Source organism: Streptomyces sp. NPDC050287 (assembly GCF_044459385.1).
Taxonomy (GTDB): Bacteria; Actinomycetota; Actinomycetes; order Streptomycetales; family Streptomycetaceae; genus Streptomyces.
In genome coordinates, this window is sequence record NZ_JBITIY010000020.1 from 1 (window position 1) to 114,916 (window position 114,916).

97 protein-coding genes and 13 pseudogenes (1 of these 110 cut by a window edge) are annotated in these 114,916 nt (G+C 69.2%); 57 read left to right on the top strand and 53 right to left on the bottom strand.

The genetic code is table 11. The features are described 5' to 3' along the window. Nucleotides 1-573: 573 nt before the first annotated feature. Genes ACIBK3_RS42000 through tpg (ACIBK3_RS42010) form a run of 3 tightly spaced genes read left to right on the top strand, consistent with a single transcriptional unit; the run spans nt 574 to nt 5,696 of the window. Entirely contained in the window at nt 574-2,964 is a 2,391-nt protein-coding gene (locus ACIBK3_RS42000; protein WP_399373521.1) for a Helicase associated domain protein, read from the top strand. 58 nt (nt 2,965-3,022) lie between these two features. Further along, the gene (tap, locus tag ACIBK3_RS42005) at nt 3,023-5,134 is read left to right on the top strand and encodes a telomere-associated protein Tap (protein ID WP_399373522.1); all 2,112 of its coding nucleotides are present in this window, start codon (nt 3,023-3,025) and stop codon (nt 5,132-5,134) included. A gap of 4 nt (nt 5,135-5,138) precedes the next feature. Continuing rightward, on the top strand, nt 5,139-5,696 hold the full coding sequence (gene tpg / locus ACIBK3_RS42010) for a telomere-protecting terminal protein Tpg (RefSeq protein ID WP_399373524.1): 558 nt from the start codon (nt 5,139-5,141) through the stop codon (nt 5,694-5,696). A gap of 140 nt (nt 5,697-5,836) precedes the next feature. Here the strand turns inward: tpg (ACIBK3_RS42010) and ACIBK3_RS42015 are convergent, their stop codons facing one another. Then, nucleotides 5,837-6,823 (bottom strand): helix-turn-helix domain-containing protein, encoded by a 987-nt coding sequence (locus ACIBK3_RS42015; RefSeq protein ID WP_399373526.1) that lies wholly within the window; start codon nt 6,821-6,823, stop codon nt 5,837-5,839. Nucleotides 6,824-7,067: 244 nt separating this feature from the next. On the opposite strand from ACIBK3_RS42015, the gene ACIBK3_RS42020 reads away from it, so the two are divergent. The 5 genes from ACIBK3_RS42020 (at nt 7,068) to ACIBK3_RS42040 (ending at nt 13,317) form a co-directional block, all read left to right on the top strand. Further along, entirely contained in the window at nt 7,068-7,241 is a 174-nt protein-coding gene (locus ACIBK3_RS42020) for a hypothetical protein (protein WP_399373527.1), read from the top strand. A gap of 604 nt (nt 7,242-7,845) precedes the next feature. Beyond that, nucleotides 7,846-9,240, top strand: a complete 1,395-nt coding sequence (locus ACIBK3_RS42025; RefSeq protein WP_399373528.1) for a DNA-binding protein — start codon at nt 7,846-7,848, stop codon at nt 9,238-9,240. A 161-nt stretch (nt 9,241-9,401) separates the two neighbouring features. Beyond that, nucleotides 9,402-10,166 carry a TnsA-like heteromeric transposase endonuclease subunit gene (locus ACIBK3_RS42030; RefSeq protein ID WP_399373529.1) on the top strand — a complete coding sequence of 255 codons (765 nt, stop codon included), beginning with the start codon at nt 9,402-9,404 and terminating at the stop codon, nt 10,164-10,166. Then, entirely contained in the window at nt 10,163-12,268 is a 2,106-nt protein-coding gene (locus ACIBK3_RS42035; protein WP_399373531.1) for a Mu transposase C-terminal domain-containing protein, read from the top strand. The genes ACIBK3_RS42030 and ACIBK3_RS42035 overlap by 4 nt, the downstream gene beginning before the upstream one ends. Nucleotides 12,269-12,348: 80 nt before the next feature. Next, nucleotides 12,349-13,317 (top strand): TniB family NTP-binding protein, encoded by a 969-nt coding sequence (locus tag ACIBK3_RS42040; RefSeq protein ID WP_399373659.1) that lies wholly within the window; start codon nt 12,349-12,351, stop codon nt 13,315-13,317. A 368-nt stretch (nt 13,318-13,685) separates the two neighbouring features. Here the strand turns inward: ACIBK3_RS42040 and ACIBK3_RS42045 are convergent, their stop codons facing one another. Both ACIBK3_RS42045 and ACIBK3_RS42050 read right to left on the bottom strand, forming a co-directional pair. Then, nucleotides 13,686-14,843: a caspase domain-containing protein gene (locus tag ACIBK3_RS42045; RefSeq protein WP_399373532.1), complete on the bottom strand. Its 1,158-nt coding sequence runs from the start codon at nt 14,841-14,843 to the stop codon at nt 13,686-13,688. Next, nucleotides 14,840-15,199, bottom strand: coding sequence for a hypothetical protein (locus ACIBK3_RS42050; protein WP_399373534.1), 360 nt, complete (start codon nt 15,197-15,199; stop codon nt 14,840-14,842). Before ACIBK3_RS42050 ends, ACIBK3_RS42045 begins: the two co-directional genes overlap by 4 nt. A 323-nt stretch (nt 15,200-15,522) precedes the next feature. Between ACIBK3_RS42050 and ACIBK3_RS42055 the strand changes: the two are divergent. Continuing rightward, nucleotides 15,523-16,005 (top strand): annotated as a pseudogene (locus ACIBK3_RS42055) (winged helix-turn-helix domain-containing protein); the annotation flags it as partial. Further along, nucleotides 16,002-16,655 carry a transposase gene (locus ACIBK3_RS42060; protein WP_399373535.1) on the top strand — a complete coding sequence of 218 codons (654 nt, stop codon included), beginning with the start codon at nt 16,002-16,004 and terminating at the stop codon, nt 16,653-16,655. The pseudogene ACIBK3_RS42055 and the gene ACIBK3_RS42060, both read left to right, overlap by 4 nt. Here the strand turns inward: ACIBK3_RS42060 and ACIBK3_RS42065 are convergent. Next, on the bottom strand, nt 16,581-17,030 hold the full coding sequence (locus ACIBK3_RS42065; RefSeq protein ID WP_399373537.1) for an ABC transporter permease subunit: 450 nt from the start codon (nt 17,028-17,030) through the stop codon (nt 16,581-16,583). The genes ACIBK3_RS42060 and ACIBK3_RS42065 overlap by 75 nt on opposite strands. A 1,131-nt stretch (nt 17,031-18,161) precedes the next feature. Here ACIBK3_RS42065 and ACIBK3_RS42070 point away from each other — a divergent pair. After that, entirely contained in the window at nt 18,162-19,907 is a 1,746-nt protein-coding gene (locus tag ACIBK3_RS42070; protein WP_399373538.1) for an MFS transporter, read from the top strand. Between the two features lie 437 nt (nt 19,908-20,344). Here the strand turns inward: ACIBK3_RS42070 and ACIBK3_RS42075 are convergent, their stop codons facing one another. From ACIBK3_RS42075 to ACIBK3_RS42095, 5 genes and pseudogenes are all read right to left on the bottom strand, one after another. Continuing rightward, nucleotides 20,345-22,855, bottom strand: coding sequence for a SpoIIE family protein phosphatase (locus tag ACIBK3_RS42075; protein ID WP_399373539.1), 2,511 nt, complete (start codon nt 22,853-22,855; stop codon nt 20,345-20,347). Between the two features lie 314 nt (nt 22,856-23,169). Then, nucleotides 23,170-23,514 (bottom strand): annotated as a pseudogene (locus tag ACIBK3_RS42080) (hypothetical protein); the annotation flags it as partial. A gap of 1 nt (nt 23,515) precedes the next feature. Beyond that, nucleotides 23,516-24,724 (bottom strand): multidrug effflux MFS transporter, encoded by a 1,209-nt coding sequence (locus tag ACIBK3_RS42085; RefSeq protein ID WP_399373541.1) that lies wholly within the window; start codon nt 24,722-24,724, stop codon nt 23,516-23,518. 56 nt (nt 24,725-24,780) lie between these two features. Beyond that, entirely contained in the window at nt 24,781-26,358 is a 1,578-nt protein-coding gene (gene paaZ, locus ACIBK3_RS42090) for a phenylacetic acid degradation bifunctional protein PaaZ (protein WP_399373543.1), read from the bottom strand. A gap of 93 nt (nt 26,359-26,451) precedes the next feature. Further along, entirely contained in the window at nt 26,452-27,336 is an 885-nt protein-coding gene (locus ACIBK3_RS42095; RefSeq protein WP_399373544.1) for a VOC family protein, read from the bottom strand. A gap of 81 nt (nt 27,337-27,417) precedes the next feature. On the opposite strand from ACIBK3_RS42095, the gene ACIBK3_RS42100 reads away from it, so the two are divergent. The 13 genes from ACIBK3_RS42100 (at nt 27,418) to ACIBK3_RS42160 (ending at nt 39,732) form a co-directional block, all read left to right on the top strand. Then, a complete protein-coding gene (locus ACIBK3_RS42100) occupies nt 27,418-28,011 on the top strand; it encodes a carboxymuconolactone decarboxylase family protein (protein ID WP_399373546.1) in 594 nt (197 codons plus the stop codon). Then, nucleotides 28,008-28,856, top strand: coding sequence for a fumarylacetoacetate hydrolase family protein (locus ACIBK3_RS42105; RefSeq protein WP_334450595.1), 849 nt, complete (start codon nt 28,008-28,010; stop codon nt 28,854-28,856). Before ACIBK3_RS42100 ends, ACIBK3_RS42105 begins: the two co-directional genes overlap by 4 nt. 35 nt (nt 28,857-28,891) lie before the next feature. Then, a complete protein-coding gene (locus tag ACIBK3_RS42110; RefSeq protein WP_399373548.1) occupies nt 28,892-29,434 on the top strand; it encodes a MarR family winged helix-turn-helix transcriptional regulator in 543 nt (180 codons plus the stop codon). A gap of 174 nt (nt 29,435-29,608) precedes the next feature. Continuing rightward, on the top strand, nt 29,609-30,139 hold the full coding sequence (locus tag ACIBK3_RS42115) for a cupin domain-containing protein (RefSeq protein WP_399373550.1): 531 nt from the start codon (nt 29,609-29,611) through the stop codon (nt 30,137-30,139). Between the two features lie 8 nt (nt 30,140-30,147). Continuing rightward, entirely contained in the window at nt 30,148-31,332 is a 1,185-nt protein-coding gene (locus tag ACIBK3_RS42120) for a cytochrome P450 (protein WP_399373552.1), read from the top strand. Nucleotides 31,333-31,402: 70 nt separating this feature from the next. Further along, nucleotides 31,403-31,726 (top strand): 2Fe-2S iron-sulfur cluster-binding protein, encoded by a 324-nt coding sequence (locus ACIBK3_RS42125; RefSeq protein WP_398221154.1) that lies wholly within the window; start codon nt 31,403-31,405, stop codon nt 31,724-31,726. Continuing rightward, the gene (locus ACIBK3_RS42130; RefSeq protein WP_399373553.1) at nt 31,723-32,979 is read left to right on the top strand and encodes an NAD(P)/FAD-dependent oxidoreductase; all 1,257 of its coding nucleotides are present in this window, start codon (nt 31,723-31,725) and stop codon (nt 32,977-32,979) included. Before ACIBK3_RS42125 ends, ACIBK3_RS42130 begins: the two co-directional genes overlap by 4 nt. Then, nucleotides 32,976-34,466, top strand: coding sequence for a class I adenylate-forming enzyme family protein (locus ACIBK3_RS42135; RefSeq protein ID WP_399373555.1), 1,491 nt, complete (start codon nt 32,976-32,978; stop codon nt 34,464-34,466). Before ACIBK3_RS42130 ends, ACIBK3_RS42135 begins: the two co-directional genes overlap by 4 nt. A gap of 198 nt (nt 34,467-34,664) precedes the next feature. Beyond that, nucleotides 34,665-35,783, top strand: coding sequence for an alcohol dehydrogenase catalytic domain-containing protein (locus tag ACIBK3_RS42140; RefSeq protein ID WP_399373557.1), 1,119 nt, complete (start codon nt 34,665-34,667; stop codon nt 35,781-35,783). Between the two features lie 144 nt (nt 35,784-35,927). Beyond that, nucleotides 35,928-37,118 (top strand): acyl-CoA dehydrogenase family protein, encoded by a 1,191-nt coding sequence (locus ACIBK3_RS42145; RefSeq protein ID WP_399373558.1) that lies wholly within the window; start codon nt 35,928-35,930, stop codon nt 37,116-37,118. Further along, nucleotides 37,115-38,008: a 3-hydroxybutyryl-CoA dehydrogenase gene (locus ACIBK3_RS42150; protein WP_399373560.1), complete on the top strand. Its 894-nt coding sequence runs from the start codon at nt 37,115-37,117 to the stop codon at nt 38,006-38,008. Before ACIBK3_RS42145 ends, ACIBK3_RS42150 begins: the two co-directional genes overlap by 4 nt. A gap of 3 nt (nt 38,009-38,011) precedes the next feature. Then, a complete protein-coding gene (locus ACIBK3_RS42155) occupies nt 38,012-39,100 on the top strand; it encodes an S-(hydroxymethyl)mycothiol dehydrogenase (protein WP_399373562.1) in 1,089 nt (362 codons plus the stop codon). After that, nucleotides 39,097-39,732, top strand: coding sequence for an MBL fold metallo-hydrolase (locus tag ACIBK3_RS42160; RefSeq protein ID WP_399373563.1), 636 nt, complete (start codon nt 39,097-39,099; stop codon nt 39,730-39,732). The genes ACIBK3_RS42155 and ACIBK3_RS42160 overlap by 4 nt, the downstream gene beginning before the upstream one ends. Before the next feature lie 182 nt (nt 39,733-39,914). On the opposite strand, the pseudogene ACIBK3_RS42165 reads toward ACIBK3_RS42160, so the two are convergent. Then, a pseudogene (locus ACIBK3_RS42165) lies at nt 39,915-40,124 on the bottom strand (IS982 family transposase); the annotation flags it as partial. 6 nt (nt 40,125-40,130) lie between these two features. On the opposite strand from ACIBK3_RS42165, the gene ACIBK3_RS42170 reads away from it, so the two are divergent. The 5 genes from ACIBK3_RS42170 to ACIBK3_RS42190 all read left to right on the top strand — a co-directional run bounded on the left by ACIBK3_RS42170 (nt 40,131) and on the right by ACIBK3_RS42190 (nt 44,397). Beyond that, entirely contained in the window at nt 40,131-40,346 is a 216-nt protein-coding gene (locus tag ACIBK3_RS42170; protein ID WP_399373667.1) for a hypothetical protein, read from the top strand. 90 nt (nt 40,347-40,436) lie between these two features. Then, nucleotides 40,437-40,913, top strand: a complete 477-nt coding sequence (locus ACIBK3_RS42175; RefSeq protein ID WP_399373565.1) for a transposase — start codon at nt 40,437-40,439, stop codon at nt 40,911-40,913. A gap of 1,283 nt (nt 40,914-42,196) precedes the next feature. After that, nucleotides 42,197-42,445 carry a hypothetical protein gene (locus tag ACIBK3_RS42180; RefSeq protein ID WP_399373567.1) on the top strand — a complete coding sequence of 83 codons (249 nt, stop codon included), beginning with the start codon at nt 42,197-42,199 and terminating at the stop codon, nt 42,443-42,445. Between the two features lie 322 nt (nt 42,446-42,767). After that, nucleotides 42,768-44,198: a family 43 glycosylhydrolase gene (locus tag ACIBK3_RS42185; protein ID WP_399373660.1), complete on the top strand. Its 1,431-nt coding sequence runs from the start codon at nt 42,768-42,770 to the stop codon at nt 44,196-44,198. 142 nt (nt 44,199-44,340) lie between these two features. Next, complete coding sequence (locus tag ACIBK3_RS42190) at nt 44,341-44,397, top strand: hypothetical protein (RefSeq protein WP_234360887.1); 57 nt, start codon at nt 44,341-44,343, stop codon at nt 44,395-44,397. A 16-nt stretch (nt 44,398-44,413) separates the two neighbouring features. Here the strand turns inward: ACIBK3_RS42190 and ACIBK3_RS42195 are convergent, their stop codons facing one another. The 12 genes and pseudogenes from ACIBK3_RS42195 to ACIBK3_RS42250 all read right to left on the bottom strand — a co-directional run bounded on the left by ACIBK3_RS42195 (nt 44,414) and on the right by ACIBK3_RS42250 (nt 54,925). After that, a complete protein-coding gene (locus ACIBK3_RS42195) occupies nt 44,414-44,986 on the bottom strand; it encodes an HAD hydrolase-like protein (RefSeq protein ID WP_399373569.1) in 573 nt (190 codons plus the stop codon). Between the two features lie 96 nt (nt 44,987-45,082). Continuing rightward, nucleotides 45,083-45,286, bottom strand: a complete 204-nt coding sequence (locus ACIBK3_RS42200) for a hypothetical protein (protein WP_399373571.1) — start codon at nt 45,284-45,286, stop codon at nt 45,083-45,085. Nucleotides 45,287-45,303: 17 nt separating this feature from the next. Beyond that, nucleotides 45,304-45,492 (bottom strand): hypothetical protein, encoded by a 189-nt coding sequence (locus ACIBK3_RS42205; protein WP_399373572.1) that lies wholly within the window; start codon nt 45,490-45,492, stop codon nt 45,304-45,306. A 424-nt stretch (nt 45,493-45,916) separates the two neighbouring features. Beyond that, nucleotides 45,917-46,762, bottom strand: a pseudogene (locus ACIBK3_RS42210) (S-(hydroxymethyl)mycothiol dehydrogenase); the annotation flags it as partial. 346 nt (nt 46,763-47,108) lie between these two features. After that, nucleotides 47,109-48,332 carry a cytochrome P450 gene (locus ACIBK3_RS42215; RefSeq protein ID WP_399373573.1) on the bottom strand — a complete coding sequence of 408 codons (1,224 nt, stop codon included), beginning with the start codon at nt 48,330-48,332 and terminating at the stop codon, nt 47,109-47,111. A gap of 30 nt (nt 48,333-48,362) precedes the next feature. Further along, nucleotides 48,363-49,364, bottom strand: a complete 1,002-nt coding sequence (locus ACIBK3_RS42220; protein WP_399373574.1) for a PDR/VanB family oxidoreductase — start codon at nt 49,362-49,364, stop codon at nt 48,363-48,365. Between the two features lie 56 nt (nt 49,365-49,420). Continuing rightward, nucleotides 49,421-50,242 carry an IclR family transcriptional regulator gene (locus ACIBK3_RS42225; protein WP_399373575.1) on the bottom strand — a complete coding sequence of 274 codons (822 nt, stop codon included), beginning with the start codon at nt 50,240-50,242 and terminating at the stop codon, nt 49,421-49,423. Then, nucleotides 50,239-50,949, bottom strand: coding sequence for a PucR family transcriptional regulator (locus tag ACIBK3_RS42230; protein WP_399373662.1), 711 nt, complete (start codon nt 50,947-50,949; stop codon nt 50,239-50,241). Before ACIBK3_RS42230 ends, ACIBK3_RS42225 begins: the two co-directional genes overlap by 4 nt. Before the next feature lie 398 nt (nt 50,950-51,347). Then, nucleotides 51,348-51,626 (bottom strand): annotated as a pseudogene (locus ACIBK3_RS42235) (zinc-binding dehydrogenase); the annotation flags it as partial. A gap of 273 nt (nt 51,627-51,899) precedes the next feature. Continuing rightward, nucleotides 51,900-52,523: a PadR family transcriptional regulator gene (locus ACIBK3_RS42240; protein ID WP_399373576.1), complete on the bottom strand. Its 624-nt coding sequence runs from the start codon at nt 52,521-52,523 to the stop codon at nt 51,900-51,902. A 198-nt stretch (nt 52,524-52,721) separates the two neighbouring features. Then, nucleotides 52,722-53,282, bottom strand: coding sequence for a VOC family protein (locus ACIBK3_RS42245; protein WP_399373578.1), 561 nt, complete (start codon nt 53,280-53,282; stop codon nt 52,722-52,724). Nucleotides 53,283-53,308: 26 nt separating this feature from the next. Continuing rightward, nucleotides 53,309-54,925 (bottom strand): bifunctional 3-(3-hydroxy-phenyl)propionate/3-hydroxycinnamic acid hydroxylase, encoded by a 1,617-nt coding sequence (locus ACIBK3_RS42250; protein WP_399373664.1) that lies wholly within the window; start codon nt 54,923-54,925, stop codon nt 53,309-53,311. 166 nt (nt 54,926-55,091) lie between these two features. Between ACIBK3_RS42250 and ACIBK3_RS42255 the strand changes: the two genes are divergently transcribed. The 9 genes and pseudogenes from ACIBK3_RS42255 (at nt 55,092) to ACIBK3_RS42295 (ending at nt 64,218) form a co-directional block, all read left to right on the top strand. Further along, nucleotides 55,092-55,961: a fumarylacetoacetate hydrolase family protein gene (locus ACIBK3_RS42255; RefSeq protein WP_399373579.1), complete on the top strand. Its 870-nt coding sequence runs from the start codon at nt 55,092-55,094 to the stop codon at nt 55,959-55,961. Then, on the top strand, nt 55,958-56,761 hold the full coding sequence (locus tag ACIBK3_RS42260) for a 3-keto-5-aminohexanoate cleavage protein (RefSeq protein WP_399373580.1): 804 nt from the start codon (nt 55,958-55,960) through the stop codon (nt 56,759-56,761). Before ACIBK3_RS42255 ends, ACIBK3_RS42260 begins: the two co-directional genes overlap by 4 nt. Nucleotides 56,762-56,794: 33 nt before the next feature. Continuing rightward, nucleotides 56,795-57,250, top strand: coding sequence for a cupin domain-containing protein (locus ACIBK3_RS42265; protein ID WP_399373581.1), 456 nt, complete (start codon nt 56,795-56,797; stop codon nt 57,248-57,250). 98 nt (nt 57,251-57,348) lie between these two features. Continuing rightward, a complete protein-coding gene (locus ACIBK3_RS42270) occupies nt 57,349-58,773 on the top strand; it encodes an amidohydrolase family protein (protein ID WP_399373582.1) in 1,425 nt (474 codons plus the stop codon). Between the two features lie 187 nt (nt 58,774-58,960). After that, nucleotides 58,961-59,158, top strand: coding sequence for a ferredoxin (locus ACIBK3_RS42275; RefSeq protein WP_399373584.1), 198 nt, complete (start codon nt 58,961-58,963; stop codon nt 59,156-59,158). Next, nucleotides 59,155-60,300 (top strand): NAD(P)/FAD-dependent oxidoreductase, encoded by a 1,146-nt coding sequence (locus ACIBK3_RS42280; RefSeq protein ID WP_399373586.1) that lies wholly within the window; start codon nt 59,155-59,157, stop codon nt 60,298-60,300. Before ACIBK3_RS42275 ends, ACIBK3_RS42280 begins: the two co-directional genes overlap by 4 nt. 17 nt (nt 60,301-60,317) lie before the next feature. After that, nucleotides 60,318-61,496: a cytochrome P450 gene (locus tag ACIBK3_RS42285; RefSeq protein WP_399373587.1), complete on the top strand. Its 1,179-nt coding sequence runs from the start codon at nt 60,318-60,320 to the stop codon at nt 61,494-61,496. A 286-nt stretch (nt 61,497-61,782) separates the two neighbouring features. Continuing rightward, nucleotides 61,783-62,220, top strand: a pseudogene (locus ACIBK3_RS42290) (transposase family protein); the annotation flags it as partial. A gap of 411 nt (nt 62,221-62,631) precedes the next feature. Then, on the top strand, nt 62,632-64,218 hold the full coding sequence (locus tag ACIBK3_RS42295; protein WP_399373589.1) for a S1 family peptidase: 1,587 nt from the start codon (nt 62,632-62,634) through the stop codon (nt 64,216-64,218). 131 nt (nt 64,219-64,349) lie between these two features. Here the strand turns inward: ACIBK3_RS42295 and ACIBK3_RS42300 are convergent, their stop codons facing one another. After that, complete coding sequence (locus tag ACIBK3_RS42300) at nt 64,350-64,619, bottom strand: transposase (RefSeq protein WP_399373665.1); 270 nt, start codon at nt 64,617-64,619, stop codon at nt 64,350-64,352. After that, a pseudogene (locus tag ACIBK3_RS42305) lies at nt 64,568-64,885 on the bottom strand (IS110 family transposase); the annotation flags it as partial. The gene ACIBK3_RS42300 and the pseudogene ACIBK3_RS42305, both read right to left, overlap by 52 nt. A gap of 416 nt (nt 64,886-65,301) precedes the next feature. Here ACIBK3_RS42305 and ACIBK3_RS42310 point away from each other — a divergent pair. Beyond that, nucleotides 65,302-65,931, top strand: a complete 630-nt coding sequence (locus tag ACIBK3_RS42310) for a hypothetical protein (RefSeq protein ID WP_399373590.1) — start codon at nt 65,302-65,304, stop codon at nt 65,929-65,931. A 228-nt stretch (nt 65,932-66,159) separates the two neighbouring features. Here ACIBK3_RS42310 and ACIBK3_RS42315 read toward each other — a convergent pair whose 3' ends face one another. The 5 genes from ACIBK3_RS42315 to ACIBK3_RS42335 all read right to left on the bottom strand — a co-directional run bounded on the left by ACIBK3_RS42315 (nt 66,160) and on the right by ACIBK3_RS42335 (nt 68,987). Then, nucleotides 66,160-66,495, bottom strand: a complete 336-nt coding sequence (locus ACIBK3_RS42315; RefSeq protein ID WP_399373591.1) for a hypothetical protein — start codon at nt 66,493-66,495, stop codon at nt 66,160-66,162. A 311-nt stretch (nt 66,496-66,806) separates the two neighbouring features. Continuing rightward, complete coding sequence (locus ACIBK3_RS42320; protein WP_399373593.1) at nt 66,807-67,304, bottom strand: GNAT family N-acetyltransferase; 498 nt, start codon at nt 67,302-67,304, stop codon at nt 66,807-66,809. 459 nt (nt 67,305-67,763) lie between these two features. Continuing rightward, nucleotides 67,764-67,994, bottom strand: a complete 231-nt coding sequence (locus tag ACIBK3_RS42325; RefSeq protein WP_399373595.1) for a hypothetical protein — start codon at nt 67,992-67,994, stop codon at nt 67,764-67,766. Nucleotides 67,995-68,140: 146 nt separating this feature from the next. After that, nucleotides 68,141-68,590, bottom strand: coding sequence for a hypothetical protein (locus ACIBK3_RS42330; protein ID WP_399373596.1), 450 nt, complete (start codon nt 68,588-68,590; stop codon nt 68,141-68,143). A gap of 259 nt (nt 68,591-68,849) precedes the next feature. Then, on the bottom strand, nt 68,850-68,987 hold the full coding sequence (locus ACIBK3_RS42335; protein WP_399373597.1) for a hypothetical protein: 138 nt from the start codon (nt 68,985-68,987) through the stop codon (nt 68,850-68,852). A 586-nt stretch (nt 68,988-69,573) separates the two neighbouring features. Here ACIBK3_RS42335 and ACIBK3_RS42340 point away from each other — a divergent pair. Further along, complete coding sequence (locus ACIBK3_RS42340) at nt 69,574-69,894, top strand: hypothetical protein (protein ID WP_399373599.1); 321 nt, start codon at nt 69,574-69,576, stop codon at nt 69,892-69,894. 374 nt (nt 69,895-70,268) lie between these two features. Here ACIBK3_RS42340 and tpg (ACIBK3_RS42345) read toward each other — a convergent pair whose 3' ends face one another. Both tpg (ACIBK3_RS42345) and tap (ACIBK3_RS42350) read right to left on the bottom strand, forming a co-directional pair. After that, nucleotides 70,269-70,826: a telomere-protecting terminal protein Tpg gene (gene tpg, locus ACIBK3_RS42345; RefSeq protein WP_399373601.1), complete on the bottom strand. Its 558-nt coding sequence runs from the start codon at nt 70,824-70,826 to the stop codon at nt 70,269-70,271. Between the two features lie 4 nt (nt 70,827-70,830). Continuing rightward, nucleotides 70,831-72,045 (bottom strand): annotated as a pseudogene (tap, locus tag ACIBK3_RS42350) (telomere-associated protein Tap); the annotation flags it as partial. Nucleotides 72,046-72,288: 243 nt separating this feature from the next. Between tap (ACIBK3_RS42350) and ACIBK3_RS42355 the strand changes: the two are divergent. Further along, nucleotides 72,289-72,681: an NUDIX hydrolase gene (locus tag ACIBK3_RS42355; RefSeq protein WP_399373603.1), complete on the top strand. Its 393-nt coding sequence runs from the start codon at nt 72,289-72,291 to the stop codon at nt 72,679-72,681. Nucleotides 72,682-72,719: 38 nt separating this feature from the next. Here the strand turns inward: ACIBK3_RS42355 and ACIBK3_RS42360 are convergent, their stop codons facing one another. Then, nucleotides 72,720-72,962 (bottom strand): hypothetical protein, encoded by a 243-nt coding sequence (locus tag ACIBK3_RS42360; RefSeq protein ID WP_399373605.1) that lies wholly within the window; start codon nt 72,960-72,962, stop codon nt 72,720-72,722. An 18-nt stretch (nt 72,963-72,980) separates the two neighbouring features. Next, nucleotides 72,981-73,265: a hypothetical protein gene (locus tag ACIBK3_RS42365; protein WP_399373607.1), complete on the bottom strand. Its 285-nt coding sequence runs from the start codon at nt 73,263-73,265 to the stop codon at nt 72,981-72,983. A gap of 395 nt (nt 73,266-73,660) precedes the next feature. Between ACIBK3_RS42365 and ACIBK3_RS42370 the strand changes: the two are divergent. After that, nucleotides 73,661-73,942 (top strand): annotated as a pseudogene (locus tag ACIBK3_RS42370) (DCL family protein); the annotation flags it as partial. 268 nt (nt 73,943-74,210) lie between these two features. On the opposite strand, the pseudogene ACIBK3_RS42375 reads toward ACIBK3_RS42370, so the two are convergent. Further along, nucleotides 74,211-75,486: pseudogene (locus ACIBK3_RS42375) on the bottom strand (IS701 family transposase). A gap of 238 nt (nt 75,487-75,724) precedes the next feature. Between ACIBK3_RS42375 and ACIBK3_RS42380 the strand changes: the two are divergent. After that, the gene (locus ACIBK3_RS42380) at nt 75,725-75,982 is read left to right on the top strand and encodes a hypothetical protein (RefSeq protein ID WP_399373608.1); all 258 of its coding nucleotides are present in this window, start codon (nt 75,725-75,727) and stop codon (nt 75,980-75,982) included. Nucleotides 75,983-76,072: 90 nt separating this feature from the next. Here ACIBK3_RS42380 and ACIBK3_RS42385 read toward each other — a convergent pair whose 3' ends face one another. Continuing rightward, nucleotides 76,073-76,816 carry a phosphotransferase gene (locus ACIBK3_RS42385; protein ID WP_399373610.1) on the bottom strand — a complete coding sequence of 248 codons (744 nt, stop codon included), beginning with the start codon at nt 76,814-76,816 and terminating at the stop codon, nt 76,073-76,075. Between the two features lie 32 nt (nt 76,817-76,848). Between ACIBK3_RS42385 and ACIBK3_RS42390 the strand changes: the two are divergent. Beyond that, nucleotides 76,849-77,055 (top strand): annotated as a pseudogene (locus ACIBK3_RS42390) (IS110 family transposase); the annotation flags it as partial. Here the strand turns inward: ACIBK3_RS42390 and ACIBK3_RS42395 are convergent. Together ACIBK3_RS42395 and ACIBK3_RS42400 are read right to left on the bottom strand one after the other, a co-directional pair. Further along, complete coding sequence (locus ACIBK3_RS42395) at nt 77,048-77,539, bottom strand: hypothetical protein (RefSeq protein WP_399373612.1); 492 nt, start codon at nt 77,537-77,539, stop codon at nt 77,048-77,050. The pseudogene ACIBK3_RS42390 and the gene ACIBK3_RS42395 sit on opposite strands and share 8 nt — an antisense overlap. A 509-nt stretch (nt 77,540-78,048) precedes the next feature. After that, nucleotides 78,049-80,739, bottom strand: a complete 2,691-nt coding sequence (locus ACIBK3_RS42400; RefSeq protein WP_399373614.1) for a tetratricopeptide repeat protein — start codon at nt 80,737-80,739, stop codon at nt 78,049-78,051. Nucleotides 80,740-81,379: 640 nt separating this feature from the next. On the opposite strand from ACIBK3_RS42400, the gene ACIBK3_RS42405 reads away from it, so the two are divergent. Beyond that, complete coding sequence (locus ACIBK3_RS42405; RefSeq protein WP_399373615.1) at nt 81,380-81,532, top strand: hypothetical protein; 153 nt, start codon at nt 81,380-81,382, stop codon at nt 81,530-81,532. On the opposite strand, the gene ACIBK3_RS42410 is transcribed toward ACIBK3_RS42405, so the two are convergent. The 3 genes from ACIBK3_RS42410 to ACIBK3_RS42420 are packed head-to-tail and all read right to left on the bottom strand — an operon-like array spanning nt 81,502 to nt 82,501. Further along, entirely contained in the window at nt 81,502-82,170 is a 669-nt protein-coding gene (locus ACIBK3_RS42410) for a DnaB-like helicase N-terminal domain-containing protein (RefSeq protein WP_399373616.1), read from the bottom strand. The genes ACIBK3_RS42405 and ACIBK3_RS42410 overlap by 31 nt on opposite strands. Continuing rightward, the gene (locus ACIBK3_RS42415; protein ID WP_399373617.1) at nt 82,167-82,349 is read right to left on the bottom strand and encodes a hypothetical protein; all 183 of its coding nucleotides are present in this window, start codon (nt 82,347-82,349) and stop codon (nt 82,167-82,169) included. The genes ACIBK3_RS42410 and ACIBK3_RS42415 overlap by 4 nt, the downstream gene beginning before the upstream one ends. Further along, nucleotides 82,346-82,501 (bottom strand): hypothetical protein, encoded by a 156-nt coding sequence (locus ACIBK3_RS42420; protein WP_399373619.1) that lies wholly within the window; start codon nt 82,499-82,501, stop codon nt 82,346-82,348. Before ACIBK3_RS42420 ends, ACIBK3_RS42415 begins: the two co-directional genes overlap by 4 nt. A 737-nt stretch (nt 82,502-83,238) precedes the next feature. Between ACIBK3_RS42420 and ACIBK3_RS42425 the strand changes: the two genes are divergently transcribed. Further along, entirely contained in the window at nt 83,239-83,640 is a 402-nt protein-coding gene (locus ACIBK3_RS42425; RefSeq protein ID WP_399373621.1) for a hypothetical protein, read from the top strand. Nucleotides 83,641-83,807: 167 nt separating this feature from the next. On the opposite strand, the gene ACIBK3_RS42430 is transcribed toward ACIBK3_RS42425, so the two are convergent. Continuing rightward, nucleotides 83,808-84,449, bottom strand: a complete 642-nt coding sequence (locus ACIBK3_RS42430) for a TetR/AcrR family transcriptional regulator (RefSeq protein WP_399373622.1) — start codon at nt 84,447-84,449, stop codon at nt 83,808-83,810. Between the two features lie 99 nt (nt 84,450-84,548). On the opposite strand from ACIBK3_RS42430, the gene ACIBK3_RS42435 reads away from it, so the two are divergent. Next, on the top strand, nt 84,549-85,541 hold the full coding sequence (locus ACIBK3_RS42435) for a 4,5-dihydroxyphthalate decarboxylase (RefSeq protein WP_399373623.1): 993 nt from the start codon (nt 84,549-84,551) through the stop codon (nt 85,539-85,541). A 405-nt stretch (nt 85,542-85,946) separates the two neighbouring features. On the opposite strand, the gene ACIBK3_RS42440 is transcribed toward ACIBK3_RS42435, so the two are convergent. The 4 genes from ACIBK3_RS42440 to ACIBK3_RS42455 all read right to left on the bottom strand — a co-directional run bounded on the left by ACIBK3_RS42440 (nt 85,947) and on the right by ACIBK3_RS42455 (nt 89,834). After that, the gene (locus ACIBK3_RS42440) at nt 85,947-86,108 is read right to left on the bottom strand and encodes a transposase (RefSeq protein ID WP_399373625.1); all 162 of its coding nucleotides are present in this window, start codon (nt 86,106-86,108) and stop codon (nt 85,947-85,949) included. Nucleotides 86,109-86,278: 170 nt separating this feature from the next. Continuing rightward, nucleotides 86,279-88,624, bottom strand: coding sequence for an ABC transporter permease (locus tag ACIBK3_RS42445; RefSeq protein WP_399373627.1), 2,346 nt, complete (start codon nt 88,622-88,624; stop codon nt 86,279-86,281). Next, nucleotides 88,621-89,313: an ABC transporter ATP-binding protein gene (locus ACIBK3_RS42450; RefSeq protein WP_399373629.1), complete on the bottom strand. Its 693-nt coding sequence runs from the start codon at nt 89,311-89,313 to the stop codon at nt 88,621-88,623. Before ACIBK3_RS42450 ends, ACIBK3_RS42445 begins: the two co-directional genes overlap by 4 nt. Then, nucleotides 89,310-89,834: a PadR family transcriptional regulator gene (locus tag ACIBK3_RS42455; protein WP_399373631.1), complete on the bottom strand. Its 525-nt coding sequence runs from the start codon at nt 89,832-89,834 to the stop codon at nt 89,310-89,312. The genes ACIBK3_RS42450 and ACIBK3_RS42455 overlap by 4 nt, the downstream gene beginning before the upstream one ends. A gap of 1,224 nt (nt 89,835-91,058) precedes the next feature. Between ACIBK3_RS42455 and ACIBK3_RS42460 the strand changes: the two genes are divergently transcribed. Together ACIBK3_RS42460 and ACIBK3_RS42465 are read left to right on the top strand one after the other, a co-directional pair. Next, a complete protein-coding gene (locus ACIBK3_RS42460; RefSeq protein WP_399373633.1) occupies nt 91,059-92,006 on the top strand; it encodes an alpha/beta hydrolase fold domain-containing protein in 948 nt (315 codons plus the stop codon). 13 nt (nt 92,007-92,019) lie between these two features. Further along, the gene (locus ACIBK3_RS42465; RefSeq protein ID WP_399373634.1) at nt 92,020-92,868 is read left to right on the top strand and encodes an SDR family oxidoreductase; all 849 of its coding nucleotides are present in this window, start codon (nt 92,020-92,022) and stop codon (nt 92,866-92,868) included. 38 nt (nt 92,869-92,906) lie between these two features. Here ACIBK3_RS42465 and ACIBK3_RS42470 read toward each other — a convergent pair whose 3' ends face one another. After that, nucleotides 92,907-93,455: a methyltransferase gene (locus ACIBK3_RS42470; protein ID WP_399373636.1), complete on the bottom strand. Its 549-nt coding sequence runs from the start codon at nt 93,453-93,455 to the stop codon at nt 92,907-92,909. Between the two features lie 699 nt (nt 93,456-94,154). Between ACIBK3_RS42470 and ACIBK3_RS42475 the strand changes: the two genes are divergently transcribed. Continuing rightward, nucleotides 94,155-95,663 carry a GMC family oxidoreductase gene (locus ACIBK3_RS42475; RefSeq protein WP_399373638.1) on the top strand — a complete coding sequence of 503 codons (1,509 nt, stop codon included), beginning with the start codon at nt 94,155-94,157 and terminating at the stop codon, nt 95,661-95,663. A 459-nt stretch (nt 95,664-96,122) separates the two neighbouring features. Here ACIBK3_RS42475 and ACIBK3_RS42480 read toward each other — a convergent pair whose 3' ends face one another. Together ACIBK3_RS42480 and ACIBK3_RS42485 are read right to left on the bottom strand one after the other, a co-directional pair. Then, on the bottom strand, nt 96,123-97,109 hold the full coding sequence (locus tag ACIBK3_RS42480; protein ID WP_399373640.1) for a helix-turn-helix domain-containing protein: 987 nt from the start codon (nt 97,107-97,109) through the stop codon (nt 96,123-96,125). 269 nt (nt 97,110-97,378) lie between these two features. After that, nucleotides 97,379-97,725: pseudogene (locus ACIBK3_RS42485) on the bottom strand (hypothetical protein); the annotation flags it as partial. A gap of 50 nt (nt 97,726-97,775) precedes the next feature. On the opposite strand from ACIBK3_RS42485, the gene ACIBK3_RS42490 reads away from it, so the two are divergent. Beyond that, the gene (locus tag ACIBK3_RS42490) at nt 97,776-98,369 is read left to right on the top strand and encodes a helix-turn-helix domain-containing protein (RefSeq protein ID WP_399373642.1); all 594 of its coding nucleotides are present in this window, start codon (nt 97,776-97,778) and stop codon (nt 98,367-98,369) included. A gap of 113 nt (nt 98,370-98,482) precedes the next feature. Here the strand turns inward: ACIBK3_RS42490 and ACIBK3_RS42495 are convergent, their stop codons facing one another. The 4 genes from ACIBK3_RS42495 to ACIBK3_RS42510 all read right to left on the bottom strand — a co-directional run bounded on the left by ACIBK3_RS42495 (nt 98,483) and on the right by ACIBK3_RS42510 (nt 106,171). Beyond that, complete coding sequence (locus tag ACIBK3_RS42495) at nt 98,483-99,904, bottom strand: NAD(P)/FAD-dependent oxidoreductase (protein ID WP_399373643.1); 1,422 nt, start codon at nt 99,902-99,904, stop codon at nt 98,483-98,485. Nucleotides 99,905-100,005: 101 nt separating this feature from the next. Continuing rightward, nucleotides 100,006-100,884, bottom strand: a complete 879-nt coding sequence (locus ACIBK3_RS42500) for a hypothetical protein (RefSeq protein WP_399373644.1) — start codon at nt 100,882-100,884, stop codon at nt 100,006-100,008. Nucleotides 100,885-101,432: 548 nt separating this feature from the next. Next, the gene (locus ACIBK3_RS42505; RefSeq protein ID WP_399373646.1) at nt 101,433-104,297 is read right to left on the bottom strand and encodes an AAA family ATPase; all 2,865 of its coding nucleotides are present in this window, start codon (nt 104,295-104,297) and stop codon (nt 101,433-101,435) included. Then, nucleotides 104,297-106,171, bottom strand: coding sequence for an FAD-dependent monooxygenase (locus tag ACIBK3_RS42510; RefSeq protein WP_399373647.1), 1,875 nt, complete (start codon nt 106,169-106,171; stop codon nt 104,297-104,299). Before ACIBK3_RS42510 ends, ACIBK3_RS42505 begins: the two co-directional genes overlap by 1 nt. A 915-nt stretch (nt 106,172-107,086) precedes the next feature. Between ACIBK3_RS42510 and ACIBK3_RS42515 the strand changes: the two genes are divergently transcribed. Beyond that, nucleotides 107,087-107,227, top strand: a complete 141-nt coding sequence (locus ACIBK3_RS42515) for a hypothetical protein (protein ID WP_399373648.1) — start codon at nt 107,087-107,089, stop codon at nt 107,225-107,227. Nucleotides 107,228-107,571: 344 nt separating this feature from the next. On the opposite strand, the pseudogene ACIBK3_RS42520 reads toward ACIBK3_RS42515, so the two are convergent. Next, a pseudogene (locus ACIBK3_RS42520) lies at nt 107,572-108,022 on the bottom strand (helix-turn-helix domain-containing protein); the annotation flags it as partial. A gap of 469 nt (nt 108,023-108,491) precedes the next feature. Between ACIBK3_RS42520 and ACIBK3_RS42525 the strand changes: the two are divergent. From ACIBK3_RS42525 to ACIBK3_RS42545, 5 genes are all read left to right on the top strand, one after another. Further along, nucleotides 108,492-109,442 (top strand): CPBP family intramembrane glutamic endopeptidase, encoded by a 951-nt coding sequence (locus ACIBK3_RS42525; RefSeq protein ID WP_399373650.1) that lies wholly within the window; start codon nt 108,492-108,494, stop codon nt 109,440-109,442. Nucleotides 109,443-110,095: 653 nt separating this feature from the next. Further along, nucleotides 110,096-111,118 (top strand): Mu transposase domain-containing protein, encoded by a 1,023-nt coding sequence (locus ACIBK3_RS42530; protein ID WP_399373652.1) that lies wholly within the window; start codon nt 110,096-110,098, stop codon nt 111,116-111,118. Continuing rightward, complete coding sequence (istB, locus tag ACIBK3_RS42535) at nt 111,115-111,924, top strand: IS21-like element helper ATPase IstB (protein WP_399373653.1); 810 nt, start codon at nt 111,115-111,117, stop codon at nt 111,922-111,924. The genes ACIBK3_RS42530 and istB overlap by 4 nt, the downstream gene beginning before the upstream one ends. Nucleotides 111,925-112,456: 532 nt before the next feature. Continuing rightward, nucleotides 112,457-112,897, top strand: coding sequence for a hypothetical protein (locus tag ACIBK3_RS42540; RefSeq protein ID WP_399373655.1), 441 nt, complete (start codon nt 112,457-112,459; stop codon nt 112,895-112,897). 188 nt (nt 112,898-113,085) lie between these two features. Continuing rightward, nucleotides 113,086-114,916, top strand: partial view of a glycosyl hydrolase family 95 catalytic domain-containing protein gene (locus ACIBK3_RS42545; protein WP_399373656.1) — the 5' portion only. Its footprint extends 1,001 nt past the window's final position; 1,831 of the gene's 2,832 nt are visible here — the first part of the coding sequence; it begins with the start codon at nt 113,086-113,088; the stop codon falls past the right edge of the window.

A 114,916-nucleotide genomic window follows, 5' to 3' on the forward strand; every position in this document is an offset into this window, starting at 1 on the left:
CCCGCGGAGCGGGTTACGCAGCGCTGGCGCGCTGCGTAAGGAGCGGCTCCGCTGACGCTCCGCCAGATTCCCGCGCAAGCGCGGGAATCGAATTCCGCAAGCGGAATTCTGAGTGCGTATCAATTCACGCAAGCGCGAATTGATGGAATCCCGCAAGCGGGATTCCTGGGGCTGGCAGCAAGGGGTAGGGTGCATCACGCGCGGGTCTGTGTAGGGCTTGGGATTCCCAGCTATCACCCCTGCCACGGATGTGACAGATCGTCGGCCTGACGGGGTGCCGGCCTCACGGTAGCGACGGGTTCCGCTGCGCTCCACCCTGAACCCCTCCCCCATCGTCTGACTGTCCCGACATGTTCTCCAACGCCCTGTCAGCATATAGGAACAACCGGCCCTTCGTGGATGTGATTGAGTCAGCTCCACCCTCGGGCGCAGAAGTTGGTGTGCGGATGATGCATCACGAGTCATCACTGTGTAGAGTCTGGTATCAGATGCTACCCCCTACCGCCGCGCACCTTGCGCCTGGATTCCATTTACTGTTACGCGCCGCATTCCGCGAAAAGGAGAACACGGGGCATGGCCGTGAAGCTGCGTGATCACCAGATCGAGGCCGTTGCCGCCATTGTGCGCGGTCTTGATGTTCCGCAGGGTGGTATTCCCTGGAATGGTCTTCGTGGGCAGGTGCACGCCGCGTGTGGCACGGGGAAGACCATCATGGCGGCGGTGGCGGCGAGGCGGCTTGTGCCCAGGGGACGTGTGCTCGTGTTGGTGCCGACGCTGGATCTGCTGGCGCAGACGGTGAGGGCGTGGCACGAGGCCGGGCACAAGGGGCCGGCGGTGGCGGTGTGTTCGCTCCAGGACGATCCGGAGCTGTGGTCGTTGAAGGTGCGCTCTACGACGAACCCGATCCAGTTGGCGCTGTGGCACGGGCAGGGGCCGGTGACCATCTACGCCACCTACGCGTCTTTGGGTGTTCTGGCGGAGGCGTTCGAGGGCGCCTACGGTCAGAAGCTTGATCGAGTAGACCTCGCGGTGGTTGATGAGGCCCACAGGACAAGTGGTTCGATGGGTAAGGCCTGGGCGGCCATCCACGATCAGAGCGTCATCCCGTCGCACCGTCGGCTGTACCTGACGGCGACGCCGCGGATCTGGGAAGAGCGGCTCAACCGGGAGATCGCCGAAGGAGTCCGTGACCCGCTGCCGCGGGAGATGGCAGCGTCCATGGACGACGAGACCGTCTTCGGGCCCGTCCTGTACAAGCTCTCGCTCGCATCAGCCGTCTCCCGGGGCTTGCTGGCGCGGTATCAGATCATCGTCCTGGAGCTGAAGGACCCGGTCGTCACTCCGGAACGGCTGATGGGCGAGGAGCGGCGCAGCGAGGAGGTGCGCGGTCAGCGGCTCGGAGCCTTGCAGGCCGCGCTCCTGCACACGATGGCGGAGCACAACCTGTCGACGTGCATCACCTTCCACCACCGGACCATCGAGGCGCAGGCGTACGCGGAGGGTCTGGAGCGGGTGGCTGCGAAGCTGCACGCGGATCAGCCCGAGACGTACCCGAAGCGCATCTGGGCCGACTGGCTGTGCGGCGAGCACGTCCCTGAGCACCGGCAGGAGGTTCTCGGCTCGTTCGGGTCCACGGCGCAGCGTGCCGTGCTCTCCAACTGCCGGGTCCTGGGCGAGGGTGTCGATATTCGAAGTGTGGATTCAGTTGCTCTACTGGACCCCAAGGGCGCGCCGCACGACATCGTCCAGGCCATCGGCCGGGCACTCCGCCAAAAGCCCGGACAAGGCAAACTCGCCTCCTTGATCGTGCCCGTCTTCCTCCAGCCCGGAGAAATGCCTGAGGATATGTTTACCTCGGGGTCGTATCGCCCGTTGGTGAAAGTCTTGGAAGGTCTGCGCGCTCACGATGAAGAAGCCGTCGAGCTGCTCGCCATTCCCCAGGAGCCTCAGAAGGATGTCGCCCAACCGTCCGTGAACATCGGCACGCCGCCCGAGGAAGGCGAAGCCGAATCACGGTTGCTGCTCCGTTTCGCCGCCCCCAGGGATCCCGTGATGGTCGCCGACTGGGTCTCCTTCAACGTGATCGACACCGAACGCCAGGACTGGGCCCGCGGCTGGGCGAAGCTGAAGACGTACGTCGAACGGGTCGGGAACGCCCGCGTGCCCTACGGACACCGCGAGGGCGCCACACCACTTGGACAATGGGTCGCAGAACAACGACGCGTCTACGCAGCCGGCCAGATGACCGGCCAGCGCGCCCAGCGACTCGAGCAACTCGGCATGGTCTGGTCCCTGGCAGATGAACGCTTCCAGGAGAACCTGGAAGCCGCCAAGGCCTACTACGACCAGCACTGGACACTCTGCGCACCGAGGTCCGCAGCGATGCTGGACAGGCCGTTGGGGATGTGGCTCGCGAATTTGCGGCGGCCCGGTGCACTGGATGACCACCCCGAGTGGAAGACCGCGCTGGAAGCCGTGGACAAGGACTGGAACCCGTCCTGGTCGGCGGACTGGCAGCGGCACTACGCCGCGCTGCGCGAGCTGGTGGCCGACGAAGAGGGCCAGGCGAACGTCCTTCCCGGCGTCACGGTCCACGGCATGGACATCGGGAAGTGGCTGGCCCGGCAGCGCAAGCCGGAGGTCTGGCGGGCCCTGACAGAGGGGCAGCGCGAGCGCCTGGAGCGGCTCGGCATCACGCCGCTCGCCCCGGAGCCGGAGACGCGCGCGAAGCCGCCCACGACGCCCATGAGCGCTTTCGAGAAGGGCGTCGCAGCACTTGAGCAGTACAAGACCCGCGAGGGGCACGTGACCGTCCCACGGGGACACGTAGAGACGCTGCCGGACGGAACCGAAGTCAAGCTCGGAGTCTGGACCATGAACCAGAAAACCCGCCGCGCCAAGCTCACCACCGACAAACTCCAGGCGCTCGCCGCGCTGGGACTGGAATGGGCGTCGGAAGGTTAAGGAGGGGGGTAAGTTGGTGGATAAGTTTTGGTTGGGTCTCGAGTAAAGGGTGCGGGGCATGCCGTCTGAAGAAGAGCTGTTCGCGTCTGTCGATGCTCTGCTGAATGAGGAGCCGCACCTGCCGCCTCCGGCGGAGCGGGCCCGGCTGCGTGAGGCTGCCGGCATCACCCAGGCCCGCCTCGCCACCGCGCTGAAGACGACGACCCAGTCCGTGAAGAACTGGGAGAACGGCCGAAGCGAGCCGAAGTCGCCACGCCTGGACGCCTACCAGCGGCTGCTCAACGGGTGGGCGGCGAAGTACCCCGCCACCGGCGCAGCCCCGGCGGTCTCGGTAGCCGCGACGGCGCCGGCGGCGTCTGCTGAACCAGCCGCGTCCGGAGTGGAGACGGCAGACACCCCGCAGGCTCCCGCCGTTCCAGCTGCGGCGCCGGCGCGCCCCGCCACCCCCCGGCCCGCCGCGGCATCGCGGCGACCGGCCCCGAAGAAGGCGGCGCAGCCCGCAGCCGACCCGCGCTTCCCGCACGGCCCCCTCGCGGTCCTGGACGGTGACGGCTGCGCGTACGGCGTCGACGGCATCGTGCTCGACTGCCCCGCGACCACCGTGGTGGAGCTGGTGGAGTGGACGCTGCACGAGTCCGGCCTCGGCGCGCCCAAGCTGAACCGCCACGGCAAGGACTCCGACCCGCTGATCGTCCTCACCGCCGCGGCCGCCATCAAGCTCGGCCTCCCCGAGCGCCTGGAAGGCCACGAGCAACGCCGCTCCCTGCGCCTGCCGGAAGACCACCCGGTGGTCAAGCAGGTGGTGAAAGCGAAATGGCGCCTCACCCAGCGCGGGTTCGGCCCCTGGGCAAGGATCTACCGCAAGGCCACTGGCACCCAGCGGCAGTGCGTGCAGCTGGCGATCCTGTCCTGGGACGCCCTCGATGAGCGGTCCTGGCCCGGGGTGGCGGATATGGAGCCGGCCGACATCGCCCGCGTCCTCGGCATCTACGCCACCCGCGTCATCACCCCGCGCGGCTCCACAGCCGTATCGGGCCTTGAGCTCATGACGGCGCTGCGCCCGCCCACACGCGCCACGCAGGACCCCGCCACCGGCAACTGGGTGCCCGGCCACAACCCCGGCTCGCTGGGCACGGAGCCGATGGACCCCGCGCCACCGGAAGCCACCCCCGAGCACCCCGCCGTCGTAGACAGCGGCTGGAGCGGCGGCTTCCTGAACGAGGAGGCCTACCAGTGGGTGCGCGACGTCGACCTGCTGAGCGATGAGGAGTGCACGCTGCCCTACGCGGTCGGCCTGGACCTCAACACCGCCTTCCTCGCCGCCGCGGCCCGCCTGGTCGTCGGCCTGTCCGCCCCCGACCACTTCCACGCCCCAAAGTTCAACCCGAAGATCCCCGGGAGCTGGCTGGTCGACCTCTCTTACGTCGAGCTGGACCCGCGCCTGCCCAGCCCCTTCACGCCGGACGGCACCCGGCCGACGGGACCTGCCTGGTACCAGACGCACACCGTCGCCTACGCCCAGGAACTCGGCTACAACGTCGCTCCGATCGAGGCGTACCTGCGCCGCGAGACCGGCGCCTACCTGGACCCGTGGCACGACCGGCTTCGGACGGCGTACGTCGACACCCTCGCCGACCTCGGCGTCACCAAGGACCTCGACGACCGCGCCTTCCTCGCCGCGATGGAGCGCCACAAGGACGCCGACCCCGCCATGGCGGCCGTCCTCGCCGCCATCAAGGCCACCGTCAAGGGCGGCATCGGCAAACTCCGCGAACGCCCCCAGGGCAAGAAGTACAAGGAGGGCGAGCGGTGGCCGGCCCTTCAGCGGCCGACCTGGCGCCCCGACATCCGCGCCGCCGTCATCTCCAAAGCGCGGGTCAACATGCACCGCAAACTGCGCAACATGGCCACCATGACGGGCCTGTACCCGCTCGCCGTACTCTCCGACTGCGTCGTCTACCCCTCACCAGGCGACTCGCCGCTGGACTTCCTCCCGTACGCCGCCTCCGGCAAGCCCCAGCCCGGCGGGTTCCGCCTCGGACCCACCCCGGGCCTGGCCAAACTCGAAGGCGTCCAGTCGATGCTGTGGGCGGTCGACCTGATGGAGCAGGGCGACAACCCCGCCCGCCACATCAAGGGCGGCGACGCCGTCCTCGACGAAGGAGAGTAAGGCCATGGGGGAGATCGAGGACGCCATCGAGCGGGCCGACCGGGAAGCGTTCACCCGCCAGCCGCCCAAGACGCTGAAGGGCCAGATCGGCTACCTGATCAAGCAGTTGGGCAGCGCGAAGGCCGTCGCACGCGAGATCGGGGTCACCGCCGACTCCGTCAACCGCTACCGGCGCGGCGCCCGCAAGCACGCCCGCCCCGACGTCGCCGCGAAGATCAACGACGCGGTACGTCAGCGATGGCAGCCCCAGGTCCGCAAACGCCGGCAGAAGTTGGCCGCCACCGCGACCGGGATCACCGTGGAGACGAGGGCCCGGTTCGGCTACACCGCGCCGATCGGCACCACCGACGACGGACGCTTCCGGCGGCTCACCGTGCACCTTCCCCCTGCGTACGCGCAACGCCTGTTCGACGCCCGTGACACAGGCGCCGGCGACCAAGAGATGCGGGGGATCATCGCCGAAGGACTCAAAGAGATCTACTTCCAGGACGGCGGAACCCGCGCCATGGGACTCTCCGACGTCACCCTCAACGACATCGACTACCTCGACCTCGACTACTGACCTCACACCGGCATCCGGGCCCGCACCTGCTCGTTGAGCCCAAGCACGATAGTTGTCACAGAGGCATGCCTGCTGTCACTTCGCGTCCGTGGCTGCCTCGGTGTAACTCCCGCGGTGGATGGCATCAGGCCGAAGGCTGGTCAAGCGGTGAGTTCGGGCCGTGAGGCAGGCACCGCGGTACGGCGGTGACGTCCTGATGGGCCGTCATTGGGGTTGACGTCACCAATGGCGAAGTCCATCAGCAGCTGTTCCAGCGTCGAGGCCTTGTCGGCTTCCCCAACACGACGAAGGGTTTCTTGAACATCGCGGACCATCCGCTGGATCTCGATACGTGCTCGTGTTTTGAGGCTTTCGGTCTCCCGCCGGGCGTCGGCTGCAACCAGGTCCGCTTCCCGTAGCAGGGCATCGACCTGCAGACCGGACCTAGCATGCAGGCTTGATATCTCGGTCTGAGCTTCACTGCGGATACGGTCTGCCTGCACGACAGCTATGTCGAGGAGCTCAGCAGCCGTGTCTTCAGCGCCACGGATCAACTCGACGGCGGTCAGACGAGCTTTCTCCTCGGTGAGCGCGGCCTGGGTCATGGCGTTCGTGATCATCACGTCGCATCTTTCCTGGACATCAGCACGCATTGCCGTGAGGTGTTGGAGTTCAGCCAGTGCCTGACTGAGCAGTTCTCGTGCGTGCCGTTCAGTGTCCGCCGCGGTACGTGCACGCTCGGCAGCGGCCATCAGCTTGCGATCTGCCCAGTAACCGGCGTCGTCCGGATTGGCGATCATGAGCCTGAGCGCGGCGTTCTCCTGACGGGCTCGCTTCAGATCGTCCGCGGTATCGGAGGGATCGGTGGGGTGCTGCAGAGCCTCTTCCTCGCGTTGCGCCTGCCCATGCACTTCCAGCCACTCCTGCGGCTTCCCACCGAGCCATTCGACCACGTCGTACAAGAACTCACGGCTGGGCACCTGGCCGTTGAACAGACCTGACAGAGCAGCACGCGAGTAGCCGGTGCGTTTGCTGATCTCCGCATAGGTCGGATCGCCCGCCTGCCGCTTCAGCGCGCGTAGCCGTTGCGCAAGTTGCGTACGGGCTGATCCGTCTGCGGGTAAGTCCTTCAGCTTCCGGCCTGCCACAGGCCCTCCCCCATTGTTTACAGGCCTGCGATTGTTCCGGAACTAGTGCCGCGCCATGCCCCATTCGATGAAGTCGATGTTGCTGATGCAGGTCAGCGAGTTGTTCGGCATTCTTCAGATGACCTGTTCACGCGTTGGAGTGATCAAAGCGCAGCCCGTGTACTGGTTTTCCCACCCGTGCCCGATGCCGGATACGTCTCGGGGCAATGGCTCAGGCCTACCGGCACATGGAGGAAGGAGAACGGTGCACGACACGAACGACCCCCTCAAACGGGAGCCGAGGCAGTCTCGTCGGCGGCGTCTGGCCGACGGCCTCAAAGCCGTCCGCCGCATCGAGCCCATCATCGCCCTGGCGGTGCAGATCGGCTCGCTCATCGTCACTGTGACCAGTAACTGGCCCGGCCACCCTCACGGGTGACCGGGCCAGGCGGAAGGAGCTGATGACAGGCCACCCCGGGGTGGAGCCGGGCAGCAACGCACCCGGGGCCGGCCGCACGCCTTCGTACCGCCACTGTGCCACGTCCCAGGGCAGGCCACGACGGCTACGACCACGTTTGGAACCTCACGTAATTCCCCACCCGCAGCCTCACCTTCCCGCCCAACCGCTCGGATGAGCGCACTGCGTATCCGCACGACGGGGTCTAGCCGGCGCGATGGGATACGCCGCCGGCGACGACGTCGACACCCCGCACGGGCCGGCCGCAGCACAGCCGACAGCGCCGGCCGGGGCCGTCGGCGGCCGCGGGAGCGAACGACACCGCCGTCGGGCCGGCCCGGCCGCGCACGAGCGGCGAGCAGCAGGACGTCCTGCGTGCGAACGCCCGGCCGGGCGAGGGCCTTGCCGGACAGGCGCGTCGGGCCCGGCAACGAGAGCGGTGCCAGCCCGACGTGTCGGCGGACGCGGGTCCAACGCAGGAAAGCGACACTCACGGCCTGGGGGAAGCAAGCAGACGCCGGGCCCAGGACCGGACGGCTACTGCGAAAACACCCGCCCGGATCGGCGAACGCGAGACCGTGGCGGAGTGACCCATCATCCCGGCCTCCTGCGGACCGCTCCCCTGCAGGGGGAAACAACCTCGTCGCTGATCTGCCGCATCGCAGGCCGCTACGGGATGGAAGCGAAGGCGTTGCGGTCGTACTGGCAGTGGCGCAACTACCCGCCGGGGCACGACGGCGGGGGCGCGCGGGCCGACGCCGAGGTCCTGCTGAACACGGCCGGACAGGAGGTCCTGGCAGAGCTGTGCGGCGTCGAGGAGGACGTCCTGGCGCGGGCGTTGCCGTCCTGGGGACAGGAGGACGCCAAGCTGTCGGCTGGGAAGAACGGGGTGCCGGCGGCGGCGTGGCGGACCGGCGGCGCGGTCGCCGGTCCGGTCGCCTTCGGCTGCCGCCTGTGCGCGGCCCGGCGTACGGGGACGGCCGTGCGGGTCGTGCGGTACACACCGCGGTGGGAGCGGGTGTGTGTCCGGCACGGGCAATGGCTCCTGGACGCGGACGCCGACCAGCCTCTTGAGCATCTGGACGTACGGCAGCTGCCGGAAGTGGCCGCGACGCAGCGGCGGTGGACGGGCGTGGCGCGGCGGGCGTTGCGGGCCGGGACCGAACCGGAGCGGGTGTTCGCGCTGGCGCATGCGGTCGTGGCCCGGTGGTGGGAACAGGCCCTTACCTGGGAGAGCGAGGCGATCTGGCCGCGGCGCCTGCACCAGGTCGCGGGCGGTGATGCCGCGACGGACTTGGAGCGGTGGCGGATCGTGGGACGGGACGCGGTCGTCTTTCCCGAGGTGGTGGCCGTCGCCGACGCGTTGCTGGATCCGGCCATGGCCGAGCTGGTGTGGCGGGACAGCGGGGCCGGGCGGCCGCGGCCGCTGTCCGCCGACGGGGCGTTTTTCCGCAGGCTCGGCGACCGGGTCGGGCGAGGATGGCTGGGGCCGCTGGCGGCGACCGACTACGGCGGCCCGCTGACCTCCTGGATGGGCAGCGTCATCCGCATCCGCCGCGGTGCCGGCGGGCCCCCCGGGTACGACAACGACCCCTGGTGGCTGCGCCAGGAACACCAGCCCGCGACCATGGCCGGACAGCTGCGCGTGCTGGGCAAGGAGAAGAAGGCGCCCGGCTCGGGGAGGATGTGGCGGGCAGCGGTGCCCGCAGAACAACGCACCCTGATCACCCGGGCGATCGAGAGCGCCGAGGAACACCTGCTCCAGCTGCGCGGGGTGCAGACCGGGCCGACCGCCGACGTCGCTCAGCAGCTCCTGCGCAACCTCCGCCACAGCGCCGCCCTGATCGACAACGCCTGGAAGCGGACCGCCCTGGCCGCGTTGAACGCCGGGATGCCCCTGGAAGAGGTCGCCCAGTGGGCAGGAATGCCCGCCGACGCCTTGATGAACATGCTGACGGCCGGACAGGAAGACGGCGGCTGAAGGACCGGCGACAGCGTCGAGGAAGCTCGTCAACCATTAGCGCACGCAGTACCCGTCCGGGGCAGGTATCTGGGAAACCGCCGTGCCTGCACGCGGATACGGCTTGGCTGCAGCAGGTGATCAACGCAGGTACAGCCAGGCCAGGGAGCCGGGCAGGGCGGATGACGGCCGGTCGCGGTACCGAGTTCGAGGCGGTCTTTCTCGACCCCGTCGGGCAGGTGGTCCAGCAGCGGTGGGCGGACGCCGCCCTCACGGTGGCATTCGAGGACCTGCCGCCGGTGTCCGCGTTCCCGGTGATCCCGGGGCGGCGGTGGGGGCCGGGCCTGTGGTGGTCGGCCACGACCGGGAAGCATGTCTCCGCGGGATCGAACGCGATGCGCATCCAGCTGATGGCCCTGGACCGCGACCCGGACGTGACCGCCCTGGCGGGTCGGCCGGTGCGGCTGCTGTGGCGCAACCCCCGCGGACAGGTGCGTTCCTGGGTGCCGCAGCTCTTCGCCCGCTATACCGACGGCACCGCTCTGCTCGCCGACTGCCCCAGCCATCCAGACGCCGGCGGCGAACGCGCCCTGCGCGCCGCCCAGGCGGTAGCCGAGGCGTGCGCGGACATCGGCTGGGCCTACCGGCGCCTGCCCCCGCTCGACGACGTGGCGGCCGCCAATTTGAAATGGCTGGCCGGCTACCGCCACCCCCGCAACGCGGGCCGGCCCGGTCTGACCGCGGCAGTCCTTGAGGCGTTCACGCGGCCGCGGCCGCTGATCGAAGGCGCCGAAGCAGTCGGAGACCCGATCGAAGTCCTCCCCGCCGTCTTCAACGCCCTGTGGCACAGACAGCTGACGACAGACCTTGAGACACCGCTGCACGAACGCGTCCTCGTCGGCCCGCAGCACTGGAGCGGCTCCGGCAAGACGGGAGGTGCCGGGTGAGTGCGCGGCGCAATGCCCGGCCTGCGGTCAGGGTCGGGGCACATGTCCGCTTCCGCGGCGTGAAGTGGCAGGTGGTCGCCCTGTCCGGGCAGGACATCCACCTCCTCGGCCCGGACGGCGGCGGCCAGGCGGTGCTCGCCGGGCACCTGTTCGCCGACCCCGGCTTCACCATCATCGGAGCCGACATGCCCCAGGCGGCCCCGCAGTGGGGGCTGTTCGAGAGCGCCCCCACCGCGGCGCGCGAGAAGGCACTGGCCTGGCAGCGGCACGTCAGGGAAGTCGACTGCGGCCTTGCCGGCGGGCCCGGCAGCGAAGGGGCGGTACGGCCGCAGTACGACCCCGAGCAGCACACCCTGGCCGAGCGAGAGCAGGCCAAAGCCGCGGAGCTGACCGCGCTCGGCTTCGGCCGCGTCTCACGCACCACGGTGCAGCGCATGCGCCTTGCCTACCGCAAACAAGGCCTGTGGGGGCTCCTCGACCACCGCAGCACCCGTGCCCCCAGTCCCACCGGGCGGGCCGACGAACGGGTCGTCGCCGCCGTCCGCGAGGCGCTGCGCCGCCGGCACGGCCGCTCCAGGGGCACCATCAACGGCCTGTTCCCGCTGATCAACCAGATCCTTGAAGACCGGCACGGCGCGGGCACCGTGCCCGCACCGTCCCAGGCCACGCTGTACCGGCTCGTCACCACCCTCGCCCGCCCCGGCGAACTGCCCACCGGACGCGTCCGGCAGACCCCCGCCAGCTTCGACGGGCGCGCCTTCACCCCCACCACGGCACTGCGGCCCGGCGAGCAGGTCCAGATCGACACCACCCGCCTGGACGTCCTCGCTCTCTTCGACGACGGCCACCTGGCCCGCCCCGAGCTTTCGATCGCCATCGACGTCGCCTCGCGGGCGATCCTGGCCGCCGTCCTGTGCCCGAGCGCGACCAAGGCCGTGGATGCGGCCCTGCTGCTGGCGGAGATGGCCGTCCCGCACCCCGCCCGCCCCACCTGGCCCCACATCCTGCGCATGGACCACGCCCCCGCACTCCCCCACCAGCGGCTGACCACACTGGACGAGCGCCTGGCCGGCGCGGCCGCCCGGCCCGTCGTCCTGCCCGAGACGATCGTCGTCGACCGCGGCAAAGTCTTCGTCTCCCGCGCCTTCACCGCCGCCTGCGAAACCCTCGGCATCAGCGTCCAGCCCACCCCGCCCTTCGCCCCCACCGCCAAAGGCATCGTCGAGCGCGCCTTCGGCACCATCAACCACCTGCTCTGCCAGCACCTGCCCGGCTACACCGGATCCGACGTCACCCGCCGCGGCCCCGACGCCGAACACGACGCCTGCTACAGCGTCCCCCAGCTGCAGGACCTCCTGGACGAATGGCTGGTGCACTACCACCACCGCCCCCACGAAGGCCTGCGCCACCCGATGATGCCCCGCAAGGCGCTCACCCCGAACCAGATGTGGGCCGCACTCGTCGCCGTCGCCGGATACGTGCCCGTCCCTTTGACCGGCCACGACTATCTCGAGCTGCTGCCCGTGCGCTGGCAGGCCATCACCGCCTCCGGCATCCGCATCCATCACCGCACCTACGACGCGGACCTGCTTGCCCCCTACCGCGGCCAGCCCTCCCCCATCGCCGGCCGAGGCGGGAAATGGGAGATCCACTACAACCCCCACGACGTCCGCCAGATCTGGGTCCGCCTGCCCGACGGCCACCTCACCGAGATCGGCTGGATCCACCGCGACCACGTTCACCAGCCGTTCAACGACCGCACCTGGCAGCACGTCAGAACACTCGCCCTGCACGGCAACCACCACGACGCCGAGCAGCACGAAGCCGACCTCGCCGACGCCCTCGACCAGCTCATGCGCCGCGTCCACAGCGGCCACGCCACCAAGACAGAACAGGCACTCGTGGCCCGCACCGCCGCCCTCCCCCTCCCCACAGCCCGCCGCTCAGAAGAGGACACCGGCCAAGGCGCCGACGACCCAGCGCAGTGGGACGAGGACGACAGCATCGACGACCTCGACGACCTCCCCGATGACGAAACCCACCCCGCCGCGGCCACCGGATTCGGGCTCTACGACGCACATGAGGAAGCCGACAAGTGGTAAACCCACAGCCGCAGAGCACGAACAGCACACCAGCCACCGCCGCCGGCGCGGACGGCGGTGCGGCCGAACCGTCCTGGCCCCTGACCACCTGGCAGGGCTGGCACCGCTTCGCCACCACCGACGCCGTCACCCCGCCCCAGCCCGACGAGGCGCCCCGCAGCACCGAAGAACGCCTCGCCTACCACTCCGCGTTCGTCACCATCCGCACCCCCGCCATCAGCCAACTCGCCACCCAGACCCGCACCCTGATGATCCTCGGCCGCCACCAACAGGCCACCGCACGCCCCTCCTTGATCGTCACCGGGCCCGCCGCCGCCGGCAAAACCACCGCCCTCCTCCACGTCGGCCGCGCCTGCCACCTCGCCCACACCCGCAAAAACCCCACGCCGCCCGGATCAGCCCACACCGCGGTACCCGTCGCGTACGTCCTCGTCCCGCCCGGCGCCACCGCGAAAACCCTCATCACCGAATTCGCCCGCTACCTCGGCATCCCCACCACCACCCGCATGACCCAGACCCAGATCACCGACGCCGTCTGCCACACCTACACCCAGGCTGGTGTCCAACTCGTCCTCATCGACGAAATCCACCGCCTCAACCCCCGCACCACCACCGGCGCTCAGGCCGCCGACCTACTCAAAGACCTCACCGAACGCCTGGCCGCCACCTTCGTCTACGCCGGCATCAACGTCACCGACACACCCCTGTTCACCGGGACACGCGGCGCCCAACTCGCCGGACGCGCCACCCTCATCAACTGCGGCCCCCTCCCCGCCCGCCACGGATCACGTGAACCCTTCCGCGACGTCATCACCGACATCGAAACCAACCTCGACCTCCAGCAGCACAAACCCGGCACCCTCCCCCGCCACGCCCCCTACCTCCACCAGCGCACCGCCGGCCGCATCGGAAGCCTCACCCGACTCATCCGCCAAGCCGCCATCACCGCCATCTGCGACGGCACCGAACGCATCACCAAGCAATCACTCGAAGCCATCCGTCTCGACCACCTCGCCGAGCAACACAGCCGCCCTACACCAAAGCGCTGACCGCCCAACTCAGACCTCGCCCCATTCCCGCAACAGCGCGAAACCGGCCGTACTGAGCTGTTCGGGAAGCGACACGGCCCCATCGCTGCGAAACTCTGCCTGGCAGGCAGTCGCACTGGACGGGGGCGTGTAGCTGTGGCGAGAGCAAAGACGAAGGCGCAGTCCCGCAAGGGCTATTACCGGGCAGCGCACTACGTGAGGCCATCCTCGACGTCCAGCCGATGGAAGAAGCCATCCCTGGGGCTCATCCTGGGCGCCGCTGTGCTGCTCATTGCCGCATGGAACACCCTGTTCTCAGACAGCTCCGACAGCTCGGACAAGACGCCTCACCCTCAGCCGTCCAGTGTCTCGGCCTCTGCGGTACCCGGTCAGTGATCCCGCCTGCGGCGCAAGGCCGACAAAGGGCGCTGCCACGCTCTGGCCTTCTCAGGCCCGCCATCACGGGTGACTTCCGGACTCGCCGTCTTGGCCGGCAGGTTCTGCGCGCGCAGCTGCTGCCAGGCGGTTTGCCACTGCGTGATCTGTTCATCGGGAACACCGCACGCTGAAAGGTAGACGGCCGTAGTACCCCAAGTCGCCGGAAGAGTGCTGCGGTTGAGCAGAGCGCCGACGGTGCCGGCCGCCATGCGTCCGGCCGAACGCTCACTGACCGCCCGATGAGTCAGTCCACTGACCACCCGGACCTCCGCGAGAGCGGTGAAGAACCCGGTCACGGTACGGATCGCGCGCGGATCCGGCCAGAGACGCTCCCCCGCATCCGCACCCGCCGCCGCGGCAGCAACGGGCGCGGCAGGCAGATCCGCGCGGTTACGCCCCAGCGCAACCTGGGCACCGCTGTTGCGGTCCCGCGCCTGCGGAACAGGATGCCCGCGCGCCTCCATCGTCAGGCGCAGATGCCGGTACAGCACCCCGAGGTCAACCAGCGCGGGAGCGCCGGGTATGCCCCGCCGCAGGGCCTCCAGCAGAGCCCCGGTGAAGGCCGTGTAGGTCTCCCCCACCGGCGCCAAAGCAGTACGGGTCTCGGCGGCAGCCGCCAGCAGGAAACTGCCCTCCACCGCCGCCTGGTCGGCAAGCCCCGTCCCCGCGCTCATCCGCCCCAAAGCCAGACCGCTGTAACAGCAGTCCAAAATCACCACATGCCGCTCGGCCCGGGAGTCCAGCAGCAGCACCTGGCGCACCCAGTCATAGGGCAAACCGGTCTCGACACGGTCGAACTCGGTATGCGGCAGAGCCAGAACGAGCTGATCCTGGGCATCGACCACTCCATGCCCGGCGAAGTAGACGATCAGTGTGTCGCTGGCCTCGGCGGCGGCCTGCCGCACCGCGCCCACCACCGTGTGCGCGGCAGCAGGATCCTCCACAACAGTTACGTGCTGGGCGGGCAGTTGCAGCGACAGCGGGCTGCACAAAAGATCGGCGAGAGCCCGCAGATTGTTGGCCACGGCCGGCAACGGCTCCAGATGCTCAAAGCGGCTCGTGCCCACCAGCACGGCCCTCGAGGCCCCCGGATCGGGCAGCACACTCACCGATCCCCGCCCTCACCGCCGCCGATGGCCTCAAGCGCCCGAACCGCCCGCGCGATCTCCTCCTCAGAACCCTCCGCTAGGACGATGACCGTCTCCCCGCGCCGGATCTCCACTCGCGGCCGCTGCGGCCGGCTCTGCCGCCACGCCGCGACCGCCAGCACGAACGACGCCGCATTCCACCCATTGCCCGTCACCAGCTCAAGCACATCCAGGACCGTGCCCATATCCCCCGGCCCCGGCACCCCGCCCCGCACCCCCACCACAACAGACCGGCGCACCACAGGATCCGCACGCAACCAGCCCTGCAGCGAACGCAACTCCCCCGCACCCAGCCCAACCTGCAGCTCTAACCGCACCCCGGCCTCCCCTGATCCATACGCGCACCCACCGACCATGCACAACCGATCAGGAAACCCGCTCCAGCACAACACCACCCCCCGACCAGACAAAAGACCCCTGACCAGCACAAACAGCCGCCGAGCCTTTTGGCCCTACCGATACCTACAACAAGCGCCACTCTCCTCAACACACCACCAACAACCCCAGCTCAAACCCCCGACCACCCCCCAAAGCCACTCCCCCCAGCCTCTCAGCGAACCAACAACACACCAGGCCAGCCGCCGCCCCGTACACCAACAAGCCCCCCTCCGAGCGTCAGCAGCGCAAGCGCCGTGAAGAGGTACGGATGCGGGCCATCGGCATCTTCGAGGAGGGTGCGAAAGTCCCGTGTATCGCCCGGGAGTTACGGGTAAGCGAGAAGTCCGTCTACCAGTGGCGCCGTGCCTGGAAGGCGGGCGGGCCAGAGGCCCTGCGTTCCAAGGGGGCTCCGGGCTACGACTGCCGGCTCGGTCCCCACCTGCAGGCCAGACTCGCTGCCTGGCTGGAGGAAGGACCGGCCGCACATGGCTGGAGTGATGACCAGGTGTGGACGGCCGCTCGGGTATGCACGCTGATCGGGCGGAAGTTCCACATCTCCTACAGCGTCTCCGGGGTGACCCGGCTGCTGCACCGGATGGGTTTCAGCGTGCAAATGCCCGCCCGGCCCGCCACCGAACGCGACGAGGACGCGATCAGCGCATGGCGGGAGGCGCCCTGGCAGGAGGTAAAACGCTCCGGGCGGCGACCGGCGCATTCGTCTGCTTCGAGGACGAATCGGGTGTGACCGGCCGACCGCCCAAGGGCCGTACCTGGGGCACGCGCGGTATCACCCCGACCGTGAAGGTGCCCGGCCGCAGCCGTGGGCGCCTGTCGGTGGCCGGGCTGCTGTGCTACCGGCCCGGCCTGCCCGCCCGCCTGTGCTACCGGTTGCATCGTCACACAGGGCGCAAGGGTGAACGCCGCTTGCTGGATGGTACCCACCAGTTGCTGAAGGCCCCGCTGATCGTGGTGTGGGACCGGCTGAACACCCACATCTCCACCACGATGCAGGCGCTCGTGGCGGAGCCTGAGTGGCTGACCATAGTGCTGCTGCCCGGATACGCGCCCGAGCTCAACCCGGTCGAGGGCATGTGGGCGCACATCAAACGGAGCCTGGCCAACCTGGCCGCCCGCACCCTCAGCAAGCTGGAAACTCTACTCCGCGCAGACGGATCAAGGCGCGGCAGTACCGGCACGCCATCCTCCACGGATTCCTCGCCGGAACGGGCCTCTCTCTCGACAGATCGGACGAACCCTAATACGTCGAAGTCAGTAGCCCCGATCCGACTGGTTTGCATCCAGCAGGCTGGCTCTACGACGTCACAATGCTGCCCCGACTCCCGGTTGCCGGTCAGCCAGGGCAGCATCGGAGCGGTGGATACGGTGCGACCGTGAAGCTGTCGACGGTGACCCACGGGGCGTTGTCGTGACAATCTTCAGAGTGTGGCTACCGGCAGGCAGCACGCCAGGTGATGCCGGTGCCGGTGAAGGAGACGGTTCCTTCCAGCGCGGCGCGCTTCGAGTTGTGGCAGGTGCCGTTGTGACAGCCGCCCGGCTCCGGGTGACCCGGGCGTACAACGGCCAGGCCACGACCAGGACGGCCGGCACCGCGTTCCGCAGGCCGGCGCCGAGCACGATAGCGACCACTATCGCCAGGATGACGGCGGGGAAGGCGAACCCCAGGTCCGCGATCCGCATCACGGTCTCGTCCACCCACCGCCCGAAGAACCCGGCGCAGGCCCCGAGCAGCCCGCCGACCAGCAGCGACATGGCCACCAGCAGGAGGGCGAGCGGGAGGAGCCCGGGCCCCGTAGAGCACGCGCCTCAGCACGTCCCGACCCAACTCGTCCTGCGCACCGACCCCGCCGAACACCGGCCAAAGGTCGTCAACCGGTTCAACGCCGTCTGAACCCCCGTCTGCGATCACGGCGCAGACAGAGGTCGAAGATCAAACCAAGTGGCTGTTTCAAACAGATCGTATGACCCTTGACGGTAAGATATCTAATCAATACTCTCCCCATCAGTTCCGCATCACTCGAGGGCCAACGATGCCCCCCATCACCTGTGAGGAACGATGGACCTTGGCTGCGTTCGCGCGCCTGTCTTCCCTGCCGCGAGAATCGAGCCACACGGCCGCGCCTGTTCCCGTTCGGAGGAACAGCGCCGAGAGCGACTCTCCTGGCAGGCATTCGATGGGGTAATCGCATGCTACGCCTCGCCGAGGGGCATCACGGCCGCGAAACCTCGGCTGACGGCGCTCCCATGCCGAGCGCGACGCCATCACATGGGTTTCACCACCCGGACGGTGACCCGGGCAAGCCGCAGCCCCCGCATGTCATGGCGGAAGCAGGGAGCAAGCGCACCCGCACCCGCAATGAATCATGTGATTCCGTTCGACCTCATACAATCTCAACTGGTGCCGCTACGGCTGAGCGAGCCTGAGCATCGTCGGGAAGCGCCGACCTGGTCAGGTCTGCCCGCGCAATCTCGACCACGTCCCGATCGCTCTGAGGGCATCCAGGAGCTCCGCACCTCGTTTCGTCGGCGCGTCCACCACCAGCCGCACGGCGGGCCGCTGATTGCACGGCCGTCGTGAGGCCAACCCGTGCTTGAGCACATGATCACCGGCCATCTGTCTCGCGAACTGCGGGATGCGACCGCCGATGGCGGCGAGCCGTGCGTTTGTCGGCTGATGTCCGTGATCGGCCTACCGACCTGCGCCGACTGCTGAGCAGGACCCGGCCTTCCTGGGATCGAACAGGTTCACGACCGCGGGGCGCTCAACAAGGTCGGTCTTCACCGGGACGGGCCCTTCTTTCCTCATCCCTCCATCTCGGGGACCTGCCATACGGCCGTCATTGACCGGTCACGTCATGCACGCACTTCAAAAGGAACCCACACATGGCCAGATCCACCACCGGCGCAGACAGCGCCGGTTCCCCTTCAAGCCCGAAGACGGCGGAGCACGGACGCCGGCCGCACCACCGCGACACTCTGGAGCAGGGCACTCTCATAGCGGCGGCGCTGTGCGTCTTCATGGCCCAGTTCGCACTGACCGTGCCCGCGGGCTTGAACGGTCTGTTCCAGCAGGACTTCAGCACGTCGGCGTCGGAGCTGACCTGGATCAGCGACGCCTTCCTGGTCCCGGTCACCGTCCTGGAGTTGACCTTCGGACTGCTCGGCGACCTGTTCGGACGACGCCGACTGCTGGTCGGCGGCTCCGTACTGGTGGCGATCGGATGCGCGACCTGCGTCCTCACCCCCGGATCCGGCACCGATCACACGACTCGGCTGATCGTGATGTGGACCGGCCAGATCATCACCGGAATCGGCGCCGCGGCGGTCATTCCGACCACCCTGGCCATGATCGCCGCGGGCACGCACACACCTCGGGCACGCGCCCGCTCCATCTCGGTGTGGGCGGCATCGCTGTCCTTGGGAAGCGTGCTGTCGCCTCTGGCGTGCGGCCTGACCGCCCGGTGGCAGTTCGGCTCGAACCCGTACGCAGGATGGCGGTGGGCCTTCCTCGTCGTCGTCGTGCTCGCCGGCGTGTCGGCAGTGCTCGCTTTCCTCCTGGCTCAGAACTCGTCGTCACCCGAAGGCCGTTCCCTCGACTGGCCGGGACAGATCACGATCGGCCTCTCCGTGCTCGGCCTGCTCTTCGCGGTGATTCAGGGGCCGACGAGCGGCTGGGGCAGCGCGGAGGTGATCGGCGGATTCGCGTGCGCGGCCGTCTTCCTCGTGGCCTTCGTCCTCGCCGAGCGGCGCTCGGCGTCCCCGCTGCTGCGCCTGGACCTGTTCAACGACCGGAACTTCACGATCGCTGCCGTGGTGACCGTGGTCGGCATGTTCGCCTACCTCGGCACCGGCTATGTCACGAGCATCCGCCTGACCGCGATCCAGGGCTTCACTCCGCTCAGAGCCTCCCTCGCGTTCATCGTGTTCAACGGGGTTTCGGCACTGATCCAGGTCCCGATCGCCTCCCGCCTCATCGAACGGTACAACCCCAAGTGGGTGCTGGGCGGCGGGCTTCTGCTCATCGCGGCGGGGGACTTCTGGATGGCCACGATCCCGATCGGCAGGCAGTCGATCACCCCCCTGATACCTCCACTCGTCGTAGCCGGCGCCGGCGTGGCGTTCGTGTTGTCCGCCGTCACCTCCGTCGTGATCAACACCGTGCCCAACCACCTCGCCGGCATGGCCGCCGGATGGACCAGCCTTCTGCGTGACTTCGGGTTCACCCTCGGCCCGGCCGTGGTCGGAGCGATCGCCCTCAGCCGGGCGGCACAGGGGATCAGCGACAAAGTCGCGTCCACCCCGGCACTGAGCCAGGCGCTGGACGCCTTCAACACCTCGGCGGCGACCGCCCCCAGCGACCAGCGGGAGGCGCTGGAGGGCGCCATCGCGGCGGTCGACTCCGGCCCGCTCGGCGCCAACGCCGTACCCGCAACCGTCTCCCTGCCCGACGGTTCGACGGTTCCGTTCAACCCACTGAAGGAGACCGCCTTCCACGCCCTGGGCAGCGCCTACTCGCTCGGCTACCTGATCGTCGGACTGTGCGCGCTCGCGGCCGCCCTCGTCACCATGGTCCTGATCGGCGGACAGCGAACGGACACATTGATCACGCCAGAGTCGCTGAATGATTGATTTACCGCAGACGCCGCATGCCCGCTACTGCTGTGCGGAGCCCGGTGGCGCAGATCCCGGAAGAGGGGTGTGCCACCGGGCTTCGGCGTGAGCTGCGTGCCAACCTCTGACGGGCGTCGCTGTACACGCGCAGGTCGGCCGCCTCGCGCCATAATCCGGACCACACGACGAAGACCGCCCGGATCATCGCCCCCTTCGGCCCTGTGGGAGACGCCGTGACGACGTTGCTCTGCGGGCCGGCGCTGGATGGCGAACCGATAGCTGCGGACCGCGCTCAGCGACAGCCCGGTCTCGGTCAGGGGTGCATCACGGTGGGGCATGAGGGCCTTGCTGTCGTCCGGCGTAGATGTCGCAATCCACACCGAGCCAGAAGGCCCTCACCCATTTCAAGATCCCTCAGCCGAGACCTCCGTCACCAACCTCCGTGGACAGCACAGCTAGGGCCTGTTCTGAGTTGAGGTCACGGGAGGGCTGGACTCGGGCGAGTCCAGGGCCAATTCCGCCCAGATGGTCTTGCCAGTGCCGTTGTGGCGCGTGCCCCAACCGCGACTGAGTTGCGCCACGAGCAGCAGGCCGCGACCGCCCTCGTCGTAGGTACGGGCACGGCGCAGGTGGGGTGCGGTGCTGCTGGCGTCCGAGACCTCGCAGATGAGGTGGCGGCCCTTGAGCAGTCGCAACTCAATGGGCGGTTCGGCGTGCCGGATCGCATTCGTGACCAGTTCACTCACCACCAGTTCGGCGACGAAGGACGCCTCCTGCACATTCCACGCATCGAGTTGCGCGGTGACGAGCTTGCGCGCCCTGGCCACCACGGCAGGGTCGGCCGGCAGGCCCCAGGTGACGACGTGCCGGGGGTCGAGGGCCTGGGTGCGGGCGATGAGCAGGGCGATGTCGTCAGCGGGGTGCTCGGGTGGCACTCTGGCGAGCACGGTGTCACAAAGATCGTCCAGGGACGTCGCCGGACTGGCGAGGGCACTGCGCAGACGCGCGGTCCCTTCGTCGATGTCCTGCTCGCGGGACTCGACCAATCCGTCGGTGTAGAGAGCGAGAAGGCTCCCCTCGGGGAGGGTGACCTCGGTGGTTTCGAAGGGCAGCCCGCCCAGACCCAGCGGAGGACCGGCCGGTACGTCCAGGAAGTCCACGGCGCCCCCGCTGCTGACCACGGCGGGGACCGGGTGGCCCGCACTGGCCACCGCGCAGACACGGGAGACCGGGTCGTAGACCGCGTACAGGCAGGTGGCACCAAGGCCGGCAGCCATCTCGGCGGCCTGGTCGCTGGGCGAGGCGCCGTCCATGTCCGTGTCCGCCGAGAGCCGGATGACCAGGTCGTCGAGATGGGTGAGCAGTTCGTCAGGCGGAAGGTCGATGTCGGCGAGCGTTCGAACGGCGGTCCGCAGCCGTCCCATGATCGCCGATGCCTGGACGCCGTGTCCGACCACATCCCCGACGACCAGGGCGACACGGGCGCCGGACAGCGGGATCAAGTCGAACCAGTCGCCGCCCACCCCGGCCAAGGTGTCCGTCGGCAGGTAGCGGAAGGCTGCCTCCACCGCAGGCTGAACGGGAAGTCGCTGGGGAAGCAGGGCCCTTTGCAGCGCCAGCGCGGTCTCCCGCTCTCGGGTGTACCGGCGCGCATTGTCGATGCAGACCGCGGCCCGGGCGGTGATCTCCTCTGCCAGCAACAGATCGCCCTCGCTGAAGGACTCCGGCCGTTCGTGACGCAGAAAGACCGCCACTCCCAGGGTGTGGCCGCGGGCCGTCAGCGGCACGGCCATGACTGAGTGAATGCCGAAGGCCCGGACCGACTCCTCCCGACCAGGATGCCCCACCGACCAGTCAGCGGAGTCGGGGGCGAATTCGGCATGGAGCACAGCCCGGCCAGTGGCCAGGCACTCCGCCGTCGGGGAATTGGCGGCGTAGCCGTCCACCTCGCCGGGGCGGAGCACCGCCTCGGCGATGCCCGGAAGCACGGACTGCTGGGCGACGCGACGAAGCACGAAAGAGCCTTCCGCGGTGGGCCCGGGCATCGCGCCCCCCGATGGCGCCGCCTCGGCGCGCTCGACGTCCGGAAGAAGGTCGATGGTGGCGAAGTCCGCGAACTCCGGCACGGCCACATCAGCCAGCTCCTGGGCCGTGCGGGCGACACTCAACGTACTCCCAATGCGGGCGCCCGCGTCGTTGAGCAGCTGGAGCCGTTTTTGTGCCCAGTACTGTTCGGTCATGTCGTGGGCCGACAGTCCCACGCCGCGTAGCTCGCCGCCCTCGTCCCGTATCGGGTACAGCGAGAGGGACCACGCCTGCTTGCGGATCTCCCCGGCGACCTGTACCCGAACCTCCACATCCTGAGGTTCACCTGTCTCCAGCACGCGCGCCATACACTGCTCGACCCTGTCGAACTCGGGGTGGACCACCAGCTCGGCGTGCCGAAGGCCCCGCATCTCCGCCTCAGTCAGGTTCAGAGCGCGCTCGGCATAGTGGTTGGCCTGCCTCAGGCGCAGGTTCGTGTCGTACGCATGCATCGAGCAGCAGGCAGCCTGGTAGAAGCTCCACGCAGCCAGTTCCCTCGGGTCCTCGGCGGCACTGGTGCCTGCGAGAGGGGACAACACCAGCCAGTGAGGGGCGCTGTCGTCCTCCCGCTGGTGGTGGGCGAGCAGGCGGGCTTCCACCCCGTGTCCGTCTTGGTGCCGCAGCCGCACTGTTCCGGTCCACCTCGGCAGGGTCCGCAGCCGACGCATTGCCTCTGCGGAGATCTCTTCGTCGAGCAGGTCGGCAGCAGGTCTGCCAATGACCTTTGCAGATGAATAGCCGAGCAGTCGGCGAGCGCCCTCACTCCACTCGATGATCACGCCGTGTTCGTCGACAGCGGCACGCGCCGTGAGTGAGTCGCCGGACATGTCGAAGGGGTTCGGCGATTCGACGTCGTGGGTGATTCGCCGTCCCGCCACCATCTCACCTCCACCAGCTTCCGCGGATCGCTGTAGTCACCACCCAGAGCGGTATTTGATCAGATAAATCCCTTCTCTCCTTCACCCATAGTGCTACGCGCCGGGCGGAACCTCTCTCCATTCCTGCCTGATCCAACGTCCAGGCCCTTAAGTTCATGGCTCTCCCCCCTCCCCGGCAAGGGCTTCGAGGCGCCCACCGCCGTGATGGCCTGCCCGCATTGCGTAGTCGTACGAACACCAGCAGTCGCGGCGACTGGGCTGCGCCCATCCCCGCGCACCGAACGAAACCCCGCCTGCGCCTCCCAGTCGGTACACGATCAAGGACGGGCAGGTCGAGTAACCCGGGGGTCTGTAAAGCGAGCGGTGTAACTGGGCTTGGTGTGGCTAGAGTTGGCCAGCGGAGCATGGTGCCGAGTGTTTCGGTGGCGAGTGCCTTGAGGGGCTGAGCGGGACGAGGAAGGATCCGTTTCTGCGGCCCCTTTTGCCTCTTCGGCCTGGGCTGCCATGGCCGCGAGGTAGGCGTGGGCGAGCAGCGCGAGAGTGACGAGCCGGTACCAGCCGACGTAGCGGCGGACTTCGTACTGGTCCAGGCCACACTCGTGCTTCGCGCTCTGGAAGCAGCTCCACGGACGGCCCGCAGGATCCAGTGGGGTGACCGCCGGGTCAGGCGAGTTCGTCACCGTCCCGGTCGGTTCCCGCCAGCACCAGCACGGCCGATCCCGCCACGACCGTCGAAGCGGCCATGGCCACGGCCATGGGGACGGCGGTGTTCTCTCCGCCCAGTCCGACCAGCGGGGAGACGGTGGCGGCCAGACCGAACTGCAGAGCCCCGAGGATCGCCGACGCGGTGCCCGCCGCCTGCGGGGCGCGGGCGACGGCGAGCGCCGTGGCGTTGGCCGCGATCAGACCGAGCGACGAAACCGTCACGAAGACAAGCGGGACGGCGACGTCTCGGACGAGCAGTCCGGTGCCGGCGAGCAGGCACAGCGTCGTAGAGCACACCGCCATGACGACGAGGCCGACGCGCAGCAGGAGACGGGCGCCGAAGCGCCGGACGATGCGCCGGTTGAGGGCGCTGGTGGCAGTGAATCCAACGGCGTTGGCAGCCAGGATCACCGCGTAGGTCCCGATCGAGAGATCGAAGACGTTCTGGTAGACGAACGGCGACGCCGCGAGGTAGCTGAACAGGGTGCCGAACCCAAAGGCGAAGGCAAAGGCGTAACCGAGGAACGGACGGTCAGTCAGGAGGGTGCCGGTACGGCGGAGGGTGGTGGCGAGCCCTCCGCCGTACCGCCGGTCGTGCGGCAGAGTCTCGGGGACCAGGAAGAGCGCGCCGAGGAACGTCAGTGCCGCCAGCCCCGCGAGGACGAGGAAGATCCCGCGCCAGCCGACGGCACCGACCAGTGCTCCCCCGATCAGCGGGGCGACGACCGGTGCCACGCCGGCCGTCATCATCAGCAGTCCGTACGCCCGGGCTGCCCCCGCCCCGCGCGCCCGGTCCCCGACCACGGCACGGGCGATGACGATCCCGGCGGCTCCGCTGACGCCGTGCACGAAACGGGCCGCGACGAGCAGTCCGACGGCGGGCGAAGCGGCGCAGAGCAGCCCCGCGAGCACACTCAGCGCGGTCCCGGCCAGCAGCGGCCGACGCCGGCCCCAGCGGTCCGACAGCGGCCCGATGACCAGTTGCCCGACGGCCAGGCCGGTCATGAACGCGGTCAGCGTCAGCTGGACGCCGGTGGCTGAGGCATGCAGGTCACGCGCCATGCGCGGAAACGCCGACAGATACATGTCGATGGCCAGCGGGGAGACTCCGTAGGCCAGGGCCAGCGCCAGCAGCATCGTGGCCGGCAGGTCCGTTCCGTGTTCCACGGGTGCGGTACGACGGTTGAGCCGTTCGGACCGTGCCCGCCTCGCGCGCATGGCCGTCACGCGGAGTCGGCCGGCGGCCGGGCGTGCCCGTTCCGGAGGGAGTCCAGCAGCCTCGGTGACGCCTGGAGTGCCGTTCGCTGCATCAGGTCCACGACACCGCGAGTGCCCCCCATTTCCGATCCCCCGCCGGCTCGGCCCGGGCCGCCGTGGCGCAGGGCGGGGAGCGGGGATCCGTGCCCGGTGGTCTGCGTCAGGTTCGTCGAGTCCAGCAGGTGGAGCCGCCCGTGCCAGGGAGCCGCCTCCCGGACGAAGGCGGTCGTCCAGGCGAGGTCGTCGCCGACGACCGAGGCCGCGAGGCTGCCACGGCCGCGCGCAACCAGGTCCGTGGCGTGGGCGGTGTCGCGGTACGCCAGCACGGTCGCGGCCGGTCCGAAGGGTTCGACCTCGTGGGGTGCCGAGGCGTCCGGGTCCGCGGAGATCAACAGCGTGTCCAGGAAGGCGCCCCGCTCCGGGTCGGCGTCCACCACACGCACCTTGCCCGGGTCGCCGTACACGAAGCGGCCGGACTCGACGATGGCGCGCACCGCCCGCCGTACGTCATCGCGCTGCTCCAGGCTGACGACCGGCCCCATCCGGACGCCCTCCGCACCGGGGTTGCCGATGGTCACCCCTGCCAGCTCGGCCGAGATCGCGTCCAGGGCGGCGAGTTCGTGCTCGCGCGGGACGAGGACCCGGCGGATCGCGGTGCACTTCTGGCCCGCCTTGACCGTCATCTCCGTGACGACCTCGCGGACGAACGCCTCGAACAGCGGGGATCCGGGCTCGACGTCCGGCGCGAGGACGATGGCGTTGACGGAGTCGGCCTCCGCGTTGAACCGGACGGAGCGGGCCACCAGGTCGGGGTGCGTGCGCAGGGTCGCGGCGGTGGCGGCCGAGCCGGTGAAGGAGAGCACGTCCTGTTCGTGGAGCAGATCAAGCGCCGTGCGCACCGAGCCCACGACCATCTGCAGGGCACCGGGCGGCAGGACTCCGGCCTCGGCCACGATCCGTACGAGGTGTTCCGTGAGGTACGCGGTGGGCGTGGCCGGCTTCACCACGCTCGGCATGCCGGCCAGCACCGCCTGCGCGAGCTTCTCCAGCGGCGCCCAGACGGGGAAGTTGAAGGCGTTCACCTGGAGCATCAGGCCCGGTGAGGGGGAAACGAGGTGGACGCCGAGGAAGTCCTCACCGCGCGCGAGGCGTTCGGCGGGGCCCTCCAACAGGTAGGGGGCGTCCGGGAGTTCGGCCCTGGCCCGGGCGGCGTAGTCGCGCAGGACGCGGACGCCGCCGTCGACGTCGTACCGGGCGTCCGTCAGGGTCGCACCGGCGCTCGCCGACAGCACGTAGAGCTCCTCGCGGCGGGCCCGGACGGCGGCGGCGACCGCGTCCAGGAGGTCGGCTCGCTGCGGGAAGGTGAGGTCGCGCAGGGCGGGACCGCCGACGCGTCGTGCATGGGCGAACGCCCCGGCGACGTCGAGCCCTTCGGAGGAGACGTGGCAGACCGTCTCGCCGGTGACCGCGTCGCGTACGGCGGCCGCCGACGCGGGCGTGACCGTGGGGGTGACCCAGGTGTCCTGCAGAAAACTCTGGAGCATGGGGTACGGCTGCTTTCGTCGAGGGCGGATGGGGGCGAGGGCGTGCCGGGAAGGTCCGGGCATTCAGTCCACGGAAATGGAAGCCCGGGGCTGTCAGTCCACGGGGTGGTGGCCCCAGATGTCAGCGGTGTAGGTGCGGCTCACCCAGGTGCTCTCGTCGACCTGCACACCGCCCGCTCCGATCTCGATACCGAAGCCGGCGGGCGACGTCATGTAGAAGGAGAACATCCCGTCGTTGGCGTGCTTGCCGAGCGTGGCCATGAGCTCGACGCCGTGCTCGCGGGTCCGGTCCAGGGCGCGGCCGACCTCCTCCGGGCTGGTCACCTCGCACAGGATGTGATGGGTGCCCTCGTTCTTGTACGAGCGGATGAAGGCGATGCTGTGGTGCCTCGGGTTGCAGCCCAGGAAGTAGAAGGTGCCCCAGGGGTAGTCGGCGGTGTCGCTGAGCCGGAAGCCCAGGATCTCGCAGTAGAAGTCGACCGCCTCCTGCACGTGCGGTGTCTTCATCACGACGTGCCCGAGGCCCTGCTCGCCGGTCACGAAGTCGACGCCGAGCGGTGAGACGAACTGGCTGGGGGCGAGGCGGCGGCCGCAGAACAGCTCGGTGCGGATGCCGAGCGGGCCGGTGAAGTGCACCATGCGGGCCACCTGACGGTCCCGGCACTCCTCCTCGGTGCCCGCCGTCGCGTCGACCCCGGCCTCCTTGAGGCGCACGGTCATCTCGTCGATCGCGGCCGGGTCGCGGACCTCCCAGCCGATGACCGTCACACCGCCGGTCTCCGCCTCGGTCAGCCACATGCGGAACGGGTGCTGGTCCATTCGCAGGTAGTGGCGTGCGAAGTCACCGCCCGCGGCGGAGCCGCTGTCGGCCGCAGCCCCCGGCTCGACCGCGAGGCCTATCACTGTCCGGGCGTACTCCGCCCATGCATCCGGGTCGGGCGCACCGATGCCCACGTACCCAAGGCTCTGGATCGTCATGAGGAAGACGGTATTTGTTAGACCCTTGACGGTCAAGGCTCGTACGAATACGTTGACGCCATCGAGCCGAGGAGGTCTCCGATGTCGGGAGCAGTACCCGAGAAGGCCCGCCTGCAGCCCGTCGACGAGGGCGAGCTGCACGAGAAGACACTGGCGTCGCTGGCGCCCTACCGCGATCAGGACGGGCGGATCTACACGATCTGGGCCACCCTGGCCCACCACGAGGACGCGCTGCGCCGCTTCATCGTCTTCGGCAACCACGTGCTGGGCAAGAACACCCTGCCGCTGACGTCCCGGGAGCTGATGATCCTGCGGATCGCCGCCCGGGCGCAGGCCGCGTACGAGTGGGACCAGCACGTCCGCATCGCCCGCCGGGCGGGGCTGGCCGACGAAACGATCCTCGCCGCGGCGACCGGCGACTGGGACGGACTGGACGAGCTGGACCGGGTGCTGCTCATCGCCACCGACTCGCTCCTGGACCGCCAGGGCGTGGACGACGAGCTGTGGGCCCGACTGACCGCCCACCTGAGCATCGAGCAGGTCATCGACGTCCTCTACACCGTCGGCCAGTACCTGACCATCGCCACCGTCATCAACACCCTCGGGGTCCAGGTCGAGAGCGACCTCGCACTGCCCCTGCCCGAACCGACCGAGAAGAAGGAAGAAGCTGCATGAAGCTCGCCAATCTCGCCGGCCGCCCGGTCGTAGTCCGCGACGACCTCGCCCTCGACATCGCGGACGCCAGCAAGGGAGCGATCGAGCCGCGCCTCGAGGTGCTCTCCGACCTCTCGCTCCACGACGAGCTGCGCGCCCTCGCGGAGCGGGCCGAAGAGGCGGACTGGAAGCCGTTCGAGCAGCCTGACCTGGGCCGGGTCGCCAAGCCCTACAAGGCGATCGGCGTGGCCCTGAACTACCGGGCGCACGCCGAGGAGTCCAACCTGCCCGTCCCGGACGAGCCGTCGGTGTTCGCCAAGTTCGCCTCGTCCGTGGTCGGTCCGTACGACTCCGTCGTGGTGGAGCCGCAGTACGACAAGGTGGACTACGAGGCGGAGCTCGTGGTGGTCATGGGGAAGGCCGGCAAGAACATCTCCGAGACCGACGCCTGGTCCTACGTGGCGGGTGTCACGGCAGGTCAGGACATCAGCGACCGCAAGGAGCAGTGGCGCAAGCCCATCAACCAGTTCACGCTGCCGAAGTCGTACGACACCTTCAGCCCGATCGGCCCGTTCCTGGTGACACTCGACGAGTTCGAGGACCCGAACGACATCGAGGTGGCCGGGTGGGTCGACGACCTGGAGGTGCAGCGGGGCCGGACCTCGGACCTCATCTTCAGCGTGCCCGAGCTGATCGCCTGGCTGTCGAAGCGGGTGACGTTCGAGCCCGGCGACCTGATCTTCACCGGCACCCCGGCCGGCTGCGGTGTCCGCCGCACTCCTCGGCTGTACCTGACCGAGGGTAAGGTCCTGCGGACCGAGGTCACGGGCGTGGGCACTATGGTCAACCCGGTCGTCGGCGGCTGACTGCGGTCCGGTCGGACCAGAGAGGACGGGAGATCGTGACGGACACCGCAGGAGAAGCGGAAGTCGCGAGGCTGCGCCGGACCCGGGAGTTCTCGGAGCTGCTGCGCCACCACCATCGCGAGCTGGGTACGACCGATCCCCGGGATCTCGACGCGATCGAGATGGTCACCGACCTCACCCGGCTCGAGGCCCGGCTGACGAAGGACTTCGAGAAGCACGTCCACCGGCCGCTCGGCCTGACCTGGGCGGGATTCCGCATCCTGAACGCCCTGTGGGCCTACGACGGGCTCGCCCAGCAGGACATCGGCCGGGTCTCCGGGTCCACGCGCGCCAGCATCTCCAGCGCGCTGACGACCCTGGAGAACCGCGGCCTCGTCACCCGCCGTCGCGTGGAGACCGACCGCCGCCAGCTGATCGTCGAGCTCACCGACGAGGGCCGCGAGACGCTACGGAAGGCCATCGAGGCCCAGACTCTGCGGGAACGGGCGTGGACCGCCGTCCTGCGCGACGACCAGCTCAGTGAGCTGGTTCACCTGCTGCGAACCCTGGTCAATCAGGAGACCCCGGCCGCAGACTGACCGCCACATACTGACCACTCGCACCCGAACCCCACGCGAACCCCGGCACACCGACCGCACGCAGACGCCAGTCCACGTGCTGGTTACGACATCCCCAAAATCATCAGAACTCTTACTGTCGCATCTCTAACGTCCCAGTCGTTTCCTCAGCATGGCTTCTCGAAGGAGAGAATCATGGTCCGTCGTGTCGTCACCGGTGTCAGCCCGAGCGGCAAGCCCGTGATCATCAGTGACGGCGAGCCGCCGCGCACCCGTCAGTTCACCCACACCCCCGGCTTCGCCCGGTCCCTGGTGTGGAACACGGCGGCGCCCGCCGTTCCGTCGGCCGACCCGACGGAGTCCGTGAAGTCGTTCGTGCCCGCCCCCGGCGAGACGATAGCCCTGACCGTCACCTTCCCGCCGGCCAGTGTCTACGCCGACCCGGCCTGGGACCCGGCGGCCGCCGCCGACGAGCAGCTGGAGGCCACCCCGGGTCTTGCGGAGCTGTTCGAACCCGACAACCCGGGCATGCACACCACGCCCACCGTGGACTACGGCGTTGTCCTGAGCGGCGAGATCGTCCTCGACCTCGACGGCGGCGAGGTCGCCGCGCTGGGGCCCGGCGACCTGGTCGTGCAGAACGCCACCCGGCACGCCTGGCGCAACCCCGGCACCGAGCCCGCCACGGTCTTCTTCGTCCTGATCGGCGCCGGCGGCACCGCGTGAGCACGCTGATGGCCGCTGCCCCGGGTGCGCCCGTCGTCGAGCTCGATCTCGCCGAGTTGCGCGACGACCCGTACCCGGCCTACGCGGAGCTGCGCCGCACCGCACCGCTGGCATGGGTGCCGTCGGTCGGACGGCATCTCCTGACTCGGTACGAGGACATCGTCCACGCGGAGAAGCTGCCGGAGGTGTTCAGCTCGCGCGAGGAGGGCTCGCTGCTGCTGCGCACCGTCGGCCCCAATCTGCTTCGTGAGGACGACCCGCAGCACCGGAGGCTGCGGGCCGCGGCCGAGCCGCCGAGCCGCCCCCGCCAGGTCCGCGACCTGTGGGCCGGGACCTTCGAACGCAACGCGCACGAACTGCTCGACCGGATCGCCGGGCGCGGCGAGGGCGACCTGATCGGCGACTTCGCCGAGCCGCTCGCGGCGGCCAACCTGGCCGTGGTCCTGGGGCTGCGCAACGCGAGCGCCGACGACATCTCCGACTGGTCGCGGTCGATGATGGCGGCGAACGGCAACTACGCCGACGACCCCGACATCTGGTTGCGTGCCGAGCAGGCCACCCGTGCCATCGAGGACGCGGTGGCCGAGATGGCCGAGGCCGCCCGCCGCGAGCCCGACGGCTCGGTGATCTCCTCCATGGTCCACGCGGCCGATCCGGTCGAGCTGACCGAGATCCAGAACAACATCAAGGTCATCATCGGCGGCGGCGTCAACGAACCGCGCGACGTCTTCGGGGTCGGTGCCCAGGCACTGCTGCGACGCCCGGACGTACGGGACCGGGTCGTGGCCGATCCCGGGCTGTGGAAGCGGGTCTTCGAGGAGACCGCGCGCTGGATCTCGCCGATCGGCATGTATCCTCGCCAGCTCACCCAGGACTACGAGATCGCGGGCGTCGCGCTCCCCGCCGGGAGCCGCGTGGCCCTCGTCATCGCCTCGGGGAACCGGGACGAGTCGGTCTTCGAACGAGCCGACGAGTTCGACATCGACCGGCCGCACCGGCCGCATCTCGCCTTCGGCGGCGGACCGCACTTCTGCATGGGCGCGTGGGTCGCCCGCCACGAGGTCAGCGCGCTCGCCTGGCCCCTCGTCTTCAGCCGCCTCAAGGGACTCCGCCTCGTCGAGGGCGCGGACGACCGGATGGAGGGCTGGGTGTTCCGGGGACTCACCTCGCTGAACGTCACCTGGCAAGCCTGAGCCCCGCCGGGCCCTGTGGCCCCTGTGAGCCCTGCGGCGCCAATCGAGCCGTCCCCACCGGGAGGACTTCATGCCCATCGTCATCTTCGAGCTGCCCGACGGCACCCAACGCAAGGTCACCGCCGATTCCGGGACGGTGCTCATGCAGGCGGCCGTGTCAAACGGCGTCGACGGCATCGTCGCGGAGTGCGGAGGAAACGCCTCCTGCGCCACCTGCCACGTCTACGTCGACGAACGGCACGGCGAACGGGTGGGTCCGCCGAACGACGTCGAGGACGAGATGCTGGACTTCACCGCCGCCGAACGCCGGCCCACCAGCCGGCTCAGCTGCCAGGTCCAGGTCTCCGACGCGCTCGACGGGCTGGTGGTCCACATCCCCGAGGAGCAGGTATGAGCGCCGCCGGAGCGGGCGTGGTCGTCGTCGGGGGCGGGCAGGCCGGGTTCAGTGTCGTCCAGGCCCTGCGCGGCGCCGGGTACGAGGGCCCGGTCACCGTCTTCGCCGACGAGCCCCGGCTGCCGTACCAGCGGCCTCCGCTGTCCAAGAAGGCCCACACCGAACCGGAGGGCCCGGACGTCGACCTGGTGCCCGAGTCCTTCTACCGCGAGCGGGACATCGATCTGCGGCTCGGCGAGTACGTCGCCGCCCTCGACACGGCTGCCTGCGCGGTGACCACCGGCTGGGGCGAGCGCGTCCCGTACGAGCACCTCGTCCTGGCGACCGGCGCACGCAACCGTCCGCTGCCCGTCCCCGGCGCCGAGTTGGCGGGCATCCACGCGCTGCGCTCCCTCGACGACGCCCTCACGATCGGCCGGGCGCTCACGACGGCCCGTGACGTCGTGGTCGTGGGCGGCGGGTTCATAGGACTGGAACTGGCCCAGGTCGCCCGGGCACGCGGAGCACGCGTGACGGTGGTCGAACTGGCCGACCGGCTGCTCAGCCGGGCCGTCTCACCTCAACTCCAGGAACATCTGCGGGAGCGGCACGAGCGCGACGGCATCCGTATCCTCACCGGAACGGCCGTCGAGCGGATCGAGGGCAAGGGCGGGCAGGTCCACCAGGTCGTCACCGGCCAGGGCCCGCTCCCCGCCGACCTCGTGGTCTACGGCATCGGGGCCACGCCCAGGGACGAACTGGCCCGCGAGGCGGGTCTGGCGGTCGACGACGGGGTGATCGTGGACGAGCAACTGCGCTCGGTCTCCGATCCCCGGGTCTTTGCCGTGGGCGACTGCGCCCGGCATCCGCATCCGCACGCGGACGGGCTCATCCGGCTGGAGTCCGTGCAGAACGCCATCGACCAGGGGGCGCTGGTCGGCCGCCGTATCGCCGGGGTCGCCGCCGGGCCGTACGAGAGTCTGCCGTGGTTCTGGAGCGACCAGGGTCCGGTGAAGCTCCAGATCGCGGGGTTGCGGGCGAGCACCGACGACGTGCGGGTGGTGCCCGGTGACAGTGACACCCCGGAACGGCTGGCCGTGTACGCCTTCCGCGACGCGCGGCTGGTGGCCGTGGAGACACTGAACTGGCCCGCCGAGCATCTGGCGGCCCGTCGGCTGCTCCAGCAGGACATGCCCGTCTCTCCCACCGACCTCGCGGGGTCCACCCTCGGCGCCCTCGCCCGCGCCCGACGTACCAAGGAGGTGCGCGCATGACCGGAGACTCCGCCGAGGTGTGGTTCGGCGCCCACCTCGTGACGGGCGCGGCCGAGGCCGGCTCGCGGACCGCCCTGGCCTTCGCCGACAGGTCCTGGACCTATGCCCAACTCGACCTGGCGGTGCGGCGCACGGTCGCCCGTCTCGACAAGTTCGGGGTGCGCAGGGGCGACCGGGTCGTCATGCAGGGGGCGGCCCGGCCCGAGGCGCTGATCACGCTGTTCGCGGTGACGCGGATGGGCGCGGTCCTCGTACCGGTCCACCCTCAGGTGAGCGGCGGCGAGCTGGCGGTGTTCCGCGAGGAGACCGCGCCGCGTGCGGTGGTCGGTGACGAGCGGTTCCTGAGCGCGGGGCCGGGCGATGGCGGAGGTACGTGCTTCCGGCTGACGTGGGACGATCTGCACCCCGGCGACGAGGCGTCGGCGCCGGCCGCCGATCCCGAGCCGCCCGCCGGGTCCGATGCCGCGATCATCGCGTTCACGTCCGGGACCTCCGGCCGCCCCAAAGGGGTCGCGCTCACGCACGACAACCTGCACTGGAGCATGGTCAACGGCCTGTCCCTGCTGCCGGTCGGCGAGGACGACGTCGCCCTCGTCTCCACCCCGCTGGCGCACGTGGCCGTACTAGGAGGGCTTCCGCAGTACACATGGGCGCGGCGCGGGACGGTGGTGCTGGCGCCGAAGTTCGACCCGGACCTGTTCACCGACCTGGTCCGCGACCACCGGGTGACCTGCGCGTTCGCGGTGCCCGCCATGGCCGCGCTGCTGGCCCGGCACCCCCGCTTCACCAGCGGTGACCTGGACACCCTTCGCTGGATCCTGTCGGGCGGGGCACCGTCCCAGACGGCGACCCGGGCACAGCTCCATGAGCGCGGCATCGGGGTCGCCGACTCCTACGGGCTGACGGAGACCTGTGCCGGGGTGACGTACTCGCCGCTCGAGACGGCCGCCGCCGCCGCGGGGCGTGCCGTGCCCCATGTCGAGCTGCTGGTCGTGGACGGGACGGGGGCCCCCACCCCGGCGGGTGTCGCCGGTGAGATCTGGGTGCGCGGGCCGTCGGTCGCCTCGCACTACTGGACGGCGACCGGGCCGCGGCCCGCCACCGACGCCGATGGCTGGTTCCACAGCGGCGACCGAGGACGGTTCGACGCCGAGGGCCGGCTGGAGGTCGTCGGCCGGGTCAAGGACACGATCATCACCGGCGGCGAGAACGTCGACCCCACCGAGGTCGAGAACGCGCTGGCCGACCTTCCGGGCGTGGTCGAGGTCGCGGTGTCCGGGACGCCGGACGAGGTGTGGGGCGAGGTCGTGACCGCGTTCCTCGTCTCCGACTCCTGCGAACCGACGCTCGACGACGTCCGCGCACACCTCGACGGACGGCTGGCCCGCCACAAGTGGCCCCGCCGCCTCAGCGTCGTCCCGGCACTGCCCCGAGGGGCGACCGGGAAACTCCAGCGGCAGCGGCTGACGACACTGCTGGACGACTGAGACCACGAAAGCGGCGTCGCCGTACAGAGGGCACCGGTGGTGCGGTTCGACGGCCGGCATCAACACCGCAGAACCGCATCTCCCAGAGCTCCACACCCCAGAGAGCCCCACGCACATCCCGAACCCCACATCCATTTCCGACCCATGAGATGGGGGCCGGCTCCACCGGCGACATCTCCACACCACAAAGGAGTGGCCATGAGTGCGACCATGCAAGCCGCGCGGATGCACCAAGTCGGCGAGCCCATGCTGATCGAGGAAGTCCCCGTTCCCGAGCCGGGCCCCGGCGACGTCCGGGTGGCCGTGCACGCCGTCAACATCGTCCCGAACCTTGCCAACATCCTGAGCATGTGGACCACGTGGTTCCCGCACAGCCCCCTGCCCACGCTCCCGGCGACCTTCGGACTCGACCCGGCAGGTGTGGTCGAGGCGGTCGGCGCGGGCGTCCAGGGCTGGAAGGTCGGCGACCGGGTGTACGTCAACCCGGGCCGCAGCTGCGGGGCCTGTCGGTCCTGCCGCAACGAGGACTCGATCAACTGCGCCAGTTACGCCTTCGCCGGGTACTTCGGCTTCTCCCCCACCGCGATCGGCCTCCTCGACCGCTACCAGGGCGGCCTCGCCGAGTACATGGTCGCCCCGGCGTACTCCCTGGTGAAGCTCCCCGACAACCTGTCCTTCAACGCCGCCGCCCGCTTCGGCTACCTCGGCACCATGTACTCCGCCCTCCGCAAGGCCGGTGCCGGTCCGGGCAAGTCGGTCCTGGTCAACGGCATCAGCGGCACCCTCGGCATCGGCGCCGCGCTGCTCGCGCCCGCCATGGGCCTGACTCAGGTCTACGGCACAGGCCGCGACCAGGGCCTGCTCGACCAGGTCGACAAACTGGGCGGCGGCCGACTGCACCTGCACTCCCTCAACGACGGCCCGCTGGACAACTGGATCCACCAGGAGACCGACAACTACGGCATCGACATCTACATCGACGCCCTCGGCCCGGGCGCCCCGCACGAAACGTTCCTGGCCGGTATGCGGGCCATGGCGCGCGGCGGCATCGCGGTGAACATCGGCGCCGTCGCCGGTGACCTGCCCATCGACATCCACCGCATGATGGACCAGCAGCTACGGCTCATCGGCTCGGCCTGGTTCACCTCCGGCGAGGGCCAGACCATGGCCGACATGGTCGAGGCGGGCCTGCTCGACCTGAGCCCCCTGGAGCACCAGGTCTTCCCGCTGGACCAGGTCAACGAGGCCATCAGCGGCATCGCGGAGCGCAACGGCGGCTTCAGCAACTTCATCATCAGCCCGACAGCGACGTCCTGATCCCTATGGCCGGGGGCCGTCGGCCAACTCCCCCTCAGGACCGGCGGCCCCCCTCCCCCTCCCCATCCCCCTTTACCTCTGCTCTCCTCTCATCTCCTCTCATCTTTCCTCCTTCTCCTCGCTTCTCTTCGCTTTGGAGCCCCGATGCACGCGCAGAACTCCGGCCGTCCGGCCGACCCCCTCGACCTTCTGGAGATCGACAGCCTGCTGACCGCGGACGAGCGTGCCGTGCGCGACGCCGTCCGCACCTTCTGCGACCGGCGCGTGGAACCGCACATCGCCGAGTGGTTCGAGCAGGGCGCGGTCGAGGACATCCGTGGGCTCACCAAGGAACTCGGCGAACTGGGCCTGCTGGGCATGCACTTGGAGGGTTACGGCTGCGCCGGGATGAGCGCTGTCGACTACGGACTCGCCTGTCTCGAACTGGAGGCGACCGACTCCGGTCTGCGCTCCCTCGTCTCGGTCCAGGGTTCGCTCGCCATGTACGCGATCTGGGCGTTCGGTTCCGAGGAGCACAAGGAGGGGTGGCTGCCTCGCCTCGCCGCCGGCACCGCCATCGGCTGCTTCGGACTCACCGAACCCGACTCCGGCTCCGACCCCGGCAGCATGCGCACCGCCGCCCGCCGCGACGGCGACGACTGGATCCTCGACGGCCGCAAGATGTGGATCACCAACGGGTCGGTCGCCGACGTCGCCGTGGTCTGGGCCCGCACCGACGACGGCATCCGCGGTTTCGTGGTGCCCACCGACACCCCCGGTTTCTCGGCTCCGGCCATCAAGCACAAGATGTCGCTGCGGGCGTCGGTGACGAGCGAGCTGGTCCTGGACTCCGTACGGCTGCCCGGGAGCGCCGTGCTACCGGAGGTACGGGGCCTGAAGGGCCCGCTGTCCTGCCTCAACGAGGCCCGGTACGGCATCGCCTGGGGCGCCATGGGCGCCGCCCGCTCGTCGTTCCGAGCGGCACTCGCCTACGCGGGCGACCGAGTTCAGTTCGACCGCCCGATCAGCGGCTTCCAGCTGACGCAGGCCAAGCTGACCGACATGGCCATCGAGCTGGCCAAGGGCACACTGCTCGCCTTCCACCTCGGCCGCGCCAAGGACGACCGCGGGCTGCGCCCCGAGCAGGTCAGCTTCGGCAAGCTCAACAACACCCGCAGCGCGCTGGAGATCTGCCGCACCGCCCGCACCATCATGGGCGCAAACGGCATCTCGCTGGAGTACCCGGTGATCCGGCACGCCAACAACCTCGAGTCGATCCTCACCTACGAGGGCACCGTCGAGATGCACACGCTGATGGTCGGCCAGGCCCTGACGGGGCAGGCGGCCTTCCGGTGAGCGCTGGCCCGGGCGCGGACGTGCGCCGGGTCGGCGTCGTCGGCTGCGGACTGATGGGCGCGGGCATCGCCGAGGTCTGCGCCCGGGCCGGGCTGGACGTCGTGGTGCACGAGGTGAACGAGGGCGCGGCGAAGGCCGGTCGGTCCCGGATCACCGCCTCGCTCGACCGGGGCGTACGGCGCGGCAAGCTCACCGGTGAGGAGCGCGACGCCGCACTGGACAGGGTGCGGGTCACCTCCGACCTCGTGGACCTGTCCGACCGGGACCTGGTGGTGGAGGCGGCGACGGAGGACGAGGCAGTGAAGCTCGACCTGTTTGCAACCCTCGATCACATCGTCGTACGCGAGGACGCGCTGCTCGCGACGAACACATCCTCGCTGCCCATCATGAAACTGGGCATGGCCACCACGCGCCCGCACCAGGTGATCGGGGTGCACTTCTTCAATCCGGTCCCGGTCCTCGGCCTCGTGGAGATCGTGCCGTCCCTGCTGACAAGCCCTCAAACCCAGTCCCAGGCAGAGGAGTTCGTAACCGGCACGCTCGGCAAGCAAGTGATCCGCTCCCAGGACCGGGCGGGCTTCGTGGTGAACGCCCTGCTGGTGCCGTACCTGCTCTCCGCGATCCGGATGCTGGAGTCCGGCTTCGCCTCAGCTCAGGACATCGACAACGGCATGGTCCTCGGCTGCGCCCACCCCCTGGGCCCGCTAAGCCTGGCCGACCTGATCGGCCTGGACACCCTCGCAGCGATCGCCGACGCGATGTACGCCGACTTCAAGGAGCCCTTGCACGCCCCACCTCCGCTGCTGTTGCGCATGGTGGAGGCCGGGCTGCTCGGACGGAAGTCGGGGCGCGGCTTCCACGACTACTCGGAATCCCAGAAAGGCAGTTGACCCATGGCGCAGGAAGTACGCGGTGTGATCGCGGCGGGCAAGGACCTGCCGGTGCGGGTGGAGACGATCGTGGTGCCCGATCCGGGCCCGGGCGAGGCCGTGGTGCAGGTGCAGGCGTGCGGGGTGTGTCACACCGACCTGCACTACAAGCAGGGCGGCATCAGCCACGACTTCCCGTTCCTGCTGGGCCACGAGGCGGCGGGCGTGGTGGAGTCGGTCGGCGAGGGGGTCACCGACGTTGAGCCCGGGGACTTCGTCATCCTGAACTGGCGTGCGGTGTGCGGGAATTGCCGGGCCTGTCTGCGCGGCCGGCCCTGGTACTGCTTCAACACGCGCAACGCCACGCAGAAGATGACCTGGGCCTCGACCGGCCAGGAACTCTCCCCGGCACTCGGTATCGGCGCCTTCGCGGACAAGACACTGGTCGCGGCCGGGCAGTGCACCAAGGTCGACCCGTCGGTCGCCCCGCAGGTCGCCGGACTGCTGGGCTGCGGCGTGATGGCCGGGATCGGTGCCGCGATCAACACCGGTAACGTCGGCCGGGGCGACACGGTCGCGGTGATCGGCTGCGGCGGTGTAGGGGACGCGGCGATTGCAGGGGCGAACCTGGCCGGGGCAGCGAAGATCATCGCCGTCGACATCGACGACCGCAAGCTGGCCACAGCCCGCACCGTGGGCGCCACCCACACCGTCAACTCCCAGCAGACCGACCCCGTCGAGGCGATCCGCGAGCTGACCGGCGGCTTCGGCGCGGATGTCGTCATCGAGGCGGTCGGGCGCCCGGAGACGTACCGGCAGGCCTTCTACGCCCGCGACCTCGCCGGCACGGTCGTCCTCGTCGGCGTACCCACCCCGGAGATGAAGCTCGAACTCCCCCTCCTGGACGTCTTCGGACGGGGCGGCGACCTGAAGTCCTCCTGGTACGGCGACTGCCTGCCCTCCCGCGACTTCCCGATGCTCATCGACCTGCACCTGCAGGGCCGCCTGAACCTGGAGGCGTTCGTGACCGAGACCATCCAACTCGACGACGTGGAGAAGGCCTTCGAGCGGATGCACCACGGCGACGTCCTGCGCTCGGTCGTGATGCTGTGAGCGGGGCCGTACGTGTCGAGCGGGTCGTCACCGCCGGGACCTTCTCACTGGACGGCGGGACATGGGACGTCGACAACAACGTCTGGATCGTGGGTGACGATCACGAGGCACTGGTCGTCGACGCGGCCCACGACGCCGACGCCATCGCCGAGGCGGTCGGCGACCGTCGCCTTACGGCCATCGTGTGCACCCACGCCCACAACGACCACATCGACGCCGCGCCGTCACTGGCCGACCGCACCGGTGCGCCGATCCTCCTGCACCTGGACGACCGTCTGTTGTGGAAACACACGCATCCCGACCGGGATCCCGACGGCTACCTCTCGGACGGCCGCCGACTCACCGTCGCCGGGACGGAACTGACGGTCCTGCACACCCCCGGGCACACTCAAGGCGCGGTGTGTCTCTACGCCGAGGAACTGGCCACGGTTTTCACCGGAGACACCTTGTTCCAGGGCGGGCCGGGGGCCACGGGACGTTCGTACTCGCACTTCCCGACGATCATCCGCTCGATCCGCGACCGTCTGCTGACGCTGCCGCCCGAAACCACGGTGCGTACCGGACATGGGGACGACACCACGATCGGCACCGAGGCGCCGCATCTCGACGCGTGGATCGAGCGCGGTCACTGACGGTCGGGTTCGCCCCCGGGGCGGCAGGGCGTACTGGGGGCTCACTTCGTCGATGCGCCGATACGGCGGTGAAGCCGGTTCCTTCATCCCGCTGGCGTCTGCCGAGGGGCACCGTGAGCAAGATCCGAACCGTATCCGAACCCCGTCTGCCCGGGGCGGGCTGCTTGGGCATCGGGTGCGGTGTCGAGCATGTCGCGCAGTGTCTCGCGCTCGTCGGCCTTCGCCCCGGTGAGGGCGAACAGGATCGGCAGCCCGCCGGGGGTACACACCAGGTGCAGCCGCAGTCCCCAGAAGTACCGTGAGTGCGACGCGCAGTAGCCGTACTGGGCCCAGCCCGCCAGGTCTGATCGTCTGGCCGTCTCGCGGGAGCATCCGCAGCCGACCGGGGTGGCGAGCGCATGTGGGCCGCAGCCAAACGCGCCGCCCCCCCACCAGCCCGGCGGCCGGGCGACTCGCCCCAGCGGATCCACCCGGGGGCGCCCGCCGATCTGGTGCTGCTGCGCCCCCCCATAGCCCAGGCACTGGCCCTCCTGGACGCCGAGCTGGTACGGCTGGTGCTGATCGGCGGCCGTCCCGCAGCCGGCGATGACACCGTGCCCGCACAGGACGCCTGAACAACTGCGCGGTTCACCGGCGCCGCGGGCTTGATCCGCTCGGACGGACATCCGAGATCAGGAGTTCAGCCCCGGGAGGGGTATTCCCTCATGGACAGCATGCGGAAGAACAAGCCTCGCCCTCGCCGCTCGTTCACGCCGGAGTTCCAGGCCGAGATCGTTGAGCAGTGCCGACGCGGTGACCACTCGCTCGGCCAGATCGCCAAGGACTTCGATCCGACCGAGACCGCGGCGCGTGACTGGATGAAGCAGGCAGAGACCGACGCGGGCGAGCGCTCACTCCTGACCCGGGCCGCCGTCACACCGTTCGAGCAGTTCACGAGCCGACACAGCCGAACCGCACCACTGGGCACGTCCAAACGACCCCGAGCACACCGACGTAACGACTACGAAAGGCCGTCCGCCGAGAAGTCATGGATCACATTCCCGACCCGGACCGCGCTGGTGAACGACACCTCGGCGATCTCCGCTACGGGCATGCCCTGCACGGGTAACAGCACCAGGAGGCTGCCCGACTCCCGCGGTGACTGCCGCCCTGGGCACCCCGCACCCGCTCCGGATGCGTGATGGCGACATCGTGGATCGCCATCTCCTTCTCCACGACCCGTGGCACCTTCGACGGGAGTGTCACGAACGGTAAATCATGGCACTCCCGTGGCGTTGACACACAACCAACACGCTGCGGGCGTCAGCGTCCCGATGGGCACGGCAGGCGCCTGTCGCAGCGGCCTGTCGGACCCCCGGTCCGGGCACAACACCGGCCACACGAGACCACCCCAGCCTGCCCCAACTACCCTATCAACCACACAAGTCGACAGTGCCGGCGTGAGCACCTCGGACGCGGCAGGCGCGCGGGCAGGCAATTGCCTGACCCCCTGCGCGGCGTGATCACGGTTGTGATCGACCCCGCCTGCCGCACGTCGCACCGCTCCATGCGGCCTCGCGCCGCGAAGGAATGACCGGCAGCCGAGCACGGCCCTGCCGAACCCCATCAAGAGCTGGAAAGCAGCGACCCCCACAACCGCATGCCCGACGAGCAGCACTACCCTCTCCCCGTCACCACCCACCGACGGCGAGGCGACCGATGCTGCCCACAACCACCAACAACCAGCGAAAATACCCCGCTTGGCATACTCCGCCCCTTCAGGTACGACAATTGCTCGGCACCCGCTCGTCGAAGTCGCACAGTGAGGCAGCCAAGATCGCCGACCCGATACTCAACGGTGAAACGGTCGCCCTTGAACACCGTCGTCATGAACGCCGGCCACGGCTTGATCGGCGCCGGCCCCATCGATGCCGGCCCCCACCCGACCAACAGGGCGCGGTCGTCCGACACTCATCGTGTCCCTTCCTCGCCGTTGCAGCAGCGGGTTGGACACCCGACGGGTCCAGCGCGGATGAGACAATGAGCCGACGGGAACCAAGGCGCACCGACAACCCACTACCGCCGACACCAACACCGTCCCACAACAACTCACCAGCAAGAAGAGATCCGCGCAATGAGCGGATATTGCGCTGAGGACTCGTCAGCTCTGATCGCCCCGATCCCCGGCCTTCAAATCCGCTTCGCGGACGAAGAACGCTCTAAGCTTGCGCTCTTGGCGGCGGTGGCGGGCCCGCGAACCGGACGACTTCGCTATCCTGGCTGCACTGGAATCGGTACGTCGCACCTGAAGGAATCATGACACCGCCGCCCGGTCCGAGGTCGGCGATAAGCCTGGACTTTTCAGCGTAGAACCGCACAGAGCCCGCCAGTACCATCCAAATTGACTCGCCGGGGTGAGAGTGCAACCCGTTCTCGCCGCCTCCCGTCGGCCGCGCACGGTCTTCGGTTCGCTGATGTCCAAGCAGTGGGTGGAGATGGCGGCGGCCACGATTCTGTCGTCCAGTCCGGGGGCGCGGCGGCGGCCGCGCAGGACGAGGGCGAGGTGGCGGCGGGCTTCGGCGAGCAGGTGCCGACGGTGGAAGCGGCCCCCTTCGTTCATCACGAACACGGTCGCGGCGACGTCGACGGCCGCCAGGGCGACATCGGCCACGGCGGCGACCCGGGCCCGGATCGCGGCAGCCGCGGCGCGGGCGTACTCGAGGAGCGTCGATGAACGCCTCTTGCACGCACCCCTTCAACTCCCGCCTTGAAACTGGGGCTTGAAGAACGCGCCGGACCGTTTTGTCAGGCTGCCGTGAGAGCCGGCCGGTGGGCGGCTCCGTCGCGGCCTGGTACGTGGGACGGATTCACGCAGGTAAAGCGCGTGTGACGAAAGCGTTGACGGAACCATGGCCCCCGCTTATCTTCTGACCGAATTCACGAACTACGTTCGAAATTACGGACAGGGACGGTCCCGCATGCCGAAGATGTCAGAGCAGCCCCCCGCCAGACGCCACAGATCCCTGATCCTGTGCGTGCTCGCCGTACTGATCGCCATGGTGTCGGCGACGACCCCGGCCACCGCCGCCGAGGGCCGCCCGTACACCAACCCGATCAAGTCGCAGAAGGGCGCCGACCCCTGGCTCGAGTACTACAACGGCAACTACTACCTGGTCACCACGTCCTTCACCGGTGTGCTGACCATGCGGAAGTCGCCGACCCTGGCCGGACTCTCCACCGCCGCCAGCGTCCAGATCTGGAGCGACACCACCCCCACCCGCAACACCAACATCTGGGCACCCGAGATCCACTTCTTCGACGGCCACTGGTACCTGTACTACTCCGCGGCGCAGAGCGGTGTCGCCTGCTGCGACTCCCAGCGCACCCACGTCCTGGAGAGCGCCGGCACCGACCCGATGGGCCCGTACACGTACAAGAACCAGCTCAGCGGCTCCAACCTCAGCTCCGGCGGCTGGCTCATCGACGCCACCGTCCTGCAGAACAACAACAGGCTGTACCTGATCGGCAGCGGCTACATCAACGGCAGTCCGCAGAGCCTGGTCATCGCGCCGATGAGCAACCCGTACACGCTGGCCAGCAGCACCTTCACCGTCATCTCCAGCCCCACCGCGAGCTGGGAGACCTCGGGGGCCGCGGTCAACGAGGGACCCGAGCCGCTCTACCACGACGGCCGCACCTTCCTCACCTTCTCCGCCAGCTACTGCATGACCCCGGACTACAAGCTGGGCCAGCTGGAACTGACCGGTACCGACCCGCTGAACCCCGCTTCCTGGACGAAGAAGTCCACGCCGGTCTTCCAGCGCAACGACGCGGCGAGTGTCTACGGCCCCGGCCACAACGGCTTCTTCTCCTCGCCGGACGGCACCGAGAACTGGATCGTCTACCACGCCAACAACTCCGCGAGCAGCGGCTGCGGCAACGAACGTACGACGCGGGCGCAGAAGTTCACCTGGAACGCGGACGGCACGCCGAACTTCGGCACCCCGGTCGCGCTCGGCACCACGCTGCCCGGCCCGTCGGGCGAGACGGCGACGACCCCGACCGCGTACACCCTGGTGAACCGCAACAGCGGCAAGTGCCTGGACGTCGAGGGCGGCAGCACCTTGGACGGCGCCAACATCTTCCAGTGGAGCTGCCACGGCGGCGCCAACCAGAAGTGGCGCGTCGAGGACCTCGGCGACGACACCAGCCGGCTGGTCAACGTCGCGACCGGCAAGGTCGCGGACACCGCGAACTGCACCACGACCGACGGCACGGACATCAAGCAGTGGTCCTGGCTGAACAACAACTGCCAGAAGTTCCGACTGGTCTACACGGCCACCGGCGACTACGTGCGGATCGTCAACGAGAACAGCGGCAAGGTCGCCGACGTGGCCAACTGCGGCACCGCCGACGGGACCGACGTACGGCTGTGGACCTGGCTGAACAACAACTGCCAGCAGTGGCGCCTCGTCCCCACGACCTGACCTCCCTGCACACCCCGTGATCTTTGCGGACCGCTTCATCCGTTCTACAAGCGGGGGGGTCTGTCCGACTCGGCCGGCGTCTCCTACGAGTCGTACGGCTCCCCCCGGCCGCTACGTCCGCCATGTCAACTACGTCGTGTACGTGCAGACGCCGAGCACGGCCACCGACAAGGCGGACGCCACGTTCTACGCCCAGTAGCCAGGACGGGCGGCTCTCACCGGGGCCGCGGACCGGTGTCGAAGACGTCCTCTATGAGGCGCTCGTCGACCAGGACGCGGCCCTGGGGAGGGCCGTTCAGTACCGCGCGTACGGCGGGCAGGACGTCCGGGGCCACATGGTCCGCCCATGCCGTCTCCTCCGGCCGGGTCCGGTCGGAGGAGACGAGGATGCCGAGGCCGCCCGCCCTGCGGGCGGCTTCGACGTGCGCTCCGAGGTCACTGACGACGACGCAGTCCGACGGGGCCGTGCACACCCCTCCCACCGCCCACAGGATCAGTCCCGGTTCGGGTGGCCGGCAGTGGCAGCCGTCGGCGGGGGCGTGCGGGCACACCCCCACAGTCGAACGGGCCGAGCAGGTCGTCGACCCGCCGGTCGACAGGGGGCCCTCGGCATCGGTGAGCACTCCGCGTGCCACACCGGGCTGTTCGGTGACGAACCCGGTGCTGATGCCGTGCAGCCGCAGCAGACCGACCGCCTCACGGGCCCCGGCGACGGGCCGGACAGCCCGGTGCGGTGGTCCGCACCCACCCGGTGCGCACCGCGTCCACCCGTGCGCACCACCGTCCATCCGGCGCGCGTCCACTCGGTGGGCGGTGCGCACCGGTGCGGCCGCCGGGCATCGTCGGTGCGCACCACGGCATCGGATGCGCGGCCTCGGATCCACTCAGTGGCCGGCCTCCCGGCCGCGGTGCGGTCCAGGCTCCTGCGGACGGTGCGCCCGCTGGTCGTCCTCGCGCACCGGCTGCGCGTCGTCGGCATCGTCGCGGTGGGCGTAGCGGTCCATCGTGGCGCGGGCCCGGTCGGCCGCCGCGGTGAAGGCGTCCCCGAGGTGGCGCAGCCGCTCGGCGGTGAGATCGAGGGCTTCCACGTCCGTGCGCGACTCCCTCAAGGCCCGCAGCGCGTCAGGTCGATCGCCTCCCGCCCTCCGACCTCCGGCTCCTGGTCGTCGCGCTCGGGGTCGGCGGCCGCCGGCGGGAGCAGCTGCTCGCGCATCGCCGCCTGCTGGTGCGCGACGACGTCATACGCCCGGCCCCGCACAGCGGTGGCGGTGGTGGTGCGCAGCTTCTCCCGCACTACCGCGCCGGCGAGGGCAGCTCGCTCGTAGTGCGGCGGGAGGCGGGGTATTTCCCACTCCCCCGCTGTCTGGTCCGGGGGCCGGGGCGCAGCCGGCTCGCCAGGATCGGCCGGGGGTTGCCGGTCCGGGCCGGGTGCGGGTGTGGGTGAAGCCCGCCCCGACCCTTGATATTCAGAGCGCCCTTACGAGAGGCCACTGGTACTCGCAGATCAGGAGGCGCTTGCCGCCCTTCTCTGCCAGTCGACCGGCGACAGGCCGGCCGCGGCACTCCCCTTTCGCGCGAACCTGGGAGCCGTTCACGCACGCCGGTGAGCTCTGCCCCCGGTCAAGCGAGCGGTCCCGCCTCCACGACGCCCAACTCCCCTGAGCTGAACAGGAGGAGGAATCACCGGAGTCGTCAGGCGGCCGACCTCGATGGGGCTATGTGGGTACGCCGACGAGGACGACGGTACCGGTGAGGTCGCGGGCGTAGAACGCTTGTTGGTACGTCTCGGGGCGGCCTACGGCCTCGATGACGACGTCGGCTCAGAAGCCCTCGGTCAGCTCACGGATCGCGTCGACGGGGTCGGTCTTACGCGAGTTCACGGTGTGTGTGGCACCCATGCTGCGGGCGGTCTGGAGTTTGCGGTCGTCAATGTCGACGGCGATGATCTTCGCTGCGCCGGCGAGACGCGCGCCGACCATGGCGGCGTCACCGACGCCGCCGCAGCCGATGACGGCCACCGTGTCACCCCGGCGCACATTGCCGGTGTTGATGGCCGCCCCGATCCCCGCCATCACTCCACAGCCCAGCAGTCCGGCCGCAGCCGGTGAGGCGGCCTCGTCGACCTTGGTGCACTGTCCAGCGGCGACGAGGGTCTTCTCAGCGAAGGCTCCGATACCCAGTGCTGGGGAGAGCGGAGTGCCGTCGGTGAGCGTCATCGGCTGGGAGGCGTTGTGGGTGGCGAAGCAGTACCATGGCCGCCCGCGTTTGCAGGCCCGGCACTGCCCGCACACCGCACGCCAGTTGAGAATCACGAAGTCGCCGGGAGCGACTTCGGTGACGCCATCCCCGACGGACTCCACCACGCCCGCGGCCTCGTGCCCAAGCAGGTAGGGGAACTCCTTGCCGATTCCGCCTTCCCTGTAGTGCAGATCGGTGTGGCAGACACCGCACGCCTGCACCTGCACCACCGCCTCGCCCGGGCCCGGATCCGGTACCACGATGGACTCGACGTGGACCGGCTTGCCCTACTCCCGGGCGACGACACCTTGTACTTGCTGGGGCATCTCTGGAGTCCTCCAGTTTCGATCGTGGTGTCCGGACACCCGCTATGGCGCGGGGATCGGCTCCCCGGTGCGGGATTCAGCGCGCGCGGTCGGCGACGGCCGCGGCGACAGGTTCGGGCTGTTCTGCCGCGGCGGGACGCAGCGGGAAGAGGGCGACTGTGGCGATGAAGATCGCGCCGACGGTCAGGTACAGGTTCTGCGGGGCCAGCCGTTGCCGAGCGTGCTGCCCGCGAAGATCGGGGATGAGGATCGAACCTATGCGGCCGACTGCGGGCGCGGTGCCGAGGCTGGTCGTCCGGATCCCCGCGTCGTAGTCGACAGCGGGGATACGAACCGCGGCCGTCGGTCACGACCGGCTGGAGGGGTGGGCGCGGACGGGCAAGGAGGCCCAGGAGCGCAGGGTGTTGTTGAGGTGGCGGCGGGCTGTGCCGGTGAGTTCGATCCGATCGACACGTTGGGCCAAGGCGGTCAGCAGCGTCTCGGCCTCCAGCCGGGCGACGTGCTGGCCGACGCACTGGTGGATGCCCATGCCGAAGCCGACGTGTCCGGAGGGGTCGCGGGTCAGGTCGAAGCGGTCGGGGTCGTCCCAGCGGTCCGGGTCACGGTTGGCCGATCCGAGGAGCATCAGGATCTTCGTGCCCTCGGGGATTATGGTCCCGGAGACGTTGATGTCGGCGGTGGCCGTACGGAAGAACGTCTGCACGGGCGACTGCCAGCGCACTGCCTCATCGAATGCCACGCGGGCCAGTTCCGGGCGTTCCCGCAACAGCTCCCATTGGTCCGGGTGCGTGGCGAAGGCGTACAGGGTCGCCGCCAGGCCATGGACGGTGGTGTCGACGCCCGCGGTCAGCAGGGAACGCACCACCAGCGGGGCCTGCTCGTAGGTGAGGTCACCGTGGTCGGCAGCGGCCCAGATGCGGGCGCCGAAGCCGTCCTCGCTCAGTGCCTCGCGCCGGCACTGGGCGTTCACCCAGGCCGACAGTTCGGCTACTCGGTGGGCGTCGGCCTCGACGAGGTGGTTGCGGGGGCCGAAGGCATTGAACGCCATGTTGCCGTACGGCAGGAGGTTGTCTCGTCCATCCGGGCCCAGGCCGACGGCGTCGGGAAAGACGCGCAGCGGAAACGCCGTGGCCAGTTCCGTGAAGGCGTCGAACTCTTCTCCCCTGCCCGTCAGGACGGTGTCGACGAGTTCCTCGGCGACAGCCTGCCAGGAGGTGCGCAGGCGGTGCAGGGCGGGCGGGGCGAGGATCTCTCGCAGGACGCGGCGCGGGGCGTCGTGTCGCGGCGGATCGGCTTCCAGGAGGAGGCTCGGCGGGCGCCACGGCTGTTCGTGGTGGAAGTTGGCCAGTCCGACGCCTGCTCCGGACTGGAAGTGCTGCCAGTCGACGAGGGCGGCGTGCACTTCGCGGTAGCGGGCCAGGGCATGGACGTCGTAGCGGGTCAGGTGGACGACCGGGCCCGCCTCGCGCAGCGCGCGGTGCAGCGGCTCGGGGTGTTCCAGGTGCTCGGCGGCGAAAGGGTCGGCGTCACTGGTGGGTGGCGCGACGGAGGTTTCCGGGGATGTGGTCATGGCGGCTCCCAAGGACGTCGGTGCGTGGTCTCACAGGTCCAGGACGAGGCGGTCGCCGCAGGAACGGGACACGCAGGGGAACATGCAGTCACCGGCGGCACGCTCATGGTCGGCGAGGATCGCGTCGCGGTGGTCGGGTGTGCCTTCCAGAACCGGCGTGAGGCAGGTGCCGCAGGTTCCCTGCCCGCAGGACGACAGCACCTCGACTCCGGCCTGGCGTATGGCCTGTAGCACGGAGATGTCCGGTGTGACGGTCACCGTCCTGCGGCTGCGCCGCAGTTCGACCTGGAAGGGCGCCTGACGCGCGGGCGCGGACCGGGGCGCGGCGGTGAAGCGTTCGGTGCGCAGGCTGTGCCCCGGCCAGGCGACACAGGCGCGTTCGACTGCGGTGAGCAGTGGCGCCGGCCCGCAGCAATACACCTTCGTGCCTGCAGCGGGGCTGTCGAGCCAGGCGTCCAGGTCCAGCAGGCCGCACTCGTCCTGCGGGGCGATGTGCACACGGTTGCCATGGCTGTCCGAAAGTTCCTCGCGGAACGCCATCGACGCGCGGGTGCGGCCGCCATACAGCAGCTGCCATTCCACGCCCAGCAGTTCGGCCTGTTGGACCATCGGCAACAGTGGGGTGATGCCGATGCCGCCCGCGATGAACAGGTACCGGTCGGCGGGCACGAGCGCGAAGTGGTTGCGCGGTCCGCCGACGTCGACGAGGTCGCCCGGCATGAGCCGGTCGTGCACGTATGCCGAGCCGCCGCCTCCGGCCGGTTCCCGCAGGACTGCGATTCGGTAGGTGTGGGCGTCCCAGCGGTCGCCGCACAGCGAGTACTGCCGGGTCGTCCCCTCCGGCATGATCAGGTCGATGTGCGAGCCCGGTGTCCAGTCCGGCAGGCGTCCGCCGTCTGGACGGGCGAGGGTGAGTGCTGCCACGCCGTCGGCGACAGTGTCCTTGGACAGCACCTCCAGCGCCACGGTGCCGGCAGCCTGTTGAGGAAAACCCGGAAGCAGGGTATGTACGACCACGTTGTCGCCTCCCATCTGTGGATGACAGGAAGGATGCGCGTGGCCGCGGTCCCACGCGACGGCACTTTCACTCAGTGAGAGGGAAACTTCCTGGCACCGCCATCAGCGCGTCGCATGGGCGTTACGCGCTGCGGAGCAGGGTGCGGGTCGCCGGCGCCCAGCGCACGGGAGACGCCACGGGCGGCGGTTCGCACGACGGGCACGATGCCCTGGGCGGCGCCGTCGTTGGGAACGATGACAGCCAGAGTCGCCACCACGGCGCCGTCGCTGCCGCGGATGGGAGCCGCGATGCCGAGGGCGTCCTCGTGGAAGTAGCCGGGGCAGAACGCGTACCCCTGTTGCCGGACTTCGGCCAGGACCGCCCGCACGCGTGCAGGCGTGGCTGGGGTGTGCGGGGTGTAGACGGTGAGGGGGCCGCTGAGGACGCGTTCCCTGAGGGCGGCGGGTCCATGGGCCAGCAGCACCAGGCCGCTGGAGGAGGCGTGCAGCGGCAACCGGCCTGCGATGCGGGTGTAGTTGATCACTGCGTCGGGAGTTGAGAGGCGTTCGAGAAACAGCACGTCGTCGCCGTCGAGCACGCCGAGTTGCACGTGATGGCCGACGATGTCGTGGACGCCCTCCATGAAGGGCATGGCGGCGTCGCGCAGCGAGAGCGTCGGCGAGGCGCGAGTCACCAGTTCCCACAGCCGGACGCCGATGCGCACCCTGCGGTCGTCGTCCCGGCTGAGGAAGCCGTGGGCGACGAGTTCGGCGACCAGCCGGGAGGCCGTCGGTAGCGGCAGCTCTGCCTGGCGGGCGATCCCTGAGATCGTCAGTACTGGCTGGTCCTGGCTGAAGGCCTGGAGGATCCGTGCGGTACGGGACAGGACCGACTCGCGGTGGGGCGTCGTCATGACGATGGAGTGCCGTAGTGGGCGGCAAGGTGCAGGGCCACGTGGATCTGGAGGCGGTGGTCGGCGAGCGCGACGGGCAGCAGTTCTTCGATGCGGTGCATCCGGTAGACGATGGTGTTGCGGTGGACGTGCTGCTCTTCTGCCGTGCGGACCAGGCTCTGACCGCTTTGAAGGTAGCTGAGCAGGGTGGCCCGGTGTTCGGCGGCGGCCGGGTCGTCGTGAGCGAGGGGGCCGAGCGTTTCCTGAACGAACCAGCCGACGCGTTCAGAGTCAGGACAGGCCACGGCCGCGAGGCTGACGGTGTGCCAGGCAGTGACATCATCGCTCGGTGCGGAGGAGTTCTCGGCCGCGTGTGCCGCGTCGAGGGCCTGCAGATGGGTGCGGCGGAAGCCGTCCGTGCCGGAGGCGGCCGGGCCGACGGCCACCCGGGTGCCCTGGAGGACGGGGCGTACGGAGGTCAGGGCCTGCCATTCCCGGTCACTGGGTCGGTGGACGCGGCTGAGCCAGGCCCACAGGTGCTCAGCGTCGGCCGCGACAGTGAGCAGGGTGGCTCCGGGCAGGCGGTCGGCGAGCTGGGCGGCCACCCGGCTCAGCCGCGCCCCCGTCGCCCCGCTGGGGCGCCACAGCACGACGCCGATGTGGTGGTGCGCCAGGGTGAGGCCGAGATCCTGCTCGGCGTGGCCGGTGTCGACGGGCCGGCGGTCCAGGACGGCTTGGACAGTGGCGCGCTGCCAGGCCGCCCTGCCCTGAGCGAGTCACGGCGACGCCGGAGGAGCGGATCTCCCCGGCGAGCTTCACGGCGGCCTCCAGCTCGAGCCGCTTCGTGGCGCGGGTGGAGATCTTCTCCGAAAAGACCCGGATCACCCCCGCCTCGGCGAGGGAATCGAGTTTCACGTCGAGGGACTGACGGGCGGTCGAGGCCCGTGCATAGCCGAGGGGGTGCAGGTTCATGGCCCGCAGCATGCCGGCGGCATGGGCTCGTTGGGTGCGGGCAAGCTGGAAGATGGCGTAGCTCAACGGCCCCGCTTCCGCCGTGTTCGGAAGCTCCGATGAGGTGGGGTCTGACATGGCTGCTCCCTCATCACACAGCAAGTGGGCTGGCGGACTAGTTGACGGTGAGGACGATCTTGCCGCGGTTGTGGCCGGCGTCGCTGGCCTGCTGGGCCTTGGCCGCTTCGGCGAGGGGGTAGGTGGCGCTGATGGTGGTGACCAGGGTGCCGTCGGCGGCCTGCAGGGCCAGCTCGGCGAGGCGGGTGGCGGAGCGGCGCTGGGGGCCCTCGGCAAAGACGACGCCGAGCTCAGCGGCGCGGAAGTCGGCAGTGGTGACAATCCGGTCCGTGCCGCCGCGCAGAGTGATGGAGTCCTCCAGCGCGCCCTTGCCCGCCGGCACGTCCTGTGATCGTCCGGGACACGATCACCGTGGACCGGGGCAGGGTCTTCATCTCGGACACGTTCGTCGCGGCCTGCCGTTCGTTGGGGATCTCCGTCCAGCCCGCACGGCCGGCCACGCCGACGGACAAGGGCTCGGTCAAAAGTGCTGAGGAACTTGTCCGTCGCCCCCGGTGTCGAGGCGGGTTCGAGGCCCCGCAGCGCCTGGCTGTACGCATCAGGTCGCTCGGTACGACCGCGTGCCGGCCGATGTGCCCGTTCGCATTGCTCAGTCGTCTCCGCCCGTATCCGGCTGACGGCTTTTCGGCTTGTGCTCATGGCTGTCCAACCAGGCGAGGCCGCGCTCAGCCCAGGCGATCTCCAGGTCTGCGCGTTCTATGTCGCCGACGTAGGCCATCTCGCGCAGTTGGAGGGTCAGTGCTGCTTCTTCGGGGCCCCGACGTGCCAGGCGTGAGTTGATGCGTTCGTGCTCGCCGGCTCGGATCGTGTCGATGGTTGCCTGCAACTTTTCCCGTCGGCGTCGGAAGTGGTCCCGATGGGTTTCGAGATGCTCCCGAAGCGATTCCGGCGAGTCATCGGAGAAGATCAGCTGAAGGCGCTCGGTGTCGCGATTGGGTGCGTAGGTGGGAGGCTTCGATGCCCAGTCGCGCAGCACCGCCAGGCCCTCAGGGGCGATCGAGTAGATGTACTTGTCCATGTTCTCCGACACCATCGTGGTGTCACGCGTGATGAGGCCGTCCTCGGTCAGGCGCTTCAGCTCCGGATAGATCTGGCTGTGCCGGGCGCTCCAGAACCATCCCAGGCCGGTGTCGAACTGCCGGGCCAGGTCGTACCCCGTCCCCGGGCCCGTCGAAAGGTACCCGAGGATCGCGTAGCGGAGCGACAAGTCCATCTCCCAAGGTCAGCGCTGTTCCATGGTCCATGCCGGGGAACACGCCGACGGGTGCGCTCTCATGTGCGGAGGAAGGCGGCAGGCCGCAACGCGGTGTATCCATCCGGACATGTCAAAAGTATCATGTATCGATAGATGCGAGTGGCCGCACCGTGCGGGCGCGGCCCGCTCGTTGCGGCGTGGGCCCGGCTGTGCGTGCTAGGAGCTGGTGAGGGCCTCATCGAGCTGCTGGTCGAGCTCGGCCGCCCAGTCCTCGATCGGACGGAACTCGCCGTTGTCCTTGACACTCTGGTACGTCTCGTCCAGGAGTTGCTGGGTGGGCCAGTGCAGATCGACAGGCTTCCGGAACGGCTGCGGGACGTACCAGGGAGAGCCCGCGTACACCTCGACGTTATTGCCCTCCGGATCGAGAAAGTAGATGCTCCATGCGTTGCCGTGACTCACGGTCGCGGATGGTGTGATTCCGCACTGCTCCAACCAGGAGTTGAACTCCTGCAGGGCGGCCAGCGTGTCGACGCGGAAGGACACCTGGTTGAGCCAGGTGCGGCTCGCTTCCGGCGGAAGGCCGGCCGTCAGGACGAGTTGGTGGTGCTCCGAACTGTCGCCGGTCATGAAGACGATGGGGTCGCCTGCGCCGGAGACCCCGCGGTCGGTCTCGACCAGGCTGAACACCTTCTTGTAGAACTCGGCTTGGGCGTCGAGGTCGCGGACGTAGAAGCCCAGGTGGGTCAGTCGTGCGCGACTCGTTGACTGCGTCATGCGCATCTCCTGTTCGGTTTGGTGAGTCACTTGCTGCCGGCGCTGCCGATTGCCTCGCGCAGTGAGCGCAGAAGCCGCTCGGCACCGTCTTCGCCCTCGGCGACGCCGAAGATGTAGTGGTCGGGACGGACCAGGACCGCGGTCGCCTCGTGCTTGTCGAACCACTTCAGGATCTCGCCGCTGTGGTCGACGAACAGGGAGTGGCCCATCGGCTCGGTCTCGTCAGGACCGGGGCCACCATGGGCCGCCGCCTCGGCCGTGCGGGCGATGCCACTGTCGTCCAGCGAGACGATCACTCCGGAGAGCGCGGTATCGAACCACGAGGCCGAGGCCGGATCCGTCACCTGGCTGCGGGTGATCAACCGGAACCCCGAACCCAGCACCTCGTCCATGAGCTGCACCCGACCGTCGACGGTCTCGACCTCGGGCTGGATCATCAGCTGTCCGTTCTCGTTGGTGTCGTCCGCAGGCAGTGCGATGCCGGCGACGATGCCGGGAATGACGGAGCGGAACGAGCGAACGTCCTGGCCCGCGGCCATGCGCGCCCGCAGACGTGTGTCGCGCTCGTGGGCTTCGACAGGGTCCAGGATGCAGATGTAGCGCCCGTTCTCCACCGAAGCGTCGATGACGGTTTTGACGTGCGGGTGGCGTTCCTGCGCGTAGCTGTCGAGCAATGGGTCCATGTCGGGGTCGTCCAGCGCCAGGCGCAGCTTCCAGACCAGATTGCTCACGTCGCGGATGCCGTGGCACATGCCCTGTCCGTAGAACGGTGGTGTCTGGTGTGCCGCGTCGCCGGCCAGGAAGATCCGGCCGTTTCGCCACTGTGAGGCGATCAGGCCATGGAACCGGTACACCGCGCTGCGCACGATCTCCACACCGTCCGGATCCACCGACGAGCGAAGCAGCTGTTCGATGACGGCCCGCGAGGCCATCGTCTCGGGTGACTCGTCGGCCAGAAGCATGAACTCCCAACGACGGTGCCGACCCGGCTGCGGGATGTAGGTTCCCGGCCGCTTCGGGTCGCACCACATGATCGAGTGGTTGGGAAGCTGGGCCGACTCGGGCACGATCGCGTCGACGATGATCCAGGGCTCCTCGAAGCCGTAGTCGATCAAATCGATCCCGAGGCTCTTGCGGATCGGACTGCTGGCCCCGTCGCAAGCGATCACGAACTTCGCTGTCACCACCTCGGTCGCTCCCGAGGGGACGCTGATCGTGACCGCCACATGATCGGCGTTCTGCTCGGTGGCGACCACCTCCCAACCAAGTCGACCGTCCACGTTCGGGTCGCCGAGCGCGGCATCGCGCAGGATCTGGTCCACCTGCGGTTGGATGAACGTGTAGTGGGGGAACCAGCCGGACGGTCCCGGGACGGCCGGCACTCGGAAGTCGCGGATGGGCTCGCCGTCGGCCCCCAGATGCACACCGCCGTCATAGGTGGCGACGACCTTGTTGAGTGTGTCGGCCAGCCCGACGCTCTGGAACAGCCGCATGACCTCGGCATCGAAGTGGGTGGCCCGCGGCAGCGGGAAGACTGCCTCGGACGGATCAACCGCCATCGTGCGCAGACCGGCACGTCCGGCGAACGCGGCGGCAGTGGCCCCGACCGGCCCCATGCCGGCCACGAGAACGTCGTACATCACCTCGGACAAACCACTCTCCTTGCCCTCGTCGGAACGGCGCCAGCATGCGACGCATACCGCCCCATGTCAATATTGACATGTTGAACTGGACATCCTAAGTTCCGGAAGCATCGACCTGCGGCTCATCGCACACGTATCGCGCGGTTGGACGAGAGACGGAGCACGGATGAAGCTGGCCAGTTATGCACGTCACGGACACAAGGGCGTGGCGCTCGTCGAAGAGGGCCGCCTGATCGACGTCACAGCTCTGGTGCCTGACGCACCGCGCACGATGCGCGAGCTTCTCGCATGGCTCCCCGGGCATGGAGACCGGCTGAGCGCCGCACGCGATGAAACGGTGCCCACCATCGGGTTCGGCGAGGTCGAGTTCCTCCCGGTCGTCGACGACCCTCACGCGATCTGGTGCGCGGCACTGACCTATATGAGTCACGTACGCGAAGGCGGGGATCGCCCCGTCCCCGCCCACCCCCTGTTCTTCCTGCGCGTCGCGGGCAGCCAGGTGGGACATCGAGGCCCCTTGGTGATTCCACGCGTCTCCGACGAACTCGACTACGAAGGAGAGCTCGCGGTCGTGATCGGTACCGCAGGCCGGCACATCCCGCAGAGCCGGGCACTCGACCACGTCGCAGGCTTCACCTGCTACAACGACGGTTCGGTCCGGGACTGGCAGCGGCACACGCCGCAGATCACGCCCGGCAAGAACTTCGCAAGCACCGGGGCGTGCGGACCGTGGCTCGTCACTCGCGACGAGTTCGGCGACCCGTATCGGCACCGAATGCAGACCCGGGTCAACGGCGAGGTCGTGCAGTCAGCCGCGATCTCCGAACTGCTGTTCTCCATCGAATACATGGTGGAGTACCTGTCCACGATCTGCACGCTTCAGGTGGGCGACGTCATCGTGACGGGCACCAGCGGGGGCGTGGGGCTGCGTCGCACGCCGCCGTACTTCCTCAAGCCCGGGGACCAGGTCGAAGTCGAGATCGACGGCATCGGCACCCTCGTCAACCCCGTTCGGAAAGAGGAGGCGGACCGATGACCGCCATCATCACGGTCGCCTCGACCGGCCCTGTCGCCACCAAGGCCGACAACCCCCGTCTCCCGACAAGCCCGGAAGAGATCGCCACCGCCGTCGAACAGGCGTACAACGCCGGAGCGGCGGTGGCCCACCTCCATCTGCGCGACGAGCGGCAGCGCCCCACCGCTGATCTGAAGATCGCGCGCACCGTCATGGAGATGATCGCCGACCGGTGTCCCATCCTGATCCAGATGTCCACCGGCGTCGGCCTGGACGTCGCCTTCGAGGACCGCGAGAAGCTCGTCGACCTTCGACCTCGGATGGCCACGCTGAATCCCTGCTCGATGTCCTTCGGCGCCGGCGAGTTCCGCAACCCTCCCGCAGGCGTGCGCCGGCTCGCCGCCAAGATGCGCGACCTGGGTGTCAAAGCCGAGCTGGAGATCTACGACAGCGGCCATCTCGACGAGTGTCTGCGGCTGCGGGACGAGGGACTGCTGCCGGAACCACTGCAGTTCAGCATCGTGCTCGGCGTCCGGGGCGGCATGGCTGCAACGGCGGACAACCTCGTCTCCACCGTGAGGCGGCTTCCCGAGGGTTCAGTGTGGCAGGTGATCGCGATCGGACGGTCCAACCTCGAACTCACCGCGATCGGACTGGCCATGGGCGGGAACGCCCGCGCGGGCCTGGAAGACACCCTCTACCTGCGCAAGGGGCAGCTGGCCGACAACCTGCAACTCGTCGAGCGCACGGTGACCCTGGCTCGCGACATCGACCGGGAGCCGGTCGGCGTCGACGGCGCCACCCGCCTGCTCGGCCTGTGAGCGAGCATCCGAAGCCAACCTGGGAGACAGAACATGCGCACGTTCCGACGCCTGGTCACCGGCCACGACGACCAGGGCCGCGCGGTCTTCGTCGAAGACGCGCCGTGCCCCCATGCCCTGCCCACCAAGGGCGATGTCATCACCCTCGAACTCTGGCAGCACAGCGGACCTCCGGACAACGCGCAGGCGTACGAGGACCCCATCGGCCCGGTGGTCTCCATCCCGCCGCCCGCGGGCGGGTCGGTGTTCCGGATCGTCGAGTTCCCCGCCGACCCGTCCGTTGTCCCCTACCTGCACCGGACGGCGTCGTTGGACTACTGCGTCGTGCTCGAGGGTGAAATCCATGCCGTCCTCGACGACGAGGAGCGCCTTCTGCGTACGGGCGACATCGTCATCCAGCGCGGGACCAACCACAGCTGGGCCAACCGGTCCGGACGCCCCTGCCTGGTGCTGTTCGTCCTGATCGATGCCCCACCCATCAATATGTAAGAACTGACACGTAAGTCTTGTCATAGTCTTCTGAATCCTCTTACCGTGACAATCGCGTGTGGCCCGTGTCACGGCCCCCGAAATAAGGAGCGCGGAAGTTGACCGGAAGAGTGCTGGTACAGAACGGGTGGATCGTGACGATGGATCCCGGGCTCGGTGACCTCCGCCGCGGCTCCGTCCTGATCGAGGACGAGCGCATCGTCAGCGTGGCCGAACACATCGACGTACCGGACGACTGCGACGTCATCGACGCCGACGGAATGATCGTCCACCCCGGTTTCGTCGACACCCACAAGCACCTGTGGCAGACAGCCCTGCGAGGCGTCGTCGGCGACCGGACGCTCGTCGGGTACTTCAGCGACGTCCGGCGGGACTACCTCAGCCGCTTCCGCCCCGAAGACGCCCACCTGGGCACCCTGGTCGGAGCGCTGGAGCTCCTCGACGGCGGCACCACCAGCGTGCTGGACCACAGCCACGGCGTGGTCAGCCCGGAGCACGCCGACGCGCTGGCGCAGGCCGGGCTCGCGTCCGGCATTCGCGGAGTGTGGGCGTATGGATACTGCCCGGTCGAAGTGGAGGGCCTGCAGGCCTTCCCGTCCCACGCGTACCGGGTCAAGGACGCCTACCGTGTGAAGGAGGCCTACTTCGGCTCCGACGACGACAGCCTGCTGCGCATGGGGATCGCCGCCACCGAACAGAACCTCCTGCCCCTGGAGCTCACGGAGAACGAGATCCGCTCCGCGCTCGACATGGACACGGTCTGGACGTCGCACACCCATTGCGGACCGGGCAACGCACCCATCACCCGGGGCTTCCACACGCTGGTGGCGAAGGGGCTGATCGACCACCGGGCCGTGCTGTCGCACTGCAACGAGTTCCGGGTCGACGACTTCGACGTGGTGCGTGACCTCGGAGCCCACTTCGCCAGCTCGCCCGACTCCGAGATCGCGCTGGGGATCGCCCACCCCACCCCCTACCGCGACGCACTCCTCGCCGGCGTCCAGCCGTCGCTGGGTACCGACTGTGTGACGTGCATGTCGGCCGACATGTACGCGAACATGCGCGTGGCGCTCATGTTCGCCCGCCACCAGATCAACAACGGACCGGGCAGCAACTACGAGACGATCGTCGAGCAGCCCGTGTCGACCCGGGACGTGTTCCGGTGGGCCACGACCGAAGGGGCCGACGCGCTCGGCCTCGCCGACCGGATCGGGTCGCTCGCCCCCGGCAAGTACGCGGACCTCGTGCTGGTGGACACCCGTGCCCTCAACCTCGCGCCGGTCCTGGACCCGGTCGCAGACCTCGTTCTGCACGGACACGCCGGCAACGTCGACACCGTCATCGTGGGCGGCCAGGTCCGAAAGCGCGGGGGCAAGCTCGTCGACATCGACGTGCGCGGGCTGCTGTCGCAACTCGACGACTCACGCGACTACCTGCTCGCCAGCACGGGGCCGCTCGAGGAGTCCGCGGCGCTCGCCGACGAAGCTCAGGACTGGTCGGAGCGCCTCACGAGTCTGTCGTGATCACCGGGCCGTGCCAGGCCGACCCGCACCAGTGGGTCCGGTCCGGCACGGGACCGTCGCAACCCGGCAGGCGTAATTCCGCACCCACGGATTTCGGCTCGACGGTTCCCGCGTGCTCCGGCACCCCGTGTCACCCTCGCCGGCCCAAGCCGCACAGCAACGCCCATCAACCCTTCGGGAGGACGCCATGAAGATTCACCTCAACCAGGCCCGCTGCGAGGGGTACGGGTTCTGCGAGCAGAAGGCTCCCCAGCTTGTCGCCCTGGACGACGACGGTGAGCTGAGCGTGCTGGTCGACGAGGTCCACGACTCCCAGCTCGAGCCCGCTCAGCAGGCGGTGCGCAGCTGCCCGGTCGCCGCGTTGAGCCTGGTGGAGTCGGCGTGATCGACCCGCACGGCCGTGTCGTCATCGTCGGCGGATCCATCGCGGGACTCACCGCCGCCGAGGAACTGCGCTCCCGGGGATTCGAAGGGGAACTCGTCCTGGTGGAGGCCGAGACCGAAACTCCCTACGCTCGGCCGCCACTGTCCAAGGCCGTGCTTTCGGGCAAGGAGGAGCCGGACGACGCCAGGCTGCCCTCTTTCGATCACCTCGAACTGGAGTTCTGGTCCGGGGTGGAGGTGACCGGCCTCGACACAGAGCGAAAGCGCCTCCGCGTGCAGGGTGACGACATCCGCTTCGACGGGTTGGTGATCGCGACGGGCGCGCGCGCCGCCACGCTGCGCGACCACGGCGCCAACGAGGGCGACGCGCCCGAGGTGGTCCTGCGCACGATGAACGACGCGATCGCCCTGCGGAACAGGCTTCGCGAAAGCGACGACATCGTCATCGTGGGCGGCGGGATCCTGGGCATGGAGATCGCCTCGACCGCGTCCGCCCTGGGGCTGGCCGTCACGGTCGTGGACCGAATCCCGGCCATGCTGGGCGCTGTCGGTTCCCACCTGTCGGACCTCGTCATGAGATGCGCCGCCCAGGCGGGGGTCACCTACACGATCGCGCCCGACGGAGCCCGGCTGCAGAACGCAGGTGACCGGGTCCTCGTACACACCGCCACCGGGACCCTCGAAGCAGGGATCGTCGTGTCATCGGTGGGATGCCGTCCCAACGTCGAGTGGCTCATGTCCTCGGGACTGGCCGTGATACCCGGACTGGTCGTCGACGAACGCTGCCGGGTCACACCCGACATCGTCGCCGCCGGCGACGTCGTCTCGGTCACGGGCGGACGCCGCCAACCGCACTGGTCCAACGCCCTCGACCAGGCACGGACCGCCGCGTCGGCGCTGTTGCAGGGCGAAGGCGCGACACCGTACGACCACCGGCCCTACTTCTGGACGGAGCAGTTCGGCCTCAGCCTCAAGATCGCGGGCAATGGGCCGCCCACCGGCGAGCCGACCATGCTCGACGGCTCCGCCGACGATCTCGCGGCGATCCTGCAATGGGTCGAAGACGGACGTCCCGTCGCCGCTGCCGCCCTCAACCGCCGTATCCCCATCTCACGGCTGCACAACCTCGCAGGTCACCATTGAGCAGCAAGGAGCATCCGATGACCACCACCGACGGGCCTGTGTCGATCGACCTGTTCACCGACGAGAGCCTCGCCGATCCCTTCCCGGTGTACGCGCGGCTGCGGGCCACGGGTCCGGTTGTCTGGCTGGACACGGCCCAGTGCTGGGCAGTGTCCCGCTACGACGACGTCCGCTCCGTCCTCGCCGACTGGGAGAACTTCACCTCCGACCAGGGCGTCGGACTCAACGACGACGTCAACGCCGCCCTCCAGGGAACGCTGCTCGCCTCAAGTCCGCCCCTGCACGGAACCCTGCGCGGTGTCCTGGCCGAGCAACTGTCCCCGCGAGGGCTTCGCAACCTGGGCATGGACCTCAAGCAGCGCGCCCGCGAGATCGTCGAACCACTGGTGGCCCGCGGGCAGTTCGACGCGGTCCAGGACCTCGCGCGCGTGTTCCCTCCCACCGTCGTCGCCGACCTGGTGGGGATCCCCGACGAAGTCCGGCCGCGCCTGATCCCCTGGGCCGACGCGATCTTCAACATGATGGGACCCGGTGACAAGCCTCGTACATTCTCGGGCGCCGAACTCGTGCGCGAGCAGTACGCGTGGCTCGCGACCGTCGACGGGTCCGTCCTGAATGACGGCAGTTGGGGCCGTGCCATTTACGATGCCGCCGACCAGGGGAAAATCGCCCCCGAGCAGGCACCACGCCTGTTGTCGGCATACACCAGCGCCGCGATGGACACCACGATCAACGCACTCGGGTCGGCCGTGTGGCTGTTCGCGGAGAACCCCGGACAATGGACTCGACTCAGGGAAGACCGGTCGCTGATCCCCAGCGCCTTCAACGAGGTGCTCCGCCTCGAGACGCCGCTGCAGTTCTTCACGCGCGCCGCGGTCCGGGACGTCGAACTCGCCGGCATGCCCATCGCGGCCGGTGACCGCGTCATGGTGATGTACGGCTCCGGCAACCGTGACGACCGGCACTTCGGTCCCGACGCCGACGCGTTCCGTATCGACCGCGACGCCGCTGACCATCTCGCGTTCGGCTACGGCATGCACGGGTGCATCGGTCAAGGGCTGGCTCGTCTCGAAGCACACGCCGTCTTCGAGGTGCTCGCCGAGAACGTGGAGAGCTTCCATCTGCTCGAGCCACCTGTGCGCCACATGAACAACGCGATCCGCGGCCTCGAAAGCGTTCGGGTGTCCGTGAAGTAGCGGCTGTCGCGGTACGACCTTGTCGTCGTAGGTGTGCCGTTGACTGCCGATCACCTCGGCGAGCTGGAATCGCTGTGCGTTGGTGAAGTGGCCGTTGGTCACCCCGGCGGTGAAGATCGCGGCCTCTCGCGAGAGCATCTTCAGGCCCCACTGCGCGTCGATCGCCGGCTTGGCACGGAGCCTTTTCCAACCTGCCGGTGCGGTCCGGTAGTTGGCGTGACAGACGAGTGAAGCCCCTGATAGACGGGTTCACGACCAAGATCACCCGTTCCGCCAGAGGCTTCACGTGCTTGTCTGCCCTTCCGGACTGGACCTGTCCAGCTCGCACCTTCGTTTCCTCACCGCCCGCCTCCGTGAACGGCGCCGTGCGATCGGCAGCCAGTGGCGCCGCCTGAGCGCCGGCCGACTGGCCCTGCTCGCCCTCGCTCACCTGCGCAACGGGCACCCCTACGCCCAGCTCGCAGTAGGGTTCGGCATCGGCACGACCACGGCCTACCGCTACATCGCCGAAGCCGTTGATCTCCTGGCAGCCCTCGCGCCCACGCTCGAAATGGCCCTCCGTGAAGCGTCGAGGAAGGCGTTCATCCTGCTCGACGGCACGTTGCTGCCCATCGACCGGATCGCCGCCGACCAGCCGTTCTACTCCGGCAAGCACAAGAAGCACGGCATGAACGTCCAGGTCTTCGCCGACCCGGCCGGACGTCTCCTGTGGGCCTCACCAGCGCGTGCCCAGTCCTGCTCGACGGCCGGCACCCAGGTGTCGGCGCGGCGGTCGGCCCCGAGTTGGGCAAGCAACTGCTGGTTCGGGCCCTCATGGTCGGCCTTCTGGTCGGGGCCGCAAGATCCTCGGCATCTTCGCCGGCACCTACCTGGCCGTCCGCTTCACCCGCGCCCAGCTCAACCGAGGGCGGATTTGGCTGCCCTGTGGTGATGTCTGGCTATCCACGGCGCTCACCCCTGGGCTGATACACGACTGAGCGGTTGCCGTGGTGCGTCTGATACGCGGGCGAGACCAGCCGGAAGACCTCTGAGCCCAGGATCGAGGACGGGACGGCCCGGTGCTGTTCCTCCGTACAAGCCCGCCGGAGTTAATGCCCGGCGGCGGACGAAACGGGAGTCACTCATGCTTAAGTGGATGAGCCGCAGGACAGCCGCCGTCCTGACGACGGGGGTCGCGGCGATCGCGACCCTGGTGGCCGTCTTACCGGCGCAGGCCATCGTCGGTGGCACCGAGTCCACCCAGCCGTATTCGTTCATGGTCTCGCTTCAGTACGACGCTCCCCGCCCGGACGGGCACCGGTGCGGGGCGGTGCTCATCGCGCCGCAGTGGGCGGTGACCGCGGGCCACTGCGCCAACACCCCGACCGGCGCGACGGCGGGCGTTCCCCGCGGCTGGAAGGTCCGCGTCGGATCGCTGGACACCACCAGCGGTGGCGAAGTCGCCGAGATCGACAAGTTCTACCGGCGCCACAACACGTACGATCCCCCCGGCGAGGACATCGCGGTGCTGCACCTGCGCAACCCGGTGCGAGCCCAGCCCGTGCAGCTCGCCGAGACCACGCCCGCCGATGGCACGCCCGTCCGCATCCTCGGCTGGGGCGCGGCTTCGGATTCCTGCGGCGACTTCAACGACCCCAATTGCTTTCCCAGCAAACTGCGCGAAGCGGACACCGAGGTCGTGCCGCTCAAGCAGTGCTGGGACGACGACGGCCACACCTTGCCCTTGTGCGTCGGTCGCGCCAATCCTCCCGTCGGGCCGGGAACGACGGACTCCGGAGGACCTGCCCTGGTCCGTGTGGGCGACGAGTGGGTACTGGCCGGAACGGTCATCGGTCCCGGCGACAGGGGCGCCGACTTTCCCGACATGTACACCGATGTCGCGGAGAACGCCGGCTGGATCAACGGCATCGTGACCGGAACCGACGTGCCCCCATTCGACCCGATCCCGAACGTGGAAGGCGCGGCCCAGGTGGGCGACTGCCAAGGGTCGGTGGTGCGCGCCGCCACTGCGCGCCCCGAAGACCCGGCGTTGGCGCTGACCAACGGCCACTGCGTGCCGAGCGGGCGGCCCGCGCCAGGGACAGCGGTGGTGGACCAGCCCGCCGACCTGGAGGGCCCGGTCACCATCAACGACCCCGCCGGCTACACCCAGACCACCGCCCGCGCGACCCGGCTGGTGTACGCGACGATGACAGGCACCGACACCGCGCTGTACCGGCTGGACAAGACCTACGCTCAACTGGCAGCGGAGGGCGCGAAAGTCTTCCAGTTGTCCACCACCCCGATGCGCATGGGTGGTGACCAGCTCCTCATGGCCCACCAGAGCAGCCGTCCGCTGTGCACAGTGGAGGCCGTGGTGACGCACCTGCGGGAGGACGGCTACCAGCAAGACGACGCGGTGCGCTACGCCCCCAGCGACACCTGCACCAGCAAGCCCGGTTACTCCGGCACGGCGCTGCTGGCGTCCGACGGGAACACGGTCATGGGCATCAACAACACCCACAACCGCGACGGCGAACAGTGCACCAACAACAACCCGTGCGAGGTCGGCCAGGACGGAGCCGTAACCGCAGTGAAGGGTCGCAGCTATGGCCAGCAGGTCTATCAGATTGCCGCCTGCCTGGCCGCGGGCTCACAGTTGGACCTGTCCCGCCCTGGCTGCGCGTTGACCGGTGCCACACCCCCACCGTCCACCACCACAACCGGCACGAGGCAGCCGTGACCACGACCGGCGACCCGATCACCAGCGACCTAGCCTAGTAGGACTCCGTTGGGTCTGTCTTGATCTTGGTGTCCGGGGAGCCTGGCTGGGCAAGGGCTGGTGGCAGGTGGTGCGGATGCCGGTCCAGCACCTCAGGGTGTTCTGGAGGGCATCGAGGACCTGGTAGAGCGTGAGACCGGCTCGAGGGCTTTTGGGGCGAGACGCTGTTCGGTGAGGAAGGCATGGGCGGCGGTCACGAGGGTGACGTGGTGGTGCCAGCCCGGCCAGGAACGGCCCTCGAAGTGGTCCAGGCCCAGGCCGTGCTTGAGTTCGCGGTAGTCGTGCTCAATGCGCCAGCGGACCTTGGCCAGACGAAAGCGTCCTTGGCGTCCGTCTTGCCCTGGCCGCGGTAGGCCGCCGATGCCCTGTGTACGGCCAGGCCGGTGAGGTAGGCCATCGGCTGATCGTGGTTGATCAGCAGACCGATCAGCAGGTATGCCCCGCCGTGGTTGATGTCCACCGCCCACTGCACGTCCTGGGACAGTGCCAGCACGTCCCTGATCAGTTCGAGCAGTGCTGGCTCGTCGTTCAGCACCCGGCGTGACAGCAGCCGCTCGCCCTCCGGCCCGATGACCACGCAGTGGTGGTGTTCCTTGCCGATGTCCACCCCGGCCCAGATTTCGGGCACGTCCCCTCCGCCAGTTCGTCGTCACCTTGAACCCACAGACGACCTCGCCGGCGCTGTCCTACAGAGCGATCGCGTCGCGTTTCCCAATCAGCGGTCGAGTCGTCGTGGGGCTCCGGGCGGCCAAGTTTCTGAAGCCATCAGACGGCTGGGCACTCAGAGCCATACCCGGAAGCCCTGGGCCCGACGATCTTACGAATGACCGTCAGCGACCCGCGCTTGAAAGGTGGGACAGGCACTTTAACCGCCGAACCTGAGCCGACCACGGGCAGGGGTGAGAGATCACCCGCCTTGAACCCGGTGGCAGGACGGTGACAATCGGGACGGATCCGTAGCGGACGTACAGGGCAACGGTCACGGGCGGTGGTGGGTCGTACAGGGGGCAAGGGCACAAGCCCGCGCATTCGACCGGGGAACCAATGGGGGAGACCATGCAGATCCGTACTCGAGGCATCCGTACCACCGTGGCCGCGCTGGCGGCCGTGGCCGGTGTCGCCGCAGCCGCTGTCCCGGCCGCCGCCGCCACGCCAGCCTCCGACACACCCCGGGTCCTGGAGCCGGCCGAGCTGCCGCCCCACCCGTCCTCGCCGTGGTACGCCGGAGCGGTCACGGCCGGCCAGCCCGACCCGCTGCCGATGTGCGTGGGCGACGCGCTGCCGTCCACCACCTGGCACCGCGAGTACTGGACGGAGTACGACACGAACGCCCAGCAGCTCACGGTCGAAGGGCGCGCCGAACAGTGGGCGAAGGACTTCGCGGCGCTGCTGCGCAAGGACCTGGCCGGCTGCGCGAAGAAGCTCATGCAGCAGGACCCGGACATCACGGCGACGCAGAAGTACTACGGCCGGCTGAACGTCGAGGAGGGCGCCGACGTCTACGGCATCCACACAGCCTCCGCCTGGGGCTCCTCCGACATCGGCCTCTTCTCGGTCGGCCGCGACGGCGCCACCGTGACGGTCGTCCGGTGGGGCCAGATGGGCACCTTCCAACACGCCCAGGTGGCCGACTTCAAGGCCACGACCGTCACGGCGGTGAACAAGCTGTACTGAGCTTGTCGCGCACCACCACGGCGCCCCCCGTTCCCCGGGAGGGCGCCGTCGTCGTTCCCGGCCGGGGCCCATGCAAGTACTGCGCTGCAATCACGAGACCACCCCAGCACTGCCACCACGATGACAACCACCCACCGAGCAACAGGACCAGGAGCAGCGCAACCGCCAGCCGAAGACCCGGGGAACGACACTGCTCCTCATACCTGACAGCCTCAAAGGGCGACGCGTCTACCTGGGAAGACGGGATGTGCGGCTCACAATTTCCGCGTCGTCGGGGAGGTCCTGGCACTGCTTGCGTGGTGCGGGGAACAGCGGGCGCGGCCCGCCGGGCATCAGTCCGCGACGCCGGAGGACCTTGTCCCGGTCGCGGCACCAGGTGGTGCAGAACTTCCGGGGCCGGCGGGTGGCTTCGGGCAGCGGCTGGGTGCACACCGGACAGCAGCCGAGCCCGGCGACCGGCGCCAGGCGCTCCAGCAGCTGCCGGACGCGCTCCGTCTCCTCTCCCGTTCCGAAGTACCGGGCGTCGGCCTGGCCCTCGCATCCGGCGAGCAGTTCGCCGAACACGCCGCGCAGCTCGGTGAGGTCGCGGCGGCAGGCACCCAGCAGGGCGAGGTAGTCGTCGACGGGCCAGGAGGCGAGGACCCCGGAGCGGGACAGTTAGAGGCCGACCGTGTCGATCCGGTACCGGTCGGCGGCATCGAGAAGCAGGTAGCCGGTCAGCTGCCACGCCGTGCGCTGGGACATCTCCGGTACTCGCCGCGCAATGCCGGGAACGCGCTCGCGTCCGCAGCGAGAAGGGCATTCGCTGGGGCGGACGCCCCTTCGCCGCCGCAGCCTGAGCACGTGGGGGATACCGCCGTGCCCGGATGTGGAGATCAGACAGCGACCAGGCTCTTCGCCATGACCCGCTCCCTGCCCACGCCATCGGGCAGAAGATCGCCGGGCTCACCCGTGTCCGTGAAACCGTGCCGCTCATAGAGCGCGGTCGCCTTGCGGTTGTCCGGCATGACGGACAACCGCAGCGTCGCGGCACCGCGCTCCGCCGCCCACCGCTCGACCGCCTGGATCAGGTAGTCACCCACGCCCTTGCCTCGAGCCGTGGGATTGACCCACATCGAGATCAACTCCACGTTCTGTGCTCCCTCGCCCGGCACTCCGCTGGCCATGCCCACTGGGAGGCCGTCGAGGAGCGCGATGAGATCGTGCGCGCCAGGAATCGACAGACGGGCACGCCAGCGTTCCTCTCGGTCGCCGGAGCCCTGCCACTGGGCCAGCGTCGATCCGAACGCGTAGGGCGCCTCAGCAAGCGCGGCCAGTCGCAACTCCCGCCAAAGGGACCAGTCGTCTGCTTCCAAGGTGCGTAGTTCAAGCATGATTCAGACCCTGCCCGCCCGACGGGGCGGGCAGCAAGTTGATTACAACCACGCAAACGAGGTCGTTCAGCCCTGCGACCAGTCGGAACCGGGGAACGGTGGTGCCTCACGCACCCGCAGACCACGAGACCTCGGTGAACCTATCCGGTCACGGCACTAGCGGGCCCGTTGTACGACCAGCACTCGCATACGGGGCACCGAGGGACGCTATGGATCGGAGCAGGTCCTCGGCTACGGCGGCCACGCGGGGCCGTTCCAGGTCAACCCGTACTTCCAGTTCGAGGCAGTGCAGCTTGGCCGACTGGCGCAGGTCGCCAATGACGTTTTGGTCAAGGTGTTGAGTGAGCCGGCGGTTGACCCGAGCCATAACTGACCGTTTGCAACGATCACCCCGATCCGAAACGATCACTACATTCACAGGCCAGAACACTGTCAAGTCAGTGATCAACAGCGTATTTGTCAGAGTTCCTCGCCGATCGCCTCGTACAGCGGCGCCAGGACGTCGGCGGCGTCGGTGTCGGACAGATAGGCCGGGGCGACTTCGAACATCAGCTCCCCGATCGCGTGCTGACGGGCGAGGTCGTCGACCACGGCACGCAGTGCGGCGAACGAGGGATCGGCCGGCGGATCGGTGCGCGGTGGGACGTCGCGGATGGCCTGACGGACCCACCGCGCGCACCGTCGGCTCATCCAGGGCTTGGAGGCCGCTGTGGGCGAGTGTGGCGAGTCGGCAGGTGAATCATCTCCGCGACGTCGCCCGTACGGCCGGAGAATGCAATCAAGGCCCGTCGGGGCAGGCCGTAGTCGGGCGCGGCCGCAGTGGCCGGGTCGGTGTTTTACCCGCGCGGTGCGGTAGGTTCGCCGCCTTCCTCCAGCAGTGCGGCAGGCTCCAGGAACTCGCAGGCGGTGTCACGGAGTCTGAGCCATCGGTGCGCCGAACGCGGAGTCAGGCCAGTGGACAGCAACCGCAGTTGGTCGATCCGCACCTTCGCCGGATCAGGCAGAGAAGTCGGCAGGGCCGCAAACATCTGCACATCCTGCTGCCGCCGAAGGACGGCTGCTGCAGCCTGGCACCAGGTTTCGGGCAGGGTGCCGGCCGGCTCACCGGCTGTGGCGAGCAGCGCTGCGAGGACGACCCCCTCGACCTGGGCGAGGAACGAGTCCCGATCGACGTCCCAGGTACGCAGGCGCTGACCGAGCCGACCGGCGAAGATGGGGTCGGCCTGGCGGATGTCCATTACCTCGCCGGCAAGTCGCTCCGCTGCAGTAACCGAATCAGCCGTCATCGGTAGTCCTTTCCCCGAGGCTGGTGCGGGCAGAGAATCCGGCATTCTGCCCGCACCAACGTTGATCCCGTCAGAAGCACCTGACATGGAGTGTCGAGCTCGTCGAGGTGTTGCTGTCGGTGCCTTCGTGCACGATCGTCGCGAGCGTTTTCGCGCGATATATGTACTCGGTCGAAGACGGGTCGCAGCTCATCGTTGCCGCGGTCGACCGCGCTGGGGGCGGGCACCTGAGCTGCCGGCGGCTCGCCGCCACGGTCGATCACCGGCCCGCCCCCGAGATGTAGACCTCAAGGTCAACTTCGCTGGCGCAGGCGTCAGGGGCATTGGGAACGCAGCCGCTGATGCCGCCTGTGGCGGTGATCTTGCCGCCGCCGTAGTTGGGCTTGTTCGCGAACAAGGCGCAGGTGATGACGTGTTCGGGCGAGGTCGACCGTCAGGGTCGCTCGGGGGTTTGCCTTTGCTCCCGGCGGATCCGGCTCCGCCGAGGCGGTCGGCCCCACGGCAGCGGTGGTGGCGGCGAGCGCGGCAACGAGCAGGTATCGCGTGGCGACTCTTTGCCCGGACAGGGGTCTCCGGGCGCGGCGTAACGGCACAGTGCCTCCCTTGGCACACCAGTTGACGTCGCCGTCTGGTCAGTGACAGCGAAACGGGTCCTGGACTGTACATGCCACATGGGGCGGAAGATACCGTTCAGCTCGTTGTGTCCGGATAGTGCTAAGGGACTGAGAAGTTGTGTCAGAACCGGCGATCTGTGACTCCGGATCAGAGAGCGTCGCCCCAGAACCTCCCATCGCTCCGGGATTTCCAATTCTGCCTGCGCGCCCATCTACGCACCCCCATAAATTTCTCGGGATGCCAGAAGGTCCGAGATGCGGCGGCAGGAGCAAGAGACCTAGACTGGGTATACGCCCACTCAACATGAGGTGCGTGGTCATGAAACCGAAAGATCTGAGATTAAGCAATTCTCTAGAACCGTACAGAACGTGCGATTCAAGGATCTAGAGAAGGCCGCGGGCCGCTATAAAGGAACCCCTGTCCGACTGCCCCTTGCTTATATTGAAAACGCCCGAGAGTACGAGCATGAAACGCGTTTCGTAGTCCGCGCCACGGATACCCACATGTTCGGTAAAGGCGCGGGAAATGACTTTGATTTCCTGGTCACGTATCCAGGGCGGACCGATGTTACTAGTGGCGATCACGGCGACATCTACGGCTGGGTTACCGGCTGGGGAGAGTTGATTAATCGCTACGGTCAGACGCAGAGCGTGCCAGCGATCGAAGCCAAGTACCTCGTTATGCACTAAGGCATCGCATTCGAGGTTTAATACGGTGCCCGTCCGGAGGGACGCCTGATGTGCCGGACGACCTGACCGTCAGTGACGGTGCAGATGCCGGCCGGGGCCCGGCGGATGTAGGCGGTTGGCGATCGGTGAGGGCCGCGAGCAGAACGGGCAGGCCGTGGGGCAGCGCCATCAGCACGTCCAGGCCGCCGAAGGGCAACCGGTGGCGACGCCCAAACCGGCGGCGTGACGTCGTGCGTGTTCCGCGTCGTCGATGTCGAGCTGGAGGTCCGCGACGCCGAAACCGGCAGACGCGGGAACCGCTGCGAGCATCTAGTCTCTCCTACCGGTTTAGGCGCGGGCGCCGGGTGAAGTCAGCGGTCATTCTGTGCTCCTATTCAGTAGTCCAGGTCCAAATAGTCGATGTCGTTGATTGCCACGTCCGAAAGTCCCGTAGCGCGGACACCACCGTCCTGGAAATAGATGTCCTTGAAGCCTTCGGCGATGATCCCACGCATCTCCCGGTCGCTGGCCCCCGCGTCACGGGCGTCGAACAGTCGGCGGGCGTACTCCGGGGGGAGGTGCACGGTCAGTCGCCGGAACCGTCCGTCGTCGGTCGTGCCGATCGGCGCGGTGTACCCGAACCGGGCCCTCGTCTCCACGGTGATGCCGCCGGTGGTGGCGGCCTGTTGCTGCCGGCGCTTGCGGACCTGCGGCTGCCACCGCTGCCGTACAGCGTCCTCGATCTTCGCGGCGACGTCGGCGCGGGCGTGTTTACGGGCGCCGCGCCGGTAGCGGTTGACGGAGTCGGCGGTGACACCGATCTCGCGTGCGACGGCCTTCGCGCTGCCCAACTGCCGGATCAGATAGCCGATCTGACCTTTGAGGGTCTTCGGCGGCTGGCGGGTGAAGGCTTCCCGGTCGGCCCGCTCGATCGCGTCGTCGATCTCCCCCACGGCTCTACTCTCCTTCGTCCAGGACGGCGTCGCCGCCCTTGATGTGGCGGGCTGGGTTGAGGCCCTTCTCCATCAGGTCGACCGCCCACAGCATCGACTGGACGCCCTCCAGCTTCGCCAGGCCCGGCGTCGGTCCGAGGCGGAACCCGCCGGGCTGCGGCTTGCCCGAGGCGGCGTACGGCAGGAAGTCCAGCGGGCTGTCGCCGGGGCTGGGGTAGACGACGCAGTCGGAGAGCACGGCGAGCGGGTACAGGCCCGTCATCTTCGCCATGTTGTTCAGCTTGCGGTGCATGTTCACCCGCGCCTTGGAGATGACGACGGCCCGGATGTCGGGGCGCCAGGTCGGCCGCTCCAAGGCCGGCCACCGCTCGCCCTCCTTGTACTTCCTGCCCTGCGGGCGCTCGCGCAGCTTGCCGATACCGCCCTTGACCATGGCCTTGATGGCGGCGAGGACAGCGGCCATCGCCGGGTCGACGTCCTTGTGCCGCTCCATCCCCGCGAGGAACGCTCGGTCGTCCAGGTCGCGGGTGACGCCGAGGTCGGCGAGGGTGTCGATGTACGCCGTCCGAAGCCGGTCGTGCCACGGATCCAGGTACGCGCCGGTCTCGCTGCGCACATACGCCTCGATCGGGTGCACGTCGTAACCGAGCTCCTGGGCGTAGGCGACGGTGCGCGTCTGGTACCAGGCCGGCCCCGTCGGCCGCTCCCAGGTCGGTGTGAACAGCGACGGCAGACGCGGGTCCAGCTCCACATGGGAGAGGTCGACCAGCCAAGAGCCGGGGACCTTCGGGTTGAACGCCGGGGCAGGGTAGTGGGCCGGGGCCGGGGCCGACAGACCGACGACCAGACGGGCCGCGGCCGCCAGGAACGCCGTGTTCAGATCCAGGCCCACCGCGTACGGCAGCGTGCACTCCTCATCGGTGAGCAGATCCACCGGCCGCACCCACTGGTACGCCTCCTCATTGAGGAACCCACCCGTCCAACCTGAGTCCACGACCACAGGGTGCTCGGGGGTCGCCTCCGGCGGCGCCGAGTCCATCGGCTCGGTGCCCAGGCTGCCGGGGTTGTGGCCGGAGACCCAGTTGCCGGTCGCTTCGTCCCGTACAGCACGCGTGGGCGGGCGCAAAACTGTCATCAGCTCCAGGCCCGACACGGCCGTCGACCCTCGCGGGGTGATGACCCACTGGACGTACACACCGAGAATGCGAGCACTGTCGGACGAGCCAACTACCGGGCCGGCGTTTACCGGGACGTGCTTCTGCGCCGGCCGTCGTGCAGGTGGCGGCCTTCCGATCCACCAGGGTCCCCAGATGAGGGCGGCGGTGAAGAGCGCTGCGCCGACTGCTGCTGTGGCTCAGATCGACCAGGGGCGCCATCCGGTGGTGGGTGACGGGATGATGTCCGTCGACGGTCGCCGGAATGCCGTGAAGCTAGGACGCAGAGGAAGAGTTGAGGTTTTCAAGTGGGTTCGACTCCCCCAATCGTTGGCGCGGTGATCGCTTACGCCGGCCGTGTCCTCCTGATCCGCCGCTCTTCTGCTGCTGCGCTGCTGTGGTCGTTTCCGTCGGGGAAGGTCGAGCCGGGCGAGGCACCCGGCGAGGCTGCGGCGCGGGAGGCATGGGAGGAGGTGGGTGTCACGGTCGAGCCGCTGGTGGTGTTGGGCTCCCGGGTGCATCCGGTGACGGGCTGGCGGGTCGTGTACGTGGCGTGCCAGCTGCTCGGCGGCAACGCCCATGCGGCCAGCCCGCGGGAGGTGGCGGAGGTGGCGTGGGTGCCGCCAGCGAGGCTACGGGAGTACGTGCCGGGCGGCGTTTATCCGCCGGTACAGGCGTGGCTCCGCTCAATCGCGGGCTGACAGCACCGCGCCCCGTTCCGGGGGTCCGGGAGGGGGTTTCAGCGCCGATATTCGATGCTGTAGATCCGTACGGTCTGGGCTTGTTCGTTGACGGCGAGCCTGGCTGTGACGAGGGGGCGAACGAGGATGCGATTGATGCCGTCGTCGATACCCCAGGGCTCGGTCTCGATGAACGGCTCATGGCAGACGTCGGAGAGCGCTGCGGTCAGCTGTCTGCTGGCATCGTCTGGAAGGCCATCCCAGATGGCCGTGAGGGGTTTATCGCAGAGGAGCCGGTACACGGCTCCTACCCTGCCAGGTCAGGCAGCGCCTTGGGATCGGATTCGGGCAGCGTCCCTCAGGACCCGCTCGGTGACGTCGATCCACTCGCCGGGGGGCTCTTCGCCGCGGACCTCGGCTGCGGCGATCTCCCGCCCGCGCTCGACCGAGGCGAGCGTGTCCTTTGCAATGTGTTCCCAGCGCGCAAAGACGGCGAGCAGCTGGTGTGCCGGCGCCCGGTTGATCTCCGACAGGAAGCGTTGAGCCAGGGCGGGATTACCGAGCGCGTCGCGGATTCGCTCGATGGTCCAGGGCTCGCTGCTCATCGCTGTCTCCCTGCTAGGCGGTGCCGAGGTTGCGGACCTGCAACCTCACCAGGGTATAGCCGGGAGCGTGCAACGTTGCACATTCTGGTGTTCCGCGTGCAGGTCTGCATATCGCCAGCCACTCCACTACGCGGCCCGCCGTCCGGAGAGTGGCAGCCGTGGCGCTTCGGCATGCCAGTAGTGGCTGGGCAGGGCCGGGGGGCTCTTCGCCACGCTTCTCCGGTGGCCACCGCCGGTCGGCGGCTGCGGCTTGGCGGACGGTCGGGCTGGCGTCGTGGGCGCGTTCCTTGCCAGGCGCCGGCGAACGTGCTCCAGACCTTCTGCGTACGCCTGCACCTCCATAGTCCGGTGGTGGAAGGTGATGCAGGAAGACCGCCGCCCGAACGGAGATCCCTGTGCTCAGAGGCATAACCATCGGCGCAACCCGCTACCCCACGAAGGAAGCCGTCCGGGACGTCCGCCGGAGCATCGTCCAGCGATACGGCATCGGCGGTGACGTCACCGACCCCGACGACGACGCGTTCCTCCGTGGCCTTCTCGAATGCCACCCCGAATACGACCTCAAGCTGGGCGACGGCATCGCCCACTTCCGCGTCATTGCTCATACCGATCACGGACGCAGAAGCGTCGGACTCGCCCTGGTGCGGTTCGACGGCGAGGTGGCCGATTTCTCGTGGAACGCCTGCCTGACTCCCCTCAACCACCGCACCCAGGTGCTTGCCGCGCTGCGGCACGCGATAGCCGATCAGGTGGCGGACTCACGGAACGCGGCGCTCAACTCTGGGCAGCCGCTCGTCTGTTCCGTCACGGGCGCACCGATCCCATCCGCTACCGAACTGCATATCGACCATGCCGCCCCGACGTTCCTCGACCTGGCCGAGGAGTTCATCGCTGCCAACGGTGGGGTGGACGTTTTCCGGATTCTGCCCGACTCGGGTGCCGGGATCAGCTACATCGAGCTGGAGGACAAGGCGTTTGAGAGGCGCTGGCAGGACCACCATCAGAAGCGTGCCGTGCTGCGCCCGGTGAGGAATGCCTGGGCGGCGGTGACGAGGGTGACGTGGTGGTGCCAGCCGCGCCAGGTGCGGCCCTCGAAGTGGTCCAGTCCCAGGCCGTGCTTGAGTTCGCGGTAATCGTGCTCGATCCGCCAGCGCATCTTCGCCCACCGCACCAGGTCAGCGGCCGGTGTGGTGGCGGGCAGGTTCGATATCCAGTAGTCCGTGGGAGTGTCCTGGCCGTCCGGCCATTCGACCAGGAGGGTCCGGGCGGGCAGGACGCCGTCCCACTGGTTGCGGCCGCCGCCCGCCTCCTGTGCTGCGGCCAGGGACTGCTTGCCCGCGGGCCGCACCCTCAGCACCGCGAACCGTGAGGTCATCGCGCCTTTGCTGCCCTGCCTCCAGGTCACCTCGGTGAACCGCTCCGCGTCCGCCTCCGCTGCGAGGACGCAGACGGCTCGCGGTGGGGTGCGGTAGCGGGGAAGGGCGGGCGGCCCGAGTCCGCCGTAAGCAGGCTGGTGCGGCTCGGCATCCTCCGGGTGGGCGACTTCCTTCCCGGCCAGGGCCAGGACATAGGACAGCCCTCGCTCCTGGAGACCGAGCCGGAACGGGGTGCTGACGCCGTAGCCGGCATCGGCGACCACGACCGGGGCCCTCAACTGCCATTCGGCGAGCGTGTCCAGGAGGCCGAGCGCGAGACGCCACTTCTCCCGGTGCACCACGTCGTCGGGGACGCCTGCCCTGCGGCATCGGTCCGGCTCGGCCGTCCACTCAGGCGGCAGATACAACTGCCACTCCGACGGGCACGAGGCGGTGTCGGTGGCGGCATGGACACTGACGGCGACCTGGCAGTTCGCCCGTTTGCCGACCGCTCCGCAGTACTGGCGGGCCACCCCCCACGGACGCTTGCCGCACTTGGGGAACGACACGTCGTCGATCACCCACACCTCGGGCCTGACAACTCCGGACAGCCGCTGGGCGATCCGCTGCCTGACCGGCAGCGGATCCCACGGCGACTGGTTCACGAACTGCTGCAGGGCCTGCATGTTCCCGTCCGGCAGCCGCTCGGCCATCGGCTGGATCGACTTGCGCCGGCCGTCGAGCATCAGGCCTCGCAGATAACACTCGCCCCACCGCCGCTGATCCCGCCGCGGAAACGACCCGAACACATCGGCAACGAACTCCGCTAATTCACCCCGGAGTCGTTCCACCTCCCCCAACCTCATACTTCGAAGATGCCCACCCCCAGGCGAGATCACCCAACGTAACGAAGCACTACTAGCCCGAACCGAGCGGTTACTCAGGTGCGAATGCCGCAGTTCTCACTCGTCAGCCGTTAGTTCAGAGAAGGTTCGAGAAGTGCCCATTCGGCGACGGAGGTGTCGGACGGATAGCGGCGGCGACGGGCTCCCGGCAGTACCGCCGAACCGGCTTATCAGCCCCCACCACCCAGATGATCCAGCCGTGGCGGCTCCGGTCCGCGACCCACTGGAGCTGACCGCGCCGGGCTTGCACCGTGAGGTGACCGGCCGGCGCAGCAGGCGCCAGGCCCGCAGTGAGGAAGCGTCACGGAGACGTCGTCGAAGCCGCCCGAGCTCGCCCCTGGGGGAGGTCCAGCGGGCCGCCGACTATGTGGAGCTGGTCTGGTGGTCCCAGGGCAGCGAGCAGGACCGGGTCGCGCTGGCGCAGGTCCACGCCACGGCGTGGAGTTGGCGGTGCTGATGGGTGAGTTCGGCGCCCCTGCGGTCCCAGGCAACATCAGTGATCACCTATCACCTAGTAGACCCACCAGCGCTCTCTGCGCGCGGTCCGTCATTTGAGGGCGTCCTCGAACACTGTGCGGTACTCGGCAGTGTGGTCGTGCTCGCGCCGGGACCAGGCGATGCGATCCGAGATCTGCTGGTCAGTGGCCTCGACGGCCATGAAGCCGGCCTGCACCTCCGCCCAGAAACGGGCATTGCGGGCCTGTCGTTCCAGCATCGCGTCGACGAGCGCAGCCCGCTCGGGACCAGCCAGGCCATAAGCGTCGGCCAACACACGCACCTGAGTGGCCTGAACGTCCACGGGAGGAGCCCCTGCCTTTGAGGACACGCACCACAGCCAGGACATATAGCCGACATCCTCCAGCGGACTCCCCGGCGCAGCCATGTCGAAATCGATGAAGGCGACCGGCACCTCGTCCTGGAAGACGGCGTTGTTCGGCCCCAGATCGTGGTGGCACACGACCTGATGCCGACCAGCAAGATCACTGCCTCGAGTGGCCTCGTGCATGGCGCGGGCCAGGGTGCCGGCCGCAGCAACCTGCGCGTCGGTCCATGACCGGAACTTCGGCGGGACCCAGCCCGGCACAAAGCTGAAGATGTCCCGGCCTGCCTGATCCCGACCGAGATATCGCGGGGCCCCCGTGAATCCTCGGCTCTCCAAAAGATCAAGCAAGGAGGCGACGAACGGCGAGGCAGCCGAGGCCGGCCTCCGGACCGTGTCACCGATGCGGACGACGCCTTCGGTGATGCGGCCACCCCGCAGAGGGACCACTTCGTCAACAATCTCGGACATGCCACTGGTTCCTTTCGACTGTAGAGGAAAAAAAGCAGCTCAAACGAGCCTTCTTCCTGTCGGCGTTCGCAGCCCTCGCCGACCCAGCGTCCCGCACCTACTAGGACAAGAAGATCAGCCAGGGCAAGCACCACACACAAGCCGTCCTCTGCCTCGCGAGACGACGAGCCGACGTGCTCTTCGCGATGCTCCGTGAGGGCACCTTCTACGAATCACGTCCGGTGGCTACGGTCAGCTGATCTGCGGTTCCGCCAGCAGCACCACTTGGTCGGACTCGACATCGAACCCCAGCACCGAGCGGCTCCGGTCCCAATCGCCCTCAGGGGTCAACACCACCGGCTTGCCCAGATGGCGCCCGATCGCACGAAGAAACCCGCACAGCACGTTCAGTCGCTCCTGGCCCTGCAACTCCCGAAGATCCACGTCGAAACCGATCTCGTCAGCCGACTCCAACCGAAAGATGGCCAACACATCCGGCGCCGGCCAGACCCGCAGTTCCGCGCACTCGGCATCAGCAGGCCGTGACAGCACCTCTGCAGCATGCGGCAGCGGCATGACCACACCGCCCTCGGAGTACTCACTGCGCCAGCCGCTCGCAACGATCAGATCGAGGACCGCCTGCCAATCCTCAACCACCGTCCCCATGACCCACACATCCGGAAGACACCCCTCCCTCTCAAGGTCGAAGAAGCCCTTCACGTCATCCCACAGCAGCTCAGACACCAAGCAATGCTGACTTCACTCCGAACACAACGCACCCCGCTTTCCTTGACGAACCCCATAGGGGCACCCCCCGGCGAGTTCGCCGGGGGGCACGGGCCTCTGCCGTGCTCGATCGTGGAGGGTCAGAAGCCGCAGTACACCGTGCTGCCGAAATCGCTGAGGACGTCTGTCCGCAGCCAGCCTGCACGCCGGTTTGGGTGTTCCGCGCGTGCCATGTCCGACGACGCCATCGCCGATGCCGTCCGCAGCGTCGAACCGGTAAGGGCAAGACAGCGGCAACTTCTGTGGGCCTTGGAGGACATCCCCGACCTGTTGACCGGCCAAGGTGCGCACGCCCCCGCGAAGACCGTGGCCCTGATTGAAGCGCTCCGACAGCACGGCGCCAAGAACCCTGGTGATCCCGCCGTGCCTCCAGTGCGGCCGGATCGTCCCACTCTCCAACGTTCGTGACGGGCGCCGCTGCTGCTACGACTGCCGCAGGACCCGTCCAAATTGGGCGGGGCCGCCGGTCAAACCGTCCGTACCTCTTCGGCCTCGTCGCGGGCACGAGTCGCGGCCGTAGGATCGCCAGCTAGGGCGTGTGCCTCGGCCAGGGTGTGGAGGCCGACGGCCAGCCACCTGTTGGAGCCGATCTGCCTCCAGAGCCTTACGGCGGCTTCGGCGCGCCTGCGGGCGGGTACCGAACGGCCCACTGCGAGTTGTGCCTCTGCGAGCGCATACAGTGTCGCCGCCTCGCCCCAGAGGTTGCCGAATTCCCGGTAAGTCCACAGGCTTCGGGCCAGCAGGCGGCGTCCTTCCCGGTGCTCGCCCTGCCGGACCAGGATGTCCCCGAGCCAGCAGGTGGCGTGTGTGGCACTGAGGCGGTCGCCGAGGTCCTCACTGATCGCGGCGGCTTGCCGGTAGGCGTCGGCGGCGGCCGGATAGGCGCCGAGTTCGCGATGGCTCTGGCCCAGACATCGCAGGGCTTGAGCCTCCCCCGGCCGGTAGCCCGCGACCTGGCTGACTCGCAGGCACTTCGTGAACCGCGCGATGGCGGCCTCTACACGGCCCTGCTCGAGGTCGATGACGCCGAGGCCATTGGTTGCGTAGACGAGGCAGTTGACGTTGCCTGCCGATTCGGCGAACTCGGCGGCCTCTTCGAAATGGAGCACAGCCAAGGAGTACTGGCCGAGGAGCCGGTACACATAGGCCAGCCCGGCCGTGGCACTGGCCCGGTACGTGGGCCCCTGGCCCTCGGCGAGCAGCAGGGCCTGCTCGAAGTGGTCCAGCGCTTCCGGATAGCGGTCGAGGATGGTGGTGAGTTCGCCGAGGCACCGGTGGACCTTCGCGGCGCTGTGCCGGTCGCCGCTGCTCAGGGCCGCTTTGAGCGCCCGGTTCTGGAGCCTCTCCCAGTCGTCGAAGTGGCTACCGACCTGGAAGAGGGTCGTGAGGGCGGTGGCCAGCCCGGCGGCTGGTGCGACGCCCTCCGTCCCGTCCAGCGCCTGCTCTGCCACGTCGATGAGGAACTGGCGTTCGTCGTTGAACCAGGCGAGCGGATCGGCGAGCAGCTGATCGGCCTCGGCGGCGGCCAGCCGCCAGGAGGCCAGGTCCAGCTGTGAGATGCCTTGAAAGTCGACGCTGAGGGTGTCCGCGGCGAGGTCGGCGAGGTGCAGGCTCGCCCCGAGCAACCGGGTGAGCGCGGCCTCGCGCTGCCGTTCCGGGACGTCCTGCTCCGCGCGCTCTCTGCCGAACAGTCTTACCAGATCGTGCAGTTGATAGCGGATTCCGGTGGCGTTCACCGAACCGATCTGCACCAGGTGTACCTCGACCAGGTCGTCGAGGACGGCCTCCGCCTCGGACAGACCCGCGTCCAGCAGCGCGGCCAGCGCCCAGGCGGCGAAGCTCGGTCCGGGCAGCAGGGCGATCATCCGCAGAGCGTGCTGGTCCGCCGCGGAAATCTGCTGGTAGGTCAGTTCGAGGCTGGCCCGTACGGCGATGTGGCCGACGGTTAACTCGTCGAGCTTGCGCTGCTCGTCTGCGAGGGCGCGCGCCACCTTGGCCAGGGGCCAGTGCGGTCGGGCGGCCAGCCGCGCGGCGGCGACCCATACCGCCAGGGGAAGGCCACCGCAGGTTTCCACGATGGAGCGGGCCGCCCCGGACTCCGCGTCGGTGCGGTCCCGGCCCAGCATCTCGCGCAGCAGGTCGAGCCCTGTCGCGGGGCCCAGGACGCCGAGAGGGAGCCGGCGGCCGCCCAGTTCCGCCATGGTCGTCCGGCTGGTGATGATGGTGGCACAGCGCATGCCGCTGGGCAGGAGGTCACTCACCTGCTGGGCGCTGGCGGCGTTGTCCAGGACGACGAGCATCTGCCGCCCTGCCAGCAGGGTGCGGTAGAGATGAACGCGGCCGGTCAGCTCTGCGGGCACGGTACCGCCAGGGATGCCGAGCGCGCGGAGGAAGGTGCCGAGGACCGTGAACGGCTCGGCCGGCTCGTCGCCGAAGCCCCGCAGATCCGCATGGAGCTGACCGTCCGGGAAGCGGGAGGCGAGCAGGTGCCCCGTACGTACCGCAAAGGCGGTCTTGCCCACTCCGGCGGGGCCGGTGACCAGCAGCGTCACCGGACCGGGCCGTTCTTCGCCAAGCAGCCGACGAGCCTCGTCCATCTCGTCTTCCCGGCCGACGAAGAGTGACAGGTCCGGCGGGAGGAGCCGGGGTACGAGCTGGCGTGCCATCGGCGGGTTCACCACCGTGCCGTTCTTGTCGGCCGGTTTCGTGGTGGCGGGCGGTGCAGCGGCGCGGGGCGCGGCCAGCTCCGGGTCGCCGGCGAGGATCCGTTCGTACAGCCGCCGCAACGACGAGCCGGGGTCGACACCCAGCTCGTCGGCGAGCCGCCGACGAGCGCGCTCGTACACCTGCAGCGCTTCGGCCTGCCGTCCGCACCGGAACAGGGCCAGAATCGTGCTTGCGGCGGCGAGCCGGTCCCTGGCGGCCAGCCAGGCGTCGACATGTTCGCCTTCACCGCAGGCGCGGACGAAAGCGGCCAGGACCTCGGGACGTGGCAGGCTCGTCCGGCGCAGTATGTCGGCGAGCGTGCTGCGCGCCAGGACGTCACCACTACGGGCGGCACGCTCCTCCAGTTCGCGATACGTCAGCCCCGAACGTTCCTTGAGGCGCTGCATCGAAGCGATGAAGCCGGCGGCGTCCCGGATTTCGTGCGGTGGCATGTCTTCGTACGGTGACAACTCCCCCAGATTCCCCATGAGCGCCATCTTGCGGCGTCCCTGTCGAGAGAGACAACGGCGTATTCCGCCAGGCCTAGCTGTCCGGGCCGAAGTTCGGACAAGGCTCCGACCAGTCCGGACAGCCCGATCCCGTCCGGGACAGCCGGTCTCCGTTGCTTCGGCCTGCAGGCGCCCAGCAACCTCGTGGTGCCCGACCGACCTGCTGCCACGGCACGCAGCGGCGCTTTCCGTGAAACCCGTCCGCTGGGGCGCGGTCGAAGTTCACTGACCGCCAGCCAGGCAGTAGAGGCAGCGAGCATGCACACCATCCGAGCATCGAATGACGAAACCGAGGAGTGAGATGAGGTCGTCGACCGCAAGAGTGAGAAGCCGGGCTGCTGTCCTGTCCGGTGCGATAGCGGCACTTTTCAGCGCAGGCGTATTGGTGTCTGGTCCTGCCAACGCTTCTGACGAGGGCGTGTACTCGTACACCTCCGCGAGGGGCGGCTATGGGTTCGCCCAGTACACCAGTGACGCCAGCGGGTACGGGGCGACCCTGAAAGTGTGCGATCGGGGCACCCCTGATGGGCTCCGTGCCGTTGCTGAGGTCTGGCGAAACTCCGACGGCGGAGGCTACTACGAGGTGTCGGATGCCAACGGGTCCAACGGCGACTGCGTGTCCGCTCATATCCCGGAACCGGCGAAGGGGCAGTACATGAAGCTCCGGGCCGCCCTGCGTGACGGCGCGACCGGATCCGACCAGTACTACAGCACGATCACGTTCCTCCTGACGTAGGCCGAAGTACGGCGGTCCAGCGCCCGATGACAGCAACGTGGTGGCCCGGGCAGAAGTACTGCCTGGACCACCACGTTGGCGATGACGCTACCAACCTCCACGGGCTTTTCCAGCGTGAGCAGGTGTCCGTGCAGCTGCTCCCCGATTCGGCCGTAGTGCGCCTCGGCCTCGCCGTCGCCGGCCACCAGGTAATCCAGGTCGGCCTGGTGCGCGCGGATGGCGTCCGGCACGTCCGTCGGCCCCGTTATGCGGGCGGCCTGCAACCCCCGGGCCAGGGCGGCCTGGTAGCGACGCAGCACGGCGTAGCCGTGGACCAGGTCCGCGTAGTGCTCGACCTCGCCGGAGCTGTAGGCCCCCGAGGCTATCTGCGACAGGCGGACCGGTCCCCCGGCCCGCTCCAGGTCGCCGGTGCGCCGCAGCTCGGCCTCGACCATCGGCACACCGGTGGGACGGCTCGCTCCGTGCAGGCGCGAGATCGCCGACCACACCACCTCGTTGGCGGGCTCGGACCAGTCGCCATCCGCGAGGATCCGCGCCGCATCGGCGACCGGGTCGTAGGCCGGCGTCGCCAGCAGGCACGCACCCAGTACCGCGGTCTCGGCCTCCGGGCTCGCGGTCATCAGCTGTTCGTCGTTCATCGCCGCGCCTCCCCTGCCACGGGCACGGCCACGTCCGGATGTGTGCAGCGCCGCATCGCCGCATCGTCGTCGTCCAGCACCCAGCCGTTCGGGTCGCAGGCCGTGCACGCGGCGACCAGCGCCAGCCGCGCGGCCGCATCATCCGGCCCCGCGTCCGTCGCGGAGCTGGAGCGGCTCATCGCCGAGGGCTGGAGCCACCGCCGCCGAAGCGCAGACCCAGGCCTGGCAACTCACCGCGCGCCTCGACCACGAGAAGGCCACCGGACAGCCCACCCGTGGGCAGCGGTTCGCCGCCGAGGCCGGGGAGGTCCTCGACCAGGCGGACGCCCATGTCGCCACCGCACGGGAGCAGCTGGAGACCGCATTCGCTGCGGCCGGCCACACCGACGACCGCGCCCGGCAACTGGCCGAGCTCGCCGGGAGCGAGGGCAAGAGCCGTATCGCGCTGCGTCTGGCCGGGACGTCACTCAAGGAGTACCGCGAGCTGACCGGGCGCCTGTCACAGAAGCGCGCCGGATACCTCCAGCTGGCGGCTGACACGAAGCGCGACGCCCGCCAGGCCCTGCGCGAGGCATGGGACGTCGTGAAGGAGAGCCGGTTCGCAGAGAGCTTCGGTGCGGCGAGTACGCCGGTCCCGGACAACGTGGAGAAGGTCGCCGAGCGGCTCGTGGAGATGCGCTCCGCCGCCGAAAGGCGCGGCCAGGCATGGACGAGCGGGACCGTGACCACGTCAGCCGCGCTGCCCCGCCCGTCCCCGGGTCGTGTCCCACGACGTGGTGTAGCCGATCACGAGCTCCGCGTTCCAGTTCACGACCATGGTGATCTCCATGGAGGCGGCATCCCGGTGAAGCGGGTTGGATGCCCGACAATGCGGGGGCACTGGTCTCTGGTCTGCGGATTCCGGCGCCTTGGCCCCCTAAACCACCTGGCGGGACGCCATCGGCACGGCGGGCACGGGCACTCAGCTCCCGCCAAACCTCCCGAGGCTTGGCTTGTTCTCTAGTTCAACCGCTTACAACGCCTCCTGTATATCTCGTCTTCCTAGATGGCACGGGTGGGGGAATATTCGTGAAATCGGCCAACATGACCAGAGAAGCCACCACGGACGGAAAGAACGGCAAGGCTCGTCGCGTAGCAGCCGTACTGGCGGCAACGGGGGCGCTGCTCGTTGGTTCCGCCGCTACGGCGCAGGGGGCGGAACAGACTGCAGCCGCGACGTGCTCATACCCCTATGTCTGCTTCATCAAGAACGGCACCATCATCGGCCAGTTTAAGGACGTGACGTCAAGCTGGCAGGCCCTGCCGTCCAAACCCGCCGCGCCGCTCACCGTGGTGAACACACGCCACGATGATGTCGCCTATATCCGGTGGGTTGGCGGCACGACCGCCTGCCTCGTGCCCAACAGCACGTTCAACGTCACCGGTGGCCAACTCGACGCGGTTCGCATTTCCAGTTCCGCGACGTGCTGATCCAGCGCATCTGAGCCCAGCAAGCCGTATCTGGCAGGGGCGGATGTACGCGTACAACATCCGCCCCTGCCGCGTCGTCACAGGTCCGGGCCGGCAGCAGCGGAAGTACCGCCTGCCTCATGCGCTGCCGGAGGACGGGAAGCTCATGTACGTGAGCTGGGGAACGCTCACCGCGGAGTATTGTCCGGGCGCTCGGCTCCGTCGAGCAACCCCCGGACGGCGTCGTTGAATCCCGCCGTGTCGGTCAAGCCGAAGGCCACACGCTGGAGCAGGAATCCGTGCAGCAGACCGATCAATACCCGTGCGCCGCTCTCCGGCTCCACGGTTTGGACAGCGCCCGCCGCTTGTCCGCGGCGCAGGGCGTCGGCTATGCCGCGACCAACCCTTTCGAAGCCCTCCAAGGCGCGGGCGTGCAGGCCGTCGTTGCGCAGCAGTTCCGACCAGGTCTGCACGACGCACTGCAGCAGTTCCTCGACCGGCACCACCTGCCCTGCGGCGTCCGTGACGGTCTCGGCACTCAGTGCCTGAAGGGAGGCGGCGACCAGGTCGCCCAGGGAAAGGGCGTCAGCGGCCACGGCCACCCGCTCCATCGGCTCGAAGATCAGCCGGAAGGCGTCCGCTGCGATGGCCAGGATGATCTCCTCCTTGCTCGCGAAGTAGCGGTAGGGGGCGCCCGCGGAAACACCGGCTGCGGCGGCGATGTCCGGCATCGAGGTCTGGTGGAAGCCGCCCCGCGCGAAACACCGGCGCGCCGCCGCCACGATCTCCGCACGCTTGGCTTCCCGACGCTCGGGCGTGATGCGCGGCATGGCCGGCCTCCATCAAAGCGAATGATCGTTCATCTTGACTTCGGACAATATCGGGCCCATCGTGAAAATGAAAGGTCATTCACGGAAGCGAGGATCTTGATGAGCACCGAGCTGACCATCGGCACCTACCGGTACGAGCACACCGAGGCGCTCTTCGACGGCCGCGTGAAGATCGACGGGGTGGACGCCACCCTTGAGACGGAGCCGCTGGTATCGGACCTCTTCCGGCACATGCTCGAAGGCCGCTACGACATAGCGGAACTCGGCTTGACGTACTTTCTGCGTACTTTCGACCTGGAGGACGCGCCCTTCTTGGCGCTGCCGATCTTCCCGAACCGCAACTTCCGGCACTCCGCCATCTTCGTGAACACCGAGGCGGGGATCGAGAAGCCGCAGGACCTCGCCGGCAAGACACTCGGCGAGTTCGCGCTCTTCGGACACGACGCCGGGGTCTGGCCCAAGGGCATCCTGTCGGACGAGTACGGCGTGACCGTCGACCAGTGCCGCTGGGTCATCGGCGGCACCGACCATCCCATCCCCGCATTCGACTGGCTCCCGCAGCCGGTGCCGGACGGCGTGCACGTGCGGCACGCCGACGACGGCCAGACCCTGGGCGCCATGCTTGAGTCCGGAGAGGTGGACGCGCTCATCTCGGTTGACGTGCCCCAGTCCATGTTGAGGGGATCGACGAAGATCGCCCGGCTCTTCCCCGACTATGAGAACGTCGAGCGCGACTACTACCGGCGCACCGGGATCTTCCCCCCGATGCACATCGTCGCGGTCCGCAAGGACCTGGTGCACCGTTCCGAGGATCTGCGCTCGGTCTACCGCGCCTTCGTCAAGGCCAAGGACCTGGCCGAACGCAAATACCTCGAGGACGCCCCGAAGCAGCATATGAGCCTGGTGACCCCCTGGTTCAGCAGCCTGTTCGAACACAACCGCAGCCTGCTCGGCGAGGACTGGTGGCCCTACGGCCTCCGCGCGAACCGCAAGGCGGTCGACACCTTCCTGCGCTACCACCACGAGCAGGGCCTCTCCCAGCGCCTGCTGACCGGCCGCGACATCTTCATCCCCGAGTTCCTCGACACCTAGTCGCACCGATCAGGGCCAAAAGCACCCATGGCTGTGAACGACATCTTTGGCCCCACGGGAACGAGTCTTGTGGCCCCACGGCATTGATCGGGAATTGAGTGTTCGTGAGAAGTGGCCCCAGGGGCTGTCTTGCGGTGGGAGCATCGGTGTGCCTCCGACAGTCAGGTGGCTCGCATGGATGGCCCGAGAACTCGTTCCCAGTGGGGCCAACAGACTCGTTCGAAGCCAGGTGATGGTGTCCAGCAGATCCAGGCCCAGGCCGACGCGGCTGGGGACATCGACTGGCTGGTGCAGATCGACTCCACCATCGTCCGCGAGGGCCCGGGTGAACACGCCGTCCAGGGCGTAGCGGCGGCAGCGGGTGTGGACCGTCTGCCACGGACCGTAGCGTTCCGGCAGGTCACGTCAGGAGATGCCGGTGCGGATCTTGTAGACCGTCCCGTTGATGACCTGCCGGTCTGGCACACGCGGACGCCCTGTTGTGGCCCGCGGTATCAGCGGAACGAGTAACTCCCACTCCTGGTCGATGAGTTCATGACGGCGTATCACCCCACCGTGATCCACCATCCGATGATCTTTGAAGACGGACCCTGGTGGAGTGTTGGCCTCGGATGAGGATCCTGCTGTGCGCCGGAGACGCCCCGACGATGACTGCGCTGACGCCGACCGGGCTTGCGTGCGTGCAGGGGTGGGCTCCTCCCAGCAGGAGGAGCCCCCTTCATCGGATGTGTGAGGGGTTATTCCGTGCGCAGGCCCGCTGGGCGCATCATGCGCAGTAGCGGCGGCAGGCTGAGCAGCGTGACCATGCCGACCACGGCCGCGCCCACGCCGGTCATGGTGAGCACGCTCGCCCAGTCCATGGTCACCGGTGTACGGGTCATCTTCAGCAGTACTGCGCCGAGGGTGACGCCCACCGTCGTGGCCAGTACGAGACCGAGTCCGACCGGGACTGCTGTCTGCCACAGGACGGACAGGCTGAGCGTGCGGCGCCGGGTGCCGAAGGCGACCAGCGCGGAGAGCAGCTTCTTGCGGTCGCGCAGCTGTTCCAGCTGGGAGACCAGCAGGCTCGCTCCGATCAGTGCCAGCACGAAGGCGGAGCCGACGAACAGGCCGGTGCGGATGGAGGTGTACTTGGCGTTCTCCTGGGACGCCGACCAGCCGAAGGTTTGTGCCAGGGGGTCGATGCGGGCGGCGACGTTGCGTACGTACTCCCGAGAGTCCGGCACCGAGGGGTCCAGACGCAGGTAGACACCGTCCGAGAACACCGCGGACGCGGCCTTGTGGGGCAGGGCGGCGGGGGTGACCAGCAGACTGGTGTAGTCCTGCAGTGAGTCCTTGCGCGCGTTCACCTCCCGAACGTTCGCCGGAACGGTCCAGGGCACCTCGAGACCGCGATCGGCGCCGTCGTACGACGGGTCGATGTAGAGCTGCCGACCGGGCTTCACCAGGGCGATCTCGGATGCGTTGCCGGGGTCCGAGTAGCCGCTCCGGGTACGCGTGACGAACACGTCACCGTCCTTGCAGGAGGGCAGTGTGGCGAGTTCGCGCAGGGCGGCGCAGTTACCCACGGTCAGGCCGTTGCTGTTCTCCGGGTCGCGACGTGAGTCCCCGTACTCGGTGCGGGCCAGGGCCACCGCGGCCCGGACACCCTTGGTGCCGGTGAATTCGCGTTCGACGCCGGACAGCGGCTTGGGGTCGCTGAATGCGACCTGCATCTGGACCCGGCTGGGGTCCTGGCCGGTGTTCTCGGTGTACTGGCTCTGCGTCCCCGTGAAAAGCATCTGCAGCGCGATGGCCCCGGCCACCGCCACGGCGATGCCGTTGACCATGCGGGCGGCAGTGCCACTGCTCAGCTGCAGCCGCCGCACGGCCAGTTGCCAGGACAGCGGGCCCTTGCCGAGCCGGACGACAACCGCCTCCACGACCCAGGGCAACAGGGCGGTGATGCCGATCAGCAACATCAGGACGCCGCCGATGACGAGGTATTGGTTGAAGTTTCCGTTCTTGCGGCCTTGGCCGATCATTGGGTAGAGCATCGCGATGCCGGCCAGCGGCGGCAGCAGCCGCCACCACAGCCGGCGGCGGCGCTGCTTGGCCGCGCGCACGACACCGAGGGGTTCGACGACCACGCCGCGCATCGCGAGCAGCGTGACGAGTACGGCGGCGACCGGCACCGCCACCGCGACCAGCGCGGCGAGCGCGGGAGTGGGGTCGAGGTAGCTGGGCCAGACGCTCACGCCCAGCAACTTGCCGGTGCCCAGCTTCTGGCGGCCGAGCAAGAAGAAGCCGGTGCCCACGGCCAGGCCGAGCAGGGCTCCGGCCAGCGCCTCGCCCGCCGCGATCCGCCGGGTCATCCCCCGGTCGGAGCCGACCAGGCGCAGCGCGGCGAGGCGGCGGTCGCGGCGTTCGCCCCCAAAGCGGACGGCGGCTGCGATGAACACGGCGACCGGCGTCAGCAACGCCACGAACACGACCAGGACCATGAGCAGCAGCACCGGGTCGGTCTTCTCGGGCGTCGTGTCCGGTTTGCCGAACTCGGTCAGCCGCGTCACCGGGGAGGTGTCCGTGCGCTTCAATCCCGAGGCGCCCGCGTAGTAAGCCAGTTCGTGCGAGCCGATCAGCCCGCTCTCGCCGATCGTGCCGGTGATCTTGTACGGCAGGCGTTCCCGCAGCAGTTTCGCGTCGTCCGAGTCCAGCAGGTCCTTGAGCGCGGGGGAGACCACCATCTCGCCCTTGCCCGGGAAGTGGTCGACCCCCGGGGGCAGCGGCGCCCGCCTGCCCTCGGGTTCGATGAACCGGCCCTGGATGTCGTCGTCGTGCCAGGTGGTGTCGGCGTCGGCGAGCAGGAGAGTGTTGTCGGCCTTGGGCGGGACCTTTTGGGAATACACGTCGGCGTAACGGGCGTCCTCCACCTTGCTGCGGGAGGCGAACACGTTGGGCATCGCGGTGCACAACAGGAGCAGGGCCACGCCGAGGCCGACGCCGACCGCTGTCAGCGTCACTCGGATCCAGCCCTCGCGGCCGCCCGTGACGGCGAACCGGGCTCCCATGGCCAGGTCTCTGGACCACTGGAGCGGAGTCATATGGCGCGCTCCATGTCCCGGGACTTGCCGTCGCGTACGACGATCTCGCGGTCGGAGTAGGCGGCCACCCGTGTCTCGTGGGTGACGAGGACGACGGCGGCGTTGGTGGAGCGGGCCGCGCCGGTGAGCAGTTCCATCACGCGCTCGCCGTTGTAGGAGTCGAGCGCGCCGGTCGGTTCGTCGGCGAACAGCACCCGGGGGCCGGTGACCAGCGCGCGTGCCACGGCGACGCGCTGGCCCTGGCCGCCGGAGACCTCGCTGGGCCGCTTGCCCTTTAGGTCGTCGACCTCCAGGCGTTCCATCCAGCCGAGCGCCGCCCGCTCGGCTTCCTTGCGGGAGGTACCGTTCAGCCTGAGCGGCAGGGCGACGTTCTCCACGCAGGTCAGCTCCGGCACGAGCTGCCCGAACTGGAACACGAAGCCGAACTCGGAGCGGCGCAACGCGCTGCGCTGGGTGTCGCTCATCGTCGTCACCTCGCGCCCGTGGTAGGTGATCGACCCGGAGTCGGGCGGCAGGATGCCCGCGAGGCAGTGCAGCAGCGTCGACTTGCCGGAGCCGGAGGGGCCCATGACGGCGACGACCTCGCCGGGGTGGATGGAGAACTCGGCGCCGTCGAGGGCGTGGGTGTGCCCGTAGGTCTTGCGCAGGGCCTGCGCGGTGAGCAGGGAACCAGGGGGAGAAGTCGTCATCGGGCTACAACCTCACGGAGTTTGTCGAGTCGGGCGGCGGTCAGTTCCAGCCAGCGCAGGTCGGCCTCGAGGTGGAAGAGGGCGTGGTCGCAGATCAGCTGGTCCGCCAGATCGCCCTTGCGCTTGCGGTCGGTCAGGATGCGCATGCAGCGCAGGTGCTCGGAGCGTTGGGTGTCCAGGATGTCGGCGGCGTCCCGGTGGGTGAGCAGTGCGAGGACGACTTTGGTGTAGAGGGTCGACTGGAGGTACTCCACCGGCTTCTGCGAGGTCGCGAGCCACTGCTCTACGTCGGTGACGCCGGCGTCGGTGATCGCGTAGCGCTTGCGCTCCGGGCCGCCGCCGGTCTCGATCCCGTCGACCTCCACGAGGCCGTTCTTCAGCAGCCGGGACATCGTCGAGTAGACCTGGCCGTAGTGCAGTGGCCGGTCGTGACCGAACGTCTCGTCGAAGGCCCGTTTCAGGTCATAGCCGTGTCGCGGGCCGGACTCCAGGAGCCCTAAAAGGGTGTGAGCGATGGACATGAGCACACTCTACACACCACGTATACATCGAGTGTATACGCTGAGTGTCTAGCTCACGGCGTGGCGTACGACTGTGCAGGTGAGGGAGGGGAAGCCCCCACTTGTCGCGATTCCGAAACCGTCCGAGCCGAACCGCTCGACCTATGGCAAAACGCGGTAGACGGGCGGCTACGACCCCGCCAGGGGATGCTCCTTTGATGTGGGGGCGCCCTTGCGGGAGATCACCGGCAGGACGCGACGCTTGCGCAGCTCGCGCCGATTGGGGTTGCTGGCGTAGCCCTTGCCGCCCAGAAGCGCTTCGGGGCGCCTGCGGGGACGGCCGGGCTTTCCGGCAACGGCGGGATGCCGTCGACCTGGGCGACGGTCTGGGTGGCTCGTTGACGTTGGCCGTGGTGGTGATGACCTTGAACGGGGGCCCTTCCCGTCGCAGATCAGGTGGGGTTTACTGGCGGTCTTCCCGCCGTCAACTGGTGACGGGCCGGTGGCCTCCTCCCCCTTCGCGCGGATGTGGGAGGCATTCACGCAGGCCCGCGTCCAGTCGAGGGCGTCGGCCGCATGCAACTCGGCGAGAAGCAGGTGGCGCAGCTGCTCGAAGACGCCGACCTCCTGCCACCGGCCCAGCCGGCGCCAGCAGCTCTGTTCCGAGCCTAACCCCAGCCCCAGCTCCCGCAGTTGCCAGCAGGCGTCGTCGTGGAGCACAGAACCGCATCGGCAGTACGACGCCGTCCGCTCTGGGCGCATCCAGGACCCGCTGGAACCCGTCCGGGGTGTTCTACCACTTCTGGCGGGCGGAGAAGTCCCGTAGCAGGCGAGGCGGAGGCAGCGACCTCGGCCATTCCACGCATCGGCCTTTCCATCGTCAGGCAACTCGTCGACGCCCACCGGGGAACCGTCTCCGCGACGAGCGTGCCGGACACGGACACCGGCTTCACCCGGCTCTGCCCGCCGAGGCGTAGTACGCCGCGGCCGCAGGAGAAGGCCTCCCGCACGCGACGCCGCGCGGCACCACGTCCCGGCCGGCACGTGGGCAGTCAGTCATTGCTGCGCGCTCCCTCTCGGGCAGCCTGTGTACTGCCCTGGATCACGTCCAAATCCCCCAGCCGTCCAAGCGTTCACGCTCGCTTCTTGACCTTGAGATGACTCCAAGTTCTACCGTCGTTCTCGCGGTCGACAAGTGGCCGCACCTCTACGGTTTTCCCTTGGTTCACCAGGAGTTTCTTCGGCATGAGCTTCACTCTGGACCCTGATGTGGCGGCCGCGATGTCGGCGCTCGCCGGCGACGGCCCGCCACCGCCGGCTCCCGTGCTCGGGGACTGGAAGTCCATCCGCGACGCCGTCGCGACCACCTTCGCCGCACTGGGCGCCGACGTGCCCGAGCATCCCGAGGTGAAACAGAGAACGTTCACCGCGACGGCCCCGGACGGAACATCGATCGCCCTGCAGTGGTTCGCCCTTGACGGAACGGATCCTGGGCCTGCCGTGGTCCACGCCCATGGCGGCGGCATGGTCGCCGGACGGCTGGACCTGTTCGCCCCGTACATCGCCCAGTACGTTGCCGCGACCCAAGTGCCCTATCTCTCGGTCGAGTACCGGCTCGCCCCTCAGATGCACGGCACCGGGCCTGCCGAGGACGTGTATGCCGGTCTCGCATGGCTGGTCGAACACGCCGGCGAACTGGGCGTCGACCCGCAGCGGATCGCGATCCACGGGGAGAGCGCGGGAGCCGGCATCGCGGCGGGCGTCGCCATCCTGGCCCGTGAAAGGGGCATCGCGCTCGCCCGCCAGATCCTGATCTATCCCATGCTCGACGACCGCACCATCACCCCCGATCCGCACCTCGACCCGGTGGCGACCTGGCCGTACGTCAGCAACCGGACCGGCTGGGAGGCGCTGCTCGGCGAGGAGCGCGGAACCGAGACCGTGTCGCCCGTCGCCGCGCCGGCACGGCTGACCGACTTCGAGGGCCTGGCACCGGCGTACATCGAGATCGGCGAGATCGACATCTTCCGCGACGAAAGCCTCGCCTACGCCCGCGGCCTGTGGCACGCCGGCGTCTCGACGGAACTGCACGTCCATCCCGGGCTCGTCCACGGCTTCGACCAGTTCGCACCCCAGGCACCGGCCACCCGGCGGGCCTTCGCCGACCGGGTCCGCGTCATCGCATCCCTGTGAGGAGGAAGACATCATGACCTTCACGTGGTTCATCACCGGCAGCTCGCGCGGCATCGGCCGCGAACTCACCGAGCGACTGCTCGATCGCGGCGACCGGGTCGCGGCGACAGCCCGTACACCCGGTCAACTCGACGACCTGGCCGCCCGTCACGGTGACCGGCTCTGGGTCCGCGCGCTCGACGTCACCGACGCCACACAGATCCGCGCGGTCGTCGACGAAGCCTTCACCGAACTCGGCCGGATCGATGTCGTGGTCAGCAACGCCGGTTACGGCGTGCTCGGCGCGGCCGAGGAACTGACCGACCACGAAGTCCGGGACATCATCGCCACCAATCTCACCGGCTCCATCACTCTCGTCCAGGCGACGACTCCGCACCTGCGTGCCCAAGGCGGAGGACGCTTCCTGCAGCTGTCGAGCATGGGCGGCCTGATGGCCTTCCCCGGCTTCTCGCTCTACCACGCCTCGAAGTGGGGCATCGAGGGCTTCTTCGAAGCGGTGGGCCCGGAGGTGGAGCCGTTCGGGATCCGCACCGTCCTGATCGAACCCGGAGTGATCCGCACCTCGTTCTACGACGTCATGGGCCGCAAGGAACCACACCCCGCCTACGCGGACAACCCCGCGATCCTGCGCCAGGAAGCACCTCGTGACGAGATGCCCGGCGACCAGTCGAAAGTGGTCGACGCGATCATGGCGGCCGGGGAGTCGGACAACCCGCCGCGTCGGCTCATCCTTGGCTCCGATGCCTACACCCTCATCAACGAGGCGCTCACAGCACGCCTCACGGAGATACAGCAACAGCGTGACACCGCCGGCGCTACGGACGTCGACGGCCATGTTCTTGCCGCGTCGGGGTGCTTCTGACCGGGAAAGGCCTGGCGTCTTCCGCATTCAATCGCCCCTCAAGCCCAATAGAAGCGACGGGAAGGGTGCGGGAGCCAGACCAGGTCGTAGGCGGCCCGCTCCGCAATGCCCACGACGTCGGCATGCCGCAGTGTGACACGGTCGGCGGCCTCGGTACGGGTGTCAGCCAGTTCCTTGCGCGCCAGTTCCAACACACGCTCCATGACGTCGATGCCCACAACCTCCGTGCGGGGGTACGCCTCCGCCAGGGCCAACGCCAGAGCCGCGATGCCGGTGCCGATGTCCAGGATGCGGCTGCCCTGGCCGTCCAGCCGTTCCGCGAGACCGGGCAGTGCGGGAACAACCTTGCCGGCGATGGCGCGGCCGGTGGCCGCGGACGCGCGGCCCTGGTTGCCCAGCACCTCGTCGTCCTGATCCGCCCAGCCGCCGGTTGCACCTTGCTCTCCCGCGGCTGCCGCCACCGCCTGGCGCAGCGCACCGAGACGTGCCTGCGCCGAGGCGCGGTTCGTGGGCCTGTCGGGGTACTCCGTTACACGGACAGCGTCGACGCAAAGCCCCTGTGACGCTCTGGAGGTGAGGTCCGACACCGGTTGTCGACGACTTCTGGCAGCGCTGGTTGGAGTCACGTTCGCCGGGTCTTGCGTGCAGCTGACGACCGGGCTGGCTCGCCACCCTGCCCGCCCGTGAACGAACCGACGTATGTGCTCCAACGTTGCCTTATGGCGCTCAGGTTCCGAACGGACGTCGCGGTGGTTCAAGTGCGTGGTCTGGGGGTGTTCCTAAGCTTCGACGGGAGAGGGAACACCCGGGCTGTTCCTGGACGGGTACACACCGAAGACGAGAAATGCGTGAACCAAGAGAATTCCGGCCGAGCGGCCGTCATCGCAGGTACCGGCGCCGCCGACATGGACGTGCCCAACGGGGTGATCGGCAGTGTGCGGATCGGGCGTGCTCGGGCACGCCCGATCAAAGGTGATCGTTTGCCACCGGGTCACCTCGGTGTCCGTCAGCACCAGCAATGCCCACGCCAGCAGGGCCGTGTGGCGGGCCTCCACCCGACAGCCGTGCGCCACTGGCGCCCGATCGCTGCTGACCAGCCGGTTCCACGCATTCTGTGCGTCGAGCCCGGACGCGGCTGGCCTCGACGCACAGGGCTGAGGCGAAGACAACCATCCCGACCCCAGGGCCCTTTGAGTAATGCATAAGCCTGATCGGCTCCTTGATCGTCGAGGAGTCGATTTTCCGAAATTCGGTGGTCGGGCAAGGCTGCCGTGGAGAGCGGAGACATGATGAGCAAGAGCCCCTATGACTTTGTCGTGGTGGGAGCGGGGACAGCGGGATGCGTGATTGCCTCCCGGCTTTCGGAACGCCCCGGCGTGCGGGTGTTGCTGCTGGAGGCGGGTGCCCGGGACGCAACCGAGACGATGGCGTCTCCTTGGGGCTTTCTGGGGTTCGATCCGTCGTCCCTCTGGCTTGGCGCCTCAACCGTGCAGGCCGGTACAGGCAGGGCCGCTGACGTGCTGCTCGGCAAGGCGCTCGGTGGATCGTCGAGCATCAACGGCCTTTACCACCTGCGGGGGCACCGCTCCGGTTACGACGAATGGCCCGGCCTCGGTGCTCCAGGCTGGGGTTTCGACGATCTGCTGCCCTATTTCCGCCGCAGCGAGAGCACTCGCAGCCGTAATGCCTCCGTGCGGGGCACTGACGGGCCGGTCGTGGTCGCCCCGGTCCCGGAACCCCATCCCCTGGCCACGGCGGGCGTCGAGGCTGCGGTGGAGGCTGGGCTCGCACGCGCCGATGACATCAGCAGCGGACTGGAGACCGGGTTCGGGTGGAGTGACATGAATCTGCCCGGCGGCGCCCGCCAGAGCGCGGCCGACGCCTACATCCGTCCGTTTCTCGACCGGCCGAACCTGGACGTCGTCACGGACGCGACCGTGCGGCGGCTGCGCACCACCGCGGGCCGCTGCACCGGCGTCGAGTACGCCGTCGGTGGGGAGCACCTGTCCGTCAACAGCGCCGAGGTGGTGCTGACCGCCGGAGCCATCGGTTCCGCACACCTCCTGATGCTGTCAGGGATCGGCCCGGCACAACACCTCAAGGAACACGGCATCGGCGTCGTCGCCGACCTGCCGGGAGTGGGCTCCCATCTGCAGGACCATCCGATGGCGGGCGTTGTGTACGAGGCCATCCAGCCCGTGCCGTTCGTTCCTGCCAACCCGCCGGCCGAAATGATGGGTCTGCTGTGCAGCGACCCCGCCGCGGCCCGGCCGGACCTTCAGGTCTACATCGTCGCCGCACCGCTTCCGTCGGCATGGGGCCAGCCGCCGGCCAACGGCTACTCCATCGCTTTCTCCGCGATGGCTCCGCACAGCAGCGGCACCGTGCGTCTGGCGGACACCGATCCCGGTAGCGCTCCCGTCGTCGACCCCGGCTATCTGAGGGACGACCGTGACCTGGAGGTCATGCGCAAGGGTCTGGCCCTGGCACGCCGCATCGGGGAGGCCGACGCGTTCGCCGATTGGCGCAAGCAGGAAGCGGTGCCGGGCTCCGGGACGAGCGGCGAATCCGTGGACGAGTTCATCCGCAAGGCCACCGGCCCCTACTTCCACTTCACTGGCACCTGCCGCATGGGAATCGACGCCGATGCAGTCGTCGACCCTGCGAACCTCCGCGTGCACGGAATTGCCGGACTGCGGGTCGCCGATGCCTCGGTGATGCCGTCTATCCCCTCGGCCAACACCAATGCGACCGTCTACGCCATCGCCGAACGGGCCGCCGAACTGATCGACTGAGCCTTCTTCAGCCGCCCACGGCGCTTCCGCAAGGCCCTCATTCCCGACGCCTGGGCCGCCGGCAGCTGGTCGGAGTCTTCGACCAACTGCCGGCATCCTGCTTGCTGAACTTGAGGCGGCCGGCGAGCTCGACGGGTCCAGGGCGTGTGTGGTCGGCTGCCACATGCGCGAAAGAGGGGAGCTGACGCCGGTCCGTCGTCGGTCGGCCAAAGGCAGGGCAGCAAACACCACCCACCGGTGAGCCACGGGGCAGTGGATCCCCTCTCAGCTCGCCGGGAACCGCCGAGGCCCCGAAACGATGAAACGACCAAGGGTCCCACGGGCACCGCCGGCGAGGTCACCCAGGACCCGCGCCCTCATCGCAACATTCCGCCGCGGTCAAATGCCCAGCCCGCCCGCAGCGCAGCCCTGCTCGGGACACGAGTTGGCGGCATCCGCTGAACTGTGGTCGCACCTTGGTCACCTGCTTTCGGCCGACCCGTGGCCCGGCGGGTGCCGGTTCGGCGAGAGCGAGGCTGCTCGGGTCGAACGGGCGTACTCCGTGGGAGTCTGACCATAGTGCTTCTTGAAGGTCCGGGTGAAGTGGCTGCTGTCCGCAAACTGCCAGTGTGCGGCGAGTTCCGAGATACTCAGGCGACCTGACGGCGCGGTGAGGGCGAGCCGGGCCTCGTGCAGTCGCCGGTGGCGGATGTAGGTGGTCACCTGCTCTCCCACGGCGGCGAATGCCCGATGCAGCGTACGGACGGAGACGTTGAGTTCACGCGCCAGCATCGCAGGAGACAGCTCCGGATCAGCGAGTCGGCGGTCCGCGAGGTCCTTCGCAGCCTGGGTGAGCGCGGGAGCCAGCCGAGGTTCCACGTCGTCGAACCTGCCCTTCGCCACCGCCTTGGCCAGCTCGATCAGGGCGCCCTGGGCGGCTTCCACACCGGTCGGGTCGAGGCCGGCCACAGTTAGGTGGATCATGTCCGTGAGGGCCGTCAGCAGGCGTATCTCGGCCGAGTCCGCCGGCCCGGTGATGACCCGGTTCCCGAGCAGGGGTTTGAGCTCGCCGGGGGGCAGGACGAGGAACTTCGCCGTGAGGTGCGCCGTCGTCTCGAAGGCCGACAGGCGGCCGAGGTGCCCCACGAGGAACTGCCCGTCCGACACGGTCTGTTCGCCGGAACCGGGCCGGCCGCCCAGAGTCCATGCGCCGCGCTGCACTACGTAAATGGCCACCAGATCCTGATCGGCGCCCGGGACGTCCGCGGTCCGGGTTGCCGACGCGGCATGAAGATCGGCTATCGCCGCGCCGTGCACCTTGGCCACGTGGCCCTTGACCCGGAAGTCACCGATCGTGTCCGGGCTGAAGGCCGGCAGTTGGAAGACATCGTCGCCGATCTGCGTCTCCCACCCGCGCCGGAAGGCGTCGAGTCCCCGTGGTGCGGCGCCCGGGTCGGTCGAGTCCACTGAGAACTCCCCGCGCACGCGGTCGACCGCGGCTCCCGTACTGTTCACTCTCCGATCCCCTCGCATGTTTTGCTTCAACGCCATCCTGTGGAGCTCGTGTTCCGTGCGGACGCGCCGTGGTCATGTCGGCGCTGTGCCAATCTTCCTACAGGTGGCCTGCAGGTCAGCGGTCGCGGGGCAGGGCTGATGTGTTCTCACAGCCGTATCTCAACCGATCTTGAAACGTGTGGATCGAACGGAGTTCCTGGTCGGGTGATCTTCCGGCGCTAGGCGGCGGGCTCGGCCGAGGCCACCTCACCGAAGACGATGTGGCCGCCGTACCGGCGTACCTGCTCCCGGCCCCGCCGAAGGATCTCGGGGGGCGGGGTGCCGTCCAGGACGATGAAGCCGCGCATGGCCTCGGCCGGCGCGTTGCGTGGCGTGCCGCTGTCGATCACGACGACCGAGCGGCGGGAGCGGGCGAGCATCAGCGCACCGTTCAGCCCCGCGGCACCGCCGCCGATCCCCCCGTGTCGACGGTCTCGCCGGGCAGTGCGTCGCTCGCGTACGGAAAAGTCGTCACATCAAGGTCCCCCCAACCCTTTCCTCGTGCGTGGCTCCAGACGCTCCGGACCATCTGCCCACGACGCTAAGCCCGCATTGCACGACAGGCATACACTCTTGCCTATGACGCAAGAAGATGGAGAGCTGGACAGCCTCGTACGCAAACGGATCCGCGCTCTGCGGGTGGCGCAGGGCTGGTCCCTGGAGGAACTGGCCACGCGTGCCCACCTCAGCCAGTCCTCACTGAGCCGTATCGAGAACGGCCGGCGCCGCCTCGCACTGGATCAGCTGGTCACTCTCGCCCGCGCCCTGGACACCACGTTGGATCAGCTCGTGGAGACCGCCACCGACGACGTGGTGACCAGTGCGATGGTCGACAGCGCCCACGGCCTGATGCGCTGGCCCGTGAAGGGTGACCCCGGCATGAGCGTGGTGCGCCAGCGCATGACCGAACCACCGCCTGAGAACCCGGCGCGCATGCGTGCCCACCCGGGGCGCGAGTGGCTCGTCGTCCTGTCCGGCACCGCGACCCTCATGCTCGGCCACCGCCGCTTCCGCATCGAGACCAACCAGGCCGCCGAGTTCCCCACGATGATGCCGCACGCGATCGGCGCCGAGGGCGGGCCCTGCGAGATCCTGGGCATCTTCGACCGCGACGCCCGCCGCGGCCACCAGCGCGAGGGCAGCGGCTACGACGCTCCGGGCACTCGCGAATGACGGACGTCCCCGAGCAACAACTGACCACGCAACAACCACCATCAGCTGTTTGATCGACACACCCGCCCAGGCCGTGACCGTACCGAGGTGCCGGAGCCGAGTCGGGAGGGGGCTCAGGCGCCGTTCACGGCGGTGAGCAGTTCCCGGCGGGTGGGCCCGGGTTCGGCGTAGCGGGGTTCGCCGGCGGCCAGCTCGACGGCCCTTTTCGCCAGTCCGGGCTTCACCAGGGCCTCCCGCGGGGTGGCGAGCAGACAGCCCACGTCGGCGACGCCGCGCAGGATGTCGGGGTCCTTCCAGCGAGCGGATCCCAGGGCGATCTGCAGGTTCCAGTGGGCGTCGTCGGTGGTGCGGACGTCACCCTGTATCTCGGCGTCGATCTCGGCAAGCCGGCTCCGGTCCCAGGCAGCGAACCTCTCCCATACGGGCGTGAGGTTCCCCTCAGTGACCGTGTCGAGCATCAGGGCCAGCCGCAGGGGGTCGTCGGTCCCGACCACGCGCAGGACGTCGCGCAGCGCTGTGGCATGCCGCCAGCCCATCGTGATGCCCGTGCCGAACTGCGGGTTGATCGTGCCCCAGGCGTCGCCGACCGGGACGATCCCGGTGACCAGCGGCCGGCCGTCGACGACGAGGCGCCGGCGCCGGCTGTCGGACCCGCCCATCGCGGTCACACCCGTTATCGGCTCCCCCTCGCCCAGGTGCGCGAACCATGGGTACAGCTTCAGTGCTCGGTGCCATGCTCCGGCGTCGGCCAGCACGCGCAGTTCCTGGTCGCGTCCGGACGTCACCAGCGACACGCCCCAGGTGCCGCGGTCACCGGGGACGGAGACGACGCTGACGCTGTCGTGGTGGCACAGCGGCAACGGTGGCTGCCGGGGCAGGGTGCCGTCGGGTGAGCGGAAGTACCTGGTGTAGTAGCGGAAGCCCATTCCGACACGGTGTTCCTCGGGTTCGGCGCCGATCCCGGCCAGCATCCCGGCCACCGGGGAGTTGCGGCCTGCCGCGTCGACCACCAGGTCGGCCGCCGACCGCTCGCCGTCCTGGGTGAGCACACCGGTCACGTGGGGGTGTACCGCGGTCTGTGCCTCCCCTGTCAGCAGTCCGGTGACCTTGACACCGTGCCGCACGGAAATGCCGGGCGTCTCCCGCGCCTGAGCCAGCAGGGCCACGTCCAGCAGCGGCCGCCGGATGGCGATCGTCTCGAACCGGGCGTCCTCCGGCTGCCTCGGCCCGGTGGCCGCCACGTCCCACGCCCCGGCGATCACGTTGTAGTGGGGACGCCCTCCCATGGCGAGGATGCGGTCCACGGCTCCGGGGAGTTCGGCGGCCAACTGGCGCGCTCCTCCGGGCTGAACGCAGTGGCTGTGCCGGAACTGGCTGACCCCCGGCCGTCGCCAGTCCCGCCAGACGGCTTCGGCGCCGCCGTCCGGCGGGCAGGGGTCACGGTCGAGCACAGTGACCCGTATGCCCTCGGCGGCCAGCAGCATCGCGGTCACCAGGCCCGTCGGCCCGGCCCCCAGCACTACGACATGCTTCATCTCGAACTCTCCTGCTTTTCCTCGGCTGTTGGGTCGAGCCGCACTTTCGCTGCGCGACGAACGCTCACTCCCCACCGCGGCGCGCAGGGGGACGCGGCGGGTCAGGGAAGACAGGCGGTGTGGGCGTCGATGGGCAGGCTCAGTCGGCCGGTGTTCAAGGAGCCGTCGGGGTTGATTTCCAAGTGGTGGGCCGGGTCCGGGATGTGACCGAGGACCAAGAGGGCGTCCGTGGTGGGTATGACGGCGTTCTCCCAACTGCCGTCGCGGAACTGGGCCGCGGTGACGACGAAGAGGCGGCGGGTGTCCGTAGCGGCGTCTGCGGGTGCCGGCGCGGGGGGCGCGTCGTCTGTGTGGGAGAGGGCGACGTCACGGGTGGCCGCGGTGCGCAAGCGGGCGGAACGTGTGCCGAGTCCTTCGGTCACCGAGGGGGTGGCAGCCGAGCCCACCAGGACGACCTGGGCGTGGACGCCGACGGGTCCCGAGATCAGTTCGGTGATGATGGTCTGTGCGAAGCGCAGGATGTCATGGTCGTCTCCGGTCAGGGAGATCGCTCCCGGCAGCTGCGCCAGGTCCACCAGTACTCGGTCGCCTTGATGCAGGCCGAGGGTGACGGTCAAGGAGTAGGGGTGAGCCGGGCCGTCGGCCCCCGTGCCGGTCTGACGCAGATCGGCCGTCCGGACCCACCATTCCTTTCCGGAGGCGTCTGCGGTCCAGGGTGCGGGTGCGTGCGGGTGGGCGTCGGCGAGCCGCAAGGTCAGTTGGCTCCCCGAGTAGACGACGGCGTGGACGGCGGGGAGGGGGCGGGCGGCGTGCGGGCGGGCGGCCACGGCCTGCAGGCCGAGGGCGACCGTCTCCAGCGCCTTGCGCCGGTTGGTGCCCGGCCCGGTGAGAGGGATCTGCGCGGGGGTGGGTTTGCGTCTGCCCAGGATCAGTGTGGCAGCTCCACCGAGCAGGGCGGACAGGCCAGTTGACACGCTCATCGGATACCTCATTGATGAAAGCCGGCAGGGAAGGGGTGCCGTGCGGAGGGGAAGGGCGGATGCGTGAACGCTCGGTGCGGGGCACGCGAGACACCGACACGCCGTCCGCGGGGGTTCGCGACCAGCGGCCCATTGGCTCCACGGGCCTCTGCTCAGGCGGTTGCCCGGAATCGGTCCGGATCACCGTCGAGGCGCTGTGGCCACCCCGCCCGTGGAGCCGCTTCGGGGAGCGGCCCGACGTTCGTTGCTCACGCTGCTCTCCTCCTGTTCGTGTGGCGCGGTGGCGACGGCCGGGCGGTGGTCGCCATGTCGGAAAACGGTATGCAAGGGGGCCGACGGCGACCATCCGGTCAGTGGCCGGGGCGTCGTACAGCAGGCTCTACTCCAAGCAGCCGTCCACAGAGGGCGTCCGGCGTCTCGCCCAACGCGTCAACGTCTCGCCCTCGTCATCGGTCAGCACCGACTCGGCCTTCGGACGTCCCGTCCTCACCACCTGGCCACCATCCCGAACCAGCACTGACCTACGCAGCGAAATCGCGACCAGGACACTAGCCATCCGCCTCCCCGCCCAGCTCCCTCCCCAGTTCTCCCCGCCGCCGGATCCCCAACTTCCGGTAGGCGTGGGTCAGATGGGTCTCCACCGTGCGGCGGGCAAGGTGCAGCGAGCCGGCGATCTCCGCGTTGGTCCGCCCGGCGGCCGCCAGCTCGGCGATGCGGCGCTCGCCTGCCGTGAGGGACTGCGACCCGGTGAGGTTCGTCGAGGTACGGCGGGCGCCGCCCTCCCGCAGCGCCTCCTTCGCGAGAGCGCACAGCCTGACCGCGCCGATCCGTTCGGCGTGCTCGGCCGCCTCACGCAGGCAGTCGCGGGCGCGGGCGCGTTCCCCGGCGGCGGTGAGCAGTCGGCCCCGGGTGATCAGCGCAGAGACCAGTTCCGTGTCCGCCGAGGAGTTCCGCAGCACCCGTACCGCCTCACCGGCCAGTTCCAGGCCGCGCGGCCCGCCGGTCGCCGCGCCCAGCACGCGCAGCGAACGGCCCACCGTGCGCGGCGTGTTCCACACCCGCGCCAGCCGCAGTTCCTCCTCGGCCAGTGTCAGGGCCTCCCGCCGCCGGCCGAGCGTCAGCCAGCACTCCGCGGCGGCCGTCCGCCACGGTGTGACGACCGGGCTGACCACGTCACGGGCCGACTGGCCGCGTCCGCACTCCAGGAATTCGTGCAAGGCGCCCGCCGGGTCGTCCGTGGCGGCCCGCAGGACGCCTCGTGCGTACAGGAACCGGTTCAGCTCCCAGGAGTCCGGCGCTTCCTGGGGGTCGAAGCCGTCCACGAGCCGCCGGGCCTCCTCCAGGCGGCCGGTCTCCACCAGCGCGACCAGGGCATGGGCCGTGAGGTTGGTCGGTCCGGGTTCGTCGGCCCGACCGGCACCGCCGGCGGCCGGTCCACCCCGGGTCCCGGTGGGCTCACCGCTCGGCCGGAGCGCGGCCTGGGCCAGCAGCCACGGGTAGTCGCCGCGAGCGGCGGCGATGTCGGCACGTACGTTCAGCAGCGCCTGGTGCGTCGGGTGCAGCAGGGTGGGACGGCGGCCGGCCAGTCCGCGCTCCACGAGGCGGGTCGCCTCGTCGAGTTCGTCGGCCCACTGGGCGACGGCGGCGGCCGCGGCCAGCAGGAAGGGTTCGGTGAGCCGATCGGCGGGCCGCGCCAGCAGGGCGCGCAGCCGCTCCATCGCCGCGTCCGCCGAGGTCCGTCCGGCGGACGCGGCATACCGTACGAGGAGTGCCTGACCGGTGGTGCCGACCAGTACGGGAGAGCGTTCGGCCGTCTCCTTCAGTTTCCGGTACACCTCCTGGCGGACCGGCTGATCCTGGTCGGCCAGGAGTGCACAGGCCGTATGCGCGGTGCGTGCCAGGTCCGGACGGTCGGTCAGCCGGTCGTCCAGGCCGCGCAGGATCTCGATGGCGACGCGGACCATACCCTGGTCGGCGAGCGCCGTGCCGAGCGCGATGGCCGCGCGCACCAGTTCCTCCGGCTCGCCCGGCAGCCACAGCGCCTCGGCGAGCCGCGCGATCCCGGTCGAGGAGCGTACGAAGACGTACTCCAGGGAACCCAGTTGGGTGAGCAGTCGCTGTCGGCGGGCGTCGGGCAGCGGCTCGTGCAGGGCCCGGCGCAGATAGGCGACGGCGTCCTCGGCGCGGTCGGCGTGCACGGCTCCGGCCGCGGAGTCCAGCAGGACTCCCAGGGCCCACGGGGAGCCGATGGTGTCCGCCCGCAGCAGCTGCCCGGCCACCACCTCGTTCCTCTCGCCCCGGCGCAGCATCGCCTCGGCCGCGCTCCGGTGGGCTGCCTGCCGTCGCGCCGCGGACCAGCCGGCGAGCACGGCGTCACGCAGCAGTGGGTGGGCGTAGCGGGGGCGCCCGGTGGGGTCGGGGCGCAGCAGACCCAGCAGGGTCGCCGCGGTGAGCCAGCCGGAGACCCGGGCGGGGTCGGCCCCGGCCATCTCGGCGAGCATCCCGGCGAGGGCGTGACGCGAGTTGTCCGGAGCCCCGCCCGTCCCGCTCCGGTCCGATCCCTCGTGCCAGCTCTCGTCCCAGCTCTCGTCCAGCGCCGCCAGCGCCCGGGCCACCTCCGCCGTCGCGGGTCCGGCGCTGTCCAGCCACCAGGAGACGGCCGCCGCGTACGCCCCCGGGTACAGCGCCGCACAGGTATCCGGAACGGCCGTCGGGAAGGCGGTGGCAAGGTCGTCGAGGAGGGCGCGCAGCAGCAGCGGGCTGCCCGCGCCGGCCCGTACACAGCTGTCCACCCACTGCCGGGAGGCGTACGCGAAGGCCGAACGCACCAGTTGTTCCGCCGAGTCGGCGGACAGCGAGGCCAGGGTGTGCGCGCGGACCAGGGAGGGCGAGAGGGAGTGGGTCAGTCCGGCCGAGGGCGGTTGGACGTCGTACTGGCTGCGCTCGGTCACCACCAGCAGGACGGGTAAGCGGTCGATGCGCCGGGCGGTCTCGACCAGCCAGCCGCGGGAGGGGCCGTCGGCAAGGTGCACGTCGTCCACCGCGACCAGCAGCGGGGCCTCGGCCGCGTACGAGCGCAGCAGCCGCCACAGCCGTGCGCCGCTGCCGCGTTCCTCCTCTGCCAAGAAGGGCTCGTCGGCCTCCGGTTCGGCGCCGAGGAGGCGGAGAACGGCCGCGAACGGCCGGGCGGTGTCGTCCGGGAAGCAGCGGGCGCGCACCACACGCATGCCCTGGGCGGCCGCGTCCTCGGCGGCGGCCTCCAGCACGGTGGTCCGGCCGGTGCCGGTGGCCCCCCGTAGCAGCACCAGCCGGCCGGCACCGCCCCGGGCGCGCTCGGCCTCGGCTGCGATCAACTCGCGCGCCTCCCGGCGCTCCGGCGCGCCCGGCACTGCCACAGCCCCGCAGGCGTGCATCAGCGGTGGCCGCGAGGCGGGGTCGGAGTGCCGTGGACCTTCTTCGCGTGCGACCGGAAGGCGCGACGGCCGACGACGGGCAGCATGCCGAGATGGGACACCACGACATGGCAGCGGGAGATGTCATCGTCCGCGACGGCGCGTATGAGAGCGGGAGCCAGGCCCAGTTCACGGTGGAACATTGAGTGAACGACGCATATGTCCCGAACATCCGCCATTGGGGCTCCTGTTGTCGTGTCTGTCATGGTGTCGGGCTCCGTTGCGGTGGGGTGGGTGACGGCCGGTACGCGGACAGGCGGGCAGCCCGGGTTGGGGCGGGTTCGGCGGGCAGGGACCGGGCAGAGGCCCCCGCGGGGGCGTCCCGGTTGTCCTGGGCTGGTCATCCGTGGGCTCTGCCGTCGGCGAGCGGGCGACGGCGCGTTCTCGGACTTGGCGGGCCGCCACGCACCGCCCTCCACCACGCGAAACTTCCCTGCGGGCTCCGGAGCCGCCGGCGGCTCGGGCGACGGCGGCGGCTCAGATGTCTCCGACGGCTCCGGCCGCTCAGATGTCTCCGACGGCTCCGGTGGTTGATGCGGCCGCCGGCTCGCATGGCCGGCCCAGGCCGCCAGGGCACGGGCTCGCTGCTCACGTCGTCGGGGGATGTCGGAGGTCCTGGTGGCCCAGGCGACATGTCCGTCGGACCGTACGAGGATCTCCGCGACGCCATCCAGGTCTTCACGTGCCTGGTGCCAGGTCACGGTCGCGGTGCGCACGCGGGAACCCCACCGGTGCGCGACGGTCGGGCCCGGCTCCGGGTCCTCGGCGAAGTCCAGCAGTACGAAATCGCCGTGCCCGGTGAGTTCGTAAACGCGCAGGGCTTGCGACCCTCTCGCCGTCAGTGCGACGTCGGGCATGCGCCGGCCCACCAGTGGGTCGGCTTCCGCGTCGGCGGGAGGATATGCCACATCGAGAGCGGAGGCTCCGGCAGTGCGCCGACCTGACTCGTCCAGCTGGAGGGGGTCGTCGGCGAAGGTGTCCATCGGTCGCCGCCGGCGCGGGACGAGTCGCCCCGGCGCGGTCTGTGCTTCGACGGGCTCGGTCGTCGAGCGCCCGAGGAGCCGGCGCTCGCGGTCATAGCTGTCGAGCAGTCCGGGCGGCGCCCAACCTCCCACCTCCGCCCCGAGCTTCCAGCCCAGATTGATGGCGTCCTGGAGGCCGGCGTCGAGAGCCTGCCCGCCTGCCGGGACGTGGATGTGGGCGGCGTCACCGGCCAGCAGGACGCGGCCGGAACGGTAACTGGCCGCGACACGGCTCGTGTTGTCGAACCGGGCGAGCCGGCGGGGCTCGGCGACGCCGAAGTCGCTGCCGGTCAGTGTCGCATCGGTGCCGGGGAAGTCGATGCGGGCGGCCTGCCGTACGAAGCTGCGTCCGCCGTCACACCCGACGACGAAGCGGGCACGCAGGAAGCGGATCCCCTCGGGACCGCGTACCTCCACCTCGACGCCGTCCGCGTCCTGACAGAGGCCGACCGCTTCGTGTCCGCGCAGAACGTCCACGCCGAGTTCGTGGGCACGCTCCTCCAGCACGGCTTCGGTGCGCGCCTGGGTGAGGGCGAGAGCGTGGCGGCCGGGGAGCGGGCCGGCGTCGAACGGGGTGTGGGAAGCGGCGTCGTGCCGGCCCGGGAGCGGCTCACCGAGGGCGAGAAAGCGAGCGGCCTGCCGCCGCAGGTCCATCAGTTGGAGGCTGCGGGGATGAAGAGTCACGGCCCGCGGCTCCCGCCGCGGCGTGGTGCGACGCTCCAGGAGCAGGGTGCGTACGCCGCCCAGCGCCAGTTCGCATCCGAGTATCAACCCGGTCGGGCCTGCTCCCACGACGACGACATCGATGTCCATGGTGATCGTGCTCTCTTCTGGGTGCCGGGGCCGCCCTCCCGTCGGGGGGCTCGGGGACGGCGGCCCCGGCTGACCACGGAGCCCGCTTAGGGGGTGGGCTCTGCGCGGCCGGTCTGTGGCTGTCAGGAGTCCAGGGCGAGGCCGGCACCGGGACATGTCCTGTCCTGGTCCGCGACGGCTCGTACGAGATCGGGTGCGAGGCCGAGTTGACCGTGGAACATGGTGTGCGCGGAACATGGTGTGCACCGCATACATGTCTCGGACGTCTGCGTGGCCGGGTCTCGCTCACCAGCGATCGCGTGCTGACCCAGCCATTGCGAGCACTTCCTCGCCGCTCTCCCCCCGGGTGATGTCTTTTTCAGGTCCACGATGGTGCAAGTCACCGATGTGATCGTCCACGGGCCGAGTATGGACGTCCGCACCGGCTCCTGCCTGGCCCTGTTGGTCCCAGGACCAGCAGAGCTGTGGCGGAGCGGTACCGGCGCGACGCATGATCCGGTCATGGCTCCTTTCATGTGTTCAGGGCGGACCGGAGAAGGTGCCGGAGAGCGGGGCCGGGACAACCGGATGGCGACATGGCGAACCGGCGAAGTGTGGTACGGCAGTGGACCTGAGCTGCTGTCCGTCCGCTTCACACATGACACGACCCGGCCTCCGCGCGCTTCCGCCGGGACCGACCTCACCGCCCACCCTAGGGAGATCAACACAGGCCACGCTTGTACCGCAGCGTCAGCGCAGTGGAACATCCGCGCCAGGGGGGAACGGGCGTGCTGGTGCGCGCCGCCAAAGCCAGTGAGTACGACGCATGCGATGGGGTGACGCCGTCACCGGCCATCCGCGACTGGAGACCGACAGGTGAGGAACAACAGGGAAAGCACTGAGCCGGGGACCGGCGGAGGGCACAGGACGTTCGCCGTGGACGTCACCGCCGTGAGCACCGGGCCGGGCGGCTTCGACGCGTTACGGCGCGAGTGGGACGTCCAGGTCGGTGGGGCGTTCCCGCTGCCGCCCTTCGAAACGCGCGGACCAGGTGCCTTCCGGCTCAGATCGCAGTGACATGGGCACGGGCCGACCTCACCACCACGCCGCTCCCAGCGGGCGCCTTCGACCTGCTATCCGTCCAGTACTTCCCGCTCCTGCGGCGGCCGGGCCACGCGACGCTGCGCGGCCTGCTGGACGCCGTCGCCCCCGAAGGCACGCTGCTGTTGGCCACCCATGCCCTCGCGGATCTGACCCGATGTCATGAGAACCACTTCGACCCCGCCGACCACTACCAGCCGGACGACATCGCCCGGCTCCTCGACGGCACCTGGAACATCCCTGAACACGGCCTTGGTCTGATCCCGTGCTCCGACCGAGAACACGCGAGACCATCGGGGACGGCCGTGCCCAGAGACCGTGCTGCGGTGCAGGCCGGTGAACCGGGTCCGGTCGCCGAGCAGCGCCTTGGCCAGACGGGTCTGCCGCAGCGTCTCGCCGAGACGCGTCATCACCAGCGCCGGGGTGTCCTCGAGGCGGTCCAGGATCCGCACCATCCCCGGGTTGATGTGATCGGTGCGCAGTGCCCGCTGTGGAACGGTGTACCCGGCCATGGAACAGGTGGTCCCGCTCGTCGAGCGAGAGGTGCAGCCCGCGCGCCATCGCGGCGAGCATCTGCGCGGACGGACGGGGTCCGCGCTGCTGCTCGATCCGGCTGTAGTAGTCGGCCGACATACCGCACAGGGCGGCCACCTCCTCACGGCGCAGCCCACCGGTACGGCGGCGCGGGCCACGCCGGAGGCCGACGTCCTCCGGCTGGAGCGCTTCCCTCCTGGAGCGGAGGAACTCCGCCAGTTGCGCCCGGTCCGCCATGGCCTCCCCCCTTCCTTTCCCAGCGGGCTGCCCGGTCGGCCGCCGACGTGGACCAGCAGGGCTCCCGCCGCCTCAGACAGTAAGGACCTTCTGACCCAGGGATCTTTTGTACCCCTCACATGCCGTCTTGTCGGCGTGCTGGGCTGGGGCTGGACCCGGCCCGGCCCGTCCCCTCCCGGCCCGTCGATGGTGCCGCGTCCCCGGCGCCGTCCGCGGGACGGGCCGGCCACGGCCGGTCCGAGCGTCACCGGTCTCGGCCGTGGTGACCCGTCGCAGCCGGACCGGAGTTCTCGAGCGGATTCAGGTCAGGCGTGTCACCACCTCGGAGGGGGACGCCCGCCTCGAAGCGGCACGGCGCCTGGGGGTACAGCCTGCTGTACCCCTGCTTGGGGTACGCACGGCAATGCCCGCCGGAGGCGCAACTGATGTGCTGAACACGTCACGCCAGCACCGCCGAGAGGACATCGCCGTGAGTATCCAGGCACCCGTCAGCATCGAGACCGAACCGGTCGGCAAGGGCGACCGTGAGGACCGCGCCACCGGCCTGCGGGGCAGCATCCGCCGCCACCCCGTGACCTGGTTCTTCTCGCTGGCCATGCTGCTGAGCTGGGCGGCCTGGGCACCGTACGTGCTGTCCGAGAACGGTCTGGGCCTCTGGCACTTCGCCTTCCCCGCGGTGGGCGGCACCACCCAGCTCTCCGGCGTCCTGCCCGGCGCCTACCTGGGCCCGATCGGATCGGCCCTCCTGGTGACCGCCGTCACCGAGGGACGCGCCGGACTGCGGGCCTGGCGGGGCCGGATGACCAAGTTCCGCGTCAACTGGCGCTGGTACGCCGTGGTTCTCCTCTCGGTGCCCGCGGCGCTGACCCTCTCCTCGGCAGCGCTGGGCGACCGCGGCCCCCTGATGCCGTCCGCAACGGTGCTCGCCGCGTACCTGCCCGGCCTGATCCTGCAGTTGATCACCACCGGTCTCGCCGAGGAGCCCGGCTGGCGCGAGTTCGCCATGCCCCGCCTCCAGCACCGCTACGGACCCGTGGTCGCCACCCTCGTCGTCGGTCCCCTCTGGGGCGTCTGGCACCTGCCGCTGTTCTTGACCGAGTGGGGCGGCTACCCGGACGTGACCTGGACCGCGCCGGTGGAGTTCGTCGGCACCACGATCGCCTTCAGCTTCGTGATGACCTGGGTGTTCAACCGCTCCGGCGAGAGCATGCCGCTGGTCATGCTGCTGCACTGCGGTGTCAACAACTTCTTCTCCATCGCCTGGTCGGGCATGTTCCCGTGGCTGTCCTCCGGGAACGCGGCGCACGCCTTCCTGCTCAGCTCCATGGTCGGCGCCCTCGTCCTGCTCGTCGCCACCCGGGGTCGGCTCGGCTGCCCGCCGGCGTCCAGTGCCCACGCACTGAGGGGCCGGACGCTGTGACGGGCTTCGGGACATGGCGACGAGGCGCCTTCGGCGCAGCGGGGTCCGGGGCGAGGTGGCGAGGGCGACGGCCGGGTACGGCCGGGGACCCACCTGGTGTGCTCGGCGGACGGGACGCGGGGAAGTACCGGCGGCGCGGCCCTCGACCGCCGGATCGCCGAAGCCGCGCCGCGGCTGCACCCACCGGCCCGGTCCACCGGACGTTCTCGGTGCCCGAACCCTCCCCTCCCGTACCGGGAGGGCGGACCTGAAGCAGCCGGGGGACCGCCTCCGCGCGAGCTTGGTCCGAGCTCTCGTCCGGCAGGCGGCACCGGTGAGCGACCGACGCGGAGAGCGGTGGCCGTCCCCGCTCTCCGCGTCCCGCGTGCCCCGGGTCAGCGTGGCCCTGGCCCAGGCAGCGACATGACCCCGCAGGCACCGCAAGGAGCACGCGCCATGTCGCGGGGTGATGACGCTCTTTGATTTTCCCCACCTGGTGCTCAGCGGCGGGACAAACCTGCTCTGATGATCTCCTCACCCTTCGTGTGATCTTGTTGGTCGCTCTGTGTGATCTGGATCGGCGTGTCGGGATGCGGGTTTGTGCTGGTGGAGAGCCTGCGTGAGCTACAAGGTCGGCCTGTTCGGGGGCCCGGATGCTCACGCGGGAGGAAGACGTGGATGCTCATGCACTGCGTCGCCAGGGATGGACGATCCCGGCGATCGCACGGCATCTGGGCCGTGACCGCAAGACGATCCGCGCCTATCTGAACGGCGAGCAGGTCCCGGGCCTTCGCCATCCGAGCCCGGATGCGTTCGTTCCGTTCCTGGACTACTGCCGTCAGCGGTTGGCGGACGACCCGCATCTATGGGCGTCGACGCTGTTCGACGAGGTCAGCAGGCTGGGCTATGAGGGCGGATACTCGACATTCACCCGTGCACTTCGCCGCTATCAGGTCCGCCCGCACTGCGAACCGTGGGTTGCCAAGTACTACGGGGTCGGAGTGGACATCTGCCCGCCGCGTCGCGGCAACCGCAAGGGCGTGGTGGAGAAGGCCAACCACTCAGCCGCACAACGCTGGTGGCGCACGGTCCCCGACGCCCTAACCGTCTTCCAGGCCCAGTCCGGCATCGACAAACTCTCCGTCCGGATGGACGAGCGCCGCCGTGTCGCCGACGGACTCAAGGTCACAGTCGGTGAACTTGCCGCTGCTGAGCCGCTGTTGGATATCCCGGTGCGGCCGTTCCCGGCCGAGCTGGAAGCCGAGCGGACGGTGAGCCCGCAGAGCTTGGTGTCCTTCGACGGGAACTTCTACTCGGTTCCTCCGAGCCTGGCGGGCGCACAGGTCCGCGTGGTGCACCGGCTCGGCGAGGACTACCTCCACATCGTCACCGCCGGCAGGGCGGTGGTCGCCCAGCACCGTCGGGCCCCGCGCGGGGCCGGCCAGACCATCCGCGACGCCGGGCACGTCATCGCGCTGGAGCGAGCCGTGCTGGCCTCGTTCAGCGACCGGGCGCCCTGCAAGACCAAGGTCCGCCGACCCCCGTCGCAGGCCGCGCTTGCCGAGGCCGAACGGTTGCGCGGCCGGGCCGCCGCAGCTGATCCGGCCGAACGGGTCGTGATCGACCTGTCCCACTATGCCGCCGTGGCCGACCGGCTGCGGACCGCTCCCAACTCCGAGGAGGAGAACACCGATTGAGTACGTCACCGATGCGGGTGAGCGAAGCGCGCCGCTTTCAGCAGCTGCGAGGCCACCTGTCCTATCTCAAGCTCAATGACGCCGCCGAGGCATTGAACCGGGTGCTGGACCAGGCCCGCACCGAGCGGATGTCGCTGACCGCGGCCCTGGAACGGCTGCTGGAGATCGAGGTCGAGGCCACCGAGGCCCGTCGGCTGGCGGCCCGGGAACGGTTCACCTGCCTGCCCGAGCTGTGGACCCTGGCCGATTTCGACTTCGCCGCCCAGCCCGGCGTCGATGAGAAGCTGATCCGGGACCTGGCCGCCCTGCGGTTCCTGGACGACGCGTCCAACGTGCTGTTCGTCGGGCCGCCCGGGGTCGGCAAGACCATGCTGTCCGTAGCGCTCGGGCGGGCTGCGGTCGAGGCCGGGAACCGCGTCTACTTCACCACGGCCGCCGATCTGGCCGCCCGCTGCCACAAGGCCGCGCTGGAGGGTCGGTGGAAGACGTGCATGAACTTCTTCGCCGGCCCGAAGCTTTTGATCATCGACGAACTGGGCTATCTGCCGCTGCCCGAGGACGGCGCGTCCGCGTTGTTCCAGGTGATCAACCAGCGGTATCTGAAATCCAGCACGATTCTGACGACCAACGTCGGGATCGCCGACTGGGCCGGCGCCTTCGGCGACGCCACCGTCGCGGCGGCCATGCTCGACCGGCTCCTGCACCGGGCCGCGGTCGCCGGGATCGACGGCCCGTCCTACCGGCTGCGCGGCCACCGCAACCAGGCCGGGACCCTGCGCGCGGGGGTGAACGCCCGTGTCTCATGACTCCGCACCCGCCGCCACCGTCCCCCAGCCTGCCGTCGCCACCCGCATCTGCCCTTCCTGCAAGGTGGAGTTCGCCCCCGAGCCCGGCACCCGGCAGACTTACTGCGCACCGGCCTGCCGCGCCAGCAATCAGCTACCCGAGCTGACCCTGACCGTCAAAACCTGCCCCGTCTGCCAGGACGACTTCACCTCGCACCCCAGCGTCCGAACGCGACCAGGAACGAGCCCTCCGTATGGGCGAAACGCCCCAGCCACCACGCGCCCCCCGCCCCCCATCCCGCCCGGCGCTACGACCGCCGGCCTCGGCGGACCTGCCACCTGCCGCAACCCGCAACTGTCCAGCCGGTCACCATCGTCGCCCTGCTGGCCACCCCCGAAGCAGCCCGTCCCTCACTGCCCGCCGCAGTCCCGGACGTGATCCCCATGCGCCGAGGCTGAACCCAACGACTGCCAGGCGGGCCCACCACCCCTGCGGGCCCGCCTGGAGAAAAAGACCTCGCCACCGCGAAGCCCTCTGACATCGTTGCGCTCCATGGCCGAAGCGATAGTGATGTTTCTCGACGCCGCCGCAAGCGCAGCGGTCGAGAGCCTGCGAGACCAATTGGACCGGCACGGACTGGTCAGCCCGACGACTAACTCCCGTCCCAGACACCGGCCACATGTCTCCCTGGCCGTCGCTCGGACCATCACGCTGAACGATCCCTCGCTCATCAGTCGGATCGCTCAACAACGTCTGGACATCCGCATGGAATCGATCGGGACCTTCGCCGGACCTCAGGGCGTCCTGTTCCTCGGCGTCACCGTCACACAGTCGCTGCAAGAGGCCCAGCGGCGGCAGGGCCGCCTCATCGTCGGGCCGCCGCCGAGCACGCCGCGCTCGCTCATCTACTCGGCCCGCGCGAACGACCGAATGACAGCGGTCGGGGCGCTGATCGCCGGCGGTGTGGGCAGCGGTGTCGCGCTCGGCTCGTGATCGCTCCGGTCGGAGCCGGGATTCTTCGCAGATCGCGATAACCATCCGACCAGTGGTGCGTTCAAGGCGCCCAAGCTTTGGTCCATTCCACGCGTGAATCGCGCAAGCCGCGGAAACTTCTTGTTAAAACATAGGACCTCTGTGAAACTTGGCCGCCACGCACCGCCCGCCAAGAGCAGGGACAGCACATGAGCACTGCGTCACTCCCCGGTGATTCATCCGGGCTCGGGTCGGGGGTCGACCGCCGCTCCCTGCTGAAGCTCGGCGGGCTGCTGGGCGCCTCCCTCGCGATCAGCGGGCTCCCGGTCTTCACCTCGAAGGCGCAGGCCGTGACCCGGCCCGGTACGCTGACGCTGGTCCCGCCGGCCACCGCCACCCGGCTCCGGTACACCTCGCCAGGCAGCGCGGCGAACATCATGCAGGAGGGACTGGCGGTCGGGAACGGGCGCCTCGGCGCGATGGTGACCGGCGACCCGGCGTCGGACGCGCTTTACCTGACCGACATCACGCTGTGGACCGGGGGCGCCAACGCCAGCCTCGGCAGCGACGGCCAGTTTCCCTACGGCGTCAACAACTTCGGCTCGTACCAGTCGCTGGCCCAGGCGCGCGTCTCCGTCCCGGCGCACGCGCTGTCGGCCGTCACCGGCTATCAGCGGGTGCTGGACCTCAGCAACGGGTATGTGTCAGCGTCCTACCAGTACAACGGGGTCACGTACACGCGTGAGGTCTACTCCAGCAACCCGGACGACGTGCTCATCGTGCGGCTCAAGCAGAGCGGCGGCGGCAGCTACACCGGCAGCGTCTCGCTCAGCGGCACGCACGGCGAGACCACCAGCGCCGATTCGGCAGGTCCCACCGCTTCGTTCAGCGGCACGCTCGCCAACGGTCTGAAGTACGCGTGCGCGGTCGCAGTGACCGCCACCGGCGGCACGGTCGCGGTCTCCGGCAGCAGTGTCACCTTCACGTCGTGCAGCGAGGTGATCCTCGTGTTCTCCGGCGGGACGAACTACAAGCCGGACCGCACGGTCGGCTACAAGGACAGCACCCTGAACCCGCTGTCCGTCGCCCTCGCCAAGGCCAACGCCGTCGCCGGCGTCAGCGGCGACTCGCTGCTGGCCACCCATGTCGTGGACTACCAGGCGCTGTACAACGCCACGACCGTGAACCTGGGGGCCTCCAGCGCCGCGCAGCGCGCCATGGACACCCCCTCCCGGCTCACGGCGCGCGCCGCGTCCGGTGCGGCGCCGGACCCGGAGCTGGAGGCGTCCTACCTGCAGTTCGGCCGGTACCTGACCATCACCGGCTCGCGGGGGTCGCTGCCGACGAACCTGCAGGGGCTGTGGCTGGACAACAACAATCCGGCGTGGATGAGCGACTACCACACCGACATCAATGTCCAGATGAACTACTGGCTGCCCGACCGGGCCGGGCTGGGGTCCTGTTTCGACGCGTTCGCGAACTACTGCGTCGCGCAGCTGCCGGGGTGGACGGCCACGACCCAGAGCCTGTTCCAGAGCTCGACCAACGGGTTCCGGAACAGCAGCGGCAAGGTGGCGGGCTGGACCGTCGCGATCAGCACCAACACCTGGGGCGGCGGCGGGTGGTGGTGGCACCCGGCCGGCAACGCCTGGCTGGCCAACACCCTGTACAGCCACTACGAGTTCACGCTGGACGCCAGCTACCTGCAGCGGATCTACCCGCTGCTCAAGGGCGCCTGCCAGTTCTGGGAGGCCCGGCTCATCACGGATCCCGGCACCGGCAAGCTGATCGACGACGCCGACTGGTCGCCCGAGCACGGGCCGAGGAACGCCAAGGGCATCACCTACGCACAGGAACTGGTCTGGCAGCTCTTCCAGAACTACACCGCGGCCGCGGCGAAGCTGAACCAGGACTCCGCCTACGCCGCCACCATCGCCGGCCTCCAGGCGAACCTCTACCTGCCGCAGGTCAGCCCCACCACCGGCTGGCTCGAGGAGTGGATGACGCCGGACAACCTCGACACCTCCGACATCACCCACC

Coding starts and splice junctions, on each gene's coding strand:
- ACIBK3_RS42185 (WP_399373660.1), top strand. CDS start 42,768: ATGGTGTCGGCGACGACCCCGGCCACCGCCGCCGAGGGCCGCCCGTAC.
- ACIBK3_RS42415 (WP_399373617.1), bottom strand. CDS start 82,349: ATGAGCCGCTCCAGCTCCGCGACGGACGCGGGGCCGGATGATGCGGCC.
- ACIBK3_RS42410 (WP_399373616.1), bottom strand. CDS start 82,170: ATGAACGACGAACAGCTGATGACCGCGAGCCCGGAGGCCGAGACCGCG.
- ACIBK3_RS42155 (WP_399373562.1), top strand. CDS start 38,012: ATGGCGCAGGAAGTACGCGGTGTGATCGCGGCGGGCAAGGACCTGCCG.
- ACIBK3_RS42175 (WP_399373565.1), top strand. CDS start 40,437: ATGGACAGCATGCGGAAGAACAAGCCTCGCCCTCGCCGCTCGTTCACG.
- ACIBK3_RS42240 (WP_399373576.1), bottom strand. CDS start 52,523: ATGGACTTGTCGCTCCGCTACGCGATCCTCGGGTACCTTTCGACGGGC.
- ACIBK3_RS42325 (WP_399373595.1), bottom strand. CDS start 67,994: ATGAGCCGACGGTGCGCGCGGTGGGTCCGTCAGGCCATCCGCGACGTC.
- ACIBK3_RS42105 (WP_334450595.1), top strand. CDS start 28,008: ATGAAGCTCGCCAATCTCGCCGGCCGCCCGGTCGTAGTCCGCGACGAC.
- ACIBK3_RS42000 (WP_399373521.1), top strand. CDS start 574: ATGGCCGTGAAGCTGCGTGATCACCAGATCGAGGCCGTTGCCGCCATT.
- ACIBK3_RS42400 (WP_399373614.1), bottom strand. CDS start 80,739: ATGCCACCGCACGAAATCCGGGACGCCGCCGGCTTCATCGCTTCGATG.
- ACIBK3_RS42385 (WP_399373610.1), bottom strand. CDS start 76,816: ATGTCCGAGATTGTTGACGAAGTGGTCCCTCTGCGGGGTGGCCGCATC.
- ACIBK3_RS42460 (WP_399373633.1), top strand. CDS start 91,059: ATGAGCTTCACTCTGGACCCTGATGTGGCGGCCGCGATGTCGGCGCTC.
- ACIBK3_RS42495 (WP_399373643.1), bottom strand. CDS start 99,904: ATGAAGCATGTCGTAGTGCTGGGGGCCGGGCCGACGGGCCTGGTGACC.
- ACIBK3_RS42540 (WP_399373655.1), top strand. CDS start 112,457: ATGGCCGAAGCGATAGTGATGTTTCTCGACGCCGCCGCAAGCGCAGCG.
- ACIBK3_RS42295 (WP_399373589.1), top strand. CDS start 62,632: ATGAGCCGCAGGACAGCCGCCGTCCTGACGACGGGGGTCGCGGCGATC.
- ACIBK3_RS42170 (WP_399373667.1), top strand. CDS start 40,131: ATGTGGGCCGCAGCCAAACGCGCCGCCCCCCCACCAGCCCGGCGGCCG.
- ACIBK3_RS42510 (WP_399373647.1), bottom strand. CDS start 106,171: ATGGACATCGATGTCGTCGTCGTGGGAGCAGGCCCGACCGGGTTGATA.
- ACIBK3_RS42445 (WP_399373627.1), bottom strand. CDS start 88,624: ATGACTCCGCTCCAGTGGTCCAGAGACCTGGCCATGGGAGCCCGGTTC.
- ACIBK3_RS42320 (WP_399373593.1), bottom strand. CDS start 67,304: ATGCTTGAACTACGCACCTTGGAAGCAGACGACTGGTCCCTTTGGCGG.
- ACIBK3_RS42115 (WP_399373550.1), top strand. CDS start 29,609: ATGGTCCGTCGTGTCGTCACCGGTGTCAGCCCGAGCGGCAAGCCCGTG.
- ACIBK3_RS42475 (WP_399373638.1), top strand. CDS start 94,155: ATGATGAGCAAGAGCCCCTATGACTTTGTCGTGGTGGGAGCGGGGACA.
- ACIBK3_RS42125 (WP_398221154.1), top strand. CDS start 31,403: ATGCCCATCGTCATCTTCGAGCTGCCCGACGGCACCCAACGCAAGGTC.
- ACIBK3_RS42365 (WP_399373607.1), bottom strand. CDS start 73,265: ATGAGCAGCGAGCCCTGGACCATCGAGCGAATCCGCGACGCGCTCGGT.
- ACIBK3_RS42140 (WP_399373557.1), top strand. CDS start 34,665: ATGAGTGCGACCATGCAAGCCGCGCGGATGCACCAAGTCGGCGAGCCC.
- ACIBK3_RS42465 (WP_399373634.1), top strand. CDS start 92,020: ATGACCTTCACGTGGTTCATCACCGGCAGCTCGCGCGGCATCGGCCGC.
- ACIBK3_RS42195 (WP_399373569.1), bottom strand. CDS start 44,986: ATGGACGGTGGTGCGCACGGGTGGACGCGGTGCGCACCGGGTGGGTGC.
- ACIBK3_RS42030 (WP_399373529.1), top strand. CDS start 9,402: ATGACGGCCGGTCGCGGTACCGAGTTCGAGGCGGTCTTTCTCGACCCC.
- ACIBK3_RS42255 (WP_399373579.1), top strand. CDS start 55,092: ATGAAGCTGGCCAGTTATGCACGTCACGGACACAAGGGCGTGGCGCTC.
- ACIBK3_RS42245 (WP_399373578.1), bottom strand. CDS start 53,282: ATGACGCAGTCAACGAGTCGCGCACGACTGACCCACCTGGGCTTCTAC.
- ACIBK3_RS42135 (WP_399373555.1), top strand. CDS start 32,976: ATGACCGGAGACTCCGCCGAGGTGTGGTTCGGCGCCCACCTCGTGACG.
- ACIBK3_RS42330 (WP_399373596.1), bottom strand. CDS start 68,590: ATGACGGCTGATTCGGTTACTGCAGCGGAGCGACTTGCCGGCGAGGTA.
- ACIBK3_RS42095 (WP_399373544.1), bottom strand. CDS start 27,336: ATGACGATCCAGAGCCTTGGGTACGTGGGCATCGGTGCGCCCGACCCG.
- ACIBK3_RS42145 (WP_399373558.1), top strand. CDS start 35,928: ATGCACGCGCAGAACTCCGGCCGTCCGGCCGACCCCCTCGACCTTCTG.
- ACIBK3_RS42500 (WP_399373644.1), bottom strand. CDS start 100,884: ATGAGCGTGTCAACTGGCCTGTCCGCCCTGCTCGGTGGAGCTGCCACA.
- tap (WP_399373522.1), top strand. CDS start 3,023: ATGCCGTCTGAAGAAGAGCTGTTCGCGTCTGTCGATGCTCTGCTGAAT.
- ACIBK3_RS42285 (WP_399373587.1), top strand. CDS start 60,318: ATGACCACCACCGACGGGCCTGTGTCGATCGACCTGTTCACCGACGAG.
- ACIBK3_RS42220 (WP_399373574.1), bottom strand. CDS start 49,364: ATGGGAGGCGACAACGTGGTCGTACATACCCTGCTTCCGGGTTTTCCT.
- ACIBK3_RS42490 (WP_399373642.1), top strand. CDS start 97,776: ATGACGCAAGAAGATGGAGAGCTGGACAGCCTCGTACGCAAACGGATC.
- ACIBK3_RS42420 (WP_399373619.1), bottom strand. CDS start 82,501: ATGGGCGTCCGCCTGGTCGAGGACCTCCCCGGCCTCGGCGGCGAACCG.
- ACIBK3_RS42455 (WP_399373631.1), bottom strand. CDS start 89,834: ATGTCCATCGCTCACACCCTTTTAGGGCTCCTGGAGTCCGGCCCGCGA.
- ACIBK3_RS42265 (WP_399373581.1), top strand. CDS start 56,795: ATGCGCACGTTCCGACGCCTGGTCACCGGCCACGACGACCAGGGCCGC.
- ACIBK3_RS42065 (WP_399373537.1), bottom strand. CDS start 17,030: ATGTCGCTGCTGGTCGGCGGGCTGCTCGGGGCCTGCGCCGGGTTCTTC.
- ACIBK3_RS42450 (WP_399373629.1), bottom strand. CDS start 89,313: ATGACGACTTCTCCCCCTGGTTCCCTGCTCACCGCGCAGGCCCTGCGC.
- ACIBK3_RS42275 (WP_399373584.1), top strand. CDS start 58,961: ATGAAGATTCACCTCAACCAGGCCCGCTGCGAGGGGTACGGGTTCTGC.
- ACIBK3_RS42215 (WP_399373573.1), bottom strand. CDS start 48,332: ATGACCACATCCCCGGAAACCTCCGTCGCGCCACCCACCAGTGACGCC.
- tpg (WP_399373524.1), top strand. CDS start 5,139: ATGGGGGAGATCGAGGACGCCATCGAGCGGGCCGACCGGGAAGCGTTC.
- ACIBK3_RS42435 (WP_399373623.1), top strand. CDS start 84,549: ATGAGCACCGAGCTGACCATCGGCACCTACCGGTACGAGCACACCGAG.
- ACIBK3_RS42260 (WP_399373580.1), top strand. CDS start 55,958: ATGACCGCCATCATCACGGTCGCCTCGACCGGCCCTGTCGCCACCAAG.
- ACIBK3_RS42100 (WP_399373546.1), top strand. CDS start 27,418: ATGTCGGGAGCAGTACCCGAGAAGGCCCGCCTGCAGCCCGTCGACGAG.
- ACIBK3_RS42075 (WP_399373539.1), bottom strand. CDS start 22,855: ATGGTGGCGGGACGGCGAATCACCCACGACGTCGAATCGCCGAACCCC.
- ACIBK3_RS42440 (WP_399373625.1), bottom strand. CDS start 86,108: ATGGTGGATCACGGTGGGGTGATACGCCGTCATGAACTCATCGACCAG.
- ACIBK3_RS42430 (WP_399373622.1), bottom strand. CDS start 84,449: ATGCCGCGCATCACGCCCGAGCGTCGGGAAGCCAAGCGTGCGGAGATC.
- ACIBK3_RS42225 (WP_399373575.1), bottom strand. CDS start 50,242: ATGACGACGCCCCACCGCGAGTCGGTCCTGTCCCGTACCGCACGGATC.
- ACIBK3_RS42505 (WP_399373646.1), bottom strand. CDS start 104,297: ATGCACGCCTGCGGGGCTGTGGCAGTGCCGGGCGCGCCGGAGCGCCGG.
- paaZ (WP_399373543.1), bottom strand. CDS start 26,358: ATGCTCCAGAGTTTTCTGCAGGACACCTGGGTCACCCCCACGGTCACG.
- ACIBK3_RS42130 (WP_399373553.1), top strand. CDS start 31,723: ATGAGCGCCGCCGGAGCGGGCGTGGTCGTCGTCGGGGGCGGGCAGGCC.
- ACIBK3_RS42120 (WP_399373552.1), top strand. CDS start 30,148: ATGGCCGCTGCCCCGGGTGCGCCCGTCGTCGAGCTCGATCTCGCCGAG.
- ACIBK3_RS42070 (WP_399373538.1), top strand. CDS start 18,162: ATGGCCAGATCCACCACCGGCGCAGACAGCGCCGGTTCCCCTTCAAGC.
- ACIBK3_RS42310 (WP_399373590.1), top strand. CDS start 65,302: ATGGGGGAGACCATGCAGATCCGTACTCGAGGCATCCGTACCACCGTG.